We start from the raw sequence: 115,343 nt of genomic DNA on the forward strand, positions 1-115,343 counted from the left end.
GCCGAGGCGGTCAGGGTCGCCGAGGGCACCGACCCGGGGGCGGAGATGGGCCCGGTCATCACCGCGGCCTCGAAGGAGCGGATGAAGTCGATCGTGACCTCCGCGGCCGAGGCCGGGGCGGACCTGGTCGTGGACGGGCGCGAGTTCACCGTCCCGGGCAAGGAGGACGGGTTCTGGTTCGGGCCCACCGTGATCGACAACGTGGGAACGGACATGGCCGCCTACACCGAGGAGATCTTCGGCCCGGTCCTGGGCGTGGTGAGGGTGCAGACCGTGGAGGAGGCCATCGAGCTGATCAACTCCAACCCCTACGGCAACGGCACCGCGATCTTCACCTCCTCCGGCTCCAACGCCCGCAAGTTCCACCGCGGGGTCCACGTGGGCATGATCGGGGTCAACGTCCCGATCCCCGTCCCGGTCGCCTACCACTCCTTCGGCGGCTGGAAGAACTCCCTCTTCGGCGACAAGCACATCTACGGCGAAGAAGGCGTCTCCTTCTACACCCGCGCCAAGGTCGTCACCCAACGCTGGCCCGAACCCACCCACGCCTCCGGCGCCTCCTACAACTTCCCCTCCAACTAGGCGTGCGCGCCAACGCTGAAAGGCAACCGATGACCGACATCGAGAACAAGCTCATCATCGGCACCGCACCGGATTCGTGGGGAGTCTGGTTCGCCGACGACCCGAAGCAGATCCCCTGGGAGCGCTTCCTCGACGAAGTGGCCGAGGCTGGGTACAAGTGGATCGAGCTGGGGCCGTACGGCTACCTCCCGACCGATCCCTCGCGGCTCGCCGACGAGCTCAAGGCCCGCGACCTCCGGGTCTCGGCGGGAACCGTGTTCACCGCGTTCCATAGGGGTGGGCGGCCGCAGGACGCAGCGTTCGAGGAGGCGTGGGAGCCTGCTCGCCGCGTCGCCGAGCTGACCGCCGCCATGGGCGGCGAGCACATTGTCGTCATCCCCGCCATGTGGCGCGACGACGTGACGGGCGAGGCCGTCGAGAACGAGGTGCTCACCTCTGAGCAGTGGGACTCGCTGTTCAAGGGCCACGATGAGCTCGGCCGGCGGCTCGGCGAGCAGTTCGGGCTCAAGCAGCAGTTCCACTCGCATGCGGACTCGCACGTCCAGGGGCAGGCGGACATCGAGCGGCTGCTCGAGAACACCGATCCCGAGCTGCTCACCCTGTGCCTCGACACGGGGCACGCCGAGTACGGCGGGGCGAGCAGTGTCGACCTCATCCGCAAGTATCCCGAGCGCATCGGCTACCTGCACCTCAAGCAGATCGATCCGGACGTCCTCGCGAAGGTCCGGGCCGAGAACCTGACCTGGGCGGCTGCGAACCTCGCGGGCGTCATGGCCGAGCCGCCGTCGGGCCTTCCCGACCTGCGCGAGGTCATCGAGGCCGTCGAAGGCCTCGGCCGTCCGATCTTCGGCATCGTGGAGCAGGACATGTACCCCGTCGCATTCGACGTCCCGCTCCCCATCGCGAAGCGGACCCGCAGCTACCTCCTCTCGTGCGGCTCCCGGACCCGCGTCTCCTGACCCCTCGGTCCACGCCGGACCCTCTCTGAAAGGCTCATTCCATGACTGAGAACCTGCGCGTCGCCGTCATCGGCGCCGGCCGTATGGGCGCCGACCACATCCAGCGCCTGCACACGCGCATCCACGGCGCCGAAGTGGCCGCCGTCGTCGACATCGACCTGGACCGTGCCAAGGCCGCGGTCGAGGGCATCCCCGGGGCACGGGCCTTCGCGACCCCTGACGAGGCGTACGAAGCGGGGGATGTCAACGCCGTCCTCATCGCCACTCCCGGGTTCCTGCACGAGCAGGCCCTCCTCGAGGCGCTCCAGCGCGACATCCCGATCCTCTGCGAGAAGCCGCTCACTCCTGACGCCGCGTCTGCGTGGAAGATCGTCGAGGCCGAGCAGAAGCTGGGCCGCCAGCGCATTCAGGTGGGCTTCATGCGCCGCTTCGACCAGGAATACCTGCAGCTCGGCGGGCTCGTCCGGTCGGGAGAGCTCGGGGAGCTGCTCATGCTCCACTGCCGGCACCGCAACCCGGACACCCCCGCTGGCTTCACGAACGAGATGCTCATCAACGACTCCGTCGTCCACGAGTTCGACGTCATCCGCTACCTGACCGGCGAGGAGATCACGTCGGTGCAGGTGCGTCTCGGCAAGTCGACCTCGAAGGCACCGAACGGGCAGCACGACCCCCAGCACGTCCTCATCGAGACCACGTCAGGCGTCCTCGCGGACGTGGAGATCTTCGTCAACGCCCAGTTCGGATACCAGGTCGCGACCGAGGCCGCGTTCGAGGACGGCATCGTCGAGATCGGGGGCGACACCGGGCCGTACCTCCGCCGCGCGGGCCATTGGGGCGGCGAGGTCACGCCAGGGTTCGAGGCGCGCTTCGGTGCCGCCTACGATCGCGAGGTCCAGTCGTGGGTCGACGCAGCCCTTCGCGGCGAGATCGGCGGGCCCTCTGCGTGGGACGGCTACGCGACCGCCGCTTGCTGCGAGGCCGGCGTGGAGGCGCAGAAGAGCGGCGACAAGGTCGCCGTCGTGCTCAACGAGAAGCCCGCCCTGTACGGGGGCAGCGCCCTGTGAAGATCGCACTCGACCCCACTCCGTTCCATGCCACGCACTCGCTGCTCGAGTTCCCGGCCCTTGCGGCCGATCTCGGGTACGAGTACCTCCAGCTGACCCCGCACCGGGACATGATTCCGTTCTTCACGCACCCGAAGGCCGACGACGAGCTCGTGCGCCAGTTCCGCAAGGCATGCGCCGACGCCGGCGTCGAGGTTGCCTCCGTGCTGCCGGTACTCCGCTGGTCCGGGCCCGACGAGCAGCTGCGCGAGGCCGCCGTTCGCTACTGGAAGCGGGCGATCCAGATCACCGTGGACCTCGGTGCGAACCAGATGAACACCGAGTTCTCGGGGCGGCCGGAGAAGCCGGAGGAGTCCGAGGCCTGCTTCTACAAGTCCATGGAGGAGCTCCTGCCGATCTTCGAGCGCGAGGGCGTCCACGTGGCGATCGACCCGCACCCGGACGACTTCGTCGAGGAGGGCCTCGCCGCCCTGCGAGTGATCCGTGGCCTCAACTCCCCGAACGTCGGGATGGTGTACGTCGCGTCGCACACGTTCCACATGAAGGACGAGCCGCTCGAGATCATGCGCGCGGCGGGGGATCGCCTGCGCGTGGTCCACGTCTCGGACACCATGGACCACCACGCCTCGCATGGCCTCCGGTACATCACTAATCCGCCCGGCAACCCCGTCAGGGTGCACCAGCACCTCAAGATCGGCGACGGCGACGTGAACTGGGACGAGTTCTTCGGCGGCCTGGGCGAGATCGGGTTTCTGGACCGCGAGGACACTGTCATGGTCTCGAGCGTCTTCGCCGAGGACGAGAACGCGGACGAGGTCTCGCGCTACCAGCTGCGCACCATCAAGGACCGCGTCTCGGGTACAGCTAACCGCCCCTAAACCCCGTCTCGGGTACAGCTAACCGCCCCTGCATCCGTTTCGGGTACAGCTAACCGCCCCTGCATCCGTTTCGGGTACAGCTAACGCCTCTTCAAGGCGTCTCGGGTACGCCAACACAGACCGCCGGATCCATTAGGGTCCGGCGGTCTGTGTCGTTCTGGGATTTACGCCCCGGCGGTCGGTCCTGTCGCCACAGGAAGGGAGCGGCCCACCCTCCGCCTTCGTCTCGGGTACAGATATTCGCTCCTCAGGGCGTTTCGGGTGCGCCAATGTCACTTCGCTTCAAGCACGACGGCGGGTGCCGGGCCTTGAGGGGCCGGGCACCCGCCGTCGTGCTCTCCGACATCGTGCGGTTGGTGTTCCCGAGACGGGTGAGGGGGGTGGGTTGGTGTACCCGAGACGGGTGAGGGGGGTGGGTTGGTGTACCCGAGACGGTGGTCAGGCGGTGAAGGGGAGGCGGCGGTCGATGTCCTGGGCCTCCCACGTGCTGCGGATCCAGCCGTGGTGGGGGTCGTCGCTGATGAGCCATTCGCGCACCCGGCCGGGGCCAGCCATGACGTTGAGGTAGTAGAGGTCGTAGCCCGGCGCGGCCATCGCGGGACCATGCCAGCCGTAGGGGACGAGGACGACGTCCCCGGTCCGCACCTCCGCGTTGACGTCGATCGGCCGGTCGTCCGAGGCGTATACGCGCGCGTAGCCGACGGGGTCCTTGCCAGCGGTGTCGGCCTCCCCCGATTCGGCGGCGGTGGCGGTGAGGGAGCCCGGGGCGAGGCGGGTCTCGAAGTAGTAGATCTCCTCGAGGAAGGTCTCGCCGTCCTTCTCCTCGTCGTGCTTGTGGGGCGGGTATGAGGACCAGTTGCCGGCGGGGGTGATGACCTCGCACACGATGAAGCGGTCGGCCTCAAGGGCGGCCGGGGTCCCGAAGTTGTGCACCTGCCGCGAGCAGTTGCCAGCGCCGCGAAGCTCGACGGGCGTCTCCTCGGCCCTGACGAGGCGGGTCGGGTACTCGGTCTTGGCTGGGGCGAGCGCGACGGCGACCCGGCCCCCCTGAGCGCTCGAAATCTCCACGGCCCGACCGACTCCGGTGTAGAGCACGTCGCTCGGGCCAGCGAAGACGGAGTCGCGCCCGCGCAGGGTGTGCTCCTCGCCGTCGACCGCCGCCTTGAAGGCTCCGTCCAGGGGAACCACGATGCGCTCCTCGCCGGCAGCCTCGAGGGAGACGCTCGCGCCCGGCGCGAGCTCGGCGACCTTGATGCCCGTATGCTCCCAGCCGTCGACGTCGAGCCTGCTGTCATGGGCGCCGAGCGAAACCTGCCAGGCGCCCTCGGAAGCCGAGCCCAGAGGGTAGACCCACTCTGCCATAGGGTGTTTTCCTTCCTGTCTGTGATCCGAATCCAGGGGAAGTCAGCGCTGGACCAGGGTCATCTCAAAGCTGTACGAGTCGGCGCGGTACACGTGCCGACCGGTCTCGACGTTGCGCCCTGTGTCGTCGACCGCGGTGCGCTCCATGGTGACGAGCGCGGATCCGGGCGTGGTCTGGAGGAGCTCGGCCTGGTAGTCATCGGCGACGGTCGCCCCGATGCGCTGGTTCGCGAGCCGGAAGTTCACGCCTGCCTCGCGCAGGATCTGGTACATGCCGCGCTGGCGGAGCCCCTCCTCCGTGAGCTCCGCGATGTCGTCCCGTACCCAGTTCTCCATGAGGGCAAGCGGCTTCTCGCCCACCGAGCGGAGGCGGGTGAAGTGGTAGACGCCGACTCCGGGCAGCAGCTGGAGAGTATCGGCGATCTCGTCCTCGATGGGGCCGTGGCTGAACGCCAGGACCCGGGTTGTCGGCTTCTGGCCTCCGCGCGAGAGGTCGTCGTAGAGGCTCGAGAGCTCGAGATGGCGACGCACCTGGCTCGCGACGACCTGGGTTCCGACGCCGCGCTTGCGGACCAGCAGCCCCGCACGGACGAGCTCGTCCATGGCCTTGCGCATCGTGGGGCGGGAGAGATTGAGCTGCGCCGCGAGCTCGATCTCGTTCTCGAGCTTGGACCCCGGCTCGAGCGCGCCGGTACGGATCATCCCTTCGATGCCCTGCACGACCTGATGGTAGAGCGGGACGGGGGATGAGCGGTCGATGGGGATGTTGAGGCTGGTCGCCATGACCCCTCCTTGGGCTGGGCGGTGAATACCCGGCTTCGTATGTTTATTTGATAGGACAAAGCTCCTGCATTGATCTTAGCATTTGTGACCGCTCGATGTCAGGCATTTTGAGCAGGGCCGGCCGCTCGGCCCTTGTCGCTCCGGGGTGACAAATGAGCCACGAAGTGACGTGATCGGAAGCATGTCAGTACTAAGGCCTCGGCGGGCTGGTTGAGGCCCGGACCACGAGGGTTGGCTCGAGGAGGGCTCTTCTGGGCGGCGCGTCCGGGTCCGCGAGGCGGGCGAGCAGGGTGCGGGCGGCCTCGGCGCCGATCTCCCGGCTGTGGGGGTCGACGCTCGTGAGCGCGAGGTGGCGGTAGGCGGCCAGCGGCGAGTTGTCGTAGCCGACGACGGCGATCCCGCTCGGCGCGGCAAGCCTCCTTTCGTCCAACGCGGCGAGGGCGCCGATGGCCATCACGTCGTTCGCGGCGACGATCGCGGTCAGGCCCGGCTGTTCCTTGAAGAGTTCGACGGCGGCCGCGTAGCCGTCGGGCTCCGCCGTTCCGCGGTCGGTCCCAGCGACGATCGCTTCGAGCCCCGCCTGCCGCATGGACCGCTCGTAGCCCCGGCGACGATGTGCCGCCGGCCCGCCCCGACCGCTCACATGTCCGATCGTGCGGTGCCCCAGCCCGAGCAGGTGGCGTGTGGCAAGCTCACCGCCGCGCTCGTCGTCGCCCGCTACGACGTCGGCGTCGGGAAGCGTGGCCGGGCCGAGTTCGCGGACGCCCGCGACGACGACGGGCACGGAGACGTTCTTCAGCAGCGCGGCGTCGGGCTCGGCGGCGAGCACGAGGGCGTCGACATGCTGGGCCAGGAAGCCGTCCACCGGGTTGCGTCCAGAGGCGGCTTCGAGCTGGAAGTCGGCGACGCTCACGGTGTAGCCGGCGGGATCGAGCACTGAGCGCAGGCCCGCGAGGAGCTCGACGAACCAGGGGTTGCGGAAGTCGTCGATGAGGACGCCGACCGAGCGGGTCTGCTGGCTGGCGAGGGCGCTCGCGGCACGGCTTGGCCGGTAGCCGAGTTCCTCGATGGCCATGAGCACCGCATCACGGCGGGCGTCGCTCACATGGGGCGCCCCTCGGAGGACGAGGGAGACGAGGGATTTGGAGACCCCAGCCCGCTGCGCGACGTCGTAGATCGTCGGGCGGGCGGGGGAGTCTCTCGTCGTCACGCGACCATCATGGCACCCGCGTGAGGGGCCGTCGTCGCACGCCACGACCCTATTGACAGGACAATGTGTCCTTCCTATGCTCGTTTGTGGAGCGCTCCAAAAGCCGCCCTCATCCCAGACTTCCTCAATCACCGCCCCGCCTCAAAGGAGAGACCATGTCCGAGTCCCTCGGCGTCGCCGTCATCGGCGCCGGCATGGCAGGCAAGGCCCACGCCGCCGCCTACCGTGCCGCTAGCACGCTCTACCGCCCCACCCTGCCCGAGATCCGCCTGGTCTCGATCGGGGACGTCAACGCCGAGTTCGGCCGGGCCGCCGCCCGACGCTTCGGCTACGAGCGCCACGACGCGTCATGGCAGGCCATCGCGGAGGCCGAGGACATCGACGTCGTGAGCGTGGTCATCGCGAACGCGCTGCACCGCGAGGTGGTCGAGGGCCTCCTGGCTGCTGGAAAGCACGTCCTGTGCGAGAAGCCGCTCTCGGACACCCTCGGGGATGCCCGCGCGATGGCCGACGCCGCCCGCGCCGCCGAGGCGGCAGGGACGCTGGGCCGCATCGGCTTCACGTTCCGCCGCACCCCCGGGATCGCAGCGATCCGCGAACTGATCCAGGACGGCACCCTCGGGCGTCCGCTCCACTTCAGCGGACGGTACTGGACCGACTACGGCTGCAGCCCGAGCGCACCGATGAGCTGGCGGTACAAGGGCGGTCCTGGATCGGGCGCCCTCGCCGACGTCGGAAGCCATCTGGCCTACGTCGGGGAGTTCCTGTGCGGGGACATCCAGACCGTCTCCGGGGGCCAGCTCTCCACCGCGATCGCCAAGCGGCCGCTCCCGCTCGGGGCCGTCATGGGCCACGACCATGCGGCAGTGAGCGACGCTTTCGAGGCGGTGGAGAACGACGACGTCGCCGCCTTCTCCGCGGAGTTCGAACAGTGCATCGGGTCCCTTTCCGTCTCCCGTGTCGCCGCCGGCCACGCGAACTCGCTCATGTTCGAGGTGTTCTGCGAGAACGGCGCCGCGCTCTTCGACCAGCGCCGCCCCGCCGAGATCGGCCTGTTCCTCTCGGACGGCCCCTCCGTGCAGAACGGCTACCGTCAAGTGATCCTGGGCCCCGAGCACCCCTACATTGCGGGCGGCCTTCCGATGGACGCGCCCAGCGTCGGGTTCGGGCAGAACGAGGCCTTCGCCTACCAGGCCCGCGCGTTCCTCGAGGAGGTCGCCGGCGTTCCCGAGTCCGAATCGCTCCCGCGGTGCGCGACGTTCGATGACGGCGTGCGCAACATGGAAGTCCTCGCGGCCGTGACCGAGTCCGCACAGAACAATGGAAAGAAGGTCTCGCTGTGAAGCTGGGTGTCTACAACGCGATCCTGCACGACCGTTCCCTCCCCGAGGCCCTCGAGGTCATTGCCGGCCTCGGCCTGAGCGGCATCGAGATCAACACCGGCGGGTTCCTCCCCGCGGTCCACGTGCCCACGTTCGACGACATCCTGGTCTCGGATGCCGCTCGGGACGAGTACCTCGGCGTCTTCGAGGGGACGGGCGTCTCGATCGCGGGGCTCAACTGCAACGGCAACCCGCTGCACCCCAAGCCCGAGATCGGCGGGAAGCACGCCGAAGACATCCGCCGCTCGATCCGACTCGCGGAGCGCCTTGGCCAGAACCGCGTCGTGACCATGTCCGGCCTCCCCGGCGGCGAGCCTGGAGCGACGGTGACGAACTGGATCGTGAACGCGTGGAACTCCGCCGCGCTCGCCGTCCTGGACTACCAGTGGGAGATCGCCGCCGAGTTCTGGCGCGAGACAGACCGCTTCGCTGCGGATCACGGCGTGAAGGTCGCACTCGAACTGCATCCGCAGAACCTCGTGTTCAACACGGCCGACGTCTACCGGCTCGTCGAGCTCACCAAGGCGAGCCATGTCGGCGTCGAACTCGACGCCTCGCACCTCTTCTGGCAGCAGATGGACCCGGTCGCCGTGGTCCGCGAGCTCGGACCGCTCGTCTTCCACGCCGCGGCCAAGGACGTGCGGATCAACCCGGAGAACGCGAAGCTCTACGGCGTGCTGGACAACCGGTTCCGCCGGCTGTCTCCCGAGGAGCCCCGCACGAACCTCGGCGGCGACGAATGGGCCAACGAGTGGCCCAGGGACTCGGCGTGGGACTTCGTCGCCCTCGGACGCGGGCACGACGCCGCCTACTGGGCCGAGTTCCTCCGCGCCCTGCATGAGGTGGACTCGGACATGATGGTCAACATCGAGCACGAGGACGTCTCCCTCGGGCGTATCGAAGGGCTCGAAGTGGCCGCGGGTGTGCTGCTCGAGGCCGCCCAGTCGGTCGGGGTTCTGGCGGAGGCCTAGCTTCCCGACGGGTGGCGGCCGCGCGTTTCCCGGCTCCCGGCGGTCGGGCGGCCCGTGCTCGACCGGACTGTGAGCGATGGTGGCACGAGGGTGTGGGCACGGCGCCCGTCCAACGCTGCGGCTGCGGCATCGACTGCCGCGGCCGCCAGCGCGTCAGGGTCCTGGCGGACGCTCGTGAGACTCACATGGGCGAGGGCCGCGAGACGTGAGTCGTCGTATCCGACGACTGAGAGGTCCGCTGGGATGTCGAGCCCTGCGGTGCCGAGCACGTGCAGGAATCCGAGGGCGGCGTCATCGTTGAAGACGACGACGCCGGTCGGCAGCTCGGCCGGGGAGCTCAAGGCCTGGAGTGCGAGGAGGGTCCTCGCGGCCCCCATCCCGTCGGTTTCAGAGGGTCCGCCGGGGAACACGAGGGGCTCTGCGCCGTCATCCGCCGCGAGCCGGGCGAACGCCGAGCGGCGTGCCTCACTCCCGACGGCCCTGCCTCCGTCGACGTGGGCGATCCGGCGGTGCCCGAGCCCGCGGAGGTGTTCGACGGCGAGTGCGATCCCGGCGGCGTCGTCCGTGGCGGCGCTTGAGAGGCGAGGATCGGACTGGGGCTGCAGGACCGAGACGACAGGGACCGGCAGCGCCGAGAGCGCCTCCGGCGTCGAGTCCGGCGCGAGGACGAGGAGTGCCTCTGCCCCGAGGTCCAGAAGCGATCGGGCTGCCTCGCTTTCGTCGCGGCGCGGTCCCCGGGCGCTCAGGGTGACGTCGAACCCGCGGGCGGCTGCGGCCGGGTAGAGGGCTTCGACGAGCTCGGAGTGGAACGGGCCGTCGACGTCGAACACGACGCCGAGCAGATGGCTGCGGGCGCTGCGGAGCAGCCGCGCGCGGGTGTCCGGGCGGTAATCGAGGCTCGCGGCGGCGGCGAGAACGCGTTCACGTGTCACCTTGCTCGCGCCCGGCGCACCCCTCATGACGATCGAGACGAGGGCTCGCGAGACGCCCGCCGCGGCGGCGACGTCGGCGAGGGTCGCCCGCTTGGTCATTGGTGCCTCCCGTCTCGACTCCTCCGAGCAGTGTACTAGAACGATCTAGCGAGTCAGTCTGGAGGCGTGCAAGACTGTGCCCAGCAATCTTCTAGATCGTTCTAGTCCGCTGTTCCGAGAGGATCAACCATGACGTACCTTCCTGTCGCGTCCGAACGCCCCGAGCCCGTCCGCGTCGGCCTCATCGGAGCAGGCTGGATGGGCGCATTCCACGCCCACAGCCTCGCGAAGCGCATCCACGAAGCGAGCCTCGTGGCCATCGCCGACCCGGCGCTCGAGGTGGCGCAGTCGCTCGCAGCCGAGCTGGGCGTCGCCCGCGTCACCCCCGAGCCCGGGGACCTGATGTCCGACTCCGAGATCGACGCCGTCGTCATCGCCGGGCCCGCCCGCTTCCACGCAGAGCTCTCCGTCGCCGCTGCCCGTGCAGGCAAGCACGTGTTCTGCGAGAAGCCCGCCTCGCTCGACCTCGACGAGTTCGCCCGTGTCGAACAGGCCGCTCTCGAGGCGGGGATCCACTGGCAGATCGGGTTCAACCGCCGCTACGCCGCAGACTTCCTCGCCGCCCGGCGGGACGTGGCGGACGGCGTCGTCGGCACCCCACAGCTGCTCCGCTCGCTCACCCGGGATCCCGGAACGGGAAGCATCCGGAACGCCGAACGCGTGCCGCGAGGGACCATCTTCCTCGAGACGCTCATCCACGACTTCGACGCCCTCAACTGGTACAACTCGGGAGCGGAGCCCGTGAGCGTCCACGTTGCAGCCGACGCCCTCGTCGAGCCGCAGCTCAGGGGGACCGGCTTCCTCGACACCGCGGTAGTGACGGTCCGCTACTCGAACGGCGCGATCGCCGTGGCGGAGGCCAGCTTCTCCGCCCTCTACGGCTACGACGTCCGGGGCGAGGTCTTCGGCTCGCGCGGGATGGTCCAGGCCGGACGTGCTACCGAGACGGCGGCCGTCCGCTTCGGCGCGAAGGGCCTCTCAGCAGCGACCCCCCGCCTCAACATCGAGCTCTTCGCCGATGCCTACACCGCCGAGCTCGCCGACTTCGCTGCGCACGTGCGGGCCAAGCGCGACGGGGGCGAGGCCCCGGACCACGGTGTTCAGCTCACCCCCGGTCTCGACGACGCAAGGCGCGCGCTCGCCGTCGCCCGCGCCTGCCTCGAGTCGATCGAGACGGGGCAGGCGGCCTTGGTGGGCACGGTCGCGTCGCGTGAAACGGACCGCGCATGAGGCTCGCCGTGTGCGCCGAGATGATGTTCACGGACCTGCGAGGCCGGCTACGAGGGGGCGGTCGGCCTCGAGGCGCTTCGGGCGGTCCAGAGGACGCGCTCGAGGCGTTCCGGGCGGCCTTCGGGGGCTGAGCCTCCTCCCGCCGGATGACGCCGCGCCCCGCCCTTCGGACATCACCCCGCGCTCCAGCGCGGGGTCGAGTCCGAAGGGCAGGGTACTTCTGGGAGGATAGTTCCGGCCCCTCGCGGCGGGGGCTCGCGAGAGGAGAGGCATGGGCTACACGCACCTTGTGATCGGTGCCGGCGCGATCGGCTCGGCGGCGGCCTATTGGCTGTCCCGGCGCCCCGGGACCCGGGTGCTCGTGATCGAGCAGTTCGACCTCGTGAACACGCTCAACTCCTCCGGCGACGCCTCGCGCATCATCCGCCATGCCTACCACAGCACCGACTACACCAAGCTCACGCCCGCGATGTTCGAGGCCTGGCAGGAGATCGAGGAACGCTCCGGCCTCCAGCTGTACGTCAAGACCGGCGGCCTCGACCTCGCGACCTCAGCCGGGGCCAGCCTCGCTGAGCTCGGCGCGTACCGGGCGGCGCTCGCCGCCGAGCGCATCCCGTACGAAGACCTCACGGCCCGGGAGATCCGGGCCCGCTACCCGCAGTGGAACATCGACGACGATGTGACCGGCATGTACCAGGAGTCCGGCGGACTCATCGACATCCGGAAGAGCGTGGCTGCGCACACGTCGCTCGCCCTCGCCCACGGTGTCGAGTTCCTGCCCGGGACGAAGGTGACGGGCGTCGTCGTCCGGCCCGAGAGCGTCACGGTGCGCACTGCGCGCGGCGATTTCGACGCCGACAACCTCGTCGTGGCGGCCGCTTCCTGGCTCGGGGAGCTCATGCCGGACCTCGGCCTCGACTACAGCCTCACTCTCTCGCAGGAGCAGGTCAGCTACTTCACGTCCCAGCACCTCGCGGACTTCACGCCCTCCAAGTTCCCCGTCTGGATCTTCCACGGCGATGAGGCCTTCTACGGCTTCCCGGTGTACGGCGAACCGGGGGTGAAGCTCGCGCGGGACATGCGCGGACGGTTCATCGAGAGCGGCGAGCGGGTCTTCGAGGGCGACGACGACGAGGCCGCGATCCTGCGGGGCTTCCTCGAACGGTACCTGCCTGCCGCGGCCGGCCCCGTCTACGCGAACAGGACGTGCGTGTACGACATGGCCCCCGACCGCGACTTCGTCCTCGACACCCTTCCCCACGCCCCGCACGTCGCGGTCTTCAACGGCGCCGGGCACGCCGGCAAGTTCGCGAGCCTTGTCGGGCGGATCCTCTCCGAGCTGCTCACGGACGGCACGGCGTCGCTCCCGATCGAGGCGTTCTCCCTGCGTCGCCCGGCCATCGCCGACCCGGGCTTCGAGCCCGTCTTCCGGCTCGGCTGAGGATCGATCTGGCTAGTCTGTCCCCATGAATGCGACTCCCGCGCTCGGCCCCATGCCACGCACGCTCGACGTCGAATCGCTCGAGCAGTTCGACCGGCTCGTGGCCGAGGGCGCCCGCCGCATGTCCGGGTGGCACCTCCAGTCCATCGACTTCTCCGGCCGTTCGGCCCCGCTCAAGGCCCTGGACCCCTCGGGCGCAGTCTTCCTCGGCTGCACCCTCTCGCCCGGGATGGAGGAGTCGCTCCGTGCGAGGGGCGCGCTCGTCTTCCCGGCCATCCCCGGGCTGCCCTTCAACCCGTACCGCCCCGGCCTCTACACAGGACAGGAGCTGTACGAGGGTGTCGAGTCCCGTCCCTATGAGGAGACCCCGGACGCCCTCATCTACGCGTGGACCAAGCAGCAGGGCCGGGCCGGCGTCGCGAGTGCACTGTCGGTCGCCCTGCACGACCACCACATCGGCGAGTCGCTTCAGGGGGCGCTCGAGGGGCCGTTCGGCGGGCGGAAGATCGTGGGCGTCATGGGCGGCCACGCTGGACTGCGGGGAAGCCAGGCGTACGACGACGCCGCCCGCCTCGGGCGCGGCCTCGCGCGGGCGGGCTTCGTGGTCGCCACGGGCGGGGGCCCGGGTGCGATGGAAGCCGCCAATCTCGGTGCCTACCTCTCGGGCCAGCCCGAGGATGCCCTCGAGGAGTCCCTCCGGCGCCTCTCGCTCGTCCCCGGCTTCCGGCCCTCGGTGAGCGCCTGGGCGCGAGCCGCGCTCGCCGTCGTCGGCCTCTGCCCGAGCGGGACTCCGAGCCTCGGCATCCCGACGTGGTTCTATGGCCACGAGCCGCCCAACATGTTCGCGACCCATATTGCGAAGTACTTCGCCAACGCGGTCCGCGAGGCTGTGCTGCTGGAGAAGGCCAACGGGGGAGTGGTGTTCCTTCCCGGGGCGGCCGGGACGGTTCAGGAGGTTTTCCAGGACGCGTGCGAGAACTTCTACGCGACGCCCGAGGCGATCAACCCGATGGTCCTCGTCGGGAAGCGGTATTGGAGCGAGGAGCTCCCGGCGTGGCCGCTGCTGCGCAGCCTTGCGGGCGAGCGTGGCATGGCCGACCGCCTGCACCTCGTGGACTCCGTCGAAGAGGCGGTCGCGGCGCTCGGGTGAAGGAGGGGTCCCGCGCGGGCGGGGCCCGGCAGAGCCGGCCCCACGCGGGGCCTCTAGCCGATGACGGCCCCGAAGATCCACCCCAGCACGTAGGTGACGGCCGCCGCGCCGAAGCCGATGAGGAGCTGCCGCACGGCCCGCCAGAGCGGGGACGCCCCGGCCAACAGGCCTACGACGGCGCCCGTCCCCAGCAGCACCAAGCCCACCAGGACGGCGGCCACGACGAGCGCCGGGATCCCGACCATTCCGAACAGGAACGGCAGGATCGGCACGATGGCGCCCGAGGCGAAGAAGCAGAAGCTGCTGACCGCGGCCTGCCAGGCCGAGCCGATCGCCTCGTGTTCGTCGTCCGCGTCCGCCCGCTCGGGTTGGAGCGACAGGCTCGGGTCGCAGTCGCACGTGAAGTAGCCAAGGCGCTCGGCCGCTCGGTGCTCGGCCGCGGCCTGGCTCATGCCGCGCGCCTTGTACACGAGCACGAGTTCGTTCTGGTCGAGGTCGAGGGCGGGGGCCGCCGAGAGGGTCACCTGTGTGGGCCGCGACGCCGAGAGCAGCTCGCGCTGTGAACGCACGGAGATGTACTCGCCCGCCCCCATTGAGAGGGCTCCCGCGAGCAGGCCGGCCACGCCGGAGAGCAGCACGACGTGGCTCGAGACTCCCGAGGCAGCCATGCCGGTCACGAGGGAGAGGTTGCTGACGAGGCCGTCGTTGGCGCCGAACACCGCCGCCCGGAACGAGCCGGAGAGGCGCGTACGCCCTCGGACGGCGAGCCCACGCACGACCTCCTCGTGGATCCGCTCGTCGGCCGCCATGGCGGGAGTCGCGAACGGATCAGTCGAGTACGGCGACCGGCTTTCCGCGCGCTGCGCCATCGCGAGCACGAACACGGAACCGAAATGCCGGGCGAGGAAGCCGAGGAGCTGGCTGCGGAGGGATGGGCGGCGGGGCCTTCCGGCCTGATCGCCGAGCAGGGCGCTCCAGTGGGCCTCGTGCCGGCCTTCGGCATCGGCCAGTCCGAGCAGGATCTCGCGCTCCTCGCCCTCGCGGCGCTCAGCGAGGGAACGGTAGATCGAAGCCTCGGCCCGCTCGTCGGCGAGGTACTGCCGCCACCGACGGTAGTCCGCCGAGGTCGGGTGTTCGGGCTTGTGGTCGGCTTCCGAGGATCTCGTGGTCGGCATGGTGCTCCTGGGCTGGATGGCTCTTCTGCGGCCCCTTTGCCCATGACACTTTAGCCCGCATTTCCGCGGTTTTTCGGCCGGTCGGCCCTCGCTTGAGACTTCGGTGCGCCTCAAAGGTCACATCTCGTCAGGCTGCCCTGATCTCCTTCCGGAGTGCCGGTCCGGGCGAGTGATTCCCAGCAGGCATCGGGTGTTGTCCTATAAACTCGATCACCAAGCGCAGGCGGCGTTGGCCCCTGCCGGATCCCAGAGAGGCGACCCATGAAAGCCCTGCCGGTCGAACCGAGCAATGTCGCTATCGCGATCGGCTCCAGGATCCGCGCTGCCCGTGAAGCCCAGCGAATGACAATCGAGCAGGTGGCCGAGGCTGCTGGACTCTCGAAGGGTTTCCTCAGCCGGGTCGAGCGGGACGAGTCCTCGCCCAGCGTTTCCTCGCTCGTGACCCTCTGCCAGGTCCTCTCGCTCCCGATCGGGGAGCTCTTCGCGACGCCCGAGACCCACCTCACCCGTGCGGACGAGGCCCCACGCATCTCGCTCGGCGGCGAGGGCATCGTCGAGCGCCTGTTGACTGCCCGGTCCGAGCGGCGGCTCCAGATCATCCAGGCGGAGATCGAGCCGCGGGGCAAAGGGGAGTCGGAGCTCTATGCCGTCGACTGCGACGTCGACGTGCTCCACGTGGTGCGCGGCCGGATCGAGCTCGTCATGACGAACGACCGGTACGAGCTCTCCGCAGGAGACACCCTCACCTTCCCGGGCCGCGAGCCGCACTCGTGGGTCAACCCGACGGACAAGCCGACGACCGTCCTCTGGGTCCTGGTTCCGGCCGCGAGCCGCTAGCCTCTGGCCGCGTCCGGGCGCGTGCGAGCCGCGTCCGGCCTTGTTCGAAGCTGCGTCCGGGCTTGTGTGACCCGAGCCGGCGCTGGCGATGTTCGTCCAGCCCACTTCTCGGCCACCGCCCCGGCGCGTCCCCGAGACACGCCGGTGTGCGGCCGGTCGGGGAACAATACCCGGGCTGGAGGAACGTGCTCGGGGCGTTCGTCGCCCTCATCGCGTCGGCCGGCCCGTCAGTGCAGTCCTGACCTCCGCGACGAACCGTTCGGGGTCGGTCCAGATCTCCTCGGGGAGATAGCGAAGGCGGAGGTAGCCCTCAAGAATGGCCGAGTTGTCGCGGCGTCGGTCCCTCCGCACGGACGCCCGATCTGAGTGGTAGGCCACGCCGTCGATCTCAACGATGAGGAACCCGGCGATGAGGAAGTCGACCCGGCCCACACCTGGCACGAGGGCCTGCGGCACGACCTCGACCCCCAATTCGCCAGCTAGCTCAGCGAGCAGGAGGAAGGCCTCTGCTTCGGGGAGCGATTCCACCCGCGTGTCGACCAATCGTAGACGCCGCAGGGAAGTGCCGCATTTGCGCGCCGCGAGGTCCTGTTCGAGGAGTTCACGCCGTAGGCCGTACTGGCGCAGCGCTGAGGCGACGAGCGGCACGGCGGCGTTCACTGGAAGGCAGCGGAGGGCATGAAAGACGACGTCTTCGAGGGATGCGATCGGCAACGTGTGGTGGGGCGGGTAGCGTGCGCCACGGTGGACCGTGGGCTGCGACCTGAGGCTCCGGACGTCGGGCACATGGCCGTGCTCGCACGAAAGGTGCAGTCGGGGAGAGGGATTCCTCAACCATAGGCCGTACTCCTCGGCCGCGGACGCGCAGGTCAGGACGGCGTTGTGCATCAGGGCGGTCAGGAAGTCCTGGCGGCATTCGGGCAATGCGTAGAGTCCCCGCTTGGGCTTCCGCACCTGCGCCGCGAGGAGCCTGAGGTCGTGCTTGCTGAGCCCGGCCTCCCGGAGCGTCGAGGAGCGGGCGACGCCGCCGAGTGAGTGGAGGAGCTGAAGGGGATCCATCCCTCCAGCAGGCCACGGCGGAGCTGAACGGGTGGCTTGCCTCCGGCCCCTTGTGGACGACACGCCATTACCGGTGCTGTGGGGGAGGAATCGGTTCCGGCCGGTGCGGGCCGTCCTGCCCGTTTCTCGGGCTCGAGACCCTGTGTCCGCGCCGGACGCGCCGCCTCCCGACCGGTTGGGAACCGACAACCGGGCGGGACGGGCGGGCGGGCGGGACGGGCGGCGGCGGGACGGGCGGCGGCGGACGGGCGGCGGCGGGACGGGCGGGACGGACGGCGGCGGGCCGGGCGGGACGGGCGGTGGCGGGACGGGCGGGGCGGCGGCGGGACGGGCGGCCCGGGCGGCGAACGGTGCCCCGGTATGGCCAGCCGCGCCGGGTGCCGGTCAGCCCACGTGCACCCAGGGGCGCTCGGTCAGGCGCGGCTCTGCCTCTCGCAGCACCTCGCGTGTCACGGGAGCGATCTCGCCGACGCCGAAGAACACGAACTTCGTGAGGTTCATGACCGGGTTGCCCTCGGTCCACCGGAAGTAGATGTGCGGCATGAGCCCGGTGACGTTCCGCAGGTGCAGCAGGATCGCGGCGAGGGTGTTGGGCACGTTGTTGGAGTGCACCTCGAGCACCTTGAAGCCGTGGCGCTTGATGCCGCGGACGTCGAGCTCCTGCTCGAACTCGGAACTGTCGTCGACCACGACCTCGATGAACAGGACGTCGGCGTCCACGGGCAGGTGGTTCGCGGCCCCGGCATGCGCGAGCTTGGACCGGTACCGATCGGCGTCGAGGCATTTCGGCTCGTGGGCGATGAGCCGGATGGGGCCCTGGTCCACCTCGGCGAGGAACTCGAGCGCCTGCTCGTCGAGCCGCACGAGGGTGGCCCGCAGTTCGAAGGAGCGGCGCACGCGCGAGGCGAAGCTCACGACGATGATCCCGAGGATGAACAGCGCCGCGATGCGGATGCCGTCGGGACGTTCGAGGACGTTCGCGATGGTGGTGTAGGCGAACACGCCGCTCACGGCACCGAAGAACCACGTGAGCCGCTTCTGCTTCTTGCGCCGCGCGGAGAGGGTCACGGCGATGGCCGCGGAGGTCATCAGGACGAGGACGCCGGTGGCGTAGGCGCCGCCCTGCGCGTCGACGTTGGCCTCGAAGATCCACGTGATGAGGAAGCCGATCGCCGTGAAGACGAGCGTGAGCGGGCGGACGGCCCGGGTCCACGCGGGTGCCATGCCGTAGCGGGGGAGGTACCGGGGGACGAGGTTGAGCAGGCCGGCCATGGCGGAGGCCCCTGCGAACCAGAGGATGGCGATGGTCGAGATGTCGTACACGGTCCCGAAGCCGTTGCCCATGTACTGGTGCGCGAGGAACGCGAGGGCGCGCCCGTCTGCCTTTCCACCGGGCTGGAACTCCTGCTCGGGGATGAGCAGGATGGTCACGAAGCTCGAGGTGATGAGGAAGGCCGACATGATGACGGCTGCCGTCGTCAGGAGGCGATGGGTGCCGCGGATGCGCCCCTTGGGGTCTGCCTCCGTATCGTCCGGCCTGCCCTTGATCTGAGGCATGACGGCGACGCCCGTCTCGAAGCCGGAGAGGCCGAGGGCCAGCTTCGGGAAGACGATGAGCGCGATTCCGACCATGACGAGCGGGTTGCTGTGCTGCGTCGTGAGGGCGGACCACCAGTTGCCGACCGCGACACCGTCGGTGAACAGGTGCGTGATCGCGACGCAGATGACGATCGCGTTGAGCACGAGGTACAGCCCCACGAGCACGACGGCGACGTTGATCGCCTCGCGGAAGCCCCTGAGGAACACGACGCCGAGGAGCGCGATGAGCACGAGGGTGATGATGATCTGCTGCCCGTGGAGGAATTCCGGCGCAAAGGGGTTCTCGATGAGGTGGGCGCTCGCGTCGGCGGCGGAGAGCGTCATGGTGATCATGAAGTCGGTCGCGGCGAAGCCGAGGAGCGCGAGGACGAAGAGCTTGCCGCCCCACCGGGGCAGGAGGCGTTCGAGCATCGCGATGGAGCCTTCGCCCTTGTGGCTCTCCCTCGCGACCCGCCGGTACACGGGGAGGGCGCCGACGAGGGTGACGGCGACGAGGATCACGGTCGCCATGGGCGCGAGCAGCCCCGCCGCGACGGCGGCGATGGCCGGCTGGTAGCCGAGGGTCGAGAAGTAGTCGACGCCGGTGAGGCACATGACCTTCCACCACGAGGACGGCCTGTGCTCGTCCTTGGGGACGCCGTGCGGCCCGGGGTGGTGGCCTGAGGCTTCCGGCATTCCCTCGAGGAGCCAAGCGCGGAACCCGCCGGCGGTGCGCGTTTCGCGCTCCGATGGTTCGGCCGGCGGCCTTGTCAGTGTTGTCATGTCTCCTGCTTCTTCCGGATGTCCTCTGGGACACTAGGGCCGGGTCACGGCCGGGAAGGGAGCCTTTACGCATCCTTAACTGCCGATGTCGCGCGTCTCACAGTGCTGGGGAGGTTTGAACCGATAGGGGAGCGTCGCCGTCGTACGTCCCGAAGGAAACAAGTGGTGCATGAAAGGCAACTCTGCTGTAGTGTGAATCACAACGGCAAGAACTCTGGAGGTACCCCTTGGAAGAGCTGCGCATCGAGGACAACGGTCGGATCGGACCGATCGACTCGTCCCGCATCCCCCGCTACGCCGGCGCCGCGACGTTCGCCCGGCTTCCGCGCCTCGACCAGGTCGAGCGCGCCGATGTCGCGATCGTGGGCGTCCCCTTCGACAGCGGCGTCTCCTACCGGCCCGGCGCGCGTTTCGGCGCCACCTACGTGCGCGAGGCGAGCCGCCTCCTCCGCCCGTACAACCCGGCCCTCGACCTGTCTCCCTTCGCCGAGGCGCAGGTCGCCGATGCGGGGGACATGGCCGTGAACCCGTTCAACATCAACGCGGCGATCGAGTCCATCCAGCAGGACGCCCTCGACCTCACGGCCGACGGCGCCCGCCTCCTCACGATCGGCGGCGACCACACGATCGCGCTCCCGCTGCTCCGCGCGGCGGCCGAGCGGGCCGGCGCCCCCGTTGCCCTCCTCCACTTCGACGCGCACCTCGACACGTGGGACACCTACTTCGGCGCCGAGTACACGCACGGCACCCCGTTCCGCAGGGCCGTGGAGGAGGGGATCCTGGACACGGACGCCCTGAGCCACGTGGGAACCCGCGGACCGCTCTATGGCAAGCGCGACCTCGAGGATGACCGGCGCTTCGGCTTCGGCATCGTGACCTCGTCCGACGTCTACTACCAGGGCGTCCGCGAGGTCGTCGCGAAGCTCCGCGACCGCATCGGCGACCGGCCGCTGTACGTCTCGGTCGACATCGACGTCCTCGACCCGGCCCACGCACCGGGCACCGGGACGCCCGAGGCCGGCGGCATCACGAGCCGCGAACTCCTCGAGGTCCTCCGCGGGCTGCGCGGGCTCAACCTCGTCGGGGCCGACGTCGTCGAGGTCGCCCCGGCCTACGACCACGCCGAGATCACGGGGGTTGCCGCGAGCCACGTCGCCTACGACCTCGTCTCCCTCATGAGCGAGCTGCCGAAGGCAGGGGGCGGCGCCGAGCGCGCTGGGCAGGCAGGCCAGCGCACGACGGCGGGTGCCCAGTGAGCGCAGGAACGGCGGCCGAGCAGCGGGAGCAGTACCGCAACGGCGGCGACCTCGTCGTCGAGACGCTTGAGGCCCTCGGCGCGAAGACCGTGTTCGGCATCCCGGGCCAGCATGCGCTCGGCCTGTTCGACGCCATGGGCCGGGGGAGCCTCAAGTTCGTCTCGAGCCGCGTCGAGAACAACTCGGCGTTCGCCGCCGACGGCTACTCCCGCGCGACCGGCGAGGTCGGCGTCCTCTTCCTCTCCACAGGCCCCGGGGCGCTCACGTCGCTGGCCGGCCTTCAGGAGGCGTACGCGACGGGCGTTCCGATGGTCGTGATCGCGAGCCAGATACCGCTCGAGGGCCTCGGCGCCCGGCGCAAGGGCATGCTCCACCAGCTGGACGACCAGAAGGCCTCGGCCGCGAACGTGACCAAGAGCCAGCGCCTCATCCAGCATGCCTCGGGCATCCCGTCGGCGATCCAGGACGCGTGGACCGACGCGATCTCCTCGCCTCAGGGTCCGGTGTGGGTGGAGATCCCGCAGAACGTCCTGCTCGACCCGATCGTGGTCCCGCCCGTCGAGGACGCCCTCGCGGTGGCCGCGGACAACCCGCCGCGCGTCGAGCTCGTGCGCGAGGCCGTGAAGTGGCTCGCGGCAGCCGAGCGACCGGCGATCATCGCGGGTGGCGGAACCCGGCGCGGCCACGCCGAGAAGTCTCTGCTCGAGATCGCCGAGCGGCTCCGCGCCCCTGTCATCTGCACTCCGGGCGGCAACGGTGCGTTCCCCTGGACGCACCCGCTCTCGCTGCAGTCGTGGGTCGAGGACCGGCACATGACCGACGTGCTCGAGGACGCCGACGTGCTCGTCGTCGTCGGCTCCTCGCTCGGCGAGGTAACGTCGAACTACTTCACGTTCGAGCCCCGCGGACGCATCATCCAGATCGACGCCGAGCCCCGCGTCCTCGAGTCGAACCGCCCCGGCCTCGGTATCCGCGCGGACGCCGGCCAGGCCCTTGCGGCTCTGAACACGGCGCTCGACGCCGCCCTCGAGCGGACCGGCGGGCGGGCGCCCGAGCCGGACTGGCACGGGAAGGCGCCGGAACAGCTCGTCGCGGATTCGCTCGCGGCCGTCCGGGCGCGCCTCGAATCCCAGGATCTCGGCAAGGAGCTCCGCTTCATGGCGGACGTGCGGGCCGCGGTGCCGGACGACATGCAGACCTTCTGGGACATGACGATCGCCGCCTACTGGGGGTGGAGCTGCTGGGACGCCCGGCAGGGCCAGTTCCACTCGGCCCAGGGCGCGGGCGGCCTCGGCTTCGGCTTCCCCTCCGCGATCGGCGGCGCGGTGGGCCTCGAGACCATCGGCCGGCCGTCGCGCGTGCTGGCGGTCTCGGGCGACGGTTCGGCAATGTACTCGATCAGCGAGCTCGCCACGGCGCGCCAGCACAACGTGCCCGTCACATGGCTCATCGTCGACGACGGCGGCTACGGCATCCTGCGCGAGTACATGATCGGCGCTTTCGGCAAGGCCACGGCCACCGAGCTCGCGCGGCCCGATTTCGTGAAGCTTGCCGAATCGTTCGGCGTGCCAGCGCGTAAGGTCGCGCCCGAGGACGTGCGGGGGGCGCTCGAGGAGGGCCTGGCCGCGGACGGGCCGAACGTCGTCGTCGTGGAGACGCAGCTCAGGATGTTCGCCCCGACGCACCTCGACGTGCATTAGCCCAGCGCCCCGACCCGCCAAGGGCCACGTCCCGCTCACCAGTGAGCGGGACGTGGCCCTTGGCGGTTAAGGGTGCGGCGCCGGGGCCGCATGGCCTTCATCACATAGTTTGCCTAAGCAACCTTTTCATTATATAGTTGCTACAAGCAATCAACCGAGGGAAGTGACCATGCCCGTCGAATCGCAGACAGCGCGAGACCTGATCCACAGCGTCTTCGACCTCCAGCGCGTCCTGCGGTGCCTCGTCCAGGAACGCAGGTCCGGGGACCTGGGGGCAGCCGAGGCGGGCGTGCTCCGCGTGATCGGCGAATTCGGCGGCCGCGCCGTCGACCTCGCGGAGAAGCTCAACGTGACGGCGCCGGTCCTGAGCCGGCAGATCAACGAGCTGCAGGAACGCGGACTCGTCGCGCGACGCCCCGACCCCGAGGATCGCCGGGCCCAGCTGCTCGAACTCACCGAGAGCGGGAGAGCCAAGCTCGCGGAGGTCGAGGATGCGCGGATCGCCGTGCTCCTCGAGATGCTCGCGGGCTGGGAGCAGTCCGACGCGGCCTCGTGCACGGACTCCATCCGGAGGCTCACCGACACAATCCGGCAGGCGGCCCACAAGCCCGCCGTCGCCCTCGCAACCGACCACGAACAGAAGGAGAATGCTCTTGCTGCCCGCTGACGCACCGGCACCGCAGATGACGCACCGACAGATCCTCGAGGCCCTCACAGGCCTCCTTGCCGCGTTCTTCACGGCGATCCTCTCGAGCACCATCGTCTCGAACGCCCTCCCGACCATCATGTCGGACCTCAAGGGCAACCAGACGGACTTCGCCTGGGTGATCACGGCTTCGCTCCTCGCGAGCGCCGTGACCGTCCCGATCTGGGGGAAGCTCGCTGACCTCTTCGACAAGAAGCTCCTGACCCAGCTCAACATCATCATCTTCGTGATCGGCTCAGTCGTGGCCGGCATCTCGCAGAGCATCCCCGAGATGATCGCCGCGCGCGTCGTCCAGGGCATCGGCATGGGCGGCCTCATGGCGCTCGCCCAGGCGATCATCGGCGCGATGATCCCGCCGCGCGAACGCGGCCGGTACTCGGGCTACATGGGCGCCGTCATGGCCGTCGGCACGGCCGGCGGCCCGCTCCTCGGCGGCTTCATCGTCGATTCGCCCCTCGGCTGGCGCTGGACCTTCTTCGTGTGCGTCCCGCTCGCCATCATCTCGCTCATCCTGATCCAGGTGACGCTCAAGCTGACCCACGTCCGCCGCCCCGCGAAGATCGACTGGCTCGGTGCCATCCTCCTGTCTGCCTCGGTCAGCACGCTCCTCGTGTGGGTCTCCTTCGCAGGCCAGGCGGGCTACTACGACTGGTGGTCCTGGCAGACGGCCGCGATGGTGGGCGGCGCGCTCGTCGGAGTCGTCTTGCTGATGCTGGTCGAGTCGAAGGTCGCGCAGCCGATCATCCCGCTCAAGATCCTCGCGAACCGCACGACCGCGCTCAGCGTCATCGCGTCGTCCGCCGTCGGCGTGTCGATGTATGCGTCCTCCTCGTTCCTGGGCCAGTACTTCCAGGTGGCCCGCGGCGCGACGCCGACCGAGGCAGGCCTCCTGACGCTCCCGATGATCGCCGGAAACTTCGTCGGCTCGGTCGCGAGCGGCCAGCTCATCTCGCGCTTCGGCAAGTGGAAGGCGTACCTCGTCACGGGTACCCTCCTCATCGCGAGCGGCATGGGGCTCCTCGGCACGATCGACCACACCACGAACCTCACGGTCACCGGCATCTTCTCGGCCCTGCTCGGACTCGGGCTCGGCATGACGATGCAGAACCTCGTGCTCGCGGTCCAGAACACGGTTCCGGTGGCGATCATCGGCACGGCCAGCTCAACGGTCGCGTTCTTCCGTTCCGTCTTCGGCGCAATCGGCGTCCTGGTCCTCGGCACGGTCCTCAACAACCGCTCGGCCGATCTCATCACCCAGGGCCTTGCGGCCAAGGGGATCAAGCTCCCCGCTGGTTCGACTGGCGGTGCGAGCCTCGACTTCAACGACATGCCCGCCCCGATTGCGAACATCGTCCGCAGCGCGTTCGGCGACGCGTCGGCACGCTCCTTCCTCATCGCGGGCATCATCGGCGTCGTCGCGTTCCTCGCGGTCCTCTTCATCAAGGAGGTCCCGCTGCGCCGCACCGTGGACATCGTCGACGCGTCCAAGGCCGTCGCCGGCGGCACACCCTCCGCCGCCGCGGCACCCGCCGTCGCCCGTCACGAGGCGGACGACGACGGTCCCACCGAGGCGAGCAGCTCGCCGTGGTCCGCTCCCGGCACTCTGCCGCCCATGCGCCGGGCGGCGATCCGAGCGGCGCTGGCTGGCTCGCAGGAGCTCGGCGACGGGTCGGAGCTCGAGAACGAGCTGCAGCTGCTCCTCGCCGAAGCCGACGAGCCCGCGGTGGCGGACGTCCAGCTCACGGACGCCGAGACCCTCGCCGCGCTCCAGGAGACGCAGCGCCTCCTCGCGGTCCAGCAGGCCAAGCTCGCGACGGTCATGTCCCGCATCGCGGACCAGCTTGCCGTCCAGCAGCAGCTCGCCGACCAGCAGAAGGCGACGGCTGAGCGGCAGGAGGAAACGGCGAAGGCCCTCGGCGGGATCAAGAAGGAGTTGGACGCCGAGCGGGAGCTCCAGAAGGAGGCCGCGCTCTACCTCGCGACCCGCGGGCGGCATAGCGCCAACTGAGCCCTTTTTGTTCTCAAACACGAATTCGAGAGGCTGCGGACGGATATCGTCCGCAGCCTCTCGAATTACTCCCTAGGGAGGATCCCCGGCGCTCCTGCTCGGGTCTAATCTGGACCTGCTCTGCGGAGTCTGCTCCATAAGAGCCGGCTCCCGCGGGCGCTGCCCATAAGCGGGCCCGACAGAAGGACACCGATGCTTGTCACCCTACTCAGGCGCTATGGCGCCCGCTATTGGCCGTCGATCCTCGCCGTGGCGGTCTTCCAGCTCGCGACAACCATCGCGACGCTCTACCTCCCGAGCCTTAACGCACAGATCATCGACCAAGGTGTGGCGAAGGGCGATCCCGGCTACATCTGGCAGCAGGGCGAGATCATGCTCGCCGTGGCGCTCGTGCAGGTCGTGACGGCGATCCTGGCCGTCTACTTCGGCTCGCGGACCGCCATGGCGTTCGGCCGCGACCTGCGCCAGGGCGTGTTCCGGAGGGTCGCCGCGTTCTCGTCCCAGGACGTCCAGCGCTTCGGGGCCCCGACCCTCATCACACGCGGGACCAACGACGTCCAGCAGGTCCAGATGGTCCTGCTCATGGGCCTGAACTTCATGGTCTCGACGCCCATCATGTGCGTCGGCGGGATCGTCATGGCGCTCCGCGAGGACGCCGGCCTCTCGTGGCTCGTCTGGGTCTCGGTCGGCGTGCTGTTCGCCGTCGTCGGGTTCCTCGTCTACCTCCTCATGCCCCTCTTCCGCGGGATGCAGGCCCGGATCGACGCGATCAACGGCGTCCTCCGCGAGCAGATCATCGGCATCCGCGTCGTCCGCGCCTTCGTGCGCGAGCGCTACGAGGAAGACCGCTTCGCGGAGGCGAACCAGGCCCTCACGGACGTCTCGCTCAAGGTCGGGCGGATCTTCGTCCTCATGTTCCCGATCATCATGCTGCTCCTGCAGGCAGCGACGGCCGCCGTCCTGTACTTCGGTGGCCACCGGGTCGACACGGGCGCCATGCAGGTCGGTTCCCTCACGGCCTTCATGCAGTACCTCCTTCAGATCCTCATGGCCGTCATGATGGGCACGTTCATGGCGATGATGATCCCTCGCGCGAGCGTGTGCGCCGACCGCATCGGCGAGGTGCTCGACGTCGAACCCTCCATGGCAGAGCCGGCCCAGCCCGTAGTGCCCGAGCGCAACGAGGGCGTCCTCGAGTTCCGGAACGTCTCGTTCGCGTACCCGGGGGCCGAGGCCCCGGTCCTGAGCGGAGTCACGTTCACGGCGCGTCCCGGCCACACCGTAGCCATCATCGGGTCGACGGGTGCCGGGAAGTCCACGCTCCTGAACCTCGTGCCGAGGCTCTACGACGTCGCGTCCGGAGAGGTCCTCCTCGACGGCGTCCCGGTCAACAGGATGGCCCACCACGACATCACGTCGAGGGTCGCGATGGTGCCGCAGCGGCCGTACCTCTTCTCCGGCACCATTGCGCACAACCTGCGCTTCGGCAAGGAGAACGCATCCGACGACGAGCTGTGGGATGCGCTGGGGGTCGCGCAGGCCGCCGACTTCGTCCGCGCGAAGCCGCACGGGCTCGAGTCGGGGATCTCCCAGGGCGGCACCAACGTGTCGGGAGGCCAGCGCCAGCGCCTGTGCATCGCGCGCGCACTGGTCTCGCAGCCCAAGGTCTACCTGTTCGACGATTCGTTCTCCGCTCTCGACGTCACGACGGACGCACGCCTGCGCCGCGCCCTCAAGGAGCGGACGCGGGACGCGACCCTCGTCATCGTCGCGCAGCGCGTCTCGACCATCGTCGACGCCGACGAGATCCTCGTGCTCGACAACGGCAAGATCGTCGACCGGGGAACGCACGAGGAACTGCTCGAGACGTCCCCGACGTACCAGGAGATCGTGCAGTCGCAGATCACAGCGGAAGAAGCCGAGAGCGTCGCTGGTGCCGGCGCGGGCACCGGAGCGGGAGCAGCGGGGGAGCAGGCATGAGCCACGAACAGATGGGCGCCGACCACAAGCGCCGGAACGACGGCGCTGACAAGGCACCGCCCGCGGGCGCCGTGAAGCAAGCGGTCGAGGAAGAGCTCGACGACGACCTCGACTCGCATGCGCACTCCCGCGAAGGCGGGGGCGGCGGTTTCGGTCAGCAGATGCCGATGAAGAAGGCGAAGAACTTCCGGGGGAGCGCCAAGCGGCTCCTGGGCCTCATTCGGCCCGAGTCCGGGTGGATGGTGGTGGTCGTCGCCTTCATCCTCGTCTCCGTGGTCCTCTCGGTCATCGCGCCGAAGATCCTTGGCAACGCCATGGACGTCATCTTCGCGGGCGTCATCGGCAAGCAGATGCCCGCGGGCGTCTCCAAGGACCAGATGATCGCTGGGCTGCGGTCGCAGGGGCAGGGCAACCTCGCCGACATGCTCGCGCCCATGAACCTCGTTCCGGGGCATGGCATCGACTTCAACCAGCTCACGTACCTCATCTCGGTCATCCTCGTCATGTACTTCGTGGCGAGCCTCTTCATGTGGGCGCAGGGCTTCATCCTCAACCGGGTCGTCATGAGGGTCGTCTACCGGCTGCGCCGGGACGTCGAGGCCAAGCTCAACCGGCTCCCGCTGGGCTACTTCGACACGCGGCAGCGCGGCGACCTGCTCTCCCGCGTCACGAACGACGTCGACAACGTGCAGCAGGCGCTCCAGCAGGCGTTCTCCCAGCTGCTGTCCTCGATCCTGCAGGTGCTCGGCATCATCGTGATGATGTTCGTCGTCTCGTGGGAGCTCGCCCTCATCGCCCTCATCGCGCTGCCGCTCTCCGCCGTCGTGACCGGCGTGATCGGTTCCCGCAGCCAGAAGATGTTCCAGGCGCAGTGGAAGAACACGGGCATCCTCAACGGCCATATCGAGGAGTCCTTCTCCGGCCACGAGCTCGCGATCCTGTTCGGCCGGCGCGACGACCTTGTTGCCGGCTTCGACGGCAAGAACGAGGAGCTCTACAAGGCATCCTTCAGCGCGCAGTTCGTCTCGGGGATGATGTTCCCGATCATGAACTGGATCAGCTACCTCGCCTACGTCGGGATCGCCGTCGTCGGCGGGCTGCGCGTGGCCTCGGGCCTCATGAGCCTCGGGGACGCGACCGCGTTCATCCAGTACTCGCGGCAGTTCACGCAGCCGCTCGGCCAGATCGCCGGAATGGCCAACATGCTCCAGTCCGGCGTCGCGTCCGCCGAGCGCGTGTTCGAGCTGCTGGACGCCGAGGAGCAGGAGCCCGAGACAGCGACGAACCATCTCCCGGCGGTCACGGACGGCCACGTCGACTTCGAGGACGTCTCGTTCTCGTACTCGGCGGACAAGCCGCTCATCGAGAACCTCTCCCTCACGGCCCATCCCGGGAACACCGTGGCGATCGTCGGCCCGACCGGCGCGGGCAAGACGACCCTCGTGAACCTCGTCATGCGGTTCTACGAGATCCAGGGCGGCCGGATCCTGCTCGACGGCGTGGACATCCGCGACCTGTCCCGGTCCGAGCTGCGCTCGAAGATCGGCATGGTCCTCCAGGACGCGTGGCTGTTCGGGGGGACGATCTACGACAACATCCGCTACGGCAACCTCGACGCGACCGAGGAAGAGGTCATGGCAGCCGCGAAGGCGACCTACGTGGACCGCTTCGTGCGCCTGCTCCCCGATGGCTACCAGACCGTCATCGACGAGGAGGGCACGAACATCGCCGCGGGCGAGAAGCAGCTCATCACCATCGCCCGCGCGTTCGTCGCGAATCCGTCCCTCCTCATCCTCGACGAGGCCACCTCCTCCGTCGACACGCGCACCGAGCTGCTCGTCCAGAAGGCCATGCGCGCGCTCCGGACCGACCGGACGTCGTTCGTGATCGCACACCGCCTCTCGACGATCCGCGATGCCGACACGATCCTCGTGATGGAGGACGGCAAGATCGTCGAGCAGGGCGACCACGAGGAACTCCTCGAGCGGCGGGGCGCATACCACCGGCTCTACATGAGCCAGTTTGCCGGCGGCATCGACCTCGAGGCCGAGGCTGCGGCCGCCACGGCGGGCCGGGCGGCGACGGTTGGGGCGATCGGCAACGGGAAGCCCGCCACCTAGCCCCACCGCCGCCTGACCGTTTCGGGTACAGCTAAGGTCGCCATCTCATCGTTTCGGGTACAGCTAAGGTCGCCATCTCATCGTTTCGGGTACAGCTAAGGTCGCCATCTGACCGTTTCGGGTACAGATGATCTGTACCCGAAACGGTCAGGAAGGCAGGGAACTGCCGAATGGCTGCGGCGGTGAATGAAGGTCCCTCCAAGGCTGGCAGACTGGCACTATGAGTGACGGATCGACTGAGAGGGCCGGCGCACCCGGCTGGCTTGTGCTTGTGTACCGGGTTCCCTCCGAGCCGACGCGGCACCGGGCGACGGTGTGGCGGCGGCTGCGTTCGATGGGCGCGGTCTACCTGCAGAACTCCGTGGCGGCGATGCCCGCCGGCAAGGCCTCCGAGCACGCCTTGCGGAAGCTCCGCCGGGAGATCCTGGACATGGAGGGCACGGCCTTGATCCTGAGCGCGGAGGCGCTCGCGGGCAACAGTGAAGTCCTCGCCCTGTTCCAGCAGGCACGGGATGCCGAGTACGAGGAGATCCTGGACAAGTGCGGCGACTTCCACGCCGGGCTGGAGAAGGAGTATGCGGCCTCGCACTTCACCTACGGGGAGCTGGAGGAGAACGAGGTGGAGCTGCTGAAGCTGCGCGGCTGGTTCGAGAAGGTGCAGGCTAGAGATGCCTTCGGTGCGCCGCTGCGGGAGAAGACGGAGGCGGCCCTTGCCGCGTGCGGCGAGGCGCTCGAGGCCTACGCCTCCCGGGTCTACGAGGAGGACGGCGGCGAAGCCTGACCGCACGGCAACGGGGGCGGACGCTAGTTGCGTCCGCCCCCGTGGCCGTCTGTCTCACCCCTTCCCGGGGCTCACCGCTTCTTGGGCAGCTGGCGCCAGATGCTCACCGGCAGGATCACGAGTACGACGACGGGCATGAGCCACCAGGCGGGGATCCCGGGCTGCTGGCCGAGGACGTAGGTCGCGGCGAGACCGAGTACTACGACGGCTGCGACGAGCCAGTCGTCTCCGATCAGGAAGTCCCACCAGAAGAGCCCGAAAGCCTTGATCTTCTGCATTTTTCGTCTTCTCCTTGTTCGACCGCTCAGCTGGCGGCGGTGTGCGGGGTGGTCTCAGCGACGGCGGCGGCCGGGCGTCGCCGGAAGAGCGCGACGTAGGCGAGCGCAACCACGAGGACTGCGGGGATGATGACGAGCAGCGCAGCGTCAGACCCCGGCCAGTCGGCGCCGGCTCCTTCGGCCCCCCAGAAGAGGCCGAACGAGGTGAGCATGACCCCCACGGCGAACTTCATGGTGTTCTCCGGGACGCGGGAGAGGGGAGCGCGCACCGCGATGCCGGTCGCGGCGACGACGGCAACCGCGGCCAGTGCGCCGAGGGAGGCGAGGGGAATGTCGTGCTGGTTGCTGCCGAACGTCAGGGCGATGAAGACGACTTCGAGTCCTTCGAGCAGGACCCCCTTGAAGGACAGCGTGAACGCATACCAGTCGCCGGCCAGGGGTCGGCGACCCCCAGAGGCCTTCTGGGCTGCCTCGAGCTCCTTCACGTAGGCGGCGTCCTCGTCGTGCAGGGCCTTGTTGCCGCTCGCGCGAAGGATGGCCTTCCGCAGCCAGCCGATGCCGAACACGAGCAGCAGGCCCCCGACCACGAGCCGCAGCGCGGTCAGCGGCAGGGCTGTGACGGCGGGGCCGAGCACGGCCACGATGGCGACCAGGACAATCAGGGCGGCGACCATGCCCTTGAGTGCTGAGCGCCAGTCGCGCCCGGTGCCTGCGGCGAGGATGATCGTCAAGGCCTCGACGGCTTCGACGGTGCAGGCGAGGAACACTGCGGCGAACAATGCGAATCCAGTCATAGGGCAGGGCGCCTTCCTTGCGGGAGAGCCTCGGAGCGAGGCTCAAAACTAACAGTTGTTACATTCATATCATCACTCTTGATACCCCGTTCTGTCACGGGGTGGGCATGGCATCCATCGGGGGAGAGGCGCAGGCCAAGGGTTGTTCCACGCTCGAATCGCGTCGAGGCGTGGAGTCCTGTGAGAATGCCGGCCTCCGTGCGGACCGCGTGTTCGTAGCCGCGCCCGCGATATGCGACGTCGGTGACCACCGCAGGCATGTCGGCCCGGTCGAAGACGGGCGTGAGGGTTGCTGCGTCCGGGCGGACGAGCACGGTGGCGGCATCTCCCGCCCGGAGCATTCCCAACGCCCTCGCGCGGAGCCGAGCTCCGGCGACGTCGAGGACGACGTGGTGGCCTCCCGGGTCGAGGACCCGCCCGGGGAGCTCCCCCGCGGTGCCGGTGAACCGGGCGACGAATGGGCTCGCCGGCTGCCGGTAGACCTCCTCTGGGCGGTCGAGCTGGACGAGCCTGCCCTTTTCGAGGACGCCGATGCGGTCAGCCAGCGCGAATGCCTCGGACTGATCGTGGGTGATGTACACGGCGGTCGCCCCGCAGAGTCTGGTCACCGCAGCGATCTCGACGCGCAGCCTTTCGCGAAGATCGGCGTCCAGGTTGGACAGTGGTTCGTCGAAGAGCAGCAGGCCGGGCCGGGAGACGATCGCGCGCGCCAGCGCCACCCGTTGCTGCTGGCCTCCGGAGAGGTCGGACGGGTACCGGTGGGCCAGTTCGGCGAGGCCTACTGTCTCCAGGGCCTCCCGGGTCCGGCCCGAGGCCTCCGCGCCGGTCAGGCGCCGCCGGCGCAGCGCGAAGGCGACGTTCTTCTCCACGGTCAGATGGGGCCAGAGGGCATAGTCCTGGAACACCATGCCCAGGTCCCGCCGCTCCGACGGCACGTGGGTGCGCTCGTCGTCGACCGTGGCTCCGGCAAGCTGGAGCCGGCCGGAGTCAGGGCGTTCGACGCCGGCGATGGCCCGCAGGAGCGTCGACTTCCCTGAGCCCGACGGGCCGAGGAGCACAAGGAACTCCCCAGCGGCCACATCGAGGTCGATGCCGGACAGTGCTTCGACCTTCCCGTACCGTTTCCCCAGGCCCGTCGCGACGATGGGATGCCCGCTCATGAGGTGGCTCCGAGCCGCCGCCATCCGGCGGGTGCGAACAGGGCCCACAGGCCCCAGAGGAGGCCTGTGACGGCCAGGGCGAGCAGGATGGCCAGGACTTCCATTGCGGTCCCACCTCCGAAGTCGTAGTTGGAGAGTGCCTTGGTGATGCCGACCGCCACTGGGGGTTGGCCCGGCGGGTAGAGCAGCTCGGAGACGGGCAGCTCCAGCAGTGTTCCGCCGAACGTGAGCAGCCAGGCTGAGATGAGCGGCCGCGCTATGAGCGGCAGTTCGCTGCTGATCCATGCGCCCAGGGGTCCCTGGCCATGGACCCGGGCGGCCTGTGGGAGGGAATGCTGAACCTGCCCCACGGTGCCGACCAGGAGACGCGTCGTCGAGGGGAGCGCTGTTGCGATGTAGGCCAGCAGCAGAAGGGTTGGTGTGCCGTAGAGGTGCAGGCCGAGTGCGTCCGTGAGGGGCAGGTTGTACGTGAAGATGTAGCCCGCGGCGAAGACGATGCCGGGCAGGGCCACGGCTGTGAGCAGCAGCAGGTCCAGCAGCCGGCGCGAGAAGTTGCCCGCGGAACCGGTGAGCAGGCGCGCGGCCACGAGCCCGAGGGTGACGACGGCGGTGGCGGTCGCCGCGCCCATTCCCACCGAGAACAGCAGCGGCCCGTGGAGCTGGGGGCTCGCAATCACCCTCGAGTAGTTGTCCAAGGTGAAGCCGTGCGAGCCGATGAGCGAGCCCAGCCCGCTGATGACCGAGGCGCTCAGCGCCCCGAACACCGGAACTCCGAGGGATGCGATGACGAGCAGGGCGAGCAGCGAGGCCACGGCAGGCCGGCGCCAGCGCCCCAGTTCGACCCTCCGGACGCGGCGGCTGCGGCCACCCAAGACCCGGTAGCTGCGGCCCTTCAGCGCCCGGTTCTGCGCGAAGACGGCGAGCCCAGCCATGGCCAGCAGGACCCAGCCGACCGCAGCCGCGACCGGGAAGTCCACGGGGAAGGCCTGCACGGCGTTGTAGAGGGTGTAGGTCGCCACGGGGAACTTGGCGTCGTTGGCCAGGGTGGCGGCGACCCCGAAGTCGCTGATCGACTCAGCGAACACGATGGCGAACGAGGACCAGACCGCCGGGGCAAGGAGCGCACCGGTGATCCGGGTGGCGGTCCATGGACCGCCGCCGTGTACCCGGGCCGCGGCGGTGAACTCGTCGCCGAGGCCCCTCAGTGCGCCTGAGACGGCGAGGTAGGCGAAGGGCAGGCCCTTCACTGCCAGGACGCCGGTGACGCCGATGGGACCGTAGATGATCGAGCGGAGCCCGGCGTCGGGGACCCCGAGGACGTCGAGGACGCCGTTGGGTTCCAGGAGCCGCTCCCACCCGAGGGCCACGAGATAGGACGGGGCAAGCAGGAGGGTGAACATCGCACCGCTCCACAGGGGGCGAAGCGGCACGTCGGTGCGCTGGACGGCCCACGCGACTGCTCCGCCGACCACGGTGGCCAGGGCGCCTGCGCCGACTCCGACCGCCAGCGTGTCCATCACGGAGGGAAGGAACGTCGGGGTCAGGAGGGACTTGAAGGCTTCGAGGGTGAGCCACGAGGGCCCTTGCTCGAAGAGGGCCGGACTGAACGCCACGAGCAGGAACAGCGCGATGGGGAGCACAAGCAGGCCGAAGACGGCGACCCAGAACAGGATCCAGGTTCCCCCGCGGAAGGACGACGCCCGGGTCCGGGCGGCGGAGCGCCACCCGGCCCGGGCCAGCATGGGAGCGAAGCCCATCTACTTGATCGTGGAGTCGAACCAGGTGTTGACCTGGCCTTCAAGCGGGCCCCAGAACGTGGGGTCGATGCGCTGGTACTCGGGCATGGCCGGAAGCGCCGAAGAGGCCTGGATGCCCGGCACGATCGGCCAGAAGAGCGAATCGCCCTGCGGATCCGAATCCTGCATGATCTTCTGGCCTGCGGGCGAGAGCACGTAGTCGACGAACTGGCGCGCTTCGGCCTGGACGTCGGCTGGGGCCTTCTTGTCGATCCCGATCACTCCGGGCAGCAGGGTGGCCTTGGGGAGGTAGACGACCTTCGGATCGAAGGAAGCCGATTTCGGGGCCTTGAGGATTTCGCCAGCAGCAGCCGAGCTCTGGATCATGCCGTAGTCGATCTGGCCGGTCTCCAGCGCGTGCAGGGTGTCACCGTTGGTCGGGTACACATGGAGCCCGTTGCTCTTGAGCTGCGAGAAGTAGGCCTCGCCCGCGTTCATCCCGTTGGACTGCCCGCCGAGCTGGTTCATGAGCCCTGCGATGAACGGGAAGGTCGGCCCCGACTGGGACGGGTCGTTCATCCCGACCTTGCCCTGATACGGAGCCGTGGTCAGGTCCTGGTAGCTCGAGGGGACGGTCGTGGTCTTGGCTGCGTTGTAGATGACGGCTGCCATCACGGTCGTGCTCACGGGCACGTAGGAGTGGTCGGCCGGAACCAGTGCCTGGCCCGCGGCGGTCAGTGTGGTGCTCGGCGAGTACGGAGCCAGCATGCCCTGCTGGTCCAATGAGGCGAATGCCGTGTCCCCGTCCACCCACAGAAGCCCCCACTGGGGGTTGTTCTTCTCCGCCTGGACCTTGGTCAGCAGCGGCCCGGTCGAATCGTCGACGAGCTTGACCGGGATCCCGGTCGCGGCCGTGAAGGCCTTGGTGACGTCTGAGTCGTAGCCCTGCGCCGAGTAGACGACGAGCGGCGTCTTTGCGCCCGACGTGGCCCCAGCGCTGCTGGAGGTCGCGCTGGAAGACGATCCTGCCGTCGTCGCGCTCCCGCATCCTGCCAGGGCCAACGCGACTCCTGCCGCTGCGACCACCGCCAGAGCCCGCCCTGTTTGCTTGCGATCCACCACTTCTGCCTCCTGAAGTCCATGCAATATGTAACGGCCGTTAGCAACGCTCAATGTCTGCCGTTAAACTGCAATGGCTGGTGGGTGAGAGAAGGGTTAACACCGGGCCAACTCTGTGCGTCTCCCCCCGCGCTCGGCGCCTGGAGCCTGAAACGGCCCCTAGCATCGGGCGGAGAGACCACCTCCACAGGGGAAGGCCATGCGCTCAATCTGGATGCATCGGGGGTATCAGTCGGCTCAGGGGCAGGGGCCGCACGGCGAGGCCGCGAGGAGCACCGAGTCCGATGGCCAGGCTCCCCACGCCCTGGCCGCCGCTCGGGAACCTGCTTCCCCCTCTCCGGAGCAGAGCCGTCTCTGGGGGCCGGGGCATGAGGACTATGACGAAGCCATCGACTCGTACACCCGCCTGGGCTTCTAGGAGACGGTACGGGAAGGGCCAGTCGCGGCCCGCGAGCCGAGCATGAAGGTCTGGATGTAGAGGCCGAATCCGACAAGCCAGCCGAGGGCCATGAGGAACGAAAGCCACCCGCTGCCCGTGAGCATCGTGCCGATGCCGATCAGGAACGTCACCACGAGGACCACGAGGGCCCACAGGGCAATCCGCTCGCCGATTTCCTCGTCGCGGGCGACCATCCAGAGGCGGACCGCGACGACGACGACTGCCACCCCGACGAGAATGTGCAGGCCCAGCAGGGAGGCGGCCACGATTTGGCCGCCGCCGGAATTGTCCTGCGGCGTCCCAACGAGGTTCGCGCCCATTCCGAGGAGGAACTGGACGCCGAGCGACGCAAGCGCCTCCCGCGAACGGCGCATCAGCTTGTGGGGTTGAGGCGTTGCTGGCGTGGTCATGGGGTCTCCTCGGAGTTGGTGAGGTCTTCTGGTGCATGCCGATCGGGTTCGCTCTGTAGCGGTTCCGGCCCCATTGTTCCCCGCGGACCTGTGACAGTCCTCCCGCCGGCGGAGTAACTTCGGCTACTCCCGGCGAAGGAGTCTCCCAGGGACGGCGCGTGCCAGCCGAGTAACATGAGCCGCCTAGCATCCCGAAGCAGGGTGTCCCCGCCAAGGTGAGGAGACAGCGTGAGGCTCAGTCCGCGCGAACACGAGAAGCTCATGATCGTCGTCGCGGCCGATCTCGCGCGGAGACGGCAGTCCAGAGGGCTCAAGCTCAACTATCCGGAAGCGGTCGCGATCATCAGCTACGAGCTCATCGAAGGCGCTCGTGATGGCCGGAGTGTCGCCGAGCTCATGGGCTGGGGCACTACGATCCTCTCTCGCGACGACGTCATGGAGGGCGTGGCGGAGATGATTCACGACGTGCAGATCGAGGCCACGTTCCCTGACGGGACGAAGCTCGTCACCGTCCACGAGCCGATCCGCTAGGAGGACCCGATGAGCGAGCAGGCCCTCCCGTCACAGCCGTTCGTCCCCGGCCAGATCTTCCCTGCGGCCGGCGAGATCGTCCTCAACGCCGGGCGCCCCGTGACCGAGCTCGACGTCACGAACACCGGCGACCGCCCCGTCCAGGTCGGCTCCCACTACCACTTCGCTGAGGCGAACCGAGCCCTCGACTTCGACCGTGACGCCGCCTACGGCCTACACCTCGACATCCCGGCGGGAACGGCTGTGCGCTTCGAGCCCGGCGACCGCAAGACCGTGCGCCTCGTACCCCTCGGCGGCTCGCGGGAGGTCTACGGGCTGCGCGGTCTCGTGGACGGCCCGCTCGACGCGGCACCAGCCGCCCGTGGCCAAGCGGGCGGCGAGGCGGACGACGACGGCGGGCAGGCGCCGTCGTCCGTTCCTTCTGTCGTCGGTCCGGGGATCCCCAACCGAACCATTCCGCGATCGCAGTACGCCCAGCTGTACGGGCCGACCGTCGGTGACCGCGTGCGCCTCGGCGACACGGGCCTGTTCGCCGAGGTCGAGGACGACTTCACCGTGTACGGGGACGAGGTCGTGTTCGGGGGCGGCAAGGTGCTGCGCGATGGCATGGGGCAGAACGGCCGGCGGACTCGTTCCCAGGACATTCCGGACACGGTCATCACGAATGCGCTCGTTGTCGACTGCACAGGCATCTACAAGGCCGACGTGGCACTGCGCGACGGGCACATCCAGGCCATCGGCAAGGCGGGCAACCCATTGCTGCAGGACGGTGTCGACATCGTGGTCGGCGCGTCGACCGAGATCATCGCCGGGGAGCGGAAGATCCTCACGGCGGGCGGGATCGACACCCATATCCACTTCATCTCGCCCGACCAGGTTCCGACGGCGCTCGCGTCCGGAATCACGACGATGATCGGCGGCGGCACGGGCCCGGCCGAGGGGACGAAGGCGACGACAGTCACGCCCGGTGCGTGGCACATCTCCCGGATGCTCGAGGCCGTAGAGGGCCTGCCCATGAACTTCGGCTTCCTCGGCAAGGGCCACGCGAGCCGGACTGAGCCGCTGGCGGAGCAGATCGAGGCCGGGGCGATCGGCCTCAAGATCCACGAGGACTGGGGCGCGACCCACTCGTCGATCGACACGGCCCTGCGGGTCGCGGACGAGTACGACGTGCAGGTGGCCATCCACACCGACACGCTCAACGAGTGCGGCTTCGTCGAGGACACGGTCGCGGCGATCGGCGATCGCGTCATCCACACGTTCCATACCGAGGGCGCTGGAGGCGGCCACGCGCCCGACATCATCGCGATCGCGGGGCGGCCGAACGTGCTGCCCGCCTCGACGAACCCCACCATCCCGTATACCCGGAACACGGCGGAGGAGCACCTCGACATGCTCATGGTGTGCCACCACCTGAGCCCGCAGATTCCGGAGGACGTGGCGTTCGCAGACTCCCGGATCCGGCCCGAGACGATAGCGGCGGAGGATGTGCTCCACGATCTCGGTGTCTTCTCGATCATGTCGAGCGATTCCCAGGCCATGGGCCGGGTCGGGGAGGTGATCACGCGCACGTGGCAGCTCGCGGACAAGATGAAGGCGCAGCGGGGGCCGCTTGCCCCGGCGGAGAGCGGCACAGCCCTCCGCGAAGCCGACGGCGGCCGCGGGGACAACTTCCGGATCAAGCGCTACATCGCCAAGTACACGATCAATCCCGCCATCGCCCAGGGCATTGCCGATTCCGTCGGTTCGGTCGAGGTGGGCAAGTTTGCCGACCTCGTCCTGTGGGATCCGGCGTTCTTCGGGGTCAAGCCCGACCTCGTCATCAAGGGCGGCATGATCGCGAACTCCGTCATGGGGGACCCCAACGCGTCAATCCCAACCCCGCAGCCTCAGACGCTCCGCATGGCGTGGGCTGCGCACGGGCGCAGCGTCGAGAGCTCCTCGATCACGTTCCTCTCGCGCGCCGCGATCGATCTCGGCGTGCCCGAGCGGCTCGGCCTGCGCAAGCTGGTCCGCCCGGTGGGGGGAATGCGGTCGCTCCGGAAGTCGGACTTGCCGTTCAATGGTGAGACGCCGCACCTCGAGGTCGACCCAGAGACGTACGAGGTGAGGGTCGACGGCGAGCTCGTCACATGTGACCCCGTCGATACCCTGCCCCTCGCGCAGCGCTATTTTCTCTTCTAGGAGAGGGCATCATGATCGTCACCCAGATCCTCGGGAATGTGCACGACGACGACCCCGCCGGCGCGTACGAGGGCCACCATCGCGAGCGGGTCGTCCTGCCAAGTGATGACCTCACGAAGCGAATCCTGCGGGTCCGGACGGACCACGGCACGGAGATCGGGATCCGGCTGCCGCCCGGCTCGCCCGACCTCCGGGACGGAGATGTCCTGGCCGTCGGGGCCGGCAACATCATCGTGGTCTCCGTTGAGGCGACCGACGTCCTCGTCATCGCGCCCCGGACCATCGGCGAGGCACTCTTCACCGCGCATTCGCTGGGGAACCGGCACCTCCAGGCACAGTTCTTCGGGCCGGACAGCGGGATCGGGGGCGCCGCGGGCCGGGACGTCATGGTGTGCCAGTACGACCACACAGTCCAGGACTTCCTCGACCGGCACGGCGTGCCGTACTCGCGCGAGGAACGGGTCATGGGCGTGCCATTCCGCCACGCCGAGCACACGCACTGACATGTCCCAGCTCGCCACGTTGCTCCAGCTCACCGATTCGGCACTGCCGACTGGGGCGTTCAGCCACTCCTTCGGACTCGAGTCATACCTGGATTCCGAGGAGGTGCGCGACGAGCCTACGCTCCTCGCCTGGCTCGAGGGATTCCTCGCGACGCAGCTCACCTACACCGACGCCGTCGCGGTCCGGCGCGCCTGCGCGGTGGTCGGCGTCGGGGGCTCCGCCGGCATCGAGGTGCTCGATGCGGAACTCACCGCCCTCCTCGTCCCGGCCCAGATCCGCGCGGCGAGTCTCAAGATGGGGCGGCGGGTGCTCGAGATCGCGCACTACGCGTTCCCATCGCCGCTCGCCGAGGAGTATGGGGCTGCGGTCGCCCGGGGCCGCTGCGCGGGCCACTACGCCATCGCCTTCGCGCTCGCGGGCGCCGGGCAGGGACTCGGCGAGGAGACGCTCGTCGAGGCGTACCTCTACTCGACTCTGACCTCCCTTACCTACAACGCCGTCCGGGCCATTCCGCTCGGTCAACTCGCGGGCCAGCGGGTCCTGGCAGGGCTCCGCACGAAGGTGCCCAGCGCCGTCGCCCGCTCACGCATGGCCGACCCACGGCACTTCGGCGCCGCCGCACCTGCCCTCGAAATCCACCAGATGCGCCACGAGCACCAGCGTGCCCGCATGTTCATGAGCTAGGAGTTGATCAACCATGAGCGATCCAGTGATCATCGGCATCGGCGGCCCTGTCGGCGCAGGGAAGACCCAGCTCGTGGAGCGCGTGACGCGCGCGCTCATCGGCGAGCTCTCGATGGCCGCCGTCACGAACGACATCTATACGATCGAGGACGCCAGGATCCTGGCACGGAATGGGGTGCTGCCGGAGGATCGGATCGTCGGCGTCGAGACGGGCGGCTGCCCGCATACCGCGATTCGTGAGGACACTTCCATGAACACAGCGGCGATCGAGGAGCTGAAGGAGCGGCATCCCGGGCTTGAACTCATCTTCGTCGAGTCCGGCGGTGACAACCTCTCCGCGACGTTCAGCCCTGAGCTCGTGGACTTCTCGGTCTACGTCATCGACGTCGCGCAGGGTGAGAAGATCCCGAGGAAGGCAGGGCAGGGAATGATCAAGTCGGACCTGCTCGTGATCAACAAGACCGACCTCGCGCCTTTCGTGGGAGCCGATCTCGCCGTCATGGAACGCGATTCCCGGTCCTTCCGAGGCGACAGGCCGTTCTGCTTTACGAACCTCAAGACGGACGAGGGCCTCGACTACGTGCTCGACTGGATCCGACGGGACGTCCTCATGTCGGACCTCGCGTGACGAGCAGGCTCGAGTCCTCGCCGGGTTCGCCCCCCGGGACCGCTGCAGGGGAAGGGACGACGGCGGCCCCGCCCCTCACGGGCGAGCTGCGTCTTCGCGTCGGGGTGCGTGGGAGCCGCAGCACAGCCGTCGGCCAGTTCACGTCGGGCGCCCTGCGGGTGCTGCGGGCACATTATCCGGACGCTTCAGGGCAGCCCTCGTTCACGATCCTCAACCCGGGCGGCGGCTACCTCGGCGGGGACTCGTACTCCACGCGGATCGATGTGCTGGCCGGCGCGTCTGTGCTGCTCACCACACAGTCCGCGACGAAGGTCTACCGGACGCCGCAGGGCCCCGCCCAGGCTTTCCAGCACTTCGATCTTGGGCCGGGCGCGCGGCTCGAGTCGGTCCCTGACGCACTCATCGCCTACCGCGATGCCCGCTACCACCAGGACACCCTCGTCGAGATGGCTCCGGATGCGTCGCTCGCACTCGCTGAGATTGTCACGCAGGGCTGGGCGCCCGACGGCTCCGCGTTCCGATTCGACGAGGTTTCCCTCGTGACCCGCGTCAGGATCTCCGGGCGCCTCGCGGTGGCCGACAACCTTCTCATCCAGCCGGGGGACGGGGGCGCGGGGCCCCTCATGCTCGGCGGACGCTCGCACGTCGCGTCGCTGCTCGTCGTGGACGCAAGAGCCGACGACGGCGCTGTCGCCGCCGTGCGCGCGCTGGTCGCCGAACGCTTCCCAGCACGCGCGGACTCCCCGGGGGTGCCCCTTGTCGGCGTCACGCGCCTCGCCGTGCCGGGCTTCGCACTCCGTGCCCTCGCCGACTCCACCCAGTGTGCCGAGGCCGTGATCCACGGGGTGCTCGACTGGATGCGCGCCACCTGGCACGGTCAAGGCCCGCTGAACCTGCGGAAGCTCTGAGACCGCCCGCCACACCTGGATGACGCCGTCATGCCGCACGCACCGTGCAGATCCCTTCCACGCCCGAACGAGACGCTCGCCGCTGTGATAGACCGGACGGCATGACGACAGCGGAACAAGTCGGCGGGGCGTCCGCCGCGCAACCCACACCGGGCGACGCCGGGGCCCGGCTGCGGGTTCGCGTCCCCATGCGCTGGGGTGACATGGACGCCTACGGCCACATCAACAATGTGCAGATCGTGCGGATGCTGGAGGAGGCCCGCATCGCCGCCTTCGGCCCTCCCGGCGGCACCGGCGCGTCCGGCGTCGATGCGTTGGTTCCCCTGTTCTCGGACGTCCCCGCGGGGACGCTCGCCCTCGTCGTCGAACATCGCGTGCGCTACGTCAAGCCGCTCGACTACCGGAACGTCGCTGCCGAGGTGGATGTCTGGGTGAGTGGGCTCAAGGCGGCCGCCCTGACGCTCGACTATGTCATCCACGATCCGGTCGACGGCCACGAGTGCGTGCGCGCGACGACGTCGCTTGCCTTCGTCGACGAACGCTCCGGGCGGCTCCTGCGCCTGACGGAAGAGCAGCGAGGCCGCCTCGCACCCTATGTGGGGAAGGGCCTATTCGAGCGCTGAGGGCCGTGCGCCGTCCGCGAGCCTCAGCCCTCGCACAGGCCGATGAAGGCTCCCAGCTCTTCGAGCGTTGCCGGCTTCGAGGGCAGATAGGCCGTCAGGCGCTGCGAGCGGACGACGACGGCGCGCCACATCGCTCGCGAGACCGCCACGTTGATCCGGTTCCTGTTGAGGAGGAACTCCATCCCGCGCGGAGCTTCGGACGGATCGGAAGATGCCATCGAGACGATCGCGACGACGGCTTCCTGCCCCTGGAACCGGTCCACTGTGCCGACCCGCGTTTCGCCGAGCCGTGACGCATCGAGGGCCGAGCGGATGAGGTTGACCTGGGCGTTGTACGGCGCCACGACAATGATGTCCTCGGGAACGAGCGCGCGCGTGGCGTGCCCGTCGTGCCACGTGAGGCCGAGGTGCTTCCGGACCTGTCTCACGACTTCGGCAGCCTCCTCGCTGGAGGCCGTCGCGTTCCCGGCATGCTCCACGAACACGGTTTCGACGCCCGCTGCGGCACCTTCGAGGGAGCGCCCGTGCGCCGGCGGTGCCGACGTGAGGCGATCCGCGTACGAAAGGCGTGAGATCTTCTCGCACAGCGCGGGCGACATGCGCCACGACTGGGGGAGGAAGTAGCCGAAGTCTTCGGGGAGGACCGCTTCACTGTCGGCGAGCCAGCCGAGCGCTGACTTGTCGACCGGTTCCGGATGCTGCCCCTGGCTCACCTGGGGGAGCTGCTGCGGGTCGCCGAGGAGGAGCAGTCGGGACGCGGCTCGGCTTACGGCAATCGTGTTCGCGAGCGAGAACTGGCCTGCCTCGTCGACGACGAGGAGGTCGAGCGAACCGGCCGGGACCGATGAGCCGGTCATGGTCCACGCGGTCCCGCCGACGAGGCATCCACCGGGGACACCGAGGAGCGTGGAGACGTCCTTGTCTCCCACAAGACTCCAGGGGACCTGGGCCTCCGAGGCCGCGCCGTCTTTGAGCTTCTTCGCCACGCGGTCCGCGGGGACTCCTGCCTCGATCGACCTGCACAGCACGTTTTCGACCACAGCATGAGAGTTGCCGACGACGCCGACCTTCCAGCCGGACGCGACGAGACGCTCGATGACCCGGCTCGCCACGAAGGTCTTCCCGCTTCCGGGAGGACCTTGGACGGCGAGGTAGGACCGGTCGAGCAGCCGGACTGCCGCCTCGATCACCGCAGGCAGCTCCGAAGCGTCCCGGGCCGCCGGAAGGGGAACCCCACCGCGGGTCCTCGGCGAAATCCGCCGGAGGAGGTCGACGGAGGGCTGCTCGAGCATCTCGGGGAGCGCCTCGGCGGCCCGGACCGCGAGCTCCCGCTGGGCAGCCTCGATGCTCTTCGAATCGGGTGGCGGGTCCTCCGTGAGCGCGACCGGGAGCTGGTCGTAGGGCTCCATGCCCTTGCGGGTCTTCTCGAAGACGTCCAGAACGTCATCTACTCCGTCGGAGCCCACGGAGAGGAGCACCGTCCCTGGGATGCCGTTCCGGCCGAGGCCTTGGGCGTCCGTGGGCTGGAGCGGAGCAGGAAGCGGCTGGGCGAACTCCCGAAACCACTTTCGGCTCGTGCGGAAGTCCGACCCGGGTGCGATCTGCCCCTTGAGCCTCACGGTGCGCGCCCACGTCTGCTTGTCCGGCTTCCAGTCCTCCAGGACCTCGGCCTCGCGCACAAGGAACGCGTCGCGGACCGCCTCGAGCTCGGCGAGCGGGCGCTCGAGCCGGTCGAAGTGGGCCCACCAGTACGACTTGCGTTCCCTCGGGTAGTAGCGGACTGCGGCGGCGAGCAGCGCGATGGCCGTGTCGTTCGCGCGCTCGTGGCCATCTCGCGTTCCTGCCTCGGTGCCGTCGCTTCCACGGCGTTCGAGGTACTCGAGCAGCGGCCTCTCCGCGGGTTCGGGCTCGACGACGATGGCCGGTTCCGACACTTCCCGCGAGAGGGCTGGCGCGCCGGGCCGCAGCGCCGCGAGCCCACGAAGCCAGCGATCGAGCCGCAGTGTGGAGAAGCAGTCGTCCTCGTTGTAGTCGAGGATGAGGTCCAAGAGGCGCTTGGCCTCGACCTCGTCACCGTCGGCCCGTGCAGTGCAGAAGGCCGCGTACATCTCGACGGATCCGGCCGCGCTCTGGAGCTCGGAGGTCCGGAGGTCATCGCCCATGTAGAGCGGTTCGAGCTTCTTGATGGAGTATGAGCGCTCCGAGATGCGGATGCTGTGTCTGACCGTCTCGTAGAGGTCCACGAGCAGCCCCTCGCGCAGCCACGTGTCGATCACGTCCTCGGCGGCGGCGTGCCGTTGGGAGAGACGTCGCAGCGCGGTCTTCTCGTAGGCCGCGTAGTGGTAGACGTGCATCCGAGGGTGGCGGGCCCGCCGGTATTCGATGTAGTCGACGAACGCGAGGAATGCGGCCTTCTCCTCGCCCAGCGTGTGGGCGAGGAACGGGCGGAAGCGGGGTTCGCCGTCGTCCGCTGACGGCTCGAGGACGCCGAAGAGGTACTCGATACCCCAGAGGCCCGTCGCGGCGTCCTGCCACAGCGGGTCGCCCTCGAAGTCGAAGTACACATCGCCCGGATCCGAGGGCGGAAGCGCGCCGATGGTGTGCTGCGGCAGGACCTTGAACCGGACTTCGTGGGCGGGCTCGTCGCCGTGGGCGGGGGCGAGAGCTCCGCCGTCGCCCGATTCGAGCCCCGTCTGGAAGCGAGCCTGATCGCGGAGGCGCGCGAGAGTTGCGTCGTCGTGGGGTTCGGGGACGGCAGCAAGATCCTCGATGGTCCGGATCCCTGCCTCGCGCAGCTTCTTCCGGCGCGCGAGGTTCATGCCCGCGACGAGCAGCACGTCCCGATGTTCGGCGACCTGGACCGAGCAGTAGTCGCAGCGGCCACAGGCTGCGACGTCTGGCATGTCCCACAGCGCAGGCTGGCCCAGCGCGAGGTGCCCGGCGACGAGGTCGGCGACCCTTCGCCGTCGTTCGCGATAGGCCGGAAGCAGGTCGGGCAGGCTGAATGACGCCTCCTCGCGCGTGCCGAGGATGAGCGTCACCTCGTCCGACGGCGGGAAGCCGGCTTTGGCGAGCTGCTCGCCGTAGGCAGCGAGCTGGAGGAGCGCCTCGACTTTCGCGTGGCGGGCGAGCTTTGTGTCGAACACCTGATAGTGGCCGTCCGCCTGCCGGATGAGGAAGTCGGACCGCCCGTGGAAGCGCCCGTCGAAGAAGGCGGCCTGGTAGACGACGTCCGCGCCTGCCCTGAGGGCCTCGAGCGACTCCGCCTGCTTGGCCTCGAGCACCTCGCGTTCCATGGTCTCGGCCGGCACGATCTCGGCCACTCCTGCCCTGCGGCCCGGGGACCACATCCCGTAGCGGCGCTTGAACTCGTCGAGGATCGAGAGCTCGTAACGATCGCCGAGGAGGGCAGCCCGCTCCCGCATCGGATCGCTCACGACGAGCTGCGGCACGCGGCCCAGCTTCTCGTCGAGCTGCCGGAGCAGCGCGAATTCGCACTTGGCCGCCGTCACAATGTCCGAGGCGGACAGCACCGGCTCGGTCTGGCCCCCGAGAAAGAACATGGGACTCCTTCCACTCCCTCGTATCCATGAGATCACTCGGGTCAGACATTTTTGGCCGTGCCGCCTGCGGCAAACCGTAGTCTGCAATTAAGATGCTGGATACCCAGAGCATCCACTCTGGGACGGCTGGCCTGTGACGGCACAAGGGTGCGTCACAGTCAGTCACCTTGTCTCGAACCAGCTGGTAACCCGAAAGCATGGGGAGGCAAGGTGTGATCCACGCAATGAGAGGGGATGGGATGGCGAAGAACGCCTCCGAGAAGCTGGATGCTCGACTCAAGGCGGTGCTCGACGGGCTGGCCGAGGCCCGATGGGCGGGGGAGAACCCGAACGCCGGAACCGTCCTCGCCCAGGCCGTCGAGCTCGTGCCGTTCGATGAGAACGAGTCGACGCTCCTGTCCGGCGGGATTCCGCGGGGCCACAAGGCGCTCACGACGGCCACGGCCAAGCTCGTGAAGGCGGGCTGGATGGTCAAGGGGCGCTCGGGCTGGTCGATCACGGACGAGGGGCTCCGCGCACTCGTGGCGTTTCCGACCGTCGACACGCTTGCCCAGGCGCTCGCCGAGGGGACCCCGATTCCTGCGGGGGTAGCGGTGCCCGCAGAGTCGCCGGTCAAGAAGAAGGCTGGAAAGAAGCGGACGGCGGCGCAGAAGGTTGCCGAGAAGGTCGGCGAAGCCGCGGAGGTTGTCGCGGAGGCGGCCGAGGCGCTTGTCGCCGAGGAGGCTGCGGAGTCCGAGGCTGCCGAGTCGGACGTGCTGGCATTCGGCGCGCCCGAGTCGAATGGTGCTCAGGCTCCCGTCGCCCAGCCCCATTCAGTGGCAATCGCAGGTGATTTCGGCGCTGCCCTGGGTGCGGAGGCCGACTGGGAGCCGAGCCTCGACGCGGTCCAGATGGGCCTCGACCCGAAAACGTCCCTGTGGCGCCGGACGGTCGAGCTTCCGCCCGGAACCTACACGTTCAAGATCGCCATCAACCGTTCGTGGGACGAGAACTACGGCGCGTTCGGCTTCCCGAATGGTGCGAACCACGAGCTCAAGCACGACGGCGGCCCCGTCACCATCGAGTACAACCACCAGACCAAGGACGTTGCCTTCTCCTGACCTCTACGGGCCTCGACTGCCCGGCGGCTGTCATCCGGAGCGATCAGGAGGACAGCCGCCGGGCAGTCGTTTCCTGTGGCACTGCGGTTATCCACATAGCCGATCCAGGACGGCGGCTGCTGGCTCCGGCCGGTTAGGGTCAGAGCGTCGCACCATTCGTCCTATGGGGGAGCCATGTTGCCGCGCGCGCCTCGCGCTGCCCGCCGTCGCGGGAAGCTGCATCGATCTGTCTCGATCGTCGTCGTCGGTGCCGCCACCGTGCTCGCGGCGTGGCTCGCAGGGATCATCGATCCGCCTGGGCTTGCCTCGCCGGCCCCATGGGCGTCCTCCCAGATCGGGAGCGTCCCTGCGGAGCGGCTCGTCGCCGCGAGGGCCGCGCTCGGACGGATAGGTGTCGAAGGGCGTGCGCCCAAGACGGGATACACGCGGGAACGCTTCGGCGAGGCCTGGGACGACGTCGACCGGAACGGCTGCGACACGAGGAACGACGTCTTGGCCCGCGACCTCCGCGACGTCGTCTTCGCGAGGGGCTCGGCGCGGTGCGTCGTCTCTTCCGGCACGCTCGACGATCCGTACACGGCAAAGCGCATCAGCTTCGCCCGGGGGGAGCGCTCGGCCGTTGTCCAGATCGATCACGTCGTGCCGCTCTCGGATGCGTGGCAGAAGGGCGCCCAGCGCTGGTCGGCGGAGAGACGGCGCGCCTTTGCGAACGATCCGGCCAACCTCCTCGCGGTGGACGGCCCCGCCAATCAGGAGAAGGGCGACGGCGATCTCGCGACATGGCTCCCACCCCAGCGCGCCTACCGCTGCGAATACGCCGTTCGGGTCGTGGAGGTCAAGGCCGAGTACGGGCTCTGGATGACGGACGCCGAGCACCGCAGGGCGGCCGATCTGCTCGGCCAGTGCAAGGCGGCCTGAGGGATGGAGTTAGCCGAGGTAGGGCTTGACCGCTGCGATGAGCTGGTCGCGGACCTCGACGGAGGAGAGCGAGAGGTCCACGGTCGCTGCTCCCAGACGGTGGCCGGCCGTCACGAACGACTCCGCGAGGGAGCAGCCGACTGCCGGATAGAGCAGAAGCCCACCGGCGGACGTAGCGAGCCGGTCGCGGGAGGCCTCCTGGGCCCGAACGCACGTGTACAGCTCGAAGAGGTGGCCGCTGCGCAGCGTCTCCTTCGCAAGGAGCCCGGCCGTGAGCGCGGGAGCGAACTTTGTGTCGAGGATGAGCCGTCGTCCCCGGATGGTGTCGTCGATCCAGACGTCCGTGACCAGGTGCGGGAGGACCGCGGCGAGGCCCATTGTGGCCTCGCTCGCCTTCCAGTCGACCTTCCTGCCCCGCTGGACCGTCCAGCCGCGACTGGTTCCATGGGCGATGTAGAAGCCGCCGACGGCGCGTTCGAACAGATGGCGGAACTGCCGCTCCGACAGGTCTCCGCGCCCGTGGCCCGGAGTCATGTAGCCCGATGGCAGGGCGAGCTCGAGGGCGAGCTTCGCGGCGAGCAGTACCGACCGGTCGCGGGCGTCGTTGCGGGTGATCCGGATGTGGGCGTTGCGGTCGCCTGCACGCCGGTCGAGGAGGCCTACGCCGAGGCCTCCGAGGCGCCGGGACTGGGCCTTGCAGCGACGGGAGAGCTCTTCGTCCGGGCACAGCGGCGCGACCGATTCGAGGGCAGTCCGGATCATCCGGTTGCGAGGGGTGTCGGCCGTGAGCTCGTCGAACCTGCACGCCACGAGCCCCCGGGACAGCAGCTGATGGGATTCGGTGCGCAGGGTGTCGATTCCGCCACGCACCCGGCTGAGGTCGCGGGCGGTGCGAGCGAACGACGGCGTGAGCGGTCGCCTCAGGCGGTCCTCGGTGCTCGCCACGAGGAGCTCGGCGAGCAGCTCGGGCAGCTTCTCGGGGTAGTCCTCGATCCCGTCGAACGCCTCGGGGCCCGACTGGTAGAGCTCAGACGCATAGAGCAGGAGGAGCCAGACATTCCGGATGGGGATTTCCGCTCCGTCGACGGCGACGAGACCGGGACCGTCCGGCGTCGTCCTCCAGCCAGAGCTCGTCACACGAGCCCTTCCGTGAGGGCCTCGGTGGCCGCCGCAGCCTTTGCTGGGTCGTCGAACCAGTACTCCTCGAGCGTTGGGACGATCTCGGTGTCCACGACGCCCCGGAACCAGTCCGGGAACGAGGTCACTCGCTCCTCGGCGGGCGGGGTCACGAAGCTGTGGCCGAGGCGGAACTCCCCGCCCAGGGCCGGATCCTCGGCGATCCGCTCATTGAGCGCCTGGAACCGGGTGCGGACCAGTTCGAGATGCTCGGGAGGCACGTTGTGACGATTCGACATCCACGCCTGCCATGCATCGTTGACGTTCGGCTCAAGCGAGACGAAGGCGAAGCGACGGCGGAACGCAAGGTCCATGATGGCGAGCGAACGGTCCGCGAGGTTCATCGTGCCGATGATGTACAGGTTGCTCGGCACGTGCACCGACTCGGAACCCGAGCGCGGATACGCAAGCTGCAGCGATTCGCGGGGCGAGCGTTTGCCCGCCTCGATGAGAGTCAGGAGCTCGCCGAAGACCTGCACGGGGTTCCCGCGGTTGATCTCCTCGATGAGCATCACATGAGGTACGTCAGGGTTGGCGTTCGCGCGCTCGACCATCTCGAGGAAGGGGCCGTCCACGAGCGTCAGCTTGCCGTCCGAGCCGGGCCGCCAGCCGCGCACAAAGTCCTCATAGCTCGAGTTCGGATGGAACTGCGTGGCGCGGAGGGCAGACTTGTTGTCCTTGGTGCCGATCAGGGCGTACGCGAGCCGCCGTGCGAGCCAGGTCTTGCCGGTGCCGGGAGGGCCTTGGAGGATGAGGTTCTTCTTGGAGCGCCAGCGCGCGAGGTAGCTGTTGAGCGCTGGCTCCGGGATGAAGCACCCGTCGGTCACGATGTCGTGCACGGTGTAGCTCGCCTGTGGCGAGATGGGCGTGGGGTCGTCGTCCTCGACTTCGGGCGCCTCGGCCGCCTCGGCATGGGCCCCTCGGCCATCGCGCTCGAGGTACGCCGTCCACGAGAGTTCGGGGAAGGAGTGCACCGCGAACTGCGGGTCCTCGAACTTGGAGGCAAGGGTGTCGAGGAGCTGCACGTACGCGATACCGTCGGCCGCGAAGAAGTCCTGATCGAGCATGAGCTCGGTCTTGAGGTACTGCCGGGAGCGGCCGTCGAGCGGGACGAAGTTCCACGGCCTGATCCAGAAGAGGCCCATCGTGAGCTTCGTGCCGACGCGGTAGATGTCACGCGCGCGGCTGTAGGCGTCAGCGAAGCGGAGGCGCTCGTGGTCCTCGCTCGAGTCGGCGGCCGCGAGGGCGCACTCGAACACGTCCCAGAGGGTGTCGATGTCGTCCTTGTGCCGGGTGGCGGCCGTGGGGAAGAACCACGAGTTCTGGTTGTTCAGCAGCGGGATGCCGTCGAAGCTCGTCGGTGCCGGGGTCCGCACGCCGAGGAGTTCCGCCCAGCCGGTGGCAATCTCGGTGCGCTTCTCCGGCGTCGCCCCCCGATTGAAGGTGCCCATCACTGTGAAGGGGCAGATGTCCCGAAGCGGCATGGGGTTGTCCCGGCGGTCCCGGTCGACGAGGAAGCCCAGTTCCTCGTGACGGTCCTGCATGTCCCTCAGGTGCCCGAGGAGCTCGGGGCGGCGGGTGCGGTAGGCGAGGAGCGCCGTCGCCATCTCCTCGTAGAACGCCGTCCACTCGAAGCGCTGCTCGGGCTTGGGGTCTGCATCGGCGAATCGCTTGGCCCAGGCCGGGTCGTTGCGGAACCTGTCGACGTCCTGGGGCTCCTTCCAGAACGCGAAGCGGATCAGGGCCTCGCGCATCCAGTGGCTCGGAGTGACCTTCCAGATGGTGTGGCGGCCAGTGTAGAAGTACCACTCGCGGGGCTTCTTGAGGCGTGTCCAGTCGACCTCGACGCGGCGGCCGTCTCCGGGGTTCGCGGTCACGACGCCGATCGCCTTGATGCTGAGGACTGGCACCGCGTGGCCGCGCGGGTCGAACGGCAGGCCGTCCTTGCGGACGTAGGTGGACTTGATGGCGATCTGATCGCCGACCTTCATCGACTTGACGGTCTCGAGGTAACGGTCTTCGAAGCCGTTCTCCCAGATTCCTTCGGTCACGAACCGGTCGGTCTGGTCCTGGGGGTCCCGGTCAGAGTAGTACGACCCGACGAACCAGTACTGGCCTTCGGGGACGCTCGCATCCGCCATCATTCCTGCTCTCTGCGCGTGCTGGGGGTGGGCACCCCAGAATTAGATCACGGGAAGATGAAGTAGCGGCTAACAGGGGAGGAGTCCAGCCGGAGGGCAGATGCGGGCCACAGCAGGATCATTTCCGCGCAGGCTTGGCCTCTATGTCAGCGACTCGGAGCGAGACGATTTCGCGGAGCACGTCGTCCGGCACCGGGTGCTCGGCGGAGAAGCGAAGCGTTCCCTTGTCCCAGTCGAAGCCCTCGAGCCTGTCCGCAAGGCGGGAGAAGACCTGGCCGCTGAACGGGTAGATCGCGAGGTGCTTCTTGGTCTCGAGCGCGCTGAGGAACGCCTTGCCGTGGACCATGAGTGCGGGCATGGCGTAGCTCGTCCCTTCGGTGGCGTCGGGGACCACTTCCCGCGCGACGGCCACGACGCGCTCGAGGGTCTCGCGGTTCGGTCCCGACAGCGTCGCAAGGTAATCAGTCACGGTTCCCATGGGGCCCATGATGGACCTCGCGGAGCCAGATGCAACCCTCGGCGCCTTACTTCCGCACCCGGTAGTGCAGGTGGGCGAAGCCGCTTGAGAATGTCGTCGCTTCAATGAGTTCGAGGTCCACCCGGAAGCCCGGCATTGCGGCGGTCCCGCCGCCCACCGACACTGGGGCGGGGAACAGGTGCACCTCGTCGATCAGCGAGGCCGCAAATGCGGGGGCGGCCAGGCCCCCGCCGCCGATCACGAGGTCGGTCTCGGCCGTCTCCTTGAGCTCGCGGACCGCAGCCGGCTCGAAGCGTGGCTCGAGGCGCATGCGCGACGTGTCGGTCTCCGTCAGCGTTCCCGAGAACACGATCTTCTCCGCGGCTCGCCACAGTTTGGAGAAGTCGGCCACGGCGGGCGAGGCGTCCTCGGCGAACCTGGGGTCATCCCACACCTTCATCACCTCGAACATCCGTCGTCCGTACAGGTACGTGCCGACCGGCCGGAGGAGGTCATTGACGTAGGCGTGCAGTTCCTCGTCCGGGACCGCCCAGCCGAACTCGGCGTCCCGGTCGGCTATGTAGCCGTCCACAGAGGTGATCGCGCTGTAGATGAGCTTGGCCATGCTCTCCTCCTCGAGGGCTGCCGGGATCGGGACTCAGAGCGATGCGAGGGCGTCCGGGATGAGGGTTTCCCCCTGATTGAAGCCGATGAACTTGCCCACTGTGTTCGGCATCCCGAGCACCGTCGCGACGACGGCTGCCACGTCGTCCCTGCTGACGTTCCGTGAATCGGTGTGGTCCGCGAGGTCGATCCTGCCCGACCCCGGCTCCCGGGTGAGGGTGCTCGGTGCGACGATCGTCCAGTCCAGCGACGTCGAGCGCAGGTAGTCGTCGGCGGCAGCCTTCGCCTCGGCGTAGGGGAAGAACGAGTGGTCCGGCGGGACTCCGTGGTCCTTCCGGGCACCGAGGTACGAGACCATGACGTACCGCTGCACTCCAGCGCTGGCGGCGGCGTCCATCGAGCGGATGGCAGCGTGGCGGTCCACGGCGTACGTGCGTGCCGGGCTTCCGCCGCCGGCCCCGGCTGACCACACGACCGCGTCGTAGCCGTTGAGCAGGTCGGCGAGCTGAGGGGTGTCGAGCTGCTCGACATCGGCGACGACGGGGTGGGCACCCGCCGCCGTCACATCCGTGGAGTGCTCCCGGTTGCGGATGACCGCGCTCACGAATTCTCCCCGTCCGGCGAGGATCGGCTCGAGTTTGAGTGCGACCTTTCCGTGCCCGCCGATGACTGCGATCCGTGCCATGATCGGTCTCCCTCCCGTGCCTTCTGCTTGACGCGTTCAGGAGCCACGCTATCGAGCGCTCCGTCCCACTTCTAGGGGCGGGTGCGCCGTGTCGTCCGACGACACGCCGGTCTCACCCCCGTGCGCCGAAGCGAACGCGGGCGAGACCGGCGGCTCGCGGAGCGGGTGCTAGCGGCCGAGCTGCGGATCGCTCGTGAGCGGGCGCCCGTCCTCGAGGCGACCGGCCAGGACGCGCACGAGCGTCGGCTCGGTGGTCGAGGCGACGGTGAGGTCATACCAGCCGCCCTGGGTCGGAACCACCACGGTCTTGGCCTGACCTGCGTTGAGCGTCAAGGCCTGCGACCCTGCACCGTACGCGTCGCTGAGCTTCAGCTCGACCGTCTTCGTGCCGGCGTTCTCCACGCGGAACTGCGCATGCCGCGCGGCCCCGTCCCCGGCGACCGTCACGCGGATGTCCGCGGCCGCCGTCGTCCCCGCGAGCCGCCGGTACCAGCCGGACGGTCCGTGCATCTGCACGTCGTAGGTCGCGCCGAGATTCCAGGAGGCGCTGAGGGACGTGCCCGCACCGATGGTGTACGAGTAGGGGGCTGCGGCGAGGAGGTTCGAGCGGAGCTGGACGTGCGCCCCGAGCTTGCCCGCGTTGGTCCAACGTGCGGTGAGCTTCCCGCCGTCGACCGCTGCCTCGACGCCCAGCGCGTAGCCGAGCGGGCGCGACGCCCGCGTGCCCGGCTCCTGCCTCGGCATCGAGTTGACCGCGGGAGGCGTGGGCACGTAGCTCGGGTGCCGATTCTGGTCCGCGGGCTTGTACGACGACGTGTCCGGCATCGCGGGAACGGTGCTGGCGGTCCCGGCGAAGTCGAAGGCGCTCGTGAGGTCACCGCAGACCGCCCGGCGCCACGCCGAGATGTTCGGCGACTGGGCGCCGAAGCGGGCCTCGAGGAAACGGATGATCGACGTGTGGTCGAACGTCTCCGAGCACACCCAGCCGCCCATGCTCCACGGCGAGGCGACGATCATGGGCACGCGGACACCGAGGCCGAAGTTCCCGGGGACGTCGTTCGCGCCGGCGTAGTACTCATCAGCGGTCGAGACTGTCGAGTCGCCCGGGATCTGCGGCGTGTTGGGGTGCGGGGGGACGACGTGGTCGAAGAAGCCGTCGTTCTCGTCGTACATGATGAACAGCGCGGTCTTGCTCCACACATCAGCGTTGGACGTGAGGATGTCCAGGATGTTCGCCATGTACCAGGCGCCGAAGTTCGGGGGCCAGTTGGAGTGCTCCGTGTAGGCCTCGGGCGCGACGATGTACGAGACCTGGGGGAGGGTGCCCGAGGCGACGTCGTTCCGGAAGATGCGGAAGAGGTCGTCGCCGGCCTTCGCGTTGGTGCCCGTGCGTGCCTTGTCGTAGAGCGGGCTGCCGGGCTGCGCGTTCTGGTACTGCTTGAAGTAGAGGAGCGAGTTGTCGCCGTAGTTGCCGATGTACGCGTTGCTCGTCCAGCCCCAGTAGCCAGCGGCGTCGAGCCCGTCGCCCACGTCCTGGTAGACCTTCCAGCTCACGCCGGCCTTCTCGAGCTGCTCGGGGTACGTGCTCCACGAGTAGCCGACCTCGGCGTTCCACAGGTCGGGGCCGCCGCCGGTGCCGTCGTTGCCGTCCCAGCCAGTGAACATGAAGTACCGGTTCGGGTCCGTGGGGCCGAGGACCGAGCAGTGGTAGTCGTCGCACACCGTGAACGCATCGGCCAGCGCGAAGTGGAACGGGATGTCACTGCGCTCGTAGAACGCCATGGTCGCCTCGGACTTGGCCGGGAGCCACTTGTCGTACTTTCCGTTGTCGAAGGCCTCGTGCGTGAGCTTCCACGAGTGGTCGAGGTCCTCCATGAACTGCATCCCGAGGTTCGGGGCGGTCGGGTGGTAGGGGAGGACGTCGCGGGTCCCGTTGTTCTGGTGCCAGACGATCTCGCCGCTCGGGAGGAGGGCCGGGTGCGGGTCGCCGAAGCCGCGTACGCCTTTGAGGGTGCCGAAGTAGTGGTCGAACGCGCGGTTCTCCTGCATGAAGACGACGACGTGCTCGACGTCCTTGATCGAGCCGGTCGCTCGGTTGGCAGGGATGGACGCGGCGCGGGCAACGCTCTCGCCGAGCATCTGCGAGATCGCAGTGGTTGCGCTTGCGGCGGCCGAAAGCTGGAGGAAGTGACGACGGTTCAAACCAGGCATGGGCAGTGCTCCTTATGGGTTCGGTGCTGCTGCTGTCCCCCGCGGAGGAGCCTGCCATGCGCAGGTGAAGCCCGGGTTGCGTTCCGCTGAAGTCACGCCGTCGAGATGGGAGCCTCGCTCCGGCTGCTACACCCGGGCCGGTTACTACACCTCGAGCCGCTCCGCCTCCCACTCGTCGAGGAGCTCCGGCAGCCGCGCCATGAGGAACCGGTAGAAGCGGCCCATCTCGTCGACCCGGGCCCGCGCCGGGGAGTCCTCCGGCAGGGCCTCGACGGTTGCCTCGGCGAGGTCGGCCAAGCGCTCGTACACCGGGTTCTGCCGGAGCGTGACGACGTACCAGGCGTTGTCGGGGAGCGCGTACCGGTCGCGCCGGCTGCCCGGCTGCGAGACGCGGTGCACGAAGCCGAGCGTCTGCAGGTACCGCACGGCGCCCGAGACGGCGGCCGGGCTCGCGGCGAGCACCTCCGCGAGCTCGGCGGCGGTGAGCGCGCCGTCCGGCGACACCACGAGCGCCATGAGCGCGCGGGCCGGCATCTTCGGGAACCCGGCAGCGGCGAGGACGGCCGCGGAGGTCTCCGCCGAGCCGGGCATTCGGGCTGAGTCTGTCATGCCGTTCCTATTTCCCTGCGGCGCATGAGCGCAAGCGATACGAGGGCCAGGACCGCAGCGACGGCGAGCATCCAGAAGCCGCCGCTCCAGTCCGTTCCCGTGCTCGTGACCACGGGGGTGTGGGTGAAGGGGGAGATGTCCCTGATCTTCTCGTCGAAGCCGAGCATGCCGCCGTAGATCCCGAGCACGACGCCGAGGCCGAGCAGCGCCCATCCCGCCGGGATGGTGGCGCGCGGCCAGACGACGAACACCGCGGCGGGAAGCGCGAGGTAGATGAGCGCGGCGGGCAGCTGGGCGAGCGCGGTCTGCCAGACGTCGCCGACGGCGGTCGAGGTGTCGCCCGAGGCGACGAGGGAGACCCACGCGCCGAGGGCCGTGAACCCCATGACGAGCACGACCGAGATGGCGCCGAGCCCCACGAAGCTCCCGAGCCAGCGCGCCCGGCCGACGGGTTCCGAGAGGACGAATTCGGCGGTTCCGGCGGCCTCCTCCTGCCGCATGCGGAGCACGGCCTGCACGCCGCACGCGGCCGCGAGGACGCCCGCGATCTCGAACAGGGCCGCGACGAGGAGCTGCGTCATGGACGTTCCCTGCGCCTCGACCATGGCCCGGAGGGCGTCGGTGATCGACGCGTTGCTCGAGAGGGTGGACTGGATCGCCGATCCGAGGGAGCCCGTGATGAGTCCGGTCGCGAGGCCGCCGAGGCACCAGCCGACGATGGTGCCCTGCTGGAGCCGGAACGCGAGCGCGAAGGTTCCGCGGAGCGAGGCGCGCGCATCGGGTCGTCCCGCGCGTCCTGCGAGGACGCTCGCCCCGACGTCGCGCCTCGCCATGATGAGGACGACGACGCCGATGCAGGCCGCGGCGAGGCCCACCGGCAGGAGGAGCGGCCAGAGGCGGTTGCCGGTGTAGGCGAAGGTCTGCTGGCCCCAGCCGGTGGGGGAGAGCCAGCTCGGCCACGCCGCGGTCACGGTCATGCCGTCCGCGCTCACCGTGCCGGTCGCGTCGCCATAGCCGCGGAGCAGGTACGCGAGCATCACGAGCGCGGCCGCAATGCCGTTCGCGGCGCGGGACGTGCTGAAGAACTGGCCCGCGAGGAGGCCGACCCCAAGGAACGCGAAGCCCGCGGCCCCCGTTGCCAGGCCCGCCACGAAGGACCCGGCGGGATCCAGCCCGCCGGCGATGAATCCGAGCGCGACAGCCACGGAGACGAGCGCATCCGCCACGAGCCCGTGCAGAACTGTCGCCGCCAGCGGCGACCAGCGGCCCGCCCCGGTCGCTGCCACGAGCTCGGCCCGCCCCGACTCCTCCTCGGCGCGGGTGTGCCGTACGGCCATGAACGTGTTCATGAGGCCCGCGAGGAGAGCGAGGAACGCGTAGATCTCGAAGAACGTGAACGAGTCGAGCGCGGGTCCGCGGGCGAGGCCGCGCAGCACGAGGATCGCGGGCGTCGCTGTCGCGAGCTGCAGCACCTGGGCGCGGGAGGCCTCGTCGCCGAACGTCTTCGCGATTGCAGAGACCGAGAAGAGGCCGAGCACGCCGATCGAGAGCACCCAGACCGCGAGCTGCAGCCGGTCGCGGCGGAGCCGCTGCCGGTACAGGATCCAGAGCGTGGACATCTCAGGCCCCCGTCCGCGCGGCGGAGCGATGACGACGGCGGTGCGGGGCGCCGTCGTCCGCTGGCTCCGGTGCCGCCGGGGTGACGTGATCCCCGTAGTGGCGGAGGAAGAGTTCCTCGAGCGACGGCGGCGTGACGAGGAGGCCCTTGACCCCGAGGCTGCCGAGGAGGGGAAGGACTTCGTGGACGCGGTCGGAGTCCGCGCTGAACTTGATCCGGCCCTCAGCGACCGTGAGGTCGTGGACCTGGCTCAGGGCATTGAGCGAGGTCGGGTCGACGCTGTCCTGCCAGAACGAGATCTCGGTGCGGGTGAGGTGGCGCAGCGAGTCGAGGGTGCCGCCGTCGACGATCCGGCCCGAGCGGATGATGCTCACACGGTCGGCGAGCTGTTCGACCTCCGAGAGGATGTGGCTCGAGAGGAGCACGGTCACCCCGTTCTCCCGAGCCAGGCGGCGGATCTCCCGCGTGAAGACGGACTCCATGAGGGGATCGAGGCCGCTCGTGGGTTCGTCGAGGAGGTAGACCTCGGCGGGTGTCACGAGGGCCGCGATGAGGGCGACCTTCTGGCGGTTGCCCTTCGAGTACGCGCGGCCCTTCTTGGTCGGATCGAAGTCGAAGAGCTCGCACAGGTGCCGCTTGCGCTCGCGGTAGGCGGCGTCGTCGGAACCGCCCCGGAGGCGGGAGACGAGGTCGATGGCCTCGCCGCCGGACAGGTTGGGCCAGATGCTCACATCCCCGGGGACACTCGCGATGCGGCGGTGGAGTTCGACGGCGTCGGTCCACGGGTCGCGGCCCAGCAGGCTGGCGCTGCCGGAGGACGCCCGCGCGAGCCCCAGCAGGATGCGCAGCGTCGTGGACTTCCCCGCGCCGTTCGGGCCGAGGAAGCCGTGGATTTCGCCCTCGCGAACCTCGAGGTCGAGGCCGTCGAGCGCTTTGACGTGGCCGAAGCTCTTGTGCAGATCGGTCGTCTTGATGACTGCGTCCATACCCGTCAGTGTGCACTTGTTTCAGAATTTTGTGAAGGTTCCGAAGTGCGTTGGGTGCGAGGTGGGGAATCAGTGAAGGAAGGTCAGGGTCGGGTTTACTTCGGCGGCAGCGAACTCGCGTACTCGACGCCGACCCGCACCCACCGCTCGAGGTCGTCCTCGGAAGCGATCGCTTCCGGGTCGACCCGCAGCCAGCCGTCCATCGGCCGGCCGCGCATGACGGCCAGTTCCACGCCGGGATGCGAGCAGAGCTCGTCGCTCGCGGCGGGATCCGCGCGGAGGAGCATGCCGCCCTGGCCGCTCGCGCTCACGGCCATGTTGCCGCCGATCATGAACGCGAGGCCGCCGAACATCTTCTTCTCGGTGAAATCGGATTTTCCGGTCAGGACGCCGCGGATCCTGCCTGCGAGCTCGTCGTCGTACGCCACGATGCTCATCCTCCCACGCCCGGTTGCCACGGCAAGCGGCTGGGTATCGAATCGGGTGGAGGAAACGAGACTCGGAGGCGCAATGAGCACATCAGTGGCAGTACTCGGAACCGGCATCATGGGCAGCGGCATGGCGAAGAACCTCGTCAGAGCGGGGTTCGACGTCACCGCCTGGAACCGTCACCGCGAGAAGGCCGAGCCGCTCGCGGAGGCGGGCATCAAGATAGCCAGCGACGCGAAGGACGCGGTCGCCGAGGCGGACTTCGTCCTCACCATGCTCTTCGACGCGGACGCGGTCGAGGACGTCATGGGGCAGGCGCTCCCGGCGATGCGCGAGGATGCTGTCTGGATCCAGAGCAGCACGGTCGGGCTGCCCGGCGTCGCCCGGCTCGCGGAGCGCGCCGGCTACGAGGGCATCGCCTTTGTCGACGCACCCGTGCTCGGCACGAGGCAGCCAGCCGAGGAGGGGACGCTGCTGGTCCTCGCGGGCTGCCCGAGCGACCTGCGTGAGCGGGTCCAGCCGGTCTTCGACGCAATCGGCTCGAAGACAGTCTGGGTGGGCGAGCTGCTCGGCGACGGCCACAAGCTCAAGCTCGTCGCCAATTCGTGGGTCCTCTCGATCGTGGGCGCGACGGCCCAGGCCGTGGACCTCACGAAGAGGCTCGGCCTCGACCCCACCCTCTTTCTCGAGACCATCTCGGGCGGGGCCACCGACTGTGCCTACGCGCAGTTGAAGGGCAAGGCCATGATTGCCGGCGAATTCCCGCCCGCGTTCCCGCTCAGCGGGGCGGCAAAGGACGCGCAGCTGATCGTCGAGGCGATGGACTACGCGGGGACGCGTTCCGCGTTCATGCAGTCGCTGGCCGCGCAGTTCCAGGATGCGATCGAGGCCGGCCACGGTTCAGAGGACATGGCGTCCGTGATCACGGCGTTCGACGGCGGTGATCAGGACCGCGCGAGCCTGTAGGAGTGCTCGCGGAGCCGGCGCGTCCACTCGTACGTGCCGGCCGTGGGCAGGACGCTGAGCAGCGGATCGAAACGGAGAGCCGTGTCCTGGACGCGGCCCTCTCCGTCGAGTTCGGCTCCGAGCCGCAGCGAGCCGAACCTCCGCCACGGCCCCAAGGGGCTGGCCCAGAAGAGGTCGAGCTCCCACTCGGTGTCTGGCCGGTAGCGCCCGGGCGCACCCGGGTCGGCGCCCCTCGTCGTCGCCCCGAGCAGCACCGGGCCCTTCCGGCCCCGGTACGGCATGAGCGAGGTGAGCCGCGCAGCTCCCGCCGTCCGATGCCACGTCAGCGCGAATCTGTTGGGGACGCGCCAACCGGTCGACGCAAGCAGGACGTCGGCGTCGCCGTCGTCCGTGTGGAGGCGGACCGCGAGGCCGACGATGTCCGGCCACGACACGGGCACGCCGAGCGAGCGCGAGAGACGCGCGGTGACCGGCGTCGTGCCCGGGGTGTCCAGGAAGTCGATGCCCGACGGCGGGCCGCCGCCTACGCGCTCGAGCGTCCCCTTGAGCAGGACACCCTGCGGATGGATGGGGCGGCGCGGGCGGAACGTCTTGAGGACGTCGAAGGCGCCGGCGAAGAGCTGCCCGAGGAGATCGGTCGGATGCGTCACTTGTTGCAGTCTGCCAAAGACGGTCCTGTTGTCATAGGGCAAGCATCGCCGACCTTATTCAACCGCCTCCCGCCGACTGTCGCGGCGGCCTACGGTGGGAGCATGACGAACCCCCGCACCATCCGCGGTGCCGTGCTGAACACGATGGGCGCCGAGCCTCCGTACGCGGACAGCCGCCCCATCACGATCGACGAGCTCGACCTCACCGGTCCCGGCCCGGGCGAACTGCTGGTCCGCATCGAGGCTGCCGGACTGTGCCACTCGGACCTTTCGGTCGTGAACGGCTCTCGCCCGCGGCCGCTGCCGATGCTCCTCGGGCATGAGGCGGCGGGGATCGTGGAGGCAGTGGGTCCGGGCGTGCAGTCGGTGCGGGTGGGCCAGCGCGTCGTCATGACCTTCCTGCCCCGCTGCGGCGAATGCGCCGCGTGCAAGACGGAGGGACGGCTGCCGTGCTCGGCGGGCAGCGCATCCAACGCGGAGGGGACCCTCCTGACGGGCACCCGCCACCTTGAGCGCGGCGGGGAGCCGGTGGCGCATCACCTCGGGGTCTCCGGCTTCGCGACGCACGCCGTCGTGGACGAGCGCTCCATCGTGCCGGTGGGCGACGACGTCCCGCCCACCGTCGCCGCGCTCCTGGGCTGCGAAAGGATCCCCTCGATGTCGGCGTCCGGCATGTCCCGCTTGTACGCGTCGGCCACGGTCTTGAAGCCTGCGGCCATCCCAAGCACCAGTCGGGTGTAATCCGGTGCCAGCGCCTCGATGACGCCGGTCACGAGCTGGGGGAGAACCTCGCGCAGCGCCTCGATCTGTTCCGGCGTGCCGCCGGCGAACGAAACCGACACACCCTCGTCGAGCCGAACCAGCGATTTCAAGGACTCCTTGAACATCTTCGTGGCCGCGGGGTCGTCGGGCTCCCATGAGAGGGTCGCCGTCAGGATCCCGATGCCGCGCTGGACCATTTCAGTGTCGTCGCTCATTGACCCATCATCACCCCGAAGTCAAAGGGGGATCGCGGCCCGCGCCAGAACTGGCCCAACGGACGACGGCGCCGCTCACCCAGGCGCGGCGGGTCGCCGGGCCCCAGTGTCGACTCGGTGATCGACCCTTTACTGATCCCCGCAGAGTGGTCAATACTCCGAAGGGTGCCGAGCACTTCCGAGTTCGAGCGCGCAGCGCCGACTGGCACTGGCGTCGATGTGCCCCACATTGGCCATGACTTCCACCAAGCCCTAGACATCCGAGACAAGCCATCGAACCGAAGCGAACAGGGAAAAGGAGAAGACAGCCGTGTCTGAGAGTGGCAGCGAAAGCGAGAACCCGGCAATCCCGACTCCGACTCCGAAGACGAGTCGGCCCAGGACGATCCACGACTGGTGGCCGAACCAGATCAACCTGCAGGTCCTCCATCAAGGCTCGCCCGAGTCCAGCCCCATGGGCCAGGACTACAACTATGCCGAGGAGTTCAAGAGCCTCGACGTCGAGGCGCTGAGGCAGGACCTCATCGCGCTCATGACCGACTCCCAGGACTGGTGGCCCGCGGACTACGGCCATTACGGGCCGTTCTTCATCCGCATGTCGTGGCACTCTGCGGGAACTTACCGCATCGAGGACGGCCGGGGCGGTGGCGGGAGCGGCGCGCAGCGTTTCGCTCCCCTCAACAGCTGGCCCGACAACGCAAGCCTCGACAAGGCGCGACGCCTGCTGTGGCCCATCAAGCAGAAGTACGGCCGCAAGATCTCGATGGCGGATCTGATCGTCTACGCGGGCAACGTCGCCATGGAATCCATGGGCTTCAAGACCTTCGGGTTCGGCTTCGGGCGGGAGGACATCTGGGAACCGCAAGAGGTCTTCTGGGGTCCCGAGGACACCTGGCTGGGCGACGAGCGCTACACGTCCCCCGGCGACTTCGAGAATCCGCTTGGCGCAGTCCAGATGGGCCTCATCTACGTGAACCCCGAAGGTCCGCAGGGAAATCCGGATCCGCTCGGGGCGGCGCACGATATCCGCGAGACGTTCCGACGGATGGCCATGAACGACGAGGAGACTGTGGCGCTCATCGCCGGGGGCCACACCTTCGGCAAGACCCATGGCGCAGTCAAGCCGGAGAATCTTGGACCCGAGCCCGAGGCTGCGCCCATCGAGCAGATGGGCCTCGGCTGGAAGAACTTCGCGGGGACGGGCAACGGACCCTACACGCTCACGAGCGGACTCGAAGGTGCGTGGACCAATGAGCCGACCAAGTGGGACAACGGCTTCTACGAGAACCTGATGAAGTACGACTGGGAGGTCACCGAAAGCCCGGCCGGAGCGAAGCAGTTCCGACCCACGAATCCCGAGGCCCAGAACACCGTTCCCGATGCTCACGACCCGTCGAAGCGCCACGCGCCGATGATGCTGACCACTGACGTGGCCTTGCGGGAAGACCCGATCTACGGGCCGATTTCCCAGCACTACTACGAGCACCCGGAGGAGCTCGCCGACGCCTTCGCGAAGGCCTGGTACAAGCTGCTCCACCGCGACATGGGCCCCGTCACCCGCTACCTCGGCCCGTGGGTCCCGGAGCCGCAGATCTGGCAGGACCCCGTTCCCGCCGTCGACCATGAACTGGTCGGGGCGAACGATCTAGCGGGTCTCAAGGCCAAGATCCTGGACTCGGGCCTCTCCATCTCCCAGCTCGTCTCGACGGCCTGGGCGTCGGCGTCGAGCTTCCGCAGCACCGACAAGCGCGGCGGAGCGAATGGCGCACGCATCCGTCTCGCGCCGCAGAAGGACTGGGAGGTCAACCAGCCTGCGGAGCTGGCCCAGGTGCTGCAGACCCTCGAGCAGATCCAGCAGGACTTCAACGACTCCCAGACGGGCGGCAAGAAGGTCTCGCTCGCTGACGTCATCGTCTTGGGCGGGGGTGCGGCAATCGAACAGGCGGCGAGGAAGGCCGGTTTCGAGATCATGGTCCCCTTCGCGCCCGGACGCACGGACGCCTCCCAGGAGCAGACGGACGTGGAGTCGTTCGCGGTGCTCGAGCCGAAGGCAGACGGCTTCCGCAACTACCTCCGGGCTGGCCAGAAGCTGCCACCGGAGACGATGCTCGTGGACAGGTCGTTCATGCTCAGCCTGACCGCGCCCGAGATGACCGTCCTCGTGGGCGGGATGCGGGCGCTCGGCGCCAACTTCGGGCAGTCGCAGCTCGGAGTGTTCACGGACCGGCCCGAGACGCTGACGAACGACTTCTTCGTCAATCTGGTCGACATGGGAACGGAGTGGAGGGCGTCCGAGTCCGAGGAGAACGTCTACGAGGGGCGCGACCGGGCTACAGGCGAACCCAAGTGGACGGCCACGGCCGTCGACCTTGTCTTCGGCTCCAACTCGCAGCTGCGCGCGATTGCCGAGGTCTACGCGTGCGACGACGCGAAGGAGAAGTTCGTCCGTGATTTCGTGAAGGCGTGGAGCAAGGTCATGAACCTCGATCGGTTCGATCTGACGCGTTAACCGTCTCTGGATGATGCAAGCAGGCCGCGGTCATCGCGTGATGACCGCGGCCTGCCTGTCTTTGGTCCCAGGTGGCGGCAGGCGCGCCTGGTTAGCGAACGACGACGGCGCAGGGCAAGCTCCGCATCATCGTCGCCTCCAGCGCCCACCGCCACCGGGGACGACGTTGGTGCCTCCTTCCGAGGCCTCACCGGCACGGGCGTGTACGGGTTGGTGGCGGCTGGACCGACCTGTCCTGTTGAGAGGGAGGACCAGGCGTGCCCGCCGCGTCCGGTCGCAACGGATGTTCAGGCGCTGACCGCGAGCGGTGTCGTCGTCTCCTCGACGCGTAGCGATGCGGCTGGGCACTACGCCCTTGATCTGGCGGCCGGGAACTACGTTCTCACCGTGACGGGAGCGGCGTGGCCGCGATGCTCGAGGATGCCGATCACGGTTCGAGCAGGACATGCGCCCCGAGCTGACATCTCGTGCGACACGGGCATCCGCTGAATGCGTTTCTCAGCAACCGGCTCCCCTCAGTGGTGCCCCTTTGGGCACGGCGGCGGCGCGCACCCCTGGGGAGTGCGCGCCGTCGTCGTTCGCGACGACTGGTCGTCCTCCCCTCGCAAGGCGGCTTCGGCGTCGTCGGACGTTTGAGGAGTCGCGGGAGCGACAACTTCGGGGAGCGAGCCCTTCTTGAGGGCGCGTTGCTCCATGTCGGCGACGGTCTTGTCTGCTTCCTGGAGTCGGCCTCGCTGCGCGAGCCATCTCGCGGACTCGGGGAGCTCGAACCGGAGCAGGATCGCGACGACGGCAAGGATCGCGCCGATCCCGTACATCCAGCGCGAGCCATCCTCGAAGCCGGGGCCGGCGGCGGCGAACGGGAGACCAAGGGGCCACGGGGTCGCGGGCGTCGTGAGCCAGAGGCCGAGCCAGATACCGAAGAACGCCCCGAGGGCGGACATGATGAAGATGACGGTGGTGAATTTCGCACGCGAACGCCTTGGTGCGACCTCGCTGATGTAGGTGTTGACGATCGCGAGGTCGGCGCCGATGCCGATACCCGTCACGATGCGGGAGATGGTGAAGTTCAGGTAGTCCGTCGAAAACGCCGTGTACAGGGAGCCCAAGCCGGTGATGAGCATGGTGACCAGCAGCATGTTGCGCCGTCCGATGCGGTCGGCGACCGGGCTGAGAACGAGTGTGCCCACCACGTAGCCCGCGAGGTTGAGTACGACTGGGAGGGGCAGGGCGTCGAGCGCGGTCTCGGGCGTGCAGCCCTTCTGGAGGCTCACGCACGTCTGGATGAACGAGACGTTGATGTCGAAGATGTCGTAGAAGGTGAAAAGGAACCCCAGGCCGATGATGGCGATGAACGACGGTGAGAGCGACCACACCTGAAGGCGGTCGAGCCGGGCGTTGATGCTGCGCGCGGAGACCGCGGTCGGGGCGGCGCTCACCGGCGGCAGTTCTCCGCTGGGATGGACGCGCGGACCGGAAGAGACATGAGCTTCCCTCAATTCACATCGTTGTGACAGGCACTGGATGGGCGTTCGATATTAGAACTGCGTGTTCCCATATCGCCTAGACGAAAGTAGGGTGCTCCCTTGAAGGTTCAAGTGTTTTCTGGGGGCCAGAACGTGACGCAAAACGAGTCGGCCTAGTTCTGGGTAAGCGCCGAGCTTGGTGCTGATCGGCAGTCCTGGCCAGGGCCCTACGCCTACGCATCGCGCTTTTCGGTCGCACGGCGAACGGCGAGAGCATTTGACGGATGTGGCGCGTGGACCGGCGCTCTTGTGACCATCGGTACTTGTTTCGTGCGGCGCAGAGGATGGCGCTATCCCGGTTGAGCTGGTGCCTGTGATGTCTAGGAACGGCCTGTCGGCAAGAGCCGATGTTCGATGGCCCAACTTGTCGTTCGCTAGCCATTTCGGACCCTCACTGAGTGTTTGACCTCCTCGATCCATGGTTGTTTGGGCCTGGGATGCCGGCTTGAACTGCGGCACTAGGAAAGCCGGATGAATGAACTAGGAGTGGGGGATCCGGAGATGGAGTTGTGGAACATTGGCCTCCTCGACCCCGGATCTCAAGCGGGGAGGCGGTTCCGCCGAATCGGTCGCGACCTTCACAAGCCAGGACAAGGATCGTTGACGAAAGAAGGTCTTCGAGTGCATGAACTAGAGCCGGTTCCATGGACGCCAACGGCGCGAAGAACCAACCGGACGGGGCCCGCGAATGACTCTGAGTGAGCAACAGATCGTTGCCGCGGGAATGGATCAGTGGATCACAGGAATCCCGGGCAGAATTCCAGACCATGTCATCTTTGTTGAGAATCCCAAACACTCACAGTACGCGCGGGAGATTGCCGGTGAGCGCTCCCTCGTCTTCGTGCTCGACGGCGTCGAAAGCGATGGCATCGTCGTCCCGGTAGCCGGATATCTCGAGCCAGCAGGCGAAGAGTTGTTGGTAGATGGCAGGCTCAGCCTCGAGATCCAAGACTATCTAGCTATTCCATTCCTCAATCTCGTCGGGCCCACCATTGTCAGGACTACCACGCCGGAAGACTGGAGCGCATTTTTCGACGACGCCGGGGAGGCCCGCACATCCGGGCACTTCGTGAGTCAACTCTCCGAAGCAAACGCCGTATTGGCCGAACGGGGATTCCTTGGCGGGAGCGTCGACGCAGACTCACCGCTCGCAAGGCTCCACATCGCTTCGGACGGAGCCGTGTTCAACGGCGTCAACGGTACGAGGCTCGGACGGGTGGGTGACTCTCTGATCAAACTTCGAGATAGGAACGCGGCCCTCCGGCCCGAATCGGTTCTCGCCTCTGCGGGTGATGTCGAGGTCCTTCGAGAATCGCTCCTTTCCCGGCCTTGGATTCCCCGCTATTTAGCTGCACTCCAGGCCTGGCAGTTCATTACACGCGAGGATCGCCCAAACGTCTCCCTCGTCGGTTTTGGATCTAGCGTCTACGGTGCGGCGCCCACAGTTACGCTTCCGTCGCCCTCCGCCCCCTTCATCATTCAGAGGGCCGGGGAGCACGTGCTGTTGGATACCAAGTCTGGGCGCAGATTCAAGATCGGCCCGGATGCCGCAGCGATCGTCGAGGCGCTCTCGAATATGCGGGACGTCCAGGCCGCTGCTTCAGCGGTGGCAAGATCTGTCGGTGTTTCTACTGGCGTTGCCGAGAAATCAGCGGAAGCAATTCGTGCGAGGTTCGATCAGTTGGGCATCGATCTATTCGGAACTCGCCGATGACGTCAGAACCTCCTGTCCCAGCAGCCATCCACCGCCACACACTCTGGGTTCCCCTGACATTACAGCCCGATTTCCACGCCCCAAGCCACATAGCCCTAAGCGCAAAGGGAGTGCACGTCTCTTTCGAGGACGGTCAGCGCCGTCTCTGCGCGAAGAGTGGTCTGTGGAATGCCAATCTCGGCTACGGCAATTCAAGCATAGCTGCTGCCATATCATCAGAATACGAGAACGCGTCCTACCTTCCACTGTTCAGGTCAGCCCATCGCAAGGCGATCGAGGCATCCGATGCGCTGCTTTCGCTCTCGACTCACCGTTTTGAGCGAGTGTTCTTCTCCACTTCGGGAGGGGCAGCAAATGACGCTGTCATGAAATTAGCCCGTCACTACTTCCTCCTGGCGGGACAATCCGAACGAAAGCTCATCGTCGGGCTGAGCGGCAGCTATCACGGCCTCACGTTCGGAAGCCATGCACTCAGCGGGGATGAGCTCGGGCAGTCACTCTACGGCGTCGACCGGCGAAATGTGCGGCATATACGTTTCGACGACGGCGGAGCCGAATTGGCTCTGCTCATGCGCAGGGAAGGGCATCGAGTGGCCGCGGTCGTCGTTGAACCTGTCCTCGGATCCGGTGCGGAGGTCGTGCCGGAGGACTTCATTGCCTTGCTTCTGCGCTACCGGGACGACTATGGGTTTCTCGTGGTGGCGGATGAGGTGGCCACCGGATTCGGACGCGTTGATTCATGGTTTGTGTCGGATGAATGGCCTTCGGCCCCAGACTTCATCGTGGCATCCAAAGGGCTGACTAACGGCACGTGCGCCTGCGCCGCGCTCCTGATTGGCCAACGGATCGTCAGTTGCTTCGACTCCAACACTTCCATCTTTGTCCACGGCGAGACGCAAGCTGGAACGCCGGCTACCTGCGCCGCAATCCTCGCCACTATCGCCGAAATGAAGCGGCTGGACCATCGCCGCCTGACAGCGCAAGTCTCGTCCGGTCTTGAAGATCTCATGGCCCGCCTCGAAGGAGTTGCCGGGATAGCCGGTGCAAGCGGTCGGGGTGGCATGCGTGGCATCAAGCTCGAAACCGTCGGCGGCGTGCCGCTGTCGCCTCACGCTGTTCTCGCGGTGGTCCGGCACATTCATCGTGCGGGAGCGATCGTGCACCCGGGTCCTGCCCGAATCCAACTCCTGCCGGCCTTGGTCTACACAGAAGAGAATTTCCACGAACTTCACGCCGCTATCATGGCCGGCCTTGATGAGGCCCAGCGGGCGGGGGTCTTCACGTGATCGCGGATCGTACCTGGAGGACGCGCTGCGTCATTCTTGACGAGGGAATGGCGGCTCACTATCTCGGCAGGCTGATCGATGGTCAAACCGGGCTCGTGGTGGACCGCGCGCTCGCAACGCATCGCGACCGGTTGCTGGATGGCGACCTTAAGGGAGCGGCTGTCCTGGATCTCGACGCCGGACCTGTGTCATTCGCGACGCTCCGCACGGTCAGCAGCTTCATCCGAACGCATAGCCTCACCACTGTTGTCGGATTGGGCGGGGGCTCTGTCATGGACGCTGTGACGCTGGCGGTACTGTTCACGGCCAACCCGGGACTGGCGGATTTCACTGCTCGCCAAGCCACGCGGTCGGGCCTGATTGTCCTGCCTTCCGTGGCCGAGCCGGAAGGGAGAGCGCGGACGGTTCTTATGCCGTCAACGGTGGGGACCGGCGCCGAAGTCAGTGCCGTCGCGTGCCTAGATGCCGACGTCGGCCGCCGCCTCGTCGTCTCGCGTCACCTTTCAGGCGATGTGGCACTGCTCGACCCCGTTCATCTTGCGACCCTCCCGAAATCCTTGGTGCTTGAAGGAATTCTTGAATCCTTTCTCAGGGTGGCCGGGACCATGATCGGCAGTGTTCCGAGCATCTTTGACGAGGACGGTTACGCCCTTCTGGTGCGGATTGTCGGACTGGGAAATCGGCTCGCTTGCGAAGACTCCCTTGAGCTTCGGTTGGCTGCAGCCCGGTTCAGCATGGAAACCCACTCGGGATGGTCCTTGACATGCCGCAACCCGTACGCCGCAAAGCACTGGTATATCGCGAATGAATTGGCCTATATGACAGGGGTACGAAAAATGACCGCGACGGCCACCGTCATCGAATCGATTTGGGACGATATCGAAAACGGCTCACCGACGTGGGGAAAACCCGATCGGTTGCCGGCAGTCTGGGCTGCAGTGGCTGCGGCCCATCCTTCACTTGGGCACAGCGCCGCGGCAGGCATTGGAGAGTTGCTGCGGAGATGGGGGGTATACGGACTGGACGACATCAGCGAACAAGTCGTGTCAGACACGACCAATTCCGCGCTCAGGAACTGGGGCGGAGCCCTGCCAATGCTGCGAGGTGTAGGAGCCGAGCAGGTTCACGACATTCTCTTCAATGCAGCCAGACTTGCCGAGTCAACCGGCGAACCACAAGCGGCAAGGGAAAGGGGGTGTGCACATGAACAGCAGCGCCGCACTGAAGCCGCTGAATCTTGAGATTCAGGAGCTGGAAACCATCGACGTTCCCGATGATTGGAGCGAACGGATCCATGGGATCACCGTAGGCCTTGCTCTGGTGGGAATTGCCGTAGGGATAACCTGACTGGCCACGAAGAGGCACCCATTTCACTATGAAGGGAGGTAAACGAAATGCAGCAGGATCTCGCCATTTCCGTCGAAGAGATCGAGTCGATGGATACACCGGACTTCAATAACTGGTTCATGGGTGTGACCCAAGGCGTGGCAATTGGCATTGTTGCCGTCAGCATATCTGTCGGCATTACCTAGTCGCTGCCATCAGGCCGGACATCCGCACTCGCACAACCCGTGAAAGGAGGGGCGATGAGTGCAACTTCTCATCTCGAGCTCATGATTGAGGAACTGGAGAACCTCGACACTCCTGACGACACCCCGTGGTACATCCGCGTTGGCGACGTCATCATCATCGCCGGAATCGTCGTCGGCCTCGCTGCGACCTAATCCGCGGACCCTGGTGGCGGAGCGGAGGTGCTTCGTCTCCGCCACCAGCGCGTTCGCCCGCACCAAGGTCCAATCCTCGAGAGTAGGAGCCGATGACAGCACCTGAAACGACGGCGGTGAACATCCTGCGTGCAATTCACCACCTTGATCCGCCAGAGGATCTCTATGGCGTCGCTGGATCCCGTCTTTATGACAGGATCACGGCCGACGACCTGTCGGAGCTTCCCGAGATTCTCGGCGCCGCACGCGCGACCACAGGACCGATCCTCGAACTGGCCTCAGGATCCGGACGGATAACCCGGGCATTGCCCGCCCTGGGGCGAGCCTTGACTGCCGTTGACTCTTCCCCGGAAATGCTCGCGATGCTGAAGGAAAGGTCGGGTGCTAGATCTTTCAATCCTCGAGGCACCCATCTGGAGATCGTGTGTGCGGACATGTCCAAGCTTGACTTCCTTGGCACGTTCGGCTGCATCGTGTTAGGTGCCAGTTCGGTGACGCTCTTGGATGGCGAGCGTCGCAAGGGGCTGTTTCGCCGCGTGCGCGACTGCCTGGCACCTGACGGCCGCTTCGTGTTGACCGTCCTCGACCCGCTCCCTGGCGTCGGAACGACACGGCATGAGGCGGCATTCTCGGTATTCGATGGAAGTTCAATTCTCTTCACAGTAGAGCGCCGGGAGCCGGCGCGGGGCACCAGGAAGGTGACCATCATCCGGGTTGATTTTGAGGAGGCCGGCGCCTACCGGTCGGCCGCCTACACCAGCGACATAGCGTATGTGGGCAACGACGTCGTCAGGGCCGAGCTCGCCGCCGAGGGCTTGCACATCCTCGAAAGGCGGCCCGTCCGCATCTCTTCGCCCAGCCCGGCGCTTGGCGGGGTCGAGCTGTGGGTGTGCGGTACGTGATGGTCGACCCGGTCCGCACCTTGGATCCCTCGCTAGGGCTCGTGTCTCGTGCGGCCGTCTACCTCCCGAACGAGGTGGGCCTTTGGCGCACCGTGGCCTATCTGGCTAATGGCCTGCAGGGCGGCATTGGGCTTTCGGGCACCGTCGGTGCTTTCGATGTCAGTAGGCGGCTGTCGATGACCAGGGGTGCTGGCGAAGCCGTCGAGCGCTTCGCGCTTGCGCCTGTCCCTGCCGACTCTGACTACCTCGTGGCCGACAATGTCTGCCCTGAGCGGCGCATCGACTTTGCGGCTGCCGGACTTGGGGACGCGTCGGCCAAGACCTTCGAGTTCCCGTGGTACCGGGCTACGGACCTGCTGACGGGGGCAGAATCGCATGTTCCGGCTCCGGCCGTGGACTACAGTCCGGGGAAATCCAATGAAGGAGCCCCTGTTGGAAGGTTCTTCGATCCTTCGCCCAACGGCGCCGCCGCTGGGCCGTCGGAACATTTCGCGAAGGTCGCGGGAGTCGCTGAAATCCTCGAGCGTGACGCCTTCTTGTGGGCTTGGGAATTGAGGCCATCGCTTGAGAAATTCAGGGTGGACGATATCGCCGATGGCTGTTCCTCGGATCCGGAAACTCGCAGTTTCGTGCGGCTCTTGGAAGCCGCGCGGGTGGCCGGCGTCGCGCCCACCCTCGCTTTCGTCCCGGACGACGGGGGCCCACTGGAGACTGCTGTGTGCGTGATCCTAGGCGGCGAGAGGGGTCGGCTGTTCGGTTCGGTGGGAATCAAGGCTTCCGCGCATCCTATTTCCGCCTTGAGGGGTGCACTCCAAGAGGGACTTCAGATCCGTGAGCTCTTCCGTGCCAGGGCACAGCGCGCAGACGTTCCAAGATCCACGATGAGCGGGTTCGTGGTCACCAACGACGAATCAAGGGCGGACTTCTGGACTATGGGTCCGGCGATAGCCGAGCTCCGTGCTTGGGTCCAGTCATTTCGGGCTTTGCCGATGCCTCGGGACCGCCCCGCCCCCGACCTCGACGCCCTCGTCAAATATCTGGCCGAGAAGGGAATCAGTGCGCACTGGGTCAGCCTCACCCACCGGCTTCCCTCGGCGATTCAAGAGCTCGGGTGGGAAGCTGGCAAGGCAATCTGCCCGGGCGCGTTCCCTCTGACGATGAATGAGTCCAAGGGTCTTTCAGCGGTGCTCACGAAGCCGGACGGCCGGTCGGACCACAAACTCACTACTTCGATGCCACACCCGCTCATATGAACATTCACGAGGGGAACGGAACATGCTGAAAGAAAGGCTTGAGGCTCAGGCGCCGGTCGGCTGGCCAGTGCAGTTGGCGCCCCATGCCTCCGTGGATGAGCCACGGAATATGGGAGAGCCCTGGATCCTTGCAGTGGCAGGAGTGCCCAAGGCCCGCGTATCAGGCGACGTCGCCAAGGTCCTGGCAATCCTCGATGGCAGGCGGGACGCCGCCGAGGTCGCCCAGTATCTCGGGAGTCCTTGGACGTCCGACGACGTTGTTCAGATAGTGCGCCAATTGGTTCACACAGGCGCCTTCGACCTCAATGCCAGGCCGAAGACAATCTCGCGAATCCAATTCCGTGCGCCCCTGACCGTGCAGGTGACTCTGTTCAACCCCACACCGTTCCTCCATTTCCTCCGCCCTGGAGTAGCTGCCATGGCCCGTCCCCTGACGTTGACCTTCGCATTGGTTTTCGCTGGCGGAATCATTGGGGCGTTCGCGGCCGGACCAGACCTTTGCCGCGTACTGGCAACGCCGCTTCCCTTGGAGTCCTACTTGTGGGTCGCGGCCGCGATGTTCCTCTCTACCTTGCTGCACGAGTTCGGTCACGGAATGGCGCTCGTATACTTTGGTGGGACGCCGAGACGGATCGGGATCATGCTGTTCTACTTGACGCCGGCGTTCTTCTGTGACGTGACTGATGGCTGGCGCTTGGGTTCGTCCCGACAACGGGTGGCGGTTGCTCTTGCCGGTCCACTTGTCCACCTCGGATTGGGTAGCGTGGCGCTCGTTGCCCAAGGCATTCTTCCGCCGACGCCGTACCGGGACGCTGCCATCCTCTTCGGGGTCATCTGCTACGCGGTTGCCATCCTGAATCTCGTTCCGTTCATCAAGCTCGACGGCTATGTGGCGTTGATGAGCGCTGTCAATGTTCCGCATTTGCGTCGGAAATCGCTAACGGCATTGGACGACGTGGTCAGTTCGAGGATTCTGGGCTCAAGGGTCGAGTCCCGGAGCCGAGGTCTCCTTGCATCTTTCGGACTTGCCAGCTTCGTCTCGGGAGTTGCCTTCATGATCATCGGCTTTCAGAGAACTGCGGTTTTGCTGCAGCAACTTGGCTACGTAGGGCGCGGCATCGTTCTGATTGTCCTCTGTCTTCTGATCCTCCTAGCCCTCAAGGGCATCTATCGGTTCTTCAAGTCTGCTTCCATGAGAGGAAGCCCACTGTGGCGACGGCTGACCGTCCTCGTGCTGGGGACGGCGGCAGCGGCCGGACTCCTCGCCGTCATTCCGGTGAAGCCTGTTGTGGTAGCGGGCTATAGCTACACCGACGGCGAGTTGCGAATCGTGGTCCCAGTCGACTCGTCTGCCGGGTCAATTGATCCCGGGGATCGAGTTGCCTTGCAGTCTCAAGGAATGGTCATTCATGCCGATTTGGCGCGAGCAACCATCGGAACAGAACCGCCGTCGGACTCCTCAGCACCTCTGGATGCACTTATTCCCGTCACGCTCGCGGACACGACGATTCCCGTGCGCGCCTATCCCGCACGGGTGGAGGCGCCGGGATCCCTTCCTACCCGCGGAAGGGCCGAGGTGACGAGCCAGAAGGAGGTCTTCTTGGGCGAGTGGCTGTGCGATTCGGTCTCGAGTTCTCTGCCGTGGGCCGTGGGCCGTGGGCAAGGCTGACGCTCACCCTCCCTTCCGTCGGCGACCGTCCTGTCCATCTCCAAAATACCGGAGGAAAAAAATCATTATGAATCGCAATTCGACAATCTGGCTTCTGATCGGACTTATCCTGGGCTTCTACTCCCTCTACGTCTTTTCCTCTGCTCATGAGGACTCGCCATGGTCAGTCGTTTCTGGAATTGTCCTCGTGCTGGGTTCACTTGTGTCGTTCGCGATGTCCCTGCGTGCCAAGAGCTGATCACGGGGGCGCTATCTGCGCTCCCCGACGCGATGCGGAGGGCTCACCTCGCCTGCTGCAAGGCGTTTAGCCGAGCCTAGGACGGGAGCGATCTAAGTGGCGGTAGGGGGAAAACCAGTGGCTGCTCGCAACGAGTCGCCCATTCACCCCGCCGACCACCTTGTTAAGAGCTGAGTCTAGAGGCGTCAGGTATTGACCTAACGAGAGGCGGCCCCGAAAACGATGGGGCGCTCAGCGGTGGCTCGCTCCCTGAGGCCCAGCGTGAGTCAGCGAAATGGTTCAGAACATAGACTCCGGCCCCCGCATTCAGGGCTGCGAAGAGCAGGACGGCGCCAAGCGCGGCCCCATGAAATTGGCGCGGGCGGCAAAGCCCGGCCGCCAGCGTGAAGCCAGCAGGGACTATCCAAACGAAGATGTGGAGTTGATCGCGGGTGATTCCAGCTAACAGATCCAAAGGAATTCCCGCCCTAACGGTTGGAGTGAATGAGGTTCGGGTATCGAGGACATTGTCAGAGAGCGACTATGAACTGCTAGGAAATGCTCTGTCAAACGGTCTTCGGGTCGCCGTTCTGTAGCTCGACGGCGTCATCGATATCGCTCGCTGCACGCAGTGCGGGAGCACGCGCTTGCCTTCGGCGCGGAAGGCGGCGACGGCGTCGGCCGCGTCCTGGAGGACGAACTCGAGGTGCGCGTTGTCCTCCGGCACGGAGGAGTCGATGAGCCAGAAGCGCGCATGGTCCTCCGCTGGGACGTTGGCGTCGGCGATGCCCATGCGGCGGAGGCTGACGACGGCGTCGTAGTCGTCGCGGGAGACGGCCGCGGCGGCGCCGAGGAGCACACCGGGATCGGCGGGGTGGGTCACGACCTCGATTGCCGACGGCGAGACGTAGGGGGAGTGGTCGAACCGGTCGATGTTGGGCCAAGATCCGACTCTGGGGCCCTTTCCAGCACCGAGTTCCATCCCGAGCCGCTGAAGGTCCACCGCGTTGCGTCCCGGCCAACCGTGGAGGCGGCGGCGCCACTCGAACGGCACCGCGGAGATGCCATAGGCGGCCCCGAGGAGGCCGCCGGCGATGGCTGCGACAGTGTCGGTGTCGTTGCCCCCGCGCACTGCATCCTCGAGGGCGGCCCGGAGGTGCGCCGGGCCCTCGCGGCCCGCAGCGGTGGAGGCGATCGCGCTCCACGCTCCCTGGAACGCCTCGACGACCCAGCCGTTGTTCGAGAAGTCCCGCGGCCGCGACGCCTCGGCCACGGCGATGCGCTGTGCCCATAGCCGGGCCCGATCGGCATCCAGAAACGCCAGCCCCACGCGAACGTCCAGCCGACCCGTCAGGACCGCGTGACGGATGGCGAGGCACCACAGGACGCCGGCGTCAACGGCGTCGGGGTCGGCGTGGGTGAGGGCCGAGGCCTGCGCTGCGGCGCGGGCGAGATCGGCCTCGGGTCGGGCGAGGAACGCCAGATCGACGGGCGCGGTGCGCATGAGCGAGCCGTTCCCGCCCGCGCGGCCGGTCCGCTCGAGGTGAGCCGCAGAAGCGACGACGAATTGCGCGGCCGTCGGCTCGGCGTCGTCCGTTCCCTCGGCGAGGCGACGCGCCGCGGAGATCACGGAGCGTGTCTGCGAACCGACGTCCTTCGCCTCCCGGGCCCAGGCAGTCCAAGCGCGGGCGGCCGCCGTCCAGTCGACGGGCTCGCCGGCCTCGACGGTGCGGGCCTGGGCGAGGAGGCATTCGGCGAGGGGGAATGGCCATGGAGGTGTCGTCGGTCCATTCGGCGGGGCGAAGCCGAAGGGGCCGCCGCCGATCATGTCGACGGGCGTGCCGTAGGGCAGGGGAGCGCCGAACTCGTAACCGGAGCCGAGGGCGTCGCCAGCAGCCATGGCGACGAGGGTACCGGCGGCGCGATCGTTCTGGAGAGGGGAAAGCTCCATGTGGACTCCTTTGGTGGGTGCTGGACGTGTGGGCGGAGCGGGGTCAGACGGTGGCGAGCGGGTGAGCGGCGTCCCAGACGCTCAGGTGGGCGAACTGGGCCCGGCGCCCGGGCGCTGGACGGCGAGGCCGCTGAATCTCGACATCGTGTCGCAGAACCTAACTGGCGGCTCTTCTTGGGATGGTTCGGAGGTGAATGATTTGGATGAAATCGAAAAGGCCCTCACCTCGAGGGCATGGGAGAAGCTTCAGAGCGCTTACGCAGACTTCCAGGCCGTTTCCGCTCCGGCCTATGACGAGGTGCTCCGCGAGACTTCCGAGCGAATTCGAGTTACGGGCAGCATCGGCAAGGCTGATATTGGGGCTTTGCTGTTCTGGAAGCGTCTTCGAGCCGACACGCCCTGGGTCAGAGCCCTGCTGGTCATCGGGGAGGCGGAGGTACGAGCCGCTACACGTCCGGCGGTCGATGCTGTGAATGACGAGATGCTGACTGTAATTGAAGCAGCGGCTGCTGGTCGGCGTGCCCTCGCCGCGTTGCCCGGACTTGGCGTCGGAGACGCGCTCGCGTCAGCCTTACTTCTCGCGGCTGCACCGACCCGCATGGCTGTATACGACCGGCGGGCACAAATTGGTCTTGAGTCATTAGGACTCTCGCTCTCCCGCGCGCCCGGAAGGTATGCCAGATACATGAAGTTGGTGGAGGACCTGCGCGGCCTGGCGGAGCTGCACGGGTTTTCGTGGTCGGCCAGGGACGTGGACCTCGCGCTCTATTCGCTCGGCGGCCTAACCAGTAAGGACTAGACACCTACGTTGGGCATCTTCACTGCTTACATAAGGCCCGATTAGTGGTTGTCTGGAGCGGGTGGGCACATGGAGAGGCAGCCGTTCGATGAGGATAGGGCGGCCGGTCCCGAGGCGATCCGTTTCGTTCAAATCGATAGGCGCCGTTCTTGCGTAATTTAGCGATTGCTTCGCCTGCCAGAAGACAAAGGAGGATCAGTGGATTGGAACGGCGTAACTGCCATTGCCGCGGTGGTTTCGTTTTGCCTTTCCGTTTTCGTGGCTGTTTCGCAGCATAGGTTCCAGGCCAAGGCCGGTAAGATCGCTAGCGTCACTGCCTACTTTCATCGAACTAAAGATTGGGCTCACGTGACCCGGGAAGATGGCACCGTCTCGAAAGTGGGGTATCATCTTGTTCTTTGGAATCAGGGACCAGCTGCGGCGGAAGAGTTGGAGCTCTCCGTCTATGATCGCCACGGGGTTCAGCTGACACTCTTTGACAGCGCCCCCGACGAGTTTCCCTTGGCTCGACTTGATTCAGCGGGGCGCTACCCTATTCCATGGCTCGTAGAACCAAGCGGGCATGGAGTCCGCCGTGTAGTTGCCAGACTTCGGTGGCGAGACGGTTTAGGAGATCAGGAGCGTGAAGTCCCGTTGCGAAGGGGTGAGACAAGTTTGTAGGCCACGTCGTCGCACGGCCAGAATTTCCACTCATCAGCGATTGCGAGGGAACAGCACCGTCTGGTGATCGATCTGAAACAAACCCCTCAGCGGTATGTCGGTCGCGTGCCACACTTCGAGGGAGCTCGGACGCCGATGAGTTACGCGGCTAGAGGCGAGAACCGGCCCCGAAAGAACACATCTAGATTCACCGGATTGCCTTCTCTTCTTTCGATGGTGAAGCCGGTTGCGAGAGTGCCCGGTGCTCTCACCCGGCCCCAGTAGTGTGCGACGGAGGTATTCCACTCGCACGGCCATGAATGACGAGCGTGAGGGCTTGAATCGTGACCTTAGGCGCCGTCAACAGGACCTCGAAGCCGCCAGATCCTGTCGCGACCCCGGCCTCTGGCAGGCCGGTTCAGACCACGCTCGCAAGGAGGCGTCCGATTGCTGCTCCGAGTGGAATGGGCACTGCATTCCCGATCTGACGCGCGATGTCCGTGCGCGAGCCGACGAATCGGTGGTCGGGACCGAAACCTTGGAGCAACGCTGCCTCGTAATGAGTGATTGCACGGTGTTCGACAGGGTGCAGGTAACGACCTTTCTCGGGCTTGAAGAACTCCGTACGGATCGTGACCGACGGCCGGTCCCAGTGCAGGCGGCCCATCACGTCGCCCGAACCGGTCTTGTGTTTCGTCCAGCACGGCGGCATGAGTTCGGGATACGCTTCGAGGTCGCGACGGTTGCCACCGGGCGGGATTACCCTGAAGCGGCGCATCGATAGCTGAGTGTAGTTCCGGCTCCAGTGCATGTCTCGAACACGAAAGGAGCCAGCGTACTGGCGCCCGTTGAATTCGGTACGCCTCGCGTCGAAGATGTCGTCACGGTCGGGCGCACTGGGCACACGTCTGAGCGCTTGAGCGACAGTGGCGTGCGGTTTGAGTCCCGTATCTTCGGGTGCGGACGAGTGGGTCGGCTGAGGCATCCCGGGGAAGCCGAGGTCGCGGTGATATCCGATGATGACTGTGCGCTTGCGGGCCTGTGGCGCACCGAAGTCAGCGGCATTCAGAACCGCGGCCTCGAAGGAGTATTCAGGGATAGTACCGCCCTTTTCGGTCGCGGCGCGAAACAGCACGTACTGCGGTGACTTCTTGAATTCGGCGACGTTCTCCACGACGAAGTACTTCGGTCTTGCGCGGCGAATCGTCCGCGCGTATTCGCGCCACAGGAAGTTCCGCTCGTCTTGGATGTCCTGTTTGCCCAGACTCGAGAACCCTTGGCACGGCGGCCCTCCGATGAGCACGTCGACCTGCGGAACCATCTGCTCCTCGAGCCAGGTCCTGATGTCACCGGCGTAGACGAGGCCTTTGCCATACGTCGCCTCGTAGGAGGCGGCCGCAGCTGGGTCCCACTCAACCGCTCCGACCGTCTTGAACCGATTCGAGGCCGCGTGCAGGCCCGCAGTGAGGCCGCCGGCTCCGGCGAAGAGGTCGAGAACGGCAATCTGGCTGGTCACCCCGAGAGTGTATCTTCCCGAGAATGCGCCGCCGGGCTGGCACGCCGCACGATCGCTCACTCGGCACCGCCTCTCTGTCTGACTTCGGGGAGCACCGACTCGAGGAGACCAGGTACGTTGCTTCCACCGAGAACCAGTTGTCGATCGAGTAGCCGATTTCCGGTCTCACACGATGTCTCGCTCACCAGCGCACATCCGTGGCAGGCAGAAAGGTTCAGCTGGGACGATCCTTGGCGGTCGCTTTCGATGCAGACGGGATCGTTCGAGCAGATGTCGGCGTCGTCAAGCGCAGTTACGAGGAGCGGTATCAGGTGCTTCGGCTCGCCGAGACGGACGAGGCCGCCGAGCGTCCCTTGGGCGTCACCGGCGGCGGTGTAGACGAGAATGCCTGCCGTCTTGTCGGCTCGGTCCGAGTTCGCGTAGATGCGCTCCTGGAGGGAAGCGGACGAATAGCCGCTCGCGAACGCCAGCCGTCGGATGAGCAAGTGCGCCATCGTGTGGAGTGCAATGAACCGCGGCTCAGGGAAATCGAGCCGATGCGCCCACGCTGATTGGGAGCGCCGTTGAACAAGAATGTTCGCCCGCGCACGAACGGGCGGCAAGCTTTCCCAGCGAGAGAGGGCCTCCTCGTCAAAACGCAGGAAGACGCCCTCGCCGAACATCTCGATGGCTGGATAGACGGGGCGGTGTTTAGGATCACGGTCCAGATCGGCGGGGATGAATGCCGCCGTTGCGCTGTGTCGTTGGAAGCCTTTGAGGGCACGGACTTCCCTGACCCGGCGCACCTGCCCGATCCCTGACAGCACGCCCCGGAGACTCGTCAGCCCACCGTCGACTCCAGCACCCGTCCACCCGTCGACGACAAACTCGCCGTTCGTCCGGTCACGGCCAGCGGCAAGCTTTGCGACGAAGGCGGCCCATTCACCATCTTTGAGACCAAGCGTTGGCGAGTCGGAATCCTCACCCTCCGAGCTCGCCACGCCCAGCACGACTTCAGCTGTCACTCCCAGCTCTTCGGCTATCCAGTCGGCGATCTGCTCGGACTTCGGCCCCCCGTTGTCGGCAACCAATCGAGCGAAGTAGTCGTGTTCGCGGATTCGCTGGGCCAGCCGAAGCGATTCTGGCTGCTCTTCAGGGATGTCCAAGGCCGAGATGCGTGTCGCTATGTAGTTGCCGGTGGCGCCTCGCTGGACCGCCACGAGGTGGGAGTCGCACGGTGCAATCACCGAATCCTCGCTTTCCCACGGCTGGCGGCCGTTGCACCGGATCCCGTCTCGCAGCAGCGCATCCTTTGTCACGAGCTCGACCAGCGGCCGGGACCGTTTGCACTTTCCGCATACGACCCGAAGCGACGCCAGGCCTTCGCCGTGTTTCTTGGATCGCTCAAACCTGAGCTCTTTGTAGGCCCTGCAGAAGCGGACCTCCTCGGTGACTCCCTCGTCGTGGCCCCGATGCGCCCACTTGAACCACGGGATGTCCTGCACATGGCTGCCTTCTTCGCACACAGCCACGTATCGCATGGGGACGAGAGCGCCCCCGCACTCGCAAGCATTACGCCATTTGCCCTTCTCGGAGCGGGATATTTGCGACAGCTTGGCGCATCGTTCGCAGAACCGCCAAGCGGGGAACCGCCAATAGGGGAGGCTTGCTGTTGCCTCGGAGGCTCGGCCTGCGTGAGCTGGCGGCTGCCGCAGCAGGCCTCCGCCTAGGCTCGTAAGCAATCGCTCGCAATGGATCTCGGGGGCAGTGCGCCGGTCCCACCAGGAGGTGTCGGGCGCTATCAGGGACTCGCCTCTGACATCGACTATCGCACCGACGCCGAATGGTGAGATCGTCTCCGAGAGCCGAAGGTCATGCCGGATCTTCTGCACGGTCCACCTCCTGCAGTGGCTCCTGAACTTCCACTGCTACGTTGGGTTCGACGGACCGCATCGAGTCCGCCACGGTCCAGCCCTCGCCGGTTTGCCCGAAACGCTTCAGCAGGGCGTTCTCGGATGGGGGGCGCCGCTCGTAACGCAGATCTTCCCCGTCTTCGCGCGCTCTCTTGGCCATGCGATCCCAGGCGCGCAGAAGCGTCCACACCTGATCCCGGACCTCGTCGGCCTCGCGCTTGTCGGCCTGTGCCACCAGCGCAAGGAAGGAGCCGATGAGCGGGTCGAGCACCGTGCGGAGCCCTCCGTTGTCCAGGTCGAAGCTGCCAGCTGATGCATCCGCGCCGAGCGAAGGAAGCGAGTGGCGGACGAGAGCGACTAGTGCGCCAGCGAGGGAGCGGTCCCGGGAGGACAGGGACCAAGGCGTAACGCTCGTCGGTTCTACGCTGCGGTACAGCGCGTCGTGATAGCTGCGGAATGTCTCGAAGTGTGATCGGTCGCGGGCGCGGTTGGAACGGAACAGGGTGACGATGACTCCCTTGACCTTACCGCGGCCGACCCGGCTGGTGGCCTGGATGTATTCGGCTGTCGTCTTCGGCTGGCCGACCATGAGCATCAGGGCGAGACGCTGCACGTCGATTCCGACTGAGAGCATGTTCGAGGACAGCACGGCGTCGATGGCCAGGTCCGATTGGTCGGCGCTGGCGCGAAGGGCTCGCAGATCCTTGGGAAGTTCTTCGGGGCCGCGGCGGCTCGTCAGCTCGAGTATCGCTTCGGCTCGCAGCGGCCGTTGAACTAGGCCGAGACGATCGGCGCGTGCCTCCAATCTCGCGTCGATGTCGTCGAGCAGCAGCGCTCCGCTGCGCCCAAGCTCGCGAAGGCTGTTGTGGTACATAACGAGGGTCCAATAAGGGTCCAGACGGTGATCGACCCCGGGGCATGCCGCTACAGTGTGGGGAATCTCGAGCAGCGGCGCCGTCGCCGCGACGAGTGCTGATGCCTGCGACACGCTCTGCGGCATGAGACCGATGTAGAGACGTCCTTCTCCACTTTCGACTGGACGCGAGAAGAAGGTCGTGTCTCCGTCCAGCCCGGCTGGCGGGTACAGGGCCACCTTTCGTCCGTACAGGCCCCGAACCTGGTCCTCGGAGGCTCGGATCGTCGCAGTGGACGCGACGATCTTTGGCTGCGTCCCGGACCGTCTCAGCAGCAGTTGGATGACCGCATCGAAGACTGCGACTGTGGTGCCGAGCGGGCCCGAGAGCAGGTGCAGCTCGTCCTGGATGATCAGCGACGGCTGCTTGAAGATCGTGTCGATGCCGAGGAGCCTCCCAGCCCGCTGGTTGAACTGGAGACGGGCGAATTTGTCGACCGTTGCGAGCAGGATCGTCGGCGGTGCATCGTAAAGGACCTCGTCCACCACCGACATCGGGAGCTCGCGTCGGGAGAACTCGCAACGGTTGTTGGTGCACGTGAAGATGACGTCGTTCCCGACGAGTTGAGCGCCGTAGGCGCTGCGCGTGTCCCGGTGCCGGGGAACCAGCTCTGTTAGGCACCATGGGCACTCGGTCACCTGAAACTCGTTGGCGTCCTGGGGGCTGCGGGCCTTGTACAGCCGTTCCAGCGCGTGTTTCGCATCAGCGCGGGTGCCCGGGGTGGCCTCGTTGCCGACCCAGAGTCCGATCGTGAATGGGGCCATGCCCTTCACTCGAGGATCTTCTGCGCGCAGCAGCTCCATGGCGCACACGAGGGATGCGGCGCGCTGGAACTGCTGAGAAGTGAGGAGGCGGAGCGTGTACCTGGTGATCACGGCGGTCCCGCCTCCGGCGGTTCCGTGGGCAAGTCGTCTGCGGAAGATCTCGATCGCGGCAAGGCCCAGGTACGCCTCCGTCTTGCCCCCTCCGGTCGGGAACCAGATGAGATCGACGAGCTCCCGCGCCGGATCCAATTCACTCACGGTGGAGGACAGTGCGGTGAGGACGAATCCGAGCTGAAACGGCCGCCAGGCGGGCTCCGCATCGGCCTCTTGCCGGCCCAACGCGGCCTGACGCATCTGAAGGCGCATCGCGGTCATTCCGAGCGCGAATGCCCTCTTGAGCTGACCGTGCTCATCCGATGAAAGGAGGTGGACGCCGGCTCGCATGCGTTCGGCGGCCTCCAGCGATCGGGAGGCGATGTTCTGGGCGTCTTCGCCGAGGGATTTTGCCGTGCTCTCTTGAAGCTTCGCCCAGGCCTCGTAGCCGTCGACGAAGGACTCGAGTGCGGGCACGACGTCGCCCGCGGCGTCTTCAATGGAGGCGAGAAACGCAAGGTCGAGCGCTCGTGAGGCAGCCGATCCCTCGGCCAGGCCGGTCGTCTCGATCGCTGGCACCACGAATGCCGGCACCGGATCGAGGTAGACCCGTCTGCACTCGCCTCCGCCGCTGCTGTCCCAGCCAGCGGCCATCCCGTGCCCGACGGCGTAGACCTTGCGGTCTCGATAACGGAGCCGAAGCTCCCGCGATTCCGGGTCGACATCGATCGAGCGCGTCATGTCGTATTCGAGGAAACGTGCCCCTTCTGCCGGTCGCACCGAGAGTCCGACCTGGAAGATCATCCGGGCTATGTCGTCCCGATCGTCTCCGGTCGACTCGCTCCGGACGCGGACGTGCACTGTGACCAGGAAGGACGAGCGGTAGGGTCTCCACCGCGATCCGATCTCGACCGGTACCTCACCGAGCTTCAGCTGTCGGTGCGGCGAGTCGTGGCTCAGCTCGATGTCCCTCATGGAATGGCCTGCGCGGCTCCAGCGCGGCGGCCCGTCGTCGACGACCGGCGTGTAGGTGCCAGCGTTGAACTCGCACACGACTGACGGAGAGTCGGTCACGAAGGAGATCGCGGCCGAGGACGGCCTCCAGTCTTCGGCAAGGGGCGGCGCAGCGTCTTCCTCCTCGAGCTCGCCCACCTCGACGTCGGCCGCGATGAAGTCGGGCGACTCCGGGTCCTCGGCTGGGGAGTCGGCGTGCGTTGCCGCGGCATCGTTCTGGGGGAACAGCATGCCCACGGCGTATTGGAGCGAGGGGCGGTTGATGAGCGTCTCGTTCTCGCCCTGTTCGGGTCCGATGTAGGCGGCTCGGAGGTGCTCGAGAGCAGCCTGCTGGGATGGTGTGAGCGTCATCGTCATCTTCCCGTCTTCCGAGCCAGAGTCAGGAGTTGCTTCTTGTCGGCGTTGTCTGCGACGATGTGGAGCGAGACCCGGGCCCTTGTCACGGCGACATAGAAGGCCGCGAGGGAGCGGTCGTCGAATTCCGGCGGAAGACCGCAGACGATCACGTGGTCAGCCTCGAGACCCTTAGCATTTCTCGGGCTCAGGACCCGGACTCCGTCGTGGATTTCATCGACACTCTGCTCTGAGGCCACGGGGACGATCCAGATGTCCTGGGTACGCACGCCCTCGGAGACGAACCGCTTGGCGACGCTGAGCGCCTCGGAAACACCTGCTTCCTTGTCGCTCCACTGCCATTGGACGCGTTCTCCGTTCACGATACCGGGGTCGCCGACGTCTGCCCCCAGATATTCCTGCACCATGTGCACGATCGCCTTCGTGTTGCGCACGTTGAGGCTGAGGTCGTAGGTGAATGCTTCGGCTTCGACGAGTTCAAAGACCTCCTCGTCGAATCGGCCGTCGACATGGGCCTGGTTGTTCGGATCGACGAACATCCGCCAGCGACCTGCGTTCATGCCGCCGACAACGAGTCCATCGAGGATGTCCATCGCCTCGGCGGACATGAGGTCCTGTGCCTCGTCGACGAGCAGGACATCGTATGGCTGGTCCACTTGCAGGTCCTCGAATGCGATTACGTCGATGCTGCGGCCAGCGACCCTGGGCCGAAAGAACTCGCGCAGACGGGGTGATCGGAAGGTGATAAGCACCGTTCGTCCTGCGCCAGCTTCCTGCTTGGCTGCCTCGGCCAGCACGAGCGACTTTCCGGTGCCGGCGCCTCCGCGGACCATGATGCGCGGATTGCGGGCCAGGCCGGCGAGTACGCGGGCCTGGCCGTCGGTGGCGCGGTTCTGTTCGTCGAGGATGGCGCCGCGTTGTGCATCGATGATCGGCATCCGCGAGAATTCTCCGAAGAGCCGGGAGCGTAGTTCGCGAGCGGTGGCGAATCGCTCGGTCTTCGATGGCTTCTGGGCGCCCTGGGCCACGGTGCTGATAGAGGCGGCGAGGCCTGCAGATGTCATTGATGCGGCAGCAAGCCAGTGGCTGGACTTCCACTCGGGCGACGAAGGCGGAGCGTCGATACTAGGCGTGATCACAATGGCCTCGCTTGCAAACCAGCCGACGCCCTCCTCTCTGAGGATGGTCCGAAGTGCGAACATGGCTGACCTTGCCTGTTCCATCGGTGAAGATGGCAGCTTGTGCGTGTCCCGGTTCCGGTCGACCGTGTACCAGACGCCCTCATGCTTCATCACTCCGCCACCCTTCACCTCAACGACGATGACCACGCCTTTCCACAGGATGACGAAGTCCGCCTCCGCCATCTGCTTGTACGCATGGGAACGGACCTTCACCGAGTGGAAGGCAACGGCATCTGCGTCTGGGATCGTCGCGAGGAGCCGTGCAACGGCACGCTCGGCATCACTCTGGGCCGACTTCTCGATGTCGGGGAGGTCTGGGCACAGAATCACGACCGCTGCTCCTGCCACAGCTCCTCATACTCTCGGAAGCCGAGCAGGTTGTTGATGTCCGAGCTGCCGAAGTTGTCGGCCATGTCAACGATCAGGCACTCCTCCTTGCCGCCGTTCGCTGGCCCCCGCAGACCACGCCCGGCCATCTGGATGTAGGCGTTCGGGCTGAAGGTCGGGCGCGCGATGTAAAGAGCCCGTACCCCGGGGGCGTCGAAGCCTTGGATCAGCAGATCGCAGTTGGCCAAGACCTTGGTCCGCCCGGACTTGAAGGAATCGATGACGTCCCGTCGCTCCTGGCGTCCAGTCTGTCCGCTGACGGAACTGGCCTCGATGCCCCGGTAGCGCAGGGTCGCTGCGAGGACCTGGGCCGAGAGGACGTTCGGCGTAAACACCAGAACCGGCCAGTCAGGATCAAGCCTGAGGATGCTGTCCACCAGGATTCGCGTGCGGGCGTGGTTCGTTGCGACGCGGTCGAGCACGGCCGCGTCGATCCTGCGCTGTTTCTCGGCCTGCGCCCGCTCTGACGGAGTCATGCTGACCTCGACTCCTTGGAGCACCTCATGCTTTACGCGTGCCAGCACTCCCCGGGAAACCAGTTCCGCATACGGGTTCTCCTCGAACGCAGAGAGCTTGCGACGCCCGAAGCGGGCCGCCAGGGCGTCTGTTGCCTGCACCGATTTCCCCTTGAAGGGTGTCGCGGAGAGTCCGACCAAGGGCCGCTGCCAGTTGCGGCCGTCGACGCCGAGCCACGAGAGGAGCCGGGTGTAACGGGTTGAAGTGCCCGCCACGTGGCCCTCGTCGACGAAAACCGCGCTGGCTGCGCTCAGCCACTCGTACTCGGCGTTGGCGAGGATTGCCTCCAGCTTGGCGTCCGTGGCCACGATGACGCTGAAGTCTGTGTCGGGCTGATGCACTTCATTGTTCTCCCAGAGACGCCCGACGGTCAGTGGTCGCTCGTCGCCGAGTCCGCGCCAGACTTCGCTGAAGGTCTGCACTGCCTGCTCGCACAGCTCCTGTGACTGGGCGATCCACAGCACGGCGCCGCGAAGCAGTCCGTCGATGAACAGCTGGAGCACTGTCTGGGTGGCCACCCGAGTCTTGCCTGCGCCTGTGGGCAGCTCCACCATCGCCTTCGCGCGTCGTCCGTCGGCGCCCATTTCGACCAGCACCTCGCGCATTTGGCGGCTAATGTCGGCTTGGTAGTCGTGCAAGGGGCTGAGGATGGTGGCGCCGGGAACGATGAACTCCGGATCCTGATGCTGGGCGCGCTGTCCTGCGTATTCCGCGCCGAACCCCATCCGGCGCAGCCAGGAGATGGTCGCAGCCCCACCGGCCCATTGGCCCGGCACATCGCTGAACCCCAGCCGCCTGAACGATTCCGATAGCAGCTTGAGGGAGTCCTTGCCGTAGACGGTGAGAAACAGCTCGGCGACAGACGTAGAGGCCGTGACCGGCCCCTGTGCCTGAAGGCCCTGCCAGAGTCCCTTTGGGAGGGCATCACGCAGGTCGTCATCGCCAAAGTAGACGCTGAGACGATCAGCGTCAGACTGTGCTGCGATGGCTTCCTGGCGCAGTTGTTCGAGCTGGTAGCTGAGACCTGTCTGCAGGACTCGTTCGATATCGGACTTGGAAAAGCCCATATCGAACGCTTCGCTGACGATGGCAAGGGTTCGATGCAGGTCGACAGAGTTGCTGACGATCAGTGCTGCCCCGTCTCGTTGCCACTCGCGGGACTGATCTTCTACGCCGTCTTTGGTGGTAACCCGTTTGGTGATTGAGGCGGCACGAGCGATTGTCGCTGCCGTCAGGGCGGGCGCTTGGGCGACCGAGCGCAGCCCCGTGAACACGTCAAGGACTCGCTCCGATTCCTGCTGGCCGTCGATGAGGATTGAGAAGGCGAAGCTATCCTCGAACCGCAGGCACCCGACGCGCTCTACCAGTTCCTTCGCCTCGTCCTCGGTTGCCCGGAGATATGCACGCTGATGCTGGGCGAGATAGTCCCGCTGCTCGTCTGTAACGGCGACGTAGACATTCTTCGTCGACTGTGCCTCAAGGACTCGGCCCACACGCGCAGGAACTTTCGGCGGCTGGCCTTGCGGATAGGCAAGCGGGGTCGCTGCAAGGATGAAGTCCACCAGGAACGCGTCGCTGATGTTCGGCGGCAGGATCTCGACGGAGAATGCGTCGCGCAGCACCTCGCGCGGAATCCGATCGAGCGAATCCGGCATGTCGAGGGTATCGACGATGCTCCTCGGGCCGGTGAATAGCGGAAGAAAGTCGCGGTACTGCACCAGCGATGGGGCGACGACCTGGTCAAGCTGTCGATAGCCTTGACTGGTACTGAGTAGTCCGGCCTGTTCCACTGCCCAACGGACGGGTGACTTGACGCGGTAAGTGACGCCCGTCGAGGAGTCTTCGCAGTCCCAAGGTGCGTCGCCGAACTCCAGGAGCCCCCGCGTCCAGGCCTCCCGCGTCGCTTCCGAGGCCTTGGCGTCTCGAAGCATGAGCAGAATCGAGAAGGGACCCGGAGATGAGCTCTTGCTCGGATACAGGGAAACGGCTTCGACGGGCCTATCGCCGGGCGTCAGGTGCGAGTTGACTTCAGCTAGCACCCAATCGCGGTACTCGTCGGCGGCAAGCTCATCCTCGAATGAGAAATCCGGCCTCGGCGCCTCGATCACCCCGAGCAAATGCGCCACCGCCGGCATACAGCGGTGACGATCGAGCAGGACGCCGCCGTCCGCGTCTGGGAGTGACTCGTCAAGATCGACCACCTGCTGCGGCCACGCCCAGCCACCATCACGCGTAGGAACGAGGACAGCGGAATGGGGGTGGGCCCGGATCACCTCGGCAGCCTCGCGCTGGCTCACGTCGAGCACGGCATCCCAGAAACGGCTCTGGAGCTCCAAATCGGTGGCGGTCAGCTGCGCGATCCGCGCATGAAGGATCGCCACCGGACCGAGGTCACGGAAGCCAGCTTCCCGTAGCAGTTTCTCAGTGTCCGGACTCGCAAGGAATTCCGGATTAACGAAGACAGCCCCCTCGACCTCGAGATCGTCCGCCTGCTCAAGGAAGACGAAGTTCGCGTCGTGCAGGGACTTGAGTCCGTCACTGGTCGGGATGACCCTTGCCTGCTGCATCTCGGATTTGTTGCGGTGGTTCATCACGAACTTGAGTGCATCTGCCGATGACGTGACGTCCTCGCCATCGGCCCACTCACGCAGCCACGAAAGGATTCCGCGCTTCGGGATGGCCTCGAGAGCCCGCTTCATGTCGCGGCTATCTTCCTCGAGGATCTCCCTGTTCGCACTTACTGCGAAGAGCTGGCGGAGACGCAGGAAACGCTGGGAAGAGCTGTAGCACCGCCAGTGGGGGACATTTCTCTCGGTGTTGGGGGACTTGATCCAGGCGTGGTGAACGCTTTCCTCGACTTGGTACTCGGCCTGCGCCGCGAAGTCTAGGGGCAGCAGCTCCGCCGCTGCGCTGAGCTCACCTTCACCGTTGGGGATCAGCGGCGTGTTCACGGCCAGCCTCGGAACAAGGGCACACAGAACCGTGTCGCCAAACGAGCGCACCTCTTGACCACGCGCAGGGAGGTAATCGAGGTGAGCAGCAGGATCTCCAGGGCTGCTGACACCCGGGAGCAGGTCGACGAACACCTCGGCCAGCGTTGCGAGGATCTCCCGGTTGTAGTCATTGCGCAGCAGGGTCGTACGGTCGTCGTTGACGCTCCAGGGCGCATTGAACAGCCCTGAGGCCGAAGTCTCGTCCTGAAGGGGGAAGTACGACCAGAACTTTCCGACACGCTGTCTGGCGTAGCGTGCCGGAATGGCGACTGTAACTTTTACCTGGTCACGGGAGACGGCTTCGCCTACCTCACGCCGTGCAGCCGAGGACGGAGTGTGCATTCGCTCCCCAACGATCCACTCATCCCCGGTCCCATCTGGACGCTCGATCCGAAACAGCCCATTTCCGAGATTGCGCGAGACATGGTGCGTGTCCAGCTCGCCGTCGCCCAGAACTCGGAGATGAACCTCCCTGACCGCGCCGACAAACAGAAGGAACTCAGATGAGAATGCCTCCATCTCTCTGCGCAACCGGTCAACGCTTGAGAGCTCCGGGAGCCTGACAATTGTCGTGGCCCATCCCGCAAGCTCGCGAAGAATCGAATCCTCGTCGAGTAGCTTCTCAGGATCGAGCAGTGTCGCCGTACGCAGGATGGGGAGCCGGCGTCCAGCCACTCCAACGCTGCGGATAGCCTCCTTTGCCCTGTCCGAATTGAACTCGAAAGAGACCGACCGACTCAGAACCTGCGGGCAGTCGGTGACAGCGAGGACCGACTTGAAGCCGAGTCCGAACCGGCCGATCTCGTCCCCGCGCTTCCCACTGAGATAGGCATGCGCGATGGAGGTCAGACCTTTCTTCGAGAACGGACGGCCCGAGTTCGCGCAGTACAAGGTACGGGATTGCGGGTCCAGCACGATCTCGACTCGACCGACGTCGGAGCCTGCCCAAGACGATGCACCCGCCATCGCATCAGCCGCATTCTGCACCAGCTCCAGCAGCGTGCGGTTCGCGTAACCGCCGACGCGAATAGACTCCTCGAGATTCGCATGCTCCCCAATAAGATTCGGGTTCGCTTCATACGACGCGATAGCGCGGTCGAACTGCTCTTCCACCTCCCGGACAAGAGCAGGGTCAGCCCCCCACGCCTGTGTCAACTCCGACATGAATTGTCCCCCCACGCTGTCTCAAGATACATCTATGACGGAGACTATCGACCCTCTTGGTCATCTGGACAGATGCCTCAGGGGCGTGTTTCCCTCCTTGGCGGCGTGTTGGAGCGCGCAAATTAATGCAAGAGCGGAGTACTCGCCATCGGGAGTACGACTGGATGCACGGTTCCCTCACGGAGGTTTACGCGGATCCCGATGTTGAACCTTGCAGGCCTCGGTTACCCCATGCCCTACGCCTCGACACGGATGGACGATGCAGTCCGATGCACACGAGGAGGAGACCGATGCCGACCAGCAAGGACGTGGCCCGTTCGGAGGGAGTCTCGTAGAGCACCGGCTCGTACGTGATGAGCGGCTGGCTCTCCGGGTCCGAGAAGACCCACAAGCGCGGCGAGCCGTCATCCCTTCGAGGTTGCCAGCCAGGACTCGTCGTCATGGCCTTCAACAATCTGGGCATCCTCCCTCCGCGAATCAATGCGTGTCGCTCAAGAAGTTCGCGATCCAGAAAGCTGTATATTTCCTGTGAGCAGCGGTGTGCAGTCTACGCCCGTCTGTTCCAGCCGATTCGTCGTCCACGCTCGAGCGCGGCGCTGCTTGTATGGGGGTAATTGTTGAAGAAGCCACTTGCGCTTTTTGTCCTTGCTGCGCTGCTCCTCACAGGGTGCTCGAGTAAGGCCGCGGCCGCGGCGGGAAAATCTGCGAGTCCGTCCCCTGTGGCGACGGTCACAAGTGTCACTGTTCCCGATGAGGTGGGCAAGACGCTGGATAAGGCACAGAAGGAACTCGAAGGGCTGGGTTTCAAGGTGGCCGCCTCTGACGCGGTCGAAGGCAAGATGATCATCGTCAAGGCCAATTGGGACGTAATTTCCCAAGGCCCTGTAGCAGGCAGTGCTGCACCGAAGTCTTCGACCATCGCTCTCGGCGTTAGGCACAACACCGACGCGCCCTATCCTTCGCCGACGCCTTCGCCGACGCCTTCGCCGACGCCTTCGCCGACGCCGATGCCGACGCCGACGCCGATGCCGACACCTTTGGCGACCGCCCAAGTCGGTGCAGGGGTAGATGCCGGGACAGATGTTGGCATCGGTGCTGGATCTAGCGGTGGAAGTGCCAACGTTGACCCCGATACCACTCCGCAGCTCCCCTACGTCGGAAGCGGCATTGTCTGCAAGGACGGGTATGCGTGGCCGGGGACTACCCGGCAGGGTGCCTGCCACGGGCACGGTGGCATCCGCTAACTGTGTCGGGCCTGTTGCGCCCTCTCAGCAGCCGGCCGGTGAGATGAGACGTAGTTCCTTCGGAATTTGTCCCACGTGGATACAAGCTGCTGAGGCGTGGCTTCCAACCTGCCGCTTTAAATGGGGCGACAGAAGGCGTAACGGGGCGTCAGAAGGCATGGAGGGGGCCGCGCAGCGATCCTTGGCGAGCTTTAGAAACACACGCCCAGTTGGATTTAGTGCCTTCATTCGCACGACCGACAAAGCCTTGGCCCGCTGATCCCCCTTGCCCTCCTCTTGTGACCCATGCCATACTCGCCCTCGATACGCATCGACGATACGGTTCGACGAGAGCACGAGGAGGTGACGGCGATGCCAACCAGCAAAGACGTGGCCCGCCTGGCGGGAGTCTCGCAGAGCACCGTCTCGTACGTCATGAGCGGCCGCCGCCCCATCTCCGAGAAGACCCGCAAGCGCGTCGAGGACGCCATGGCGCAGCTCGCGTTCCAGCCGAACGCCGGCGCGAGGGCCCTGGCCAGCCGGCGCACCCAGGTCATCGGCCTCGCGATCCCGTTCGTCCCCGACCTGCACATGGGCAGCATCATGGAGTTCATCTCCGTCATCGCCGCCACGGCACGGCAGAGCGACTACGACATCCTCCTCGTCACCGATGACGAAGGCCCACAAGGCCTCGAGCGCGTGGTAGGCCAACAGCTCGTCGACGGGCTCATCATCATGCAGGTCGAAGGCGACGACGCCCGCGTCCCCGTCATCCGCAACCTTCCCGTCCCGAGCGTCCTCATCGGCATCCCCGAGAAGCACGACGGCCTCGAGTGCATCGACGCCGACTTCGAGCTCGCTGGCCAGATGTGCATCGAGGAGCTCGCGAAGCTGGGCCACGAGACCATCACCCTCGTGGACTGGCAGGACGAAGTCATCCGCCGCCACGTGAACTACGTGAAGCGGTTCCATCGCGGCGTCGACAAGGCCGCCGCAGCAACGGGAACGAAGATCATCCACGCGCCGGGCCGCATCACGGTCGCCGGTATGGAGAAGGCCGTCGCGAAGGCCCTCGAGCAGAGCAGGGGAATCCCCGCCTTCATCGCGCCCGAAGCCGCCAACCAGGACCTCGTCGTCGAGGCCCTCAACAACCTCGGCCTCGTCCTCGGGAAGGACGTCTCCGTCGTCGTCAACTCATCCGACAGCGATGCCGAGCGGCAGCGCATCCCGCTGACCACCATCGGCTTCGAACCCGACGAGGTCTCGCGCCGAGTCGTCCACATGATCGTCCGTGACCTCACCGATCCCATGTCCAGGCCTCATGAGGCCCTGGAGCTCATCCGGCCCGTGTTCAGGCACCGGAAGAGCACCGTCCGTCCGCACAGCAAGCGCTGACGGAAAACAGCTCCACAGCAAATCCAGCAGCAATCGATGCGCATCGTCGATACGCATCGACAAACCGAGAGAGAAAGAGAAAGAGGAGTACCGATGAAGCGAACCTCCCTCATCACCCGCAGCGGCCTCGCCCTCGCGGCCCTCGCGCTCCCGGCGGTCCTCGCCGGCTGCGGCGGCGCCTCGACCACGTCGAGCGGGTCGGCCAGCACTATCTCCGTGCTCGACTACTACAACAACGAGCCGGACAAGAGCTTCATCGGCGACGCCCTCAACCAGTGCGCGCAGAAGTCGGGCGTCACGCTCGACCGCCAGACCGTCCCGGGATCGTCGCTCATCCAGAAGGTCCTCCAGCAGGCGTCATCGAAGACGCTCCCGGACGTCCTCATGCTCGACAACCCCGACCTCCAGCAGATCGCCGCGACCGGCGCCCTCGCCCCGCTGAGCGACTTCAACATCAGCACCGACGGCTTCGCGCAGGGCGTGCTCCAGGCCGGCACGTACAACGGGAAGGTCTACGGCCTCGCCCCGACGGTCAACACGATCGCCCTCTTCTACAACAAGGACCTCCTCGCCAAGGCTGGCGTCCAGCCGCCCACGACGTGGGACGAGCTCAAGGCCGACGCCGCCAAGCTCACCTCGGGCGGCCAGTACGGCGTCGCCTTCGACGCCAACGCGACCTACGAGGGCTCGTGGCAGTTCCTGCCGTTCATGTGGAGCAACGGCGGCGACGAGAAGAACATCGCCACACCCCAGACCGCCGAAGCACTCCAGCTCTGGACCGACCTCGTGAAGTCCGGTTCGGCGTCGTCGTCGGTCCTCAACTGGACCCAGGCGGACGTGAAGGACCAGTTCGTCGCCGGCAAGGCCGCCATGATGGTAAACGGCCCGTGGCAGATCCCGACCCTCGACAAGCAGGCCGCGCTCAACTACGGCGTCGTGCAGCTCCCCGTGAAGACGGCGGGCCAGACCGAGATCGCGCCGCTCGGCGGCGAGACGTGGACCGTCCCGCAGACGGGCAACAAGGCGAAGCAGGCCAAGGCCGCGGAGATCGTCTCCTGCATGAACAGCGACCAGATGCAGCTCTCGATGGCCAAGCAGCGCAACACCGTCCCTGCCAAGACGACGCTCGCGGCGCAGTTCGCCTCGGACAACCCCAAGCTCGCCGTCTTCACGAACCTCATCAAGACGGCCCGCGCCCGGACCGGTGAGCTCGGCGCCGACTGGCCCAAGGCCGCGACCAAGATCTACACCGCCATCCAGACCGCGCTGACGGGCAAGGCGTCGCCGAGCGACGCGCTCCAGCAGGCGCAGAACAACGGCTGAGCAGGCAGAGGCTGAGCGAATGACGACGACGACCACCACCCGCGCGGCGACCCGGCCCCAGCCTCTGGCTGGGCCGGGGAGCCTGCGCGGCGGAAGGCGACGCCGGGAGACCCTGTACCAGTGGGCGTTCCTGCTCCCCGCGGCGGCGTACCTCATCCTGTTCTTCGGCTACCCCGTGGTGAAGAACCTCGTGATGAGCTTCCAGGACTACGGGACGGCGACGTTCTACACGGGCGAGGCACCATGGGTCGGCTTCGCGAACTACGCGAAGGTCCTCGGCTCGTCGATCTTCACGACGGCGGCGCTCAACACCGCGCTGTTCACAGCGGGCTCGATCGTGGGCCAGTTCGTGATCGGCCTCGCGCTCGCGGTGTTCTTCCGGAAGCGCTTCCCGCTGAGCGGGGTGCTGCGCTCGCTGCTCCTGCTCCCGTGGCTCCTCCCGCTCATCGCCTCGGGCGCGGTGTGGAAGTGGATCCTCGACAAGGACTCCGGCGCACTCAACCGCTTCCTCGAGGCGATCCACGTCGTGCCGACGGGGGTCCCGTGGCTCACGAGCACGTCGCTCGCGCTCATCGCGGTGGTCGGCGTGAACATCTGGATCGGCATTCCGTTCAACGTCACCATCCTCTACGGCGGCCTCCAGGACATCGCGGACGAGCTCTACGAGGCGGCGGCGCTCGACGGCGCGACCGGCTGGCGCGCGTTCCGGTACGTCACGTGGCCCATGCTCCGGCCCGTCGTGAACGTGGTCCTGGTCCTCGGCGTGGTCTACACGCTCAAGGTCCTCGACATCATCCTCGCCCTGACCGGGGGAGGGCCGGCCAACGCGAGCCAGACCATCGCGACCGAATCGTACGCGCTGTCCTTCCAGCAATTCCGCTTCGGCGAGGGCTCGGCGCTCGGCAATATCCTCGTGCTCATTTCGCTCGTGTTCGCCCTGGTCTACCTGCGGGCGAGCCGGCGGAGCGTCGAAGACTGAAAGGAGGGAAATGTCCACCGTCTCGATCCGGCCGGCGAGGATTCGCCCGGGAGCAGTCCGCGCCGTCAAACGCTCCGGCACGCCCTACACCGCCCTCGGGATCCTGTTCCTCGTCATCATGCTGTTCCCCGTCTACTGGATGGTGAACGCGTCGCTCCAGCCCAACGGGGCGACCGTCGATGCCGCCTGGTTCCCGATCCACCCGAACCTCTCCGGCTACGGGACCGCCTTGGCCCAGCAGGGCCGGAACCTCGTGACGAGCCTCGCCGTCTCCCTCGGGAGCGTCGTGTTCAGCCTCGCCATCGCGGCCCCCGCCGCTTACGCCCTGAGCTACTTCAAGGTCCGCGGAACGAATATCGTGCTCTTCGGAATCCTCATCAGCCAGATGATCCCGGGAATTGTCGTCGCGAATGCGCTCTACACCGCGTACAACGATCTGGGCCTGCTCAATTCGATCCCCGGGCTCATCCTCGCCGATTCCTCGGCCGGAATTCCGTTCGCGATCCTCATCATCCGGGCGTTCATGGGCTCCATGCAGTCCTCGATCATCGAGGCCGCACGCGTCGACGGCGCGGGGCACCTGCGGGTGTTCTGGTCGATCGTGCTCCCCGTGAGCCGGAACGCCCTCATCACGGCGGGCCTGTTCACGTTCCTCTTCGCATGGAGCGACTTCCTGTTCGCCCTCACCCTCACCACGACCGACGCCGTACGGCCCGTCACCCTGGGCCTGTACCAGTACATCGGCTCGTACGTCACCGACTGGAGCACGGTCATGGCGACGGCGGTGCTCGCCTCGCTGCCCGCCGTCGTCCTCCTGCTCGTAGCCCAGAAATTCGTCGCCGCCGGCACCTCGGCCGGGTCGGTGAAGTAACCGCCGTTCTCAAAAAAGAGGAGACAAACGCATGACCCAGCCCATCCGCGTCACCGTCTGGGGCGAATACCGGCACGAGCTCCAGGAGGAGCACGTGGCCGCCATCTACCCCGACGGCATGCACAACACGATCGCGGACGCCATCCGCGAGCATCTCGGGGAGCGGGCAGTCGTCCGGACGGCAACCCTCGACGAGCCCGAGCACGGCCTCACCGAGGAAGTGCTGGCCCAGACCGACGTCCTGACCTGGTGGGGACACATGGCCCACGGAGAGGTGAGCGACGAGGTCGTGGAGCGCGTGCACCGGCACGTCCTCTCGGGCATGGGCCTGCTCGTGCTGCACTCGGGCCACTGGTCGAAGATCTTCCAGAAGCTCATGGGCACCACATGCACGCTCCGCTGGCGCGGCGCCGACGACCGCGAACTCGTGTGGACCGTCAACCCGACCCACCCGATCGCCCAGGGCGTCCCGCACCCCATCGACATCCCTGCACAGGAGATGTACGGCGAATTCTTCGACATCCCGACGCCGGACGAGCTCGTCTTCGTGAGCTCGTTCAGCGGGGGAGAGGTCTTCCGCTCGGGCTGCACGTTCCGCCGCGGCCACGGCAAGATCTTCTTTTTCAGCCCCGGCGACCAGGACTATCCCGTCTACCACCACCCCGACGTCCGGCGCGTCCTCGCGAACGGCGTCGAGTGGGCGCGCTCGGACCGGCCGGAGCGCGCACTCCCGACCCTGCTGCGCTACGAGAGCGGCGAGTTCTTCAAGGGCGTCGACTACACGCAGGCCGCGCCCGAGATCGCCGCCGCCAACTCCGGGGCGGAGGCATGACGGCGGCGCTCCGTGTCGTCGTCGTCGGCGCCGGCTCGATGGGCAAGGCCTGGCTGCGCACCGTCGAAGCGGACGACGACGTCGAGCTCACCGGGATTGCCGACCTCGACGTCGCCGCGGCGGAGGCAGCCGCGGCGGAACTCGGGCGGCCGGCGCTCCCGGTGGGACCCGACGCCGTCGACCTCGCGCGGAGCACCGGCGCCGAGGCGATCATCAACGTCACCATCCCGGCCGCCCACCACCCGGTGACGACGGCGGCGCTCCTCGCCGGGTTCCCGGTGCTGGGGGAGAAGCCGGTCGCATCCACCGTCGTGGAGGGGCTCTCGCTCGCGGCATGTGCGGAGCTCACGGGGAAGCTGTTCATGGTGAGCCAGTCGCGCCGCTACAACCGGCACCTGTTCGCGGCCAAGGCGCAGGCCGAGGCCCTCGGCCGAGTGGGGATCGTCTCGGTGGACTTCTTCAAGGCGCCCCACTTCGGGGGCTTCCGCGACGCCATGGCGAGCCCCCTCCTGCTCGACATGGCGATCCACCAGTTCGACATGGCCCGCTTCCTCCTCGACGCCGACCCGGTCTCGGTCCTGTGCGAGGAGTACAACCCGGCGTGGAGCTGGTACGCGGGCAACGCGGCGTCGACCGCAACGTTCGAGATGGCGGGCGGCGCGCGCTTCGTGTTCAACGGCAGCTGGTGCAGCCCGGGCGCCGAGACGTCCTGGAACGGTGCCTGGCGCATCTCGGGCGAGCACGGATCCGTTCTGTGGGACGGCGACCACGAGCCGACCCTGGACGTCGACGCCCAGGAGGCGGGCGACGTCGTACGCCCTGAGACCGACCCCGGCGAGGCCATTGCGGGTTCGCTCCGCGAATTCGCCTCGGCCCTGCGGACGGGTGCGACGCCAATGGGCGAGGTGCACGCGAACGTCATGAGCCTCGCAATGGTCGAGGCGGCAATCCAGAGCGCGTCGCTCGGCCGCCGGGTCGCGCTCGACGACGTGCTCAACGCCTCCTATGAGGCCGCGCTCGCCAAGGAGTCCAACGAGGACGTGCTGCGCGTGCTCAAGTCCTGGCCGTCGGTGCGAACTGCCTTGACGCGCTGACGCACCACTGGGACCGTCCCGGCCCGCTCGGCCCGCCGTCTCCGGCACGGGTCGAGCGGGCCGGGACGTTTTTTTGGCGTGACGGCTACCTGAGGGGCGAGTGCCCGAGCCGCTGCGAGAGCTCCCCTGCCGCCGCCGCGACGAAGCGGCCCAACCTGTCCAGATCTCCGACGCGCCCTTTCGGCGCACTCACGTTGACGGCGGCGATGATGCGGCCGTTGGAGTCCCGCACCGGGGCCGATGCCCCCACGACACCCCGCTCGAGCTCCTCGTCCAGGAGCGCGTACCCGCGTTCCCTGATCCTCCCGATCTCGGCCACCAGGCTCTCGAAGTCCGTGACGACGGCCTTGTCCTCGGGGGGCGAGGACAGGACTGCGAAGCCGCTCCCGGCCATGGTCGGGTTGATCGGCCCGACGACGGGCAGGTCGTGCCCGCGCTCGGCGTACCAGGTGGCCAGTGACTCCCGGTCCCAGTCGCTCAGGAGGACCCGGCCTGATGGCGTCCGCCACGCGGCTGTCGTGACGCCTTCCCACCCGGTCGTATGGAACTCGTGCGGACTGAGCTCGCTCAGGATCGTGAGCACGTTCCCGCCTCGGAGGACGCAGAGGTGGGCCGTCTCGCGGGTGGACTGGGCGACCCGTCGAAGATACGAACGCGCCTCGGCCACAAGGCGGCTCTCGGTCGTCCGTCCGGCGAGGGCGAAGAGCCTCGAGCCGAGGCGGTAGGTCAGGGACTCGGGGTCCCGTTCTACGAGGCCCGCGTCCGCGAGGGTCGCCAGCGTGCGGGAAACGATCGCCTTGTCGCGCCCCGTGAGCTGCGAGATGCGGATGACGCCGAGCCCTCCGCCCCGAACCGCCTCTGGCTCGCCGAGGAGCTCGAGGATCTCGATGTCCCGGGCAAGTCCCGAGGAATTCCTGCGCGGCTGAGCGGCGGTCATGGAACCACTATACCGTCATGGATTGCCATATTGGCAACATGCGTTGGGCTTATGGCATCGAACAGGGTCTAATGGTGTGACAGAGCCCACTAGCAGTCCCACGAAGAAGGGGACGCTTCCTCAACGAAGAGAGGGGACCCTGGATGAACCCAAGCTTCAGCCTCGGCACGTTCGCCGACTTCGTCCAAGAACGATGGCCAGACATCCTGAGCCTCACCGGACAGCACCTCGCGGTCCTCGTGATCTCGCTCCTGATCGCGACAGCCCTCGGAGTCCTCGTCGGAGTGGCCGTGTGGAACCGCCCCCTGCCCCGGACCGCGGCCCTCACCACGGCCGGGATCGCGATCACCGTTCCCTCGCTGGCGCTGCTGGCACTGCTCTCGCCCCTGCTGGGCCTGGGCTGGGGCCCTCGGTCGTAGCGCTGGTCTTCTACGCACTGCTGCCGATCATCCGCAACACGGTCGTCGGGCTGCGGGAGGTCCCGCCGCACATCGTCGAGTCCGCCCTCGGCATGGGAATGGGACGCGGGCGCATCATGATCACGACGCAGCTGCCGCTCGCCTGGCCCGTCATCGTCACCGGCATCCGCGTCTCGGCGCAGCTCACGATCGGCATCGCCGCCATCGCTGCCTACGTCGCAGGGCCGGGACTCGGCGGATACATCTTCAAGGGACTCTCGTCCGTCGGGTCCAAGAACGCCATCAACTACGCCGTCACCGGAACGCTGGGCACAGTCCTCCTGGCGCTCGCCGTCGACGGCGTCTTCATCCTCATTGCCCGATACACGACCTCGAGGGGGCTCCGTGGCTGAGACCACCAACACTGGAATCCTGACCGCCATCTCTGAGCAGTCGGAGGGAGTGAGCATCGAGCTCGAAGGCGTCACCAAGCACTACCCGGGGCAGGCAGAGCCCGCTGTCGAGGACTTCTCGATGCGGATCGAGCCGGGTGAGCTCGTCATGTTCGTCGGACCGAGCGGCTGTGGGAAGACCACGACCATGAAGATGATCAACCGGCTGATCGAGCCCAGCTCGGGCAGCATCCGGATCGACGGCAAGGACGTGCTCTCGCTCGACCCCAACCAGCTGCGCCGGCACGTGGGCTACGTGATCCAGCAGATCGGCCTGTTCCCGCACCGCACGATCGCCGAGAACATCGCCACAGTCCCCCGCATGCTCGGCTGGTCCAAGGACCGGATCGCCAGCCGGGTCGAGGAACTCCTCGAAACGGTGCAGCTCGATCCCGGGACCTTCGCCCAGCGCTATCCCCGCCAGCTCTCGGGAGGCCAGCAGCAGCGCGCCGGAGTGGCGCGTGCGCTCGCCGCCGATCCGCCCGTGATGCTCATGGACGAGCCGTTCGGGGCCACAGACCCGATCACCCGCGAACGGCTGCAGGCCGAGTTCCTGCGCCTCCAGGCGGACATCGGCAAGACGATCATCTTCGTGACGCACGACTTCGACGAGGCCGTCCGTCTGGGCGACCGGATCGCGGTCCTGAGCCGCCGGAGCCGGATCGAACAGTTCGACACCCCGGCCAACATCCTGGCCGCGCCCGCCAACGAATACGTCGCCTCATTCATCGGGCACGGTGCCGCCCTCAAGCGGCTCGGCCTCATCCCCGTCCTCGAAGCGCCGCTGCTTCCGGGATCGGCGGAGAGCGCCCCGAAGGTCCTGGCCACCGCAACGCTGCGGGACGCGCTCGACCTCATGGTGGTCACCGGGAGTCCCAGGGTGACAGTGGTCGACGACGAGGGCCAGGCACTCGGTTCCCTCGACCACTCCGGCATCTCAGGAGCGCTCGGAGTCGGGGCCGCGGAGCTGGAGGGCCTGCGGTGAGCACGGCAACGGACCTGAGCACGGCGCGAAGCACACCCCGGACATCGGCCGCAGCCCGCAGCCGCCTCCGCCGGGCGGCAGCACCTGTGATCGTCGCCGTGGGCCTCGCCCTCGTGTTCTTCTGGGTCTCGACGCTCCCGCTCGATTCGATCGAGCAGCGCACGCTCAATCCCGGCTACATCACCGCGCGGATCCGGGAACACCTCGTGCTCACGGTGGTCGCGTCGGCGTTGGTGGCGCTCCTGGCCATACCCTGCGCCGTCCTCGTCCACCGCTCGGGGTCGCGGGTGTTCCGAGCGGTAGTCCTGGCGCTCGGCAACATCGGGCAGGCGACTCCCGCCGTCGGCGTCGTGATCCTCCTGGCCCTCGTGTGGCAGACGGGCTTCCTCACCGCGCTCGTCTCCCTCGTGGCGTATTCGTTCCTCCCGGTACTGCGGAACACCATGGTCGGGCTCGAGCAGGTGAGCCCCGAGGCCAAGGAGGCAGCCCGCGGCATGGGCATGTCGCCCAACCAGGTGCTGCGCCAGATCGAGCTGCCCCTCGCCTCGCCGACCATCCTCGCGGGGCTCCGCACCTCGCTGGTCTTCTGCGTCGGCGTCGCGACGGTGGCGACGTTCATCAACGCGGGCGGCCTCGGCGACATGATCGTCAACGGCCTCAAGCTCCAGCGTTTCCCCGTGCTCCTCGTCGGCGCCGTGCTCGTGGCCGCCATCGCAATCCTCATCGACTGGCTCGCCGGAGTCGTCGAAGACCTCGTCCGCCCCCGGCGGACTCTGACCAGCCCGCCGGGCTGCGAGCAGCCCAGCGCACACAACCATAAGGAGAACTATGTCCAGGAAGACGCTTGTTTCTGTCGCGGCAGGAGCAATCGCCGCCGCCATGCTGCTGAGCGGATGCGGCGCCAACGGAGCCGCCGTCTCCGGCGGCAAGGGAGATGAGCTGAAGGGCCTGACCGGAGACATCGGGTCGAAGGACTTCTCGGAGCAGTACATCCTCGCCTACATCACGGCCGACCTGCTCAACGCTCACGGCGCCGACGTCAAGGCGAACACGAAGCTTGTCGGCTCGCAGAACGTCCGGCAGGCGCTCGAGAACAAGCAGTTCGTCGGCTACTGGGAGTACACGGGCACGGCCTGGATCACCTACCAGCACAACACCAAGCCGATCACCGACCCGCAGCAGCAGTTCGACGCCGTCAAGAAGGCCGACGCCGCCAAGGGCATCGACTGGCTCGATCCGGCCCCCATGAACAACACCTACGCTTTCGCGGTCCGCTCCGACGCGGCGAAGAGCCTCGGCGTCAAGAGCCTGAGCGACGTCGCGAAGCTTCCGGTGAAGGACCAGACCTTCTGCGTCGAGAGCGAGTTCTCGACCCGGGACGACGGCTGGCCCGGCCTCAAGAAGGCCTACGGGCTCAACGTGCCGGACTCGAACGTCAAGATGCTCGACACGGGCCTCATCTACACCGCGACCCAGAAGGGGCAGGACTGCAACTTCGGGGAAGTGTTCGCCACGGACGGCCGGATCAAGTCCCTCGACCTCACGGTCATGAAGGACGACAAGAGCTTCTTCCCCGTGTACCAGGGCGCCTTCTCCCTGCAGGATTCGATCCTCAAGAAGTACCCGGCGATCGCCGACGTCCTGGCCAAGGTGGCCCCGCTTCTGACGACCGAGCAGATGCAGGAGCTCAACGCGAAGGTCGACGTGGACGGTGACGAGCCCTCCGCGGTCGCCCAGGACTTCCTCAAGAGCAAGGGCCTCATCTGATGGCAGCGATCGAGCTCCGCATCGGGGAGAGCTTCGTTGGCGAGGGCGTCAACGCGGCCCACATCAACACCGTGGCCGGGCCCCGCACCGGTCCGGCCGGGGCCGCATGGGCCTCGGCGCTGGCCTCGCCCAGCCCAGGCCACGTCCCGTTCGTCGCGGTGCTCGCGCCGTCGCTCCCGGTCAAGCCGATGACCCTCTTCGTGACGAAGGCGGCGCCCGCCAACGACGAACACGGTGTGCTCATCTGGGGCCCCGCACAGGCCGGCGTCGCCGCCGGCGTAGCGGACGCCGTCGCCGAAGGGATCATCCCCGAGGCGGCAGCGGACCTCGACGTCGTGATCGCCGCCGTCTGGGTGAACCCCGAGGCGAACGACGCGGATGCGGTCTACCGCAACAACAGGGCCGCCACCACCAACGCCCTCCGCAACGGCGTCGCGGGGGAGCCAGGGCTCGAAGCAGTCCTGGCAGCCCGGCACCGCCCGGCCAACCCCTTCTACACCGCGCCGAACTGACGACGACTTCTCCCAGGAAGAGGAACTATGACGACACCAACCCGTCCGACCGTAGGCTTCATCGGCCTCGGCAGCATGGGCGGCGGGATGACCCGCAACCTCCAGCGCAGCGGCTTCCCGCTCGTGGTGAACGACCTCCGGCCGGAGTCCGCGGCCGAGCTCGTCGCAGGGGGAGCCCGGTGGGCTGAATCGGCTGCCGAGGTTGCCGCCTCGAGCGATCTCGTCATCACGATGCTCCCCACGCCCCGCCACGTCTCCGACGCCGTCAACGGCCCCGCGGGCATCCTCGCAGGGATCGCCGACGGCGGCACGTGGGTGGACATGTCCACCTCCGTCCCCGAGGTCGCCGACGCGGTCCGCAGGGCGAACGCCTCGCGCGGACTCCACGTCCTCGACGCGCCGGTCAGCGGCATGTCCGTCGGCGCCGCGAGCGGCTCCCTGCAGATCTTCGTGGGGGGAGAGGCCGAGGACGTGGAGCGCCTGCGCCCGGTGTTCGAGGCGATGGGCGACCCCGAGCGGATCCTCCACGTGGGCGGCCACGGGGCCGGCTACGCGGTCAAGCTCATGATCAACCAGCTGTGGTTCTCCCACCTCGTGGCCACGGCCGAGGTCCTCGCGGTCGGGGTCAAGGCCGGCGTCGACCTGGGCGTGCTCCGGGACGCCCTCGTGGCGAGCCCGGCGAACAGCAACTTCGTGGAGAAGGACGTCCTCTCGATCCTCGAGCACGGCGACTACGACGAGGGCTTCGCGCTCGCCCTCGCCTGCAAGGATCTCGGCCTCTCGATCGACCTCGCCCGCTCGGTCGGCGTCTCCGTCGAGCTCTCCGCCCTCGTCGAGCAGGTGTTCCGGCGCAGCCGGGCCGTGCACGGCGACCGTGCAGGCGAGATGACCCCCTTCCGGCTCTACGAGGAACTCACGGGCGGACCCCTCCGCCTCAGCCCAGCCAAGGAGGCGAGCACCCGATGACCGAGGTGATCACGGACCAGGAGCAGGCCTTCCTTGCGAAGCTGCCCACGGGTCTCTACATCGACGGAGCATGGCGGCCCTCGTCGTCGGGCGCCGAATTCGAGGTGCTCGACCCGGCCACCGAGCAGGTGCTCGCACGGGTCGCCGACGCGACGCCCGACGACGGCGAAGCGGCGCTCGAGGCAGCCCACCGGGCCCAGCGGTCCTGGGAGAAGACCGCACCGCGCGAACGGGGCGAGATCCTGCGGCGGGCCTTCGAGCTCGTCACCGCGCGGGCGGACGAGTTCGCGCTGGCGATGACGCTCGAGATGGGCAAGCCCCTGGCCGAATCCCGGGGCGAGGTCGCCTACGGTGCCGAGTTCCTCCGTTGGTTCTCCGAGGAGGCGCCGCGGATCGGCGGCCGGTACTCCACCTCGCCCGACGGCGTGAACCGGCTGCTCGTGGTGAAGCGCCCCGTCGGCCCCTGCCTGTTCATCACGCCGTGGAACTTCCCGCTCGCGATGGCCACGCGGAAGATCGCCCCGGCGATCGCCGCCGGCTGCACGATGGTCCTCAAGCCGGCCGCGCTGACGCCCCTCACGGCGCTCCTGCTGACTTCCGTCTTCGAGGAGGCCGGCCTCCCGCCTGGCGTGCTCAACGTGATTCCGACGACGAGTGCCGGCGCCGTGACTGGCCCCCTGATCAAGGACAGCCGGCTCAGGAAGCTGTCCTTCACGGGTTCCACCGAGGTGGGCCGGCGTCTCATCGCCGACTCCGCAGACCAGGTCCTCCGGGTCTCGATGGAGCTCGGCGGCAACGCGCCGTTCCTCGTCTTCGAGGACGCCGACATCCCCTCCGCCGTGGCCGGCGGCGTGCTCGCGAAGATGCGCAACGGCGGGGAGGCCTGCGTGGCGGCCAACCGCTTCCTCGTGCACGAATCCGTCGCCGAGGAGTTCACCGCGGCCTTCGTGGAGCGGATGCGGTCCTTCACCCCGGCGCGGGGGACGGAGCCCTCGTCCACGATCGGGCCGCTCGTCGACGCCGCGACGAGGGACAAGGTCGACGCGCTCGTCTCCGAAGCGGTCGACGACGGCGCGAACCTGGCCCTCGGCGGGCGCCGGCTCGAGGGGGCCGGTTACTTCTACGAGCCCACCGTGCTGACCGATGTCCCACGGGGCGCCCGTATCCTCGATGAGGAGATCTTCGGTCCGGTTGCACCGATCACGACCTTCGCCACCGAAGAGGAGGCCGTGGAGCTGGCCAATTCGACCCCCTTCGGCCTCGTGTGCTTCGCGTACACGCGCAGCCTCGACCGCACCATGAGGCTCGCAGAGGAGCTGGAGACCGGGATGCTCGGCATCAACGCCGGCGTCGTGTCCAATCCGGCCGCCCCGTTCGGCGGCGTCAAGCAGTCGGGCCTCGGCCGCGAGGGCGGCCTCGAAGGGATCGATGAGTATCTGGAAACCTGCTATGTGGGGATCTCCGATCCCTTCGCCTCAAGGAAGGGCTGAGCATGGAGATCGCAGACTTCGGGCCGCGGCTCTTCTCGCTCGAGGGCAAGCGCGCCCTCGTCACCGGCGGGAACACCGGCCTGGGCCGGGCCTTCACCGTCGCGCTCGCGGCGGCAGGCGCTGATGTCTTCGCCCCGAGCCTCGCGGACGACGACGGGACGACGGCGAAGATGGTCGCCGAGCACGGCCGCCGCTACGAGTTCGAGCAGGCGGACATCACGGAAACCGGGGTTCCCGGGCGGACGGTAGCCCAGTGCGTCGAGCGGCTGGGCGGTCTCGACATCCTCGTCAACTCCGCGGGCATCTGCCTGCTCGACGACGTGCTGTCCTTCGACCGCAGCAAGTGGGATCCCATGATCCAGGTCAACCTCACGGCGGCCTTCGATTTCGCCCACGCCGCAGCAGAGGTGATGGTCCCGCAAGGCTCGGGGAAGATCGTGAACATCGCCTCGCTCTTCTCCTTCCTCGGCGGCCAATGGTCCCCGGCGTACGCGGCGACGAAGGCCGGGATCGTCGGCCTCACCAAGTCCTACGCGGACGAACTCGGCGGCCACGGCATCCAGGTCAACGCTCTGGCTCCCGGCTACTTCGCTACCGCCATCACCGAGAAGACCCGCTCGGATCCCGACGCCAATCGGCGCATCGTGGAGCACATCCCCGCGGGCCGCTGGGGCCACCCGGCGGAGCTCATGGGCGCCCTCGTCTTCCTCTGCAGCCCGGCCGCCGACTACGTCAACGGGCACACCCTGACCGTCGACGGCGGCTACCTCGTCCGCTGACCCACCGACCACCGACCCTAGGAGAACCATGGAATCCCGTTCCCCCCTGAGCCGAGAGAAGATCGCCGAGTCGGTCGCGGGCCTGCTCGGCCAAGACCAAGTCGAGACCGACGACGCCGCCCTCCGCGACGCGAGCGTCGACCGCTTCAAGAAGTACACCTCTGCCCACGGCATCTACGACGGCCCGTTCCCCGCGGTCATCGCCTACCCGAGGACCACGGACGACGTCGCCGCCGTCCTCCGGTTCGCGGACGACAACCTGGTCGCCGTCGTGCCGCGCACGGGACGCACGGCCACGGAAGGCGGCCTCGAGACTGTGGTCGCCGACTCGATCGTCCTCGACGGATCGCGCATGGACGCGATCCTCGCGATCAATCCTGTCGACATGATGGCCACGGTCCAGTGCGGCGTCCCCCTCCAGATCCTCGAGGACACCCTCCGCGCGCAGGGACTGACCACCGGCCACTCGCCCCAGTCGAAGCCCCTCGCCCAGTACGGGGGCCTCACGACCACCCGGTCGATCGGCCAGTTCTCCACCCTCTACGGGGGGATCGAGGACATGGTCGTCGGACTCGAGGCCGTCCTCCCGGACGGAACCGTGTGCCGGATCAAGAACGTCCCCCGGCGCGCGGCCGGTCCTGACATCCGCCACATCGTGATCGGCAACGAGGGTGCCCTCTGCTACATCACGGAGGTGACCGTCAAGGTCTTCCCGTACCAGCCGGAGAACAACCGCTTCTTCGGCTTCCTCCTGGACGAGTTCGGCGACGGCGTCGAGGCCCTCCGCGAGCTCGTCACCTCCGGGTACCGCCCCTCCGTCTGCCGGGTCTACTCGCCCGAGGACGCGAAGCAGCACTTCTCCCATTTCGCGAAGGACAAGAACGTCGTCGTGCTCGTCGCGGAAGGACCGAAGCCCCTGGCCGACGCCACCGCCGCGGCGATCGAGGAGACCTTCGCCTCCCGCCCCCACGAGCGCGTGGAGGAGCGGCTGATCGAGGAGTGGTTCGCGCACCTCAACTGGGACCAGTCCTCGATCGACGCCGAGCGGCGCGACATGGTGACCAAGGGCCACCTCGGGTACACCACGGAGGTCTCGGTCGACTGGTCGCGGGTGGACGAGCTCTACCGGGCGGTCATGCACCGCGTGCGGACGGAGTTCCCCCGCGCGGACGATCTCACGATGCTCGGCGCCCACTCGTCCCACAGCTACCAGACGGGCACGAACCTCTACTTCGTGTACGACTACTGGATCCGCTGCGAGCCGCGCGAGGAGATCACGGAATACCACGAGCCGATCAACGCGATCATCGTGGAGGAGGCCCTCCGTCTGGGCGGATCGATGGTGCACCACCACGGCATCGGCAAGTACCGCACCCCGTGGACCGCGGTGGAGCACGGCTCGGCCTACCCCCTGCTCGAGCGTCTCAAGGCCGCGCTCGACCCGAACGGGATCATGAATCCCGGAACCATCTTCCCCCTGGAGGGCTGAACGCGTGTCCTCGTTCGTCGTCGCGATCGACAACGGCTCCCAGAGCACGAAGGTGCTCGTCGTCGATGAGCATGGGGCGGTCCACGCCTCGGCGAGGGTCGGCCTGCTCCCGTACGAGACTCGGGCTGATGGCCGCTGCGTTCACCCGGGCGACGACGTGTGGGACTCCATCGCGGCAGCGTGCCGGCTGGCTCTGGGCCGCTTCAAGGGCGATCCCGGCAGCATCGTCGGCGTCGGGCTGTGCACCATCCGGTTCTGCCGGGCGCTGCTCGACGCCGACGGCCGGCTCGCCGAGCCGATGATGAGCTGGATGGACGAACGCGTGGGCCGCCCCTACAAGCACGACGACGAGGGCGTCGCCTGGATCACGACCTCCTCGGGGTACGTCAGCCATCGGCTCACGGGGAGGTTCCGGGACGCCGCAGGCAACTACCAAGGCGTCTGGCCGATCGACCAGCGGACGTGGCAGTGGTCGGAGGATCCGAAGGCCTACGAGGACACGGGCATGCCGCGGTCGATGCTCTTCGAGCTCGTCGCGCCAGGGGCTCTGCTCGGGGCCATCACCCCGGAAGCGGCGGCCGCGACGTTCCTGCCGGCGGGAGTCCCGGTCTTCGCGACGTCGAACGACAAGGCCGTCGAGGCCCTCGGTGCCGGCCTCTCATCACCGCGGGAGCTGCTCCTCTCGCTCGGCACCTATGTCTCCTCGATGACCATCGGCGAGGCCGGCGACCCCGGCTCCGCCGACCACTGGATCAACTTCGGCTCCCGCCCGGGGCAGCACCTTGCCGAGAGCGACGGCATCCGGCGAGGCATGTGGACGGTGAGCTGGTTCCGCTCCCTGCTCGAGGGCGACTCGCGGCGGGACGAGGGCATGTACAGCCTCGAAGCGTCCCTCGACCGGGAGGCCGCAGAGGTTCCCGCGGGCAGCGACGGCCTCATGACCGTGCTCGACTGGCTGGCCCCGGCCGGAGAGCCCCACCGCCGCGGAGCCATCGTGGGCTTCTCCGGGACCCAGAGCCGACCGCACATCCACCGGTCCATCCTCGAGGCGATCGCCCTCACCATGGCCGACCACGCGGACGCCATGGCCGCGCGGCTCGGGCACCCCTTCGAAACGCTCATCGTTTCCGGTGGGGGAGCCCGTTCGGCCCTGCTCGTCCAGATCCTCGCGGACGTCTTCGGCCTACCCGTCCGGCGGGCAGACGTTGACGACGCCGCCGGGGTCGGTGCGGCGATCTGCGCTGCGGTTGGGGCGGGCCTCCACCCGACCTGGGAGGAGGCGGCGCGAAGCATGTCCGCCCTAGCGGACCCCGTGCAGCCGTCGGCCGACACGGATGCCTACACCGCGCTCCGCCCCGTCCACAGGGCCATACGCTCACGGGTGGCCGCGCTATGCGAGCACCTCCCGGGCTCAGCCGCCGGCGACCGGGTCGTGGCGTAGGTACTCGCGGCGGAACGTGCCCGTCCCGGCGGTGAGGGCCCGGAGCTCGACGGCGTAGCGGAGGAGTTCGACGTCGGGCACCTCGGCCGTGATCTCGGTCGTCGCCTCGGCTGACGACGTCGTGCCGGTCAGACGCCCGCGGCGGGAGGAGAGGTCGCTCATGACGGCGCCTACGTACTCGTCCGGGACGGTGATCGTCACGGAGGAGACCGGCTCGAGCAGCTGGATCTTCGCCGCCGCGGCTGCCTCCCTCAGCGCGAGGGCGCCTGCGGCCTGGAACGCTGCGTCCGAGGAGTCGACGCTGTGCGTCTTGCCGCCCACGAGCGTGACGCGGATGTCCACGACGGGAAAGCCCTTGGCCACGCCCTTCTCCATCTGCGAGCGGACACCCTTTTCCACCGACGCGATGAACGGGCCGGGAATCACGCCGCCGACGATCCGGTCGACGAACTCGAAGCCGCCGCCCCGCTCGAGCGGGGCGACCTCGATGTCGCAGATCGCGTACTGGCCGTGGCCGCCCGACTGCTTGACGTACCGCCCGTGGCCGATCGCGCTCTCGGCGAACGTCTCGCGCAAGGGCGTGACGACGTCGACCGTCTGGAGCTTGACGCCCTGCTCACGCAGCCGGTCCAGCACTACCTCGGCGTGAGCCTCGCCCATGCACCACAGGACGAGCTGATGAGTCTCGGGATTCCGCTCGACCCGCAGGGTCGGATCGCCCGCCGCAACCCGTGCCAGGTTCTTGGCGAGAGCGTCTTCGTCGCCGTGCGACGCCGCCTCGACGGCGACTGGCATGAGCGGCTCGGGCATGTCCCAAGCGCCCACGAGGAGGGGCCGCTCCCGCGAGGAGACGGTGTCCCCGGTCTCCGCCGAGACCCTCGCGATGGCGCAGAGGTCGCCCGCGACCGCCGACTGGACCGGGCGGAGGCTCGAGCCGAACGGGGAGTAGAGGTGGCCGAGGCGCTCGTCGCTGTCGTGGTCGGGATGGCCGCGCTCTTCGAGCCCGTGGCCCGCGATGTGCACGGGCGTGTCCTCTCGCAGGGTGCCCGAGAAGAGGCGCACGAGGCACACGCGGCCCAGGAACGGATCGACTGTGGTCCGGACGACCTCGCCGACGAGCGGGCCGGCCGGATCGCACGCGAGGTCGGGGACGGGGTTTCCGTTGAGGTCGGTCACTTCGGGAACTGCGTGCTCGGCGGGCGACGGGAAGCCGCGCGTGAGCACCTCGAGGAGCTCCGCGGTCCCGAGCCCGTTGGTGGACGAGGTCGGGACGACGGGGAAGAACGAACCGCGTGCCACGGCGGTTTCGAGGTCGCCGATGAGGGTGTCGAGGGCGATGTCCTCGCCGCCGAGGTACCGGTCCATGAGCGTCTCGTCCTCGCTCTCGGCGATGATCCCCTCGATGAGCTCGCCGCGCGCGGACTCCCAGTCCTCGAGTTCGTCCGGCTCGGCCGGCCGGAAGTTCGGCTGCAGATCGCCCCCCGAGTAGTCCGAGACGGTGCCCGAGAGCAGCCCGAGCAGCTTCGTGACCGTACCCCCGTCGCCGGCCCGGAGCGGCAGGTAGAGGGGGAGCACCGAATCACCGAACGCTGCGCGGCATTCGGAGAGGACGCCGGCGTAGTCGGCGCGCGGATGGTCGAGCCGGCTGATGACGACGGCGCGCGGCATCCCGACCCGCTCGCACTCCGCCCAGAGGGCCGTCGTCGTGGCGTCGACGCCGTCGACTGCGGAGACGACGAACAGCGCACCGTCGGCGGCGCGCAGGCCCGCCCGCAGCTCACCCATGAAGTCCGCGTAGCCGGGGGTGTCGAGGAGGTTCACCTTGATATCGCCGACGACGACGGGGGCCACGGACAGTGTGACCGACCGCTGCTGATGCACGGCCGACGGGTCGGAATCCCCGACGGTCGTGCCGTCCGCGATCGACCCCATCCTGGAAATGGTTCCGGTCGCGGCGAGCACGGACTCGAGGAGCATCGTCTTGCCCGCCCCGGAATGGCCTACGAGGACGACGTTGCGGATGAGTTCCGGGCGGCCGGGGGCTGCCTCCGGGCTGGCAGGCCCCTTTGCTGAGCCGTTGGTGCCTTTCGCCGACATGCGCGCCTCCGTGTTCCGGTCCGGGCCTTAATCCTGCGCCTCCAGAGGCCCGGCGGCGAGGACCTACGACAAAGTCATGCGCTGTTTCGCTGTCCTGAGGGGAAGCCGAAGGGTGAAGACGCTGCCCACGCCGACCTCGCTCGTGCACTCGAGTTCGCCGCCGTGCTGCTCGGCGACTTCCTTTGCGAGGGCGAGCCCGAGGCCTGTGCCGGGGATGCCCGAGCGGAGCGCGGCGTCGCTCCTCTGGAAACGGGTGAAGAGGCGGCCCATGTCCTCATGGGCGATGCCCAGGCCCTCGTCGGTGACCTCGCAGACGGCCCATTCCCCCTCCTCCCTTGCGGTGAGGGTGACAGTGGTGCCCGCGGGCGAGTATTTGAGCGCGTTCGAGACGAGGTTGTTCAGGATCCGGACGAGGCCGGTGCGGTCGCCGAGGATCGGGAGGGCGGTGTCGGCGGCGAGGTCGAGCGTGATGTCCCGGTTCGTGGCTTCGGGGCCGAATGAATCGCTTGTCTGCCGGACGAGCTCCGTGAGGTCCAGCGGCAGGCGGATGCTGGCCGCGTCGTCCCCGGTGAGCGAGGCCGCGAGGATGTCGTCGACCATGTGGTTGAGGTGCCGCGCGTTGCGCATCATGATCTGGAGGTCCGACTTTGCTGCAGGGCTGAGAGAGGTGTCGTCCTGGAGCAGTTCGGCGTAGCCGAGGATGTTCGTGAGCGGGGTGCGGAACTCGTGGGACATCGCGCCGAGGAACTTGTCCCGTGCATGGACGGCTGCGACGACCTCGGTCACGTCGGTCGAGGCGAACACGGTGCCGGCGTTGTTCCCGGAGGCACCGCTGAACTGCCGCCCCGAGATGGAGACAGTGCGGGCGTCGGGGCCGTGGCCCAGCTGGTAGACCTCGTGCTCGATCGTCTCGCCGGCGATGACGCGCCCGAGGGGCCGCTGCTCCGGGGGAACCGGCTGGTCGCTTCCGTCCCGGTAGATGAGCAGCTCGGACTCGCGCGTGGTCGGGACGCCGTTCGGCAGCGACGCGACATAGAGCTGACGCTGCTTCGCGTTCATATAGGCGCTCTTGCCGTCGTCGTCGAGGACGAGCACGCCCACGTCGACGGTGTCGAGGACGGTGTTGAGGAGGCGTTCCCGGTTCTCGGTGCGCTCGAGCAGCTCCTCGACGCGGGCCTGTTGGGCCATGGCACTGAGCGTCATGACGGACGATCCCAGCCCGATGGCCAGAAGCATGAAGGGGACGAGGAGGTCGGAGGCGAGGGCGTGGGGAGTGGCGCGGCCGGTCAGGAATTGCGGCACCCACACCATGAAGAGCGCGGCGACGCCGCCGATCGGCACCATGATCCGCGGCCTGTACCCGGAGCCCGCGAGCCACATGATGGGGAACACGCCGAGGATTCCCAGTCCGGAGAGCGTCGATTCGGTGGAGTACCGCAGGATGCCGATGGGAACGAAGTCGAGTATCGGGACCGCGAGGAACCAGCCGTAGGGGATCCGATCCCACGGCAGCGCGGCTGCGATGGCCAACAGGGCGAGCGCGCAGGCCTGCGCAGTGACAAAGCCGGGGTCGTCGAACTCGCGTGCGTCGGTCAGCGCAACGAGGAGGCAGATGAAGAGCATGGTGACGTTGAGCGGCAGCTGGCTCAGCACGACGCGTCCGCGCATGCTCAGCTCGTGGAACCGGACCCTGCCAAGCGCCAGGACATCCAGAATCTTCTCCACGGCGGTCCCCTCCCGATCCCCAGACTTGTCCATAGAGTCAATTGTGTGACGGGGAGCGTCAAGGACCTAGATGTGACGCCAGACCTGGATGTGACGCCCAGGCGCGGAAGGGGGCCCCGCCCCGCCTCCGTCAGACACAAGATGATCGGCAACTCAGTGCGGGCACCTCGGTGGTGAACTCGCATGCATATCCTGCCCCCATGGGCGCTGGGGGCATTGGCGCGTTGACCTTGAGCGCAGTTCGCGCGTTCGTGGCAGTCGCGAGGTGCGGAAGCACGGTAGGCGCCGCAGCCGAACTCGGGTTCACCCAGTCTGCGATCAGCCGCCAAGTTGCAGAGTTCGAGCGCTACGTGGGGACCAGGCTGTTCGGACGAAGCCGAGGAGGCATGAGGCTCAACCCTCAGGGCGAGGCGCTCTTGCCCAAGGCCGTTGCGCTCCTCCAGCTCGCCAACTCAATGCCCGTCCCGGAAGCCTCCCGAGGCGGGTCAGGGCGCCCCTGTCGATGACTTGAATGACAAACCCGCATACCTAGGTTGATCGGCTTGACGCCCTTCGGGACAGCACACACGATGGAGCTGCAAGTTGAGTATATACAACAAACCACAACTCGTGTCAGAGCAGGCTGGCTGTAACGGGTGAAACCGCGGAAAGGACCAAGCGTCATGTCTTCTTTGGTAATGCCCATCCTGTCGGTGCCGGAACTGATCGAGCGTTCGAAGGTTCGCTTCGACGCCGCCCTGCTTCGGTATGACGCGTGGTTCCTCGTCTTTGTCGCCGTGATCCTCTCGATCGGCGTTGGAATCCTCGCCGGCCTGGCCATCTGGTGTGTGGCGCACGAACGGAAGAACTTCACCGGTGCGTGGCAGTTCAAAGACTTTGGGATCAATGTCGCCTTCGAGTGCCGCTGACGCCGATTCGTGAACACGTTCGACAGTCCTCCCCTGAACGCCTATGAGCTGGCTTTCCGATATCGTTCGGCGGACGCTTATGCGTTGGCTGGTGTCACTTTCATGGTGGAGGCAGGCGAGGTCGTCGGGCTCGTCGGCCCCAACGGTTCGGGGAAGACGACCCTCGTTCACCTCATCTTCAATCTGATCGAAGGCAAGGGCGGCTCGATTCTCGTCAACGGCCAGGACCATCGCGCCGAGGGTGTCCGCACCGAGATGATCTACCTGCCGAGCGACAACGTGCTCCCCGAGTTCCTGACGGGGCTCGAATATCTTCAGGTGCTTGCAGGCCTGTACCGAGAACCCGGATGCGCGGACGAGATCCGCATTCGAGAGCAGTTCGTGCGGTTTGGAATGGCAGGGCGCGCGGGGGACCTGATCGAGGACTACTCGCACGGCATGCAGAAGAAGCTGCTGCTCATCAGCGCTTTCCTCCTGCGCCGCCGACTGACGGTTATTGACGAGACGCTCAACGGCATCGACCTGGACGCGCTCGACGCTTGCAAAGAGGAGTTTCTGAATATGGCCGCGCGGGGCCAGAGCGTGCTCGTCTGCACTCATGATCTCGGGCTTCTCGAGGAGATCGCCCACCGAGTCCTCGTGCTCCGGGGCGGCCGGCTTGTGGCCGATCTCGAGGTTCCGAGTGTGGTGGGGAACGGGAGCCAACTGAAGCTTGTCGTGCGTTCGACCCTCAGTGAGGCGGAGCCCCCGTGAGATGCGCCAACGTGGTCATCCTCACCAAGCTCTTCCTCCGATGCTTCTTGCGCACCGCGCTGTCCGCAGGATTTCTCCGAAGTCGGCTTGCTCGAGTGCTTCTCGCTGCCGGCATTTTGCTGGGATTGGCCGTCCTGACGGCTATTGGTTCGGTCGTCCTGCGGGACATGATCCCGGGCCGCCCGGAATTGCTCTTTGCTCTCCACATCTCGACCGTTCCGGTGGTGTTCTGGACACTCGTGGTGTTCGTCTTCGTCAAAGTCCTCTTCACGAAGTCAGACGGCCTGATTCGATGCACCGCGATACTTCCCGTGAGCCATCGTGAACGTTCGGCGGCCCTGGCTCTGTACGAGCTGGGGATGGTGGTCGCAGGGGTTGTCGGACTTTTTCTCCCGCTTGCCCTGGCGTCTGTTGCCAGAATCGGGTTCGAAGCGCTTCCGGGGTTGGCGGCTTCCATCCTTCTCACGGCCGTCGCCGCATATCTTGTCCTCTCGGTGCTGCACAACCTGATGGTGCGTGCCGCTGAGGCGTTCGGACTGAAAAGGCTGGTGTACAGCCTCACCCTCTCGTCCATGGTCGCATTGACGTTTTGGTACAACTCCGCCTCCATAACCCTTGTTCGGGCGATGAGCCGTGACTATCTCGGGGGAGGTCTGGGCTTCTACGGGGTGAACGGCTTCCCGTTTCTCGGCGAGAAGCTAGGCCTGCTCGGCGTGGTGCTCGTTTTCCTCGCCTGGTCGGTTCTGTTCCTCCTTCTCGCGCTCCTCACGTCGCCCGCAACAATTCCCCTTTCCCGCAGATTCGTGAAGGCTT

At 67.3% G+C, this 115,343-nt stretch carries 95 protein-coding genes and 1 pseudogene (1 of these 96 running past the window's edge); 61 read left to right on the forward strand and 35 right to left on the reverse strand.

The window, feature by feature from the left end; all coding sequences use genetic code 11:
• The 4 genes from E6A21_RS05295 to E6A21_RS05310 all read left to right on the forward strand — a co-directional run.
• Positions 1 to 582 (forward strand): aldehyde dehydrogenase family protein (locus E6A21_RS05295; RefSeq protein ID WP_138443114.1); only part of this gene is annotated, 582 nt, incomplete at its 5' end.
• Between the two features lie 29 nt (positions 583 to 611).
• Positions 612 to 1,541: a sugar phosphate isomerase/epimerase family protein gene (locus E6A21_RS05300; protein ID WP_138443115.1), complete on the forward strand. Its 930-nt coding sequence runs from the start codon at positions 612 to 614 to the stop codon at positions 1,539 to 1,541.
• A 41-nt stretch (positions 1,542 to 1,582) separates the two neighbouring features.
• On the forward strand, positions 1,583 to 2,608 hold the full coding sequence (locus E6A21_RS05305) for a Gfo/Idh/MocA family protein (RefSeq protein WP_138443116.1): 1,026 nt from the start codon (positions 1,583 to 1,585) through the stop codon (positions 2,606 to 2,608).
• Entirely contained in the window at positions 2,605 to 3,486 is an 882-nt protein-coding gene (locus E6A21_RS05310) for a sugar phosphate isomerase/epimerase family protein (RefSeq protein WP_138443117.1), read from the forward strand. The genes E6A21_RS05305 and E6A21_RS05310 overlap by 4 nt, the downstream gene beginning before the upstream one ends.
• Before the next feature lie 438 nt (positions 3,487 to 3,924).
• Here E6A21_RS05310 and iolB read toward each other — a convergent pair whose 3' ends face one another.
• From iolB to E6A21_RS05325, 3 genes are all read right to left on the reverse strand, one after another.
• Positions 3,925 to 4,848: a 5-deoxy-glucuronate isomerase gene (gene iolB, locus E6A21_RS05315; RefSeq protein WP_138443118.1), complete on the reverse strand. Its 924-nt coding sequence runs from the start codon at positions 4,846 to 4,848 to the stop codon at positions 3,925 to 3,927.
• 42 nt (positions 4,849 to 4,890) lie between these two features.
• The gene (locus E6A21_RS05320; RefSeq protein WP_138443119.1) at positions 4,891 to 5,631 is read right to left on the reverse strand and encodes a GntR family transcriptional regulator; all 741 of its coding nucleotides are present in this window, start codon (positions 5,629 to 5,631) and stop codon (positions 4,891 to 4,893) included.
• Between the two features lie 190 nt (positions 5,632 to 5,821).
• Positions 5,822 to 6,841 (reverse strand): LacI family DNA-binding transcriptional regulator, encoded by a 1,020-nt coding sequence (locus tag E6A21_RS05325; RefSeq protein WP_138443120.1) that lies wholly within the window; start codon positions 6,839 to 6,841, stop codon positions 5,822 to 5,824.
• A gap of 155 nt (positions 6,842 to 6,996) precedes the next feature.
• Here E6A21_RS05325 and E6A21_RS05330 point away from each other — a divergent pair, with 155 nt between their 5' ends.
• Both E6A21_RS05330 and E6A21_RS05335 read left to right on the forward strand, forming a co-directional pair.
• Entirely contained in the window at positions 6,997 to 8,184 is a 1,188-nt protein-coding gene (locus E6A21_RS05330; RefSeq protein ID WP_138443121.1) for a Gfo/Idh/MocA family protein, read from the forward strand.
• Positions 8,181 to 9,194 carry a sugar phosphate isomerase/epimerase family protein gene (locus E6A21_RS05335; RefSeq protein ID WP_138443122.1) on the forward strand — a complete coding sequence of 338 codons (1,014 nt, stop codon included), beginning with the start codon at positions 8,181 to 8,183 and terminating at the stop codon, positions 9,192 to 9,194. The genes E6A21_RS05330 and E6A21_RS05335 overlap by 4 nt, the downstream gene beginning before the upstream one ends.
• Here E6A21_RS05335 and E6A21_RS05340 read toward each other — a convergent pair.
• Entirely contained in the window at positions 9,191 to 10,225 is a 1,035-nt protein-coding gene (locus E6A21_RS05340; protein WP_138443123.1) for a LacI family DNA-binding transcriptional regulator, read from the reverse strand. The genes E6A21_RS05335 and E6A21_RS05340 overlap by 4 nt on opposite strands.
• A 129-nt stretch (positions 10,226 to 10,354) precedes the next feature.
• Here E6A21_RS05340 and E6A21_RS05345 point away from each other — a divergent pair, with 129 nt between their 5' ends.
• From E6A21_RS05345 to E6A21_RS05355, 3 genes are all read left to right on the forward strand, one after another.
• Positions 10,355 to 11,455 carry a Gfo/Idh/MocA family oxidoreductase gene (locus tag E6A21_RS05345; RefSeq protein WP_138443124.1) on the forward strand — a complete coding sequence of 367 codons (1,101 nt, stop codon included), beginning with the start codon at positions 10,355 to 10,357 and terminating at the stop codon, positions 11,453 to 11,455.
• A 271-nt stretch (positions 11,456 to 11,726) separates the two neighbouring features.
• The gene (solA, locus tag E6A21_RS05350; protein ID WP_138443125.1) at positions 11,727 to 12,896 is read left to right on the forward strand and encodes an N-methyl-L-tryptophan oxidase; all 1,170 of its coding nucleotides are present in this window, start codon (positions 11,727 to 11,729) and stop codon (positions 12,894 to 12,896) included.
• Between the two features lie 25 nt (positions 12,897 to 12,921).
• A complete protein-coding gene (locus tag E6A21_RS05355; protein WP_138443126.1) occupies positions 12,922 to 14,046 on the forward strand; it encodes an LOG family protein in 1,125 nt (374 codons plus the stop codon).
• A 53-nt stretch (positions 14,047 to 14,099) separates the two neighbouring features.
• Here the strand turns inward: E6A21_RS05355 and E6A21_RS05360 are convergent, their stop codons facing one another.
• Positions 14,100 to 15,221, reverse strand: a complete 1,122-nt coding sequence (locus E6A21_RS05360; protein WP_138443127.1) for a VIT1/CCC1 transporter family protein — start codon at positions 15,219 to 15,221, stop codon at positions 14,100 to 14,102.
• A gap of 261 nt (positions 15,222 to 15,482) precedes the next feature.
• On the opposite strand from E6A21_RS05360, the gene E6A21_RS05365 reads away from it, so the two are divergent.
• Positions 15,483 to 16,058 (forward strand): helix-turn-helix domain-containing protein, encoded by a 576-nt coding sequence (locus E6A21_RS05365; protein WP_138443128.1) that lies wholly within the window; start codon positions 15,483 to 15,485, stop codon positions 16,056 to 16,058.
• Between the two features lie 207 nt (positions 16,059 to 16,265).
• Here E6A21_RS05365 and E6A21_RS05370 read toward each other — a convergent pair whose 3' ends face one another.
• Both E6A21_RS05370 and E6A21_RS05375 read right to left on the reverse strand, forming a co-directional pair.
• Positions 16,266 to 17,117: a DUF559 domain-containing protein gene (locus E6A21_RS05370; RefSeq protein ID WP_138443129.1), complete on the reverse strand. Its 852-nt coding sequence runs from the start codon at positions 17,115 to 17,117 to the stop codon at positions 16,266 to 16,268.
• 384 nt (positions 17,118 to 17,501) lie between these two features.
• On the reverse strand, positions 17,502 to 19,478 hold the full coding sequence (locus E6A21_RS05375) for an APC family permease (protein ID WP_138443130.1): 1,977 nt from the start codon (positions 19,476 to 19,478) through the stop codon (positions 17,502 to 17,504).
• A 227-nt stretch (positions 19,479 to 19,705) separates the two neighbouring features.
• Between E6A21_RS05375 and speB the strand changes: the two genes are divergently transcribed.
• The 7 genes from speB (at position 19,706) to E6A21_RS05410 (ending at position 30,029) form a co-directional block, all read left to right on the forward strand.
• The gene (speB, locus tag E6A21_RS05380) at positions 19,706 to 20,734 is read left to right on the forward strand and encodes an agmatinase (RefSeq protein ID WP_138443131.1); all 1,029 of its coding nucleotides are present in this window, start codon (positions 19,706 to 19,708) and stop codon (positions 20,732 to 20,734) included.
• The gene (locus E6A21_RS05385) at positions 20,731 to 22,434 is read left to right on the forward strand and encodes a thiamine pyrophosphate-binding protein (protein WP_138443132.1); all 1,704 of its coding nucleotides are present in this window, start codon (positions 20,731 to 20,733) and stop codon (positions 22,432 to 22,434) included. Before speB ends, E6A21_RS05385 begins: the two co-directional genes overlap by 4 nt.
• A 169-nt stretch (positions 22,435 to 22,603) precedes the next feature.
• A complete protein-coding gene (locus tag E6A21_RS05390) occupies positions 22,604 to 23,101 on the forward strand; it encodes a MarR family winged helix-turn-helix transcriptional regulator (protein WP_138443133.1) in 498 nt (165 codons plus the stop codon).
• Entirely contained in the window at positions 23,082 to 25,148 is a 2,067-nt protein-coding gene (locus tag E6A21_RS05395; RefSeq protein WP_425471520.1) for an MDR family MFS transporter, read from the forward strand. Before E6A21_RS05390 ends, E6A21_RS05395 begins: the two co-directional genes overlap by 20 nt.
• A gap of 192 nt (positions 25,149 to 25,340) precedes the next feature.
• Positions 25,341 to 27,128 (forward strand): ABC transporter ATP-binding protein, encoded by a 1,788-nt coding sequence (locus E6A21_RS05400; RefSeq protein ID WP_138443134.1) that lies wholly within the window; start codon positions 25,341 to 25,343, stop codon positions 27,126 to 27,128.
• A gap of 161 nt (positions 27,129 to 27,289) precedes the next feature.
• Positions 27,290 to 29,248 (forward strand): ABC transporter ATP-binding protein, encoded by a 1,959-nt coding sequence (locus E6A21_RS05405; protein ID WP_246036238.1) that lies wholly within the window; start codon positions 27,290 to 27,292, stop codon positions 29,246 to 29,248.
• Positions 29,249 to 29,468: 220 nt separating this feature from the next.
• A complete protein-coding gene (locus tag E6A21_RS05410) occupies positions 29,469 to 30,029 on the forward strand; it encodes a Chromate resistance protein ChrB (protein ID WP_138443135.1) in 561 nt (186 codons plus the stop codon).
• Between the two features lie 71 nt (positions 30,030 to 30,100).
• Here E6A21_RS05410 and E6A21_RS05415 read toward each other — a convergent pair whose 3' ends face one another.
• The 6 genes from E6A21_RS05415 to E6A21_RS05440 form a co-directional block, all read right to left on the reverse strand.
• A complete protein-coding gene (locus E6A21_RS05415) occupies positions 30,101 to 30,307 on the reverse strand; it encodes a hypothetical protein (protein ID WP_138443136.1) in 207 nt (68 codons plus the stop codon).
• Between the two features lie 26 nt (positions 30,308 to 30,333).
• Positions 30,334 to 31,101 carry a COG4280 domain-containing protein gene (locus tag E6A21_RS05420; RefSeq protein ID WP_138443137.1) on the reverse strand — a complete coding sequence of 256 codons (768 nt, stop codon included), beginning with the start codon at positions 31,099 to 31,101 and terminating at the stop codon, positions 30,334 to 30,336.
• Positions 31,098 to 32,261, reverse strand: coding sequence for an ABC transporter ATP-binding protein (locus E6A21_RS05425; protein WP_171041275.1), 1,164 nt, complete (start codon positions 32,259 to 32,261; stop codon positions 31,098 to 31,100). Before E6A21_RS05425 ends, E6A21_RS05420 begins: the two co-directional genes overlap by 4 nt.
• Entirely contained in the window at positions 32,258 to 34,018 is a 1,761-nt protein-coding gene (locus tag E6A21_RS05430) for an ABC transporter permease (protein WP_138443139.1), read from the reverse strand. The genes E6A21_RS05425 and E6A21_RS05430 overlap by 4 nt, the downstream gene beginning before the upstream one ends.
• Positions 34,019 to 35,116, reverse strand: coding sequence for an ABC transporter substrate-binding protein (locus E6A21_RS05435; RefSeq protein ID WP_171041276.1), 1,098 nt, complete (start codon positions 35,114 to 35,116; stop codon positions 34,019 to 34,021).
• Between the two features lie 414 nt (positions 35,117 to 35,530).
• A complete protein-coding gene (locus E6A21_RS05440) occupies positions 35,531 to 35,965 on the reverse strand; it encodes a hypothetical protein (protein WP_138443141.1) in 435 nt (144 codons plus the stop codon).
• A gap of 228 nt (positions 35,966 to 36,193) precedes the next feature.
• Between E6A21_RS05440 and E6A21_RS05445 the strand changes: the two genes are divergently transcribed.
• The 7 genes from E6A21_RS05445 to E6A21_RS05475 all read left to right on the forward strand — a co-directional run bounded on the left by E6A21_RS05445 (position 36,194) and on the right by E6A21_RS05475 (position 42,027).
• Positions 36,194 to 36,496 (forward strand): urease subunit gamma, encoded by a 303-nt coding sequence (locus E6A21_RS05445; RefSeq protein ID WP_138443142.1) that lies wholly within the window; start codon positions 36,194 to 36,196, stop codon positions 36,494 to 36,496.
• A gap of 9 nt (positions 36,497 to 36,505) precedes the next feature.
• Positions 36,506 to 38,680 (forward strand): urease subunit alpha, encoded by a 2,175-nt coding sequence (ureC, locus tag E6A21_RS05450; RefSeq protein ID WP_138443143.1) that lies wholly within the window; start codon positions 36,506 to 36,508, stop codon positions 38,678 to 38,680.
• Positions 38,681 to 38,691: 11 nt separating this feature from the next.
• Positions 38,692 to 39,183 carry an urease accessory protein UreE gene (ureE, locus tag E6A21_RS05455; RefSeq protein ID WP_138443144.1) on the forward strand — a complete coding sequence of 164 codons (492 nt, stop codon included), beginning with the start codon at positions 38,692 to 38,694 and terminating at the stop codon, positions 39,181 to 39,183.
• Position 39,184: 1 nt separating this feature from the next.
• Positions 39,185 to 39,868 (forward strand): urease accessory protein UreF, encoded by a 684-nt coding sequence (locus E6A21_RS05460; RefSeq protein WP_138443145.1) that lies wholly within the window; start codon positions 39,185 to 39,187, stop codon positions 39,866 to 39,868.
• A gap of 13 nt (positions 39,869 to 39,881) precedes the next feature.
• The gene (ureG, locus tag E6A21_RS05465; RefSeq protein WP_138443146.1) at positions 39,882 to 40,496 is read left to right on the forward strand and encodes an urease accessory protein UreG; all 615 of its coding nucleotides are present in this window, start codon (positions 39,882 to 39,884) and stop codon (positions 40,494 to 40,496) included.
• Complete coding sequence (locus tag E6A21_RS05470; protein ID WP_138443147.1) at positions 40,493 to 41,404, forward strand: urease accessory protein UreD; 912 nt, start codon at positions 40,493 to 40,495, stop codon at positions 41,402 to 41,404. Before ureG ends, E6A21_RS05470 begins: the two co-directional genes overlap by 4 nt.
• 188 nt (positions 41,405 to 41,592) lie before the next feature.
• The gene (locus E6A21_RS05475) at positions 41,593 to 42,027 is read left to right on the forward strand and encodes an acyl-CoA thioesterase (protein ID WP_138443326.1); all 435 of its coding nucleotides are present in this window, start codon (positions 41,593 to 41,595) and stop codon (positions 42,025 to 42,027) included.
• Positions 42,028 to 42,050: 23 nt separating this feature from the next.
• On the opposite strand, the gene E6A21_RS05480 is transcribed toward E6A21_RS05475, so the two are convergent.
• Complete coding sequence (locus tag E6A21_RS05480) at positions 42,051 to 45,590, reverse strand: TM0106 family RecB-like putative nuclease (RefSeq protein ID WP_138443148.1); 3,540 nt, start codon at positions 45,588 to 45,590, stop codon at positions 42,051 to 42,053.
• 239 nt (positions 45,591 to 45,829) lie between these two features.
• On the opposite strand from E6A21_RS05480, the gene E6A21_RS05485 reads away from it, so the two are divergent.
• A complete protein-coding gene (locus tag E6A21_RS05485; protein ID WP_138443149.1) occupies positions 45,830 to 46,690 on the forward strand; it encodes a pullulanase X25 domain-containing protein in 861 nt (286 codons plus the stop codon).
• 174 nt (positions 46,691 to 46,864) lie between these two features.
• Positions 46,865 to 47,608: an HNH endonuclease family protein gene (locus tag E6A21_RS05490; RefSeq protein WP_138443150.1), complete on the forward strand. Its 744-nt coding sequence runs from the start codon at positions 46,865 to 46,867 to the stop codon at positions 47,606 to 47,608.
• 9 nt (positions 47,609 to 47,617) lie between these two features.
• Here E6A21_RS05490 and E6A21_RS05495 read toward each other — a convergent pair whose 3' ends face one another.
• The 10 genes from E6A21_RS05495 to E6A21_RS05540 form a co-directional block, all read right to left on the reverse strand.
• Positions 47,618 to 48,745 (reverse strand): 5-methylcytosine restriction system specificity protein McrC, encoded by a 1,128-nt coding sequence (locus E6A21_RS05495; RefSeq protein ID WP_171041277.1) that lies wholly within the window; start codon positions 48,743 to 48,745, stop codon positions 47,618 to 47,620.
• Positions 48,742 to 50,928: an McrB family protein gene (locus E6A21_RS05500; RefSeq protein WP_212745873.1), complete on the reverse strand. Its 2,187-nt coding sequence runs from the start codon at positions 50,926 to 50,928 to the stop codon at positions 48,742 to 48,744. The genes E6A21_RS05495 and E6A21_RS05500 overlap by 4 nt, the downstream gene beginning before the upstream one ends.
• Positions 50,929 to 51,043: 115 nt before the next feature.
• On the reverse strand, positions 51,044 to 51,403 hold the full coding sequence (locus E6A21_RS05505; protein WP_138443152.1) for an iron chaperone: 360 nt from the start codon (positions 51,401 to 51,403) through the stop codon (positions 51,044 to 51,046).
• Between the two features lie 46 nt (positions 51,404 to 51,449).
• A complete protein-coding gene (locus tag E6A21_RS05510) occupies positions 51,450 to 52,007 on the reverse strand; it encodes a dihydrofolate reductase family protein (protein WP_138443153.1) in 558 nt (185 codons plus the stop codon).
• Between the two features lie 33 nt (positions 52,008 to 52,040).
• Positions 52,041 to 52,691 (reverse strand): SDR family oxidoreductase, encoded by a 651-nt coding sequence (locus E6A21_RS05515; RefSeq protein WP_138443154.1) that lies wholly within the window; start codon positions 52,689 to 52,691, stop codon positions 52,041 to 52,043.
• Between the two features lie 168 nt (positions 52,692 to 52,859).
• Entirely contained in the window at positions 52,860 to 54,902 is a 2,043-nt protein-coding gene (locus E6A21_RS05520) for a phosphocholine-specific phospholipase C (protein ID WP_138443155.1), read from the reverse strand.
• A 144-nt stretch (positions 54,903 to 55,046) separates the two neighbouring features.
• The gene (locus E6A21_RS05525; RefSeq protein ID WP_138443156.1) at positions 55,047 to 55,511 is read right to left on the reverse strand and encodes a GbsR/MarR family transcriptional regulator; all 465 of its coding nucleotides are present in this window, start codon (positions 55,509 to 55,511) and stop codon (positions 55,047 to 55,049) included.
• Positions 55,508 to 57,130, reverse strand: coding sequence for an ABC transporter permease (locus E6A21_RS05530; RefSeq protein WP_246036214.1), 1,623 nt, complete (start codon positions 57,128 to 57,130; stop codon positions 55,508 to 55,510). The genes E6A21_RS05525 and E6A21_RS05530 overlap by 4 nt, the downstream gene beginning before the upstream one ends.
• A 1-nt stretch (position 57,131) precedes the next feature.
• On the reverse strand, positions 57,132 to 58,115 hold the full coding sequence (locus E6A21_RS05535; RefSeq protein WP_138443158.1) for an ABC transporter ATP-binding protein: 984 nt from the start codon (positions 58,113 to 58,115) through the stop codon (positions 57,132 to 57,134).
• Positions 58,116 to 58,210: 95 nt separating this feature from the next.
• On the reverse strand, positions 58,211 to 58,552 hold the full coding sequence (locus tag E6A21_RS05540; protein ID WP_246036215.1) for a TfoX/Sxy family protein: 342 nt from the start codon (positions 58,550 to 58,552) through the stop codon (positions 58,211 to 58,213).
• Here E6A21_RS05540 and E6A21_RS05545 point away from each other — a divergent pair.
• Positions 58,545 to 59,510: an NAD(P)-dependent oxidoreductase gene (locus tag E6A21_RS05545; protein WP_342777844.1), complete on the forward strand. Its 966-nt coding sequence runs from the start codon at positions 58,545 to 58,547 to the stop codon at positions 59,508 to 59,510. The two genes, E6A21_RS05540 and E6A21_RS05545, sit on opposite strands and share 8 nt — an antisense overlap.
• On the opposite strand, the gene E6A21_RS05550 is transcribed toward E6A21_RS05545, so the two are convergent.
• Positions 59,489 to 60,160, reverse strand: a complete 672-nt coding sequence (locus tag E6A21_RS05550; protein ID WP_246036216.1) for a catalase family protein — start codon at positions 60,158 to 60,160, stop codon at positions 59,489 to 59,491. The genes E6A21_RS05545 and E6A21_RS05550 overlap by 22 nt on opposite strands.
• A gap of 102 nt (positions 60,161 to 60,262) precedes the next feature.
• On the opposite strand from E6A21_RS05550, the pseudogene E6A21_RS05555 reads away from it, so the two are divergent.
• Together E6A21_RS05555 and katG are read left to right on the forward strand one after the other, a co-directional pair.
• Positions 60,263 to 60,802: pseudogene (locus E6A21_RS05555) on the forward strand (alcohol dehydrogenase catalytic domain-containing protein); the annotation flags it as partial.
• A 645-nt stretch (positions 60,803 to 61,447) separates the two neighbouring features.
• The gene (gene katG, locus E6A21_RS05560) at positions 61,448 to 63,646 is read left to right on the forward strand and encodes a catalase/peroxidase HPI (RefSeq protein WP_138443162.1); all 2,199 of its coding nucleotides are present in this window, start codon (positions 61,448 to 61,450) and stop codon (positions 63,644 to 63,646) included.
• Positions 63,647 to 64,161: 515 nt separating this feature from the next.
• Here katG and E6A21_RS05565 read toward each other — a convergent pair.
• Entirely contained in the window at positions 64,162 to 65,085 is a 924-nt protein-coding gene (locus tag E6A21_RS05565; protein WP_138443163.1) for an MFS transporter, read from the reverse strand.
• A gap of 811 nt (positions 65,086 to 65,896) precedes the next feature.
• Here E6A21_RS05565 and mpaB point away from each other — a divergent pair.
• The 9 genes from mpaB to mpaP all read left to right on the forward strand — a co-directional run bounded on the left by mpaB (position 65,897) and on the right by mpaP (position 73,720).
• Positions 65,897 to 66,886 (forward strand): daptide biosynthesis RiPP recognition protein, encoded by a 990-nt coding sequence (gene mpaB, locus E6A21_RS05570; RefSeq protein WP_246036217.1) that lies wholly within the window; start codon positions 65,897 to 65,899, stop codon positions 66,884 to 66,886.
• Positions 66,883 to 68,172, forward strand: coding sequence for a daptide-type RiPP biosynthesis aminotransferase (gene mpaD, locus E6A21_RS05575; RefSeq protein ID WP_138443165.1), 1,290 nt, complete (start codon positions 66,883 to 66,885; stop codon positions 68,170 to 68,172). Before mpaB ends, mpaD begins: the two co-directional genes overlap by 4 nt.
• Positions 68,169 to 69,413, forward strand: coding sequence for a daptide-type RiPP biosynthesis dehydogenase (gene mpaC, locus E6A21_RS05580; RefSeq protein ID WP_246036219.1), 1,245 nt, complete (start codon positions 68,169 to 68,171; stop codon positions 69,411 to 69,413). Before mpaD ends, mpaC begins: the two co-directional genes overlap by 4 nt.
• Positions 69,376 to 69,519 (forward strand): daptide-type RiPP, encoded by a 144-nt coding sequence (locus tag E6A21_RS17765; RefSeq protein WP_171041278.1) that lies wholly within the window; start codon positions 69,376 to 69,378, stop codon positions 69,517 to 69,519. The genes mpaC and E6A21_RS17765 overlap by 38 nt, the downstream gene beginning before the upstream one ends.
• Before the next feature lie 47 nt (positions 69,520 to 69,566).
• Positions 69,567 to 69,704 carry a daptide-type RiPP gene (locus tag E6A21_RS17770; protein WP_171041279.1) on the forward strand — a complete coding sequence of 46 codons (138 nt, stop codon included), beginning with the start codon at positions 69,567 to 69,569 and terminating at the stop codon, positions 69,702 to 69,704.
• A gap of 54 nt (positions 69,705 to 69,758) precedes the next feature.
• The gene (locus E6A21_RS17775; protein ID WP_171041280.1) at positions 69,759 to 69,896 is read left to right on the forward strand and encodes a daptide-type RiPP; all 138 of its coding nucleotides are present in this window, start codon (positions 69,759 to 69,761) and stop codon (positions 69,894 to 69,896) included.
• A gap of 92 nt (positions 69,897 to 69,988) precedes the next feature.
• Positions 69,989 to 70,798 (forward strand): daptide-type RiPP biosynthesis methyltransferase, encoded by an 810-nt coding sequence (gene mpaM, locus E6A21_RS05585; protein ID WP_138443166.1) that lies wholly within the window; start codon positions 69,989 to 69,991, stop codon positions 70,796 to 70,798.
• A complete protein-coding gene (locus tag E6A21_RS05590) occupies positions 70,798 to 72,051 on the forward strand; it encodes a YcaO-like family protein (protein ID WP_246036240.1) in 1,254 nt (417 codons plus the stop codon). The genes mpaM and E6A21_RS05590 overlap by 1 nt, the downstream gene beginning before the upstream one ends.
• Positions 72,052 to 72,073: 22 nt before the next feature.
• Entirely contained in the window at positions 72,074 to 73,720 is a 1,647-nt protein-coding gene (gene mpaP / locus E6A21_RS05595; RefSeq protein ID WP_138443168.1) for a daptide biosynthesis intramembrane metalloprotease, read from the forward strand.
• Between the two features lie 758 nt (positions 73,721 to 74,478).
• Here the strand turns inward: mpaP and E6A21_RS05600 are convergent.
• Complete coding sequence (locus E6A21_RS05600; RefSeq protein WP_138443169.1) at positions 74,479 to 75,888, reverse strand: ADP-ribosylglycohydrolase family protein; 1,410 nt, start codon at positions 75,886 to 75,888, stop codon at positions 74,479 to 74,481.
• 145 nt (positions 75,889 to 76,033) lie between these two features.
• Between E6A21_RS05600 and E6A21_RS05605 the strand changes: the two genes are divergently transcribed.
• Positions 76,034 to 76,687 (forward strand): hypothetical protein, encoded by a 654-nt coding sequence (locus E6A21_RS05605; RefSeq protein ID WP_246036221.1) that lies wholly within the window; start codon positions 76,034 to 76,036, stop codon positions 76,685 to 76,687.
• Between the two features lie 1,057 nt (positions 76,688 to 77,744).
• On the opposite strand, the gene E6A21_RS05610 is transcribed toward E6A21_RS05605, so the two are convergent.
• The 5 genes from E6A21_RS05610 to E6A21_RS05630 are packed head-to-tail and all read right to left on the reverse strand — an operon-like array spanning position 77,745 to position 90,063.
• Positions 77,745 to 78,842 carry a DNA cytosine methyltransferase gene (locus E6A21_RS05610; RefSeq protein ID WP_138443330.1) on the reverse strand — a complete coding sequence of 366 codons (1,098 nt, stop codon included), beginning with the start codon at positions 78,840 to 78,842 and terminating at the stop codon, positions 77,745 to 77,747.
• A gap of 56 nt (positions 78,843 to 78,898) precedes the next feature.
• On the reverse strand, positions 78,899 to 80,713 hold the full coding sequence (gene drmB, locus E6A21_RS05615) for a DUF1998 domain-containing protein (protein WP_138443170.1): 1,815 nt from the start codon (positions 80,711 to 80,713) through the stop codon (positions 78,899 to 78,901).
• The gene (locus tag E6A21_RS05620) at positions 80,694 to 83,876 is read right to left on the reverse strand and encodes a helicase-related protein (protein ID WP_212745874.1); all 3,183 of its coding nucleotides are present in this window, start codon (positions 83,874 to 83,876) and stop codon (positions 80,694 to 80,696) included. Before E6A21_RS05620 ends, drmB begins: the two co-directional genes overlap by 20 nt.
• A complete protein-coding gene (locus tag E6A21_RS05625; RefSeq protein ID WP_212745875.1) occupies positions 83,873 to 85,402 on the reverse strand; it encodes a nuclease-related domain-containing DEAD/DEAH box helicase in 1,530 nt (509 codons plus the stop codon). The genes E6A21_RS05620 and E6A21_RS05625 overlap by 4 nt, the downstream gene beginning before the upstream one ends.
• Complete coding sequence (locus tag E6A21_RS05630) at positions 85,381 to 90,063, reverse strand: DEAD/DEAH box helicase (protein ID WP_212745876.1); 4,683 nt, start codon at positions 90,061 to 90,063, stop codon at positions 85,381 to 85,383. The genes E6A21_RS05625 and E6A21_RS05630 overlap by 22 nt, the downstream gene beginning before the upstream one ends.
• A gap of 770 nt (positions 90,064 to 90,833) precedes the next feature.
• Between E6A21_RS05630 and E6A21_RS05635 the strand changes: the two genes are divergently transcribed.
• The 7 genes from E6A21_RS05635 (at position 90,834) to E6A21_RS05665 (ending at position 97,831) form a co-directional block, all read left to right on the forward strand.
• Positions 90,834 to 91,358, forward strand: a complete 525-nt coding sequence (locus E6A21_RS05635) for a PASTA domain-containing protein (RefSeq protein ID WP_212745877.1) — start codon at positions 90,834 to 90,836, stop codon at positions 91,356 to 91,358.
• Between the two features lie 351 nt (positions 91,359 to 91,709).
• Positions 91,710 to 92,732 carry a LacI family DNA-binding transcriptional regulator gene (locus E6A21_RS05640; protein ID WP_138443173.1) on the forward strand — a complete coding sequence of 341 codons (1,023 nt, stop codon included), beginning with the start codon at positions 91,710 to 91,712 and terminating at the stop codon, positions 92,730 to 92,732.
• Between the two features lie 93 nt (positions 92,733 to 92,825).
• Entirely contained in the window at positions 92,826 to 94,055 is a 1,230-nt protein-coding gene (locus tag E6A21_RS05645) for a sugar ABC transporter substrate-binding protein (protein WP_138443174.1), read from the forward strand.
• Positions 94,056 to 94,074: 19 nt separating this feature from the next.
• Complete coding sequence (locus E6A21_RS05650) at positions 94,075 to 95,034, forward strand: carbohydrate ABC transporter permease (protein ID WP_138443175.1); 960 nt, start codon at positions 94,075 to 94,077, stop codon at positions 95,032 to 95,034.
• Between the two features lie 118 nt (positions 95,035 to 95,152).
• The gene (locus E6A21_RS05655) at positions 95,153 to 95,905 is read left to right on the forward strand and encodes a carbohydrate ABC transporter permease (RefSeq protein ID WP_246036241.1); all 753 of its coding nucleotides are present in this window, start codon (positions 95,153 to 95,155) and stop codon (positions 95,903 to 95,905) included.
• Between the two features lie 31 nt (positions 95,906 to 95,936).
• Complete coding sequence (locus E6A21_RS05660) at positions 95,937 to 96,737, forward strand: ThuA domain-containing protein (protein WP_138443177.1); 801 nt, start codon at positions 95,937 to 95,939, stop codon at positions 96,735 to 96,737.
• Positions 96,734 to 97,831 carry a Gfo/Idh/MocA family protein gene (locus E6A21_RS05665; RefSeq protein ID WP_138443178.1) on the forward strand — a complete coding sequence of 366 codons (1,098 nt, stop codon included), beginning with the start codon at positions 96,734 to 96,736 and terminating at the stop codon, positions 97,829 to 97,831. The genes E6A21_RS05660 and E6A21_RS05665 overlap by 4 nt, the downstream gene beginning before the upstream one ends.
• A gap of 85 nt (positions 97,832 to 97,916) precedes the next feature.
• Here the strand turns inward: E6A21_RS05665 and E6A21_RS05670 are convergent, their stop codons facing one another.
• Positions 97,917 to 98,768 (reverse strand): IclR family transcriptional regulator, encoded by an 852-nt coding sequence (locus E6A21_RS05670; RefSeq protein WP_138443179.1) that lies wholly within the window; start codon positions 98,766 to 98,768, stop codon positions 97,917 to 97,919.
• Between the two features lie 143 nt (positions 98,769 to 98,911).
• On the opposite strand from E6A21_RS05670, the gene E6A21_RS18385 reads away from it, so the two are divergent.
• Genes E6A21_RS18385 through E6A21_RS05720 form a run of 11 tightly spaced genes read left to right on the forward strand, consistent with a single transcriptional unit; the run spans position 98,912 to position 109,047 of the window.
• The gene (locus E6A21_RS18385; RefSeq protein WP_425471521.1) at positions 98,912 to 99,187 is read left to right on the forward strand and encodes a hypothetical protein; all 276 of its coding nucleotides are present in this window, start codon (positions 98,912 to 98,914) and stop codon (positions 99,185 to 99,187) included.
• Positions 99,188 to 99,216: 29 nt separating this feature from the next.
• Positions 99,217 to 99,579: an ABC transporter permease gene (locus tag E6A21_RS18390; RefSeq protein WP_425471528.1), complete on the forward strand. Its 363-nt coding sequence runs from the start codon at positions 99,217 to 99,219 to the stop codon at positions 99,577 to 99,579.
• Positions 99,572 to 100,603 carry an ABC transporter ATP-binding protein gene (locus E6A21_RS05680; protein WP_246036222.1) on the forward strand — a complete coding sequence of 344 codons (1,032 nt, stop codon included), beginning with the start codon at positions 99,572 to 99,574 and terminating at the stop codon, positions 100,601 to 100,603. Before E6A21_RS18390 ends, E6A21_RS05680 begins: the two co-directional genes overlap by 8 nt.
• Positions 100,600 to 101,541, forward strand: a complete 942-nt coding sequence (locus E6A21_RS05685; protein ID WP_138443180.1) for an ABC transporter permease — start codon at positions 100,600 to 100,602, stop codon at positions 101,539 to 101,541. The genes E6A21_RS05680 and E6A21_RS05685 overlap by 4 nt, the downstream gene beginning before the upstream one ends.
• Entirely contained in the window at positions 101,483 to 102,370 is an 888-nt protein-coding gene (locus E6A21_RS05690) for a glycine betaine ABC transporter substrate-binding protein (RefSeq protein ID WP_246036223.1), read from the forward strand. Before E6A21_RS05685 ends, E6A21_RS05690 begins: the two co-directional genes overlap by 59 nt.
• A complete protein-coding gene (gene fae / locus E6A21_RS05695) occupies positions 102,370 to 102,882 on the forward strand; it encodes a formaldehyde-activating enzyme (RefSeq protein ID WP_138443182.1) in 513 nt (170 codons plus the stop codon). The genes E6A21_RS05690 and fae overlap by 1 nt, the downstream gene beginning before the upstream one ends.
• A gap of 27 nt (positions 102,883 to 102,909) precedes the next feature.
• On the forward strand, positions 102,910 to 103,848 hold the full coding sequence (locus E6A21_RS05700) for an NAD(P)-dependent oxidoreductase (protein ID WP_138443183.1): 939 nt from the start codon (positions 102,910 to 102,912) through the stop codon (positions 103,846 to 103,848).
• The gene (locus tag E6A21_RS05705; RefSeq protein WP_138443184.1) at positions 103,845 to 105,338 is read left to right on the forward strand and encodes an NAD-dependent succinate-semialdehyde dehydrogenase; all 1,494 of its coding nucleotides are present in this window, start codon (positions 103,845 to 103,847) and stop codon (positions 105,336 to 105,338) included. Before E6A21_RS05700 ends, E6A21_RS05705 begins: the two co-directional genes overlap by 4 nt.
• Positions 105,339 to 105,340: 2 nt before the next feature.
• Complete coding sequence (locus tag E6A21_RS05710) at positions 105,341 to 106,117, forward strand: SDR family oxidoreductase (RefSeq protein WP_138443185.1); 777 nt, start codon at positions 105,341 to 105,343, stop codon at positions 106,115 to 106,117.
• 28 nt (positions 106,118 to 106,145) lie between these two features.
• Entirely contained in the window at positions 106,146 to 107,606 is a 1,461-nt protein-coding gene (locus tag E6A21_RS05715) for an FAD-binding oxidoreductase (protein WP_138443186.1), read from the forward strand.
• Positions 107,607 to 107,610: 4 nt separating this feature from the next.
• On the forward strand, positions 107,611 to 109,047 hold the full coding sequence (locus E6A21_RS05720) for an FGGY-family carbohydrate kinase (protein WP_138443187.1): 1,437 nt from the start codon (positions 107,611 to 107,613) through the stop codon (positions 109,045 to 109,047).
• Here the strand turns inward: E6A21_RS05720 and E6A21_RS05725 are convergent.
• Positions 109,018 to 111,144, reverse strand: coding sequence for an elongation factor G-like protein EF-G2 (locus tag E6A21_RS05725; RefSeq protein ID WP_138443188.1), 2,127 nt, complete (start codon positions 111,142 to 111,144; stop codon positions 109,018 to 109,020). The two genes, E6A21_RS05720 and E6A21_RS05725, sit on opposite strands and share 30 nt — an antisense overlap.
• A 63-nt stretch (positions 111,145 to 111,207) precedes the next feature.
• Positions 111,208 to 112,902, reverse strand: coding sequence for a sensor histidine kinase (locus tag E6A21_RS05730; protein ID WP_138443189.1), 1,695 nt, complete (start codon positions 112,900 to 112,902; stop codon positions 111,208 to 111,210).
• A gap of 167 nt (positions 112,903 to 113,069) precedes the next feature.
• Between E6A21_RS05730 and E6A21_RS18395 the strand changes: the two genes are divergently transcribed.
• The 4 genes from E6A21_RS18395 to E6A21_RS05750 all read left to right on the forward strand — a co-directional run.
• Positions 113,070 to 113,375, forward strand: a complete 306-nt coding sequence (locus E6A21_RS18395) for a LysR family transcriptional regulator (RefSeq protein WP_138443190.1) — start codon at positions 113,070 to 113,072, stop codon at positions 113,373 to 113,375.
• A gap of 156 nt (positions 113,376 to 113,531) precedes the next feature.
• Positions 113,532 to 113,777 (forward strand): hypothetical protein, encoded by a 246-nt coding sequence (locus tag E6A21_RS05740; RefSeq protein WP_212745879.1) that lies wholly within the window; start codon positions 113,532 to 113,534, stop codon positions 113,775 to 113,777.
• 84 nt (positions 113,778 to 113,861) lie between these two features.
• Complete coding sequence (locus E6A21_RS05745; RefSeq protein WP_138443191.1) at positions 113,862 to 114,530, forward strand: ATP-binding cassette domain-containing protein; 669 nt, start codon at positions 113,862 to 113,864, stop codon at positions 114,528 to 114,530.
• 11 nt (positions 114,531 to 114,541) lie between these two features.
• A protein-coding gene (locus E6A21_RS05750) for a hypothetical protein (RefSeq protein WP_138443192.1) crosses the window boundary here: on the forward strand, positions 114,542 to 115,343 show its 5' portion. Its footprint extends 617 nt past the window's final position; 802 of the gene's 1,419 nt are visible here — the first part of the coding sequence; its start codon is at positions 114,542 to 114,544; the stop codon falls past the right edge of the window.

The sequence above is a fragment of the Sinomonas susongensis genome (assembly GCF_005877005.1).
Taxonomy (GTDB): domain Bacteria; phylum Actinomycetota; class Actinomycetes; order Actinomycetales; family Micrococcaceae; genus Sinomonas; species Sinomonas susongensis.

Excerpts from the sequence above, each read along its gene's own strand:
- E6A21_RS17765 (WP_171041278.1), top strand. The coding sequence starts at position 69,376 with ATGAACAGCAGCGCCGCACTGAAGCCGCTGAATCTTGAGATTCAGGAG.
- mpaB (WP_246036217.1), top strand. The coding sequence starts at position 65,897 with ATGGATCAGTGGATCACAGGAATCCCGGGCAGAATTCCAGACCATGTC.
- E6A21_RS05670 (WP_138443179.1), bottom strand. The coding sequence starts at position 98,768 with ATGACCGCCGCTCAGCCGCGCAGGAATTCCTCGGGACTTGCCCGGGAC.
- E6A21_RS05480 (WP_138443148.1), bottom strand. The coding sequence starts at position 45,590 with ATGTTCTTTCTCGGGGGCCAGACCGAGCCGGTGCTGTCCGCCTCGGAC.
- E6A21_RS05520 (WP_138443155.1), bottom strand. The coding sequence starts at position 54,902 with ATGCCTGGTTTGAACCGTCGTCACTTCCTCCAGCTTTCGGCCGCCGCA.
- E6A21_RS05405 (WP_246036238.1), top strand. The coding sequence starts at position 27,290 with ATGCCGATGAAGAAGGCGAAGAACTTCCGGGGGAGCGCCAAGCGGCTC.
- iolB (WP_138443118.1), bottom strand. The coding sequence starts at position 4,848 with ATGGCAGAGTGGGTCTACCCTCTGGGCTCGGCTTCCGAGGGCGCCTGG.
- E6A21_RS05410 (WP_138443135.1), top strand. The coding sequence starts at position 29,469 with ATGAGTGACGGATCGACTGAGAGGGCCGGCGCACCCGGCTGGCTTGTG.
- solA (WP_138443125.1), top strand. The coding sequence starts at position 11,727 with ATGGGCTACACGCACCTTGTGATCGGTGCCGGCGCGATCGGCTCGGCG.
- E6A21_RS05490 (WP_138443150.1), top strand. The coding sequence starts at position 46,865 with ATGTTGCCGCGCGCGCCTCGCGCTGCCCGCCGTCGCGGGAAGCTGCAT.
- E6A21_RS05525 (WP_138443156.1), bottom strand. The coding sequence starts at position 55,511 with ATGACAGACTCAGCCCGAATGCCCGGCTCGGCGGAGACCTCCGCGGCC.
- ureC (WP_138443143.1), top strand. The coding sequence starts at position 36,506 with ATGAGCGAGCAGGCCCTCCCGTCACAGCCGTTCGTCCCCGGCCAGATC.
- E6A21_RS05305 (WP_138443116.1), top strand. The coding sequence starts at position 1,583 with ATGACTGAGAACCTGCGCGTCGCCGTCATCGGCGCCGGCCGTATGGGC.
- E6A21_RS05705 (WP_138443184.1), top strand. The coding sequence starts at position 103,845 with ATGACCGAGGTGATCACGGACCAGGAGCAGGCCTTCCTTGCGAAGCTG.
- mpaD (WP_138443165.1), top strand. The coding sequence starts at position 66,883 with ATGACGTCAGAACCTCCTGTCCCAGCAGCCATCCACCGCCACACACTC.
- E6A21_RS05740 (WP_212745879.1), top strand. The coding sequence starts at position 113,532 with ATGTCTTCTTTGGTAATGCCCATCCTGTCGGTGCCGGAACTGATCGAG.
- E6A21_RS05600 (WP_138443169.1), bottom strand. The coding sequence starts at position 75,888 with ATGGAGCTTTCCCCTCTCCAGAACGATCGCGCCGCCGGTACCCTCGTC.
- E6A21_RS05360 (WP_138443127.1), bottom strand. The coding sequence starts at position 15,221 with ATGCCGACCACGAGATCCTCGGAAGCCGACCACAAGCCCGAACACCCG.
- E6A21_RS05725 (WP_138443188.1), bottom strand. The coding sequence starts at position 111,144 with ATGTCGGCGAAAGGCACCAACGGCTCAGCAAAGGGGCCTGCCAGCCCG.
- E6A21_RS05415 (WP_138443136.1), bottom strand. The coding sequence starts at position 30,307 with ATGCAGAAGATCAAGGCTTTCGGGCTCTTCTGGTGGGACTTCCTGATC.
- E6A21_RS05535 (WP_138443158.1), bottom strand. The coding sequence starts at position 58,115 with ATGGACGCAGTCATCAAGACGACCGATCTGCACAAGAGCTTCGGCCAC.
- fae (WP_138443182.1), top strand. The coding sequence starts at position 102,370 with ATGGCAGCGATCGAGCTCCGCATCGGGGAGAGCTTCGTTGGCGAGGGC.
- E6A21_RS05440 (WP_138443141.1), bottom strand. The coding sequence starts at position 35,965 with ATGACCACGCCAGCAACGCCTCAACCCCACAAGCTGATGCGCCGTTCG.
- E6A21_RS17770 (WP_171041279.1), top strand. The coding sequence starts at position 69,567 with ATGCAGCAGGATCTCGCCATTTCCGTCGAAGAGATCGAGTCGATGGAT.
- E6A21_RS18385 (WP_425471521.1), top strand. The coding sequence starts at position 98,912 with ATGAACCCAAGCTTCAGCCTCGGCACGTTCGCCGACTTCGTCCAAGAA.
- mpaP (WP_138443168.1), top strand. The coding sequence starts at position 72,074 with ATGCTGAAAGAAAGGCTTGAGGCTCAGGCGCCGGTCGGCTGGCCAGTG.
- E6A21_RS05590 (WP_246036240.1), top strand. The coding sequence starts at position 70,798 with ATGGTCGACCCGGTCCGCACCTTGGATCCCTCGCTAGGGCTCGTGTCT.
- E6A21_RS18395 (WP_138443190.1), top strand. The coding sequence starts at position 113,070 with ATGGGCGCTGGGGGCATTGGCGCGTTGACCTTGAGCGCAGTTCGCGCG.
- E6A21_RS05340 (WP_138443123.1), bottom strand. The coding sequence starts at position 10,225 with ATGACCAAGCGGGCGACCCTCGCCGACGTCGCCGCCGCGGCGGGCGTC.
- E6A21_RS05540 (WP_246036215.1), bottom strand. The coding sequence starts at position 58,552 with ATGAGCATCGTGGCGTACGACGACGAGCTCGCAGGCAGGATCCGCGGC.
- E6A21_RS05730 (WP_138443189.1), bottom strand. The coding sequence starts at position 112,902 with ATGGACAAGTCTGGGGATCGGGAGGGGACCGCCGTGGAGAAGATTCTG.
- E6A21_RS05690 (WP_246036223.1), top strand. The coding sequence starts at position 101,483 with ATGCTGCTGAGCGGATGCGGCGCCAACGGAGCCGCCGTCTCCGGCGGC.
- E6A21_RS05395 (WP_425471520.1), top strand. The coding sequence starts at position 23,082 with ATGCTCTTGCTGCCCGCTGACGCACCGGCACCGCAGATGACGCACCGA.
- E6A21_RS05715 (WP_138443186.1), top strand. The coding sequence starts at position 106,146 with ATGGAATCCCGTTCCCCCCTGAGCCGAGAGAAGATCGCCGAGTCGGTC.
- E6A21_RS05700 (WP_138443183.1), top strand. The coding sequence starts at position 102,910 with ATGACGACACCAACCCGTCCGACCGTAGGCTTCATCGGCCTCGGCAGC.
- E6A21_RS05320 (WP_138443119.1), bottom strand. The coding sequence starts at position 5,631 with ATGGCGACCAGCCTCAACATCCCCATCGACCGCTCATCCCCCGTCCCG.
- E6A21_RS05460 (WP_138443145.1), top strand. The coding sequence starts at position 39,185 with ATGTCCCAGCTCGCCACGTTGCTCCAGCTCACCGATTCGGCACTGCCG.
- E6A21_RS05365 (WP_138443128.1), top strand. The coding sequence starts at position 15,483 with ATGAAAGCCCTGCCGGTCGAACCGAGCAATGTCGCTATCGCGATCGGC.
- ureE (WP_138443144.1), top strand. The coding sequence starts at position 38,692 with ATGATCGTCACCCAGATCCTCGGGAATGTGCACGACGACGACCCCGCC.
- mpaM (WP_138443166.1), top strand. The coding sequence starts at position 69,989 with ATGACAGCACCTGAAACGACGGCGGTGAACATCCTGCGTGCAATTCAC.
- E6A21_RS05650 (WP_138443175.1), top strand. The coding sequence starts at position 94,075 with ATGACGACGACGACCACCACCCGCGCGGCGACCCGGCCCCAGCCTCTG.
- E6A21_RS05645 (WP_138443174.1), top strand. The coding sequence starts at position 92,826 with ATGAAGCGAACCTCCCTCATCACCCGCAGCGGCCTCGCCCTCGCGGCC.
- E6A21_RS05500 (WP_212745873.1), bottom strand. The coding sequence starts at position 50,928 with ATGATGGCGGATGCGAGCGTCCCCGAAGGCCAGTACTGGTTCGTCGGG.
- E6A21_RS05390 (WP_138443133.1), top strand. The coding sequence starts at position 22,604 with ATGCCCGTCGAATCGCAGACAGCGCGAGACCTGATCCACAGCGTCTTC.
- E6A21_RS05375 (WP_138443130.1), bottom strand. The coding sequence starts at position 19,478 with ATGACAACACTGACAAGGCCGCCGGCCGAACCATCGGAGCGCGAAACG.
- E6A21_RS05300 (WP_138443115.1), top strand. The coding sequence starts at position 612 with ATGACCGACATCGAGAACAAGCTCATCATCGGCACCGCACCGGATTCG.
- E6A21_RS05370 (WP_138443129.1), bottom strand. The coding sequence starts at position 17,117 with ATGGATCCCCTTCAGCTCCTCCACTCACTCGGCGGCGTCGCCCGCTCC.
- E6A21_RS05430 (WP_138443139.1), bottom strand. The coding sequence starts at position 34,018 with ATGGGCTTCGCTCCCATGCTGGCCCGGGCCGGGTGGCGCTCCGCCGCC.
- E6A21_RS17775 (WP_171041280.1), top strand. The coding sequence starts at position 69,759 with ATGAGTGCAACTTCTCATCTCGAGCTCATGATTGAGGAACTGGAGAAC.
- E6A21_RS05345 (WP_138443124.1), top strand. The coding sequence starts at position 10,355 with ATGACGTACCTTCCTGTCGCGTCCGAACGCCCCGAGCCCGTCCGCGTC.
- E6A21_RS05475 (WP_138443326.1), top strand. The coding sequence starts at position 41,593 with ATGCGCTGGGGTGACATGGACGCCTACGGCCACATCAACAATGTGCAG.
- E6A21_RS05545 (WP_342777844.1), top strand. The coding sequence starts at position 58,545 with ATGCTCATCCTCCCACGCCCGGTTGCCACGGCAAGCGGCTGGGTATCG.
- E6A21_RS05425 (WP_171041275.1), bottom strand. The coding sequence starts at position 32,261 with ATGAGCGGGCATCCCATCGTCGCGACGGGCCTGGGGAAACGGTACGGG.
- E6A21_RS05400 (WP_138443134.1), top strand. The coding sequence starts at position 25,341 with ATGCTTGTCACCCTACTCAGGCGCTATGGCGCCCGCTATTGGCCGTCG.
- E6A21_RS05515 (WP_138443154.1), bottom strand. The coding sequence starts at position 52,691 with ATGGCACGGATCGCAGTCATCGGCGGGCACGGAAAGGTCGCACTCAAA.
- E6A21_RS05710 (WP_138443185.1), top strand. The coding sequence starts at position 105,341 with ATGGAGATCGCAGACTTCGGGCCGCGGCTCTTCTCGCTCGAGGGCAAG.
- E6A21_RS05665 (WP_138443178.1), top strand. The coding sequence starts at position 96,734 with ATGACGGCGGCGCTCCGTGTCGTCGTCGTCGGCGCCGGCTCGATGGGC.
- E6A21_RS05330 (WP_138443121.1), top strand. The coding sequence starts at position 6,997 with ATGTCCGAGTCCCTCGGCGTCGCCGTCATCGGCGCCGGCATGGCAGGC.
- E6A21_RS05620 (WP_212745874.1), bottom strand. The coding sequence starts at position 83,876 with ATGACGATGACGCTCACACCATCCCAGCAGGCTGCTCTCGAGCACCTC.
- E6A21_RS05660 (WP_138443177.1), top strand. The coding sequence starts at position 95,937 with ATGACCCAGCCCATCCGCGTCACCGTCTGGGGCGAATACCGGCACGAG.
- E6A21_RS05530 (WP_246036214.1), bottom strand. The coding sequence starts at position 57,130 with ATGTCCACGCTCTGGATCCTGTACCGGCAGCGGCTCCGCCGCGACCGG.
- E6A21_RS05420 (WP_138443137.1), bottom strand. The coding sequence starts at position 31,101 with ATGACTGGATTCGCATTGTTCGCCGCAGTGTTCCTCGCCTGCACCGTC.
- E6A21_RS05510 (WP_138443153.1), bottom strand. The coding sequence starts at position 52,007 with ATGGCCAAGCTCATCTACAGCGCGATCACCTCTGTGGACGGCTACATA.
- E6A21_RS05655 (WP_246036241.1), top strand. The coding sequence starts at position 95,153 with ATGCTGTTCCCCGTCTACTGGATGGTGAACGCGTCGCTCCAGCCCAAC.
- ureG (WP_138443146.1), top strand. The coding sequence starts at position 39,882 with ATGAGCGATCCAGTGATCATCGGCATCGGCGGCCCTGTCGGCGCAGGG.
- E6A21_RS05355 (WP_138443126.1), top strand. The coding sequence starts at position 12,922 with ATGAATGCGACTCCCGCGCTCGGCCCCATGCCACGCACGCTCGACGTC.
- E6A21_RS05640 (WP_138443173.1), top strand. The coding sequence starts at position 91,710 with ATGCCAACCAGCAAAGACGTGGCCCGCCTGGCGGGAGTCTCGCAGAGC.
- E6A21_RS05505 (WP_138443152.1), bottom strand. The coding sequence starts at position 51,403 with ATGGGAACCGTGACTGATTACCTTGCGACGCTGTCGGGACCGAACCGC.
- E6A21_RS05485 (WP_138443149.1), top strand. The coding sequence starts at position 45,830 with ATGGCGAAGAACGCCTCCGAGAAGCTGGATGCTCGACTCAAGGCGGTG.